A 115,343-nucleotide genomic window follows, 5' to 3' on the forward strand; every position below is an offset into this window, starting at 1 on the left:
ACTCTAATAATTCCTGTGCTTCTTCCAATGCTAACCCTTCAATATGTCCTTCGATGTCAACAGCAAGCACATAGTCAAAAGTAGCTTGTTCCATTAATTTGACTGTTACTTTAATTGTTGATGCGTTGTTTAGTTTTTTTTGGCGTTTAATTAAATCTAATGCACTATTAAAGCAGGCACTATAACCTGCCGCAAATAATTGCTCTGGGTTTGTCACATTAGCTAATTTTGAGCCTGGTGGTGCAATTTTTAAAGAGAGTGATTGATCCTCTGCATATGATGTGCCACTACGCCCACCATCATTAATCATTGTAGTTGAGTATAATTCTTTCATAACCGAAAACCCCATATCTATATTAGTATTTTAAATTGTATACAATTTAATTTTTACAAATCGAATTGTACACAATTTAATTGCGTTTGACAAGTAGGAACTTTATTTTTAATATAAATGTAATGAGAAGAACTTTAAGAGGGGATTTTTATGCCTAATCATTTAGATAATCAACTGTGCTTTCTTTTGTATGCCACATCAAAGGAAATCATTCGACAATACACATTATTATTAAAGCCATATGATCTAACTTATACAGGTTATATCACTTTATTAGCTTTGGAGGAAAACGAACAAATAACAGTGAAAGAATTGGGACAACGTTTATTTTTAGATTCAGGTACATTAACACCGTTGCTCAAAAAGTTAGAGGCGAAGGGCTATATTTGTCGTGAGCGTTCCAAGGATGACGAACGACAAATGCAAATTTATTTATCAAAAGAAGGCAGTAATGTCCGTTGTATGCTACCAGAAGTGTCACGACAAGTAATGCAACAATCAAATATTTCAGAGCAGCAATTTATACAACTGAAAAATGTTCTTCAAGATATTATGCACAACGACTGGACAATAAAAGATAAAAAATAAAGTAATGAATATTGTAACCCTAAAACTTTTGATTCATGCTATAGCGGCGGTATCACGTAACAATAATTTTATATAATCAACATAAAGAACCGTATTTGGAATTTGCTTATCTTCCAAATACGGCTCTTCAAACCTAGGCATTTTATCAGATGCCATTAACAATTTATAAAATCACCGCTTAACTACCATTTCCCGCAATCCCCCTTTTTTAAGAATTTATCTCTGTGCCAATTACACAAACCATTCTCTATTATTAAAAACATATTGTCTAATTATCGGAAGTATAAAAGATGTCTCAGAGCTACTTAGATCAACACGAAATACAAAAACGACCTAAAGCTTTAAGCTATTAGGTCGTTTTCGTCTATGCTTCTACAGAGATGTGCTGGAAGGTTGTCACATCAAATAATCCTGTATCTGTTAGTTTTAGTGCAGGAATGACTGGTAATGCCACAAAAGAAAACGTCAGTAGAAAATGGAAATCTAATGTTGGGTTGAGCGTCTTTAATGCACTATGCAAGCCTGCTAGCTGTTCCTTTGCTTGCTGAGCAGGGGCATCTGTCATCAAGCCGCCAATGGTTAATGGCATCTCCGCTAGAATTTTGCCATCTGCTACAATCACAAAGCCCCCTTGGATTTCTTGAATACGTGCAAGCGCAAGTATCATATCCTCATCGTTTGTCCCTACGACAAGGGCATTATGTGAATCATGTGCTACGGTTGTGGCTACTGCCCCTTTTTGTAAACCAAAGCCTTTGACAATGCCTAGGCCTGTCGTGTGTAAATGATGGTGTCGTTCAATTACGGCCAATTTCAGTAAATCTTGTTCTACAGATGGTTCAAAAACGCCTTCTTTCACAGGTACATCCATTACTACATGATTGGTAATGAGCTGATTTGGAACAATCTCCATAACATTAGCCTTCGTACCCTTTGTGAAAGCTAGTTGTAGCCTATCCTTTGTAATGGCTGGTAAATGCACTGATTGGTGGATATGAGCAGGAACAATTAGCTCTTGACGACTTGTCAGCATTTCTCCATTTTCAGCAACCTTTCGACCATTTTTCCATACAGCCTTTGCCTGCATCGTCGACAAATCCTCGACTAACACAAAATCTGCCTTATAGCCTGGGGCAAGTACCCCTCGATCAAATAAACGATAGCATTCTGCTGTGTTCACAGTTGCTAACTGGATTGCCTGTAATGGTGTCATCCCTTCGGCTATTGCCATAGCTATATCATAATTGATGCTGCCTTCATCGATTAACTCATCCACATATTTATCGTCTGTACAAAAACCAAAGCGACGAGCATTATGTGGCTGAACAGCCGGTAATAAATCACGTAAATTTTTAGCTGCTGAGCCTTCTCGAATCAGTACATACATCCCTTGCTCTACACGATCAATGGCTTCTTCGGCTGTCACACATTCATGATCTGTCAGTATGCCTGCAGCGCGATAGCCTGTAATTTGTTCGCTCTGTAAGCCAGCACAATGCCCATCGATTACTAGGTTTGCTTGCTGTGATAATAAAATTTTCTGAAGCATGCCCTCTTCCCCATTTAATACGGCTGGAAAATCCATGACTTCTGCCAAGCCACGAACTTGTTCATGTTTTAGAAATGACGCCAAATCCTGAGCTGTTAGTGTTGCACCTGCATTTTCAAACTGTGTACCAGGTACGCTTGATGGCAGCATCACAAAAATATCCATATCCGCTTTTTGTGCATCATCGAGCATAAATTGGATGCCTTCCGCTCCTGCGACATTGGCGATTTCATGTGGATCTGTGATGACTGTGGTAATACCATGAGGTAGTAAAACTCGACTAAATTCCCCCGGCGTTAGCATGGAAGATTCTATATGTATATGACCATCAATTAATCCAGGAATGACGTAGCTTCCTGCTGCATCCTGTTCCTCTTTTGCCTGAAATTTGTGGTTGTGATCCAGTGCCACAATCGTACCATTGTTCACAACAATGTCTGCCTTTTTCCACGTTAACGTATAAACATCGGCCACTTGAGCATTTCTCAGTATGAAATCTGCCTCTAATTTCCCTTGAGATGATAAGATATTTTGCGTTAACTTCTGTAATTTTGTTGTCATAGCCTATACTCCTTTTTCTTTTAAGAACTATCATGCCTGAAAAATACCGATCATTGCAAGTATTTATAGTAGTACAGTAAAAAACGACCATCCATCAATGGTCGTTCGAAAATTCTAGCTCTTTTGGTGGTTGCCCCTTTTTATTCATCAAGCGCATGCGAATAGGTTCAATTTTCAAGGTCACCATTTCGTCTTGATTACCAACGAAGATACTCGTAAAAAATTCAGCTAGTTTATTTTTTAACCCCTCTTCATGGACTTCCGTAAGCCGGCCCTCTATTTCAACATACGTATCCCCAAAGCCTTCATTTTCATAGCCATATAAAATATGGGTATAGGGATTTTTACGAAGTTCTTCCATTTTCTCTGAATGTTTATTCGTTACCGTATATAATACAAAGTCCTCATGTTGAAACGTCATGTAACGAGAGTACGGTTTTCCATTTTCTACAGTCGCCATCGTTCCAATCTTTTCTCGATTTAAAACTTCTAAAATTTCATCACGTACAGAAGTCATTTCATCCCATCCTTTCATCTACATATTTATTTTGCCCTCTCCTCAAAAAGCTAAACCGCCTTTTTTTGAAAAATGTGAAATGACAATTTTCGGCCATATTGAAAATTTATTTGTTATACTAATTGGATGGATAATAGGAATTTTCGGATAAATGAGGGTTAAAAAATGAAACAAGCTTTCTTTACGCGCTGTTTGTTTTTCATAACAGGCATTATCGTGCTATCTTTTGGCATCACATTAACAATTAAAGGGCAGCTTTTTGGCGTTGGCTCTTGGGATGTACTACATATTGGCTTAACAAAAACAGTGGGTTTAACAATCGGCACTTGGTCCATTATATTGGGACTTGCCATTTTAGCATTTGATATGCTGATCACAAAAAAATTTCCATTACCAGGGACCTTTATTGATATGTTTTTAGCAGGCATTTTTATTGATATATTTAATTATTGGTTGCCAGATATCGATGGATTTTGGATGCAACTTGTCTCCTATCTTACAGGGTTAGTTTTATTAGGCTGGGGTTGCGGTATGTACATGGTAGCCAATTTGGGAATCGGTCCACGTGATACGTTAATGTTAATGATGGTCCATAAGCTTGGCTGGAGTGTTACACGTTCTCGTACAACAATGGAAGTGACTGTCGCTGTTATTGGCTTTTTACTAGGTGGCCCTATTGGAATTGGTACAGTCATTATGGCATTTGGGCTTGGACCCATTGTACAATTTGCCTTAACCTATAATGAAAAATTATTTATGAGATGGACTGGCGTGAAAAGCGCTGTCGTATAAGCTTACAAGACAATGCAAAAATGCATTGTCTTTTTTTATACAGTTGCAATATACAGTCTAACTATATATAATCAAACTATATAGTTAAACTGTATAGTTGAGGTGACCTAATGAAAAAACATAAATTACTGCCTTTATCAGAAACCATGCATTATATTTTACTTGCTCTACGTGAACCGTTACATGGCTATGCAATGATGCAAAAAATCGAGGAAATGAGCGCTGGCAGTGTGAGAATTGCTGCTGGCACCATGTATGGGGCAATAGAAAATTTGTTGAAATATCATTGGATTACTCCTGTTGCAACCGAGGATTCTAGACGCAAGGTGTATCAAACAACCGCTGAAGGGCTAAATATATTAGCTATCGAGCAACAGCGATTGCAACGAATTTTATCTTTATATGAGGGAGCTGATGAACATGATAAAGTTTAAAATCTTTTTTGATATTGAAAAGGAAGAACAATGGTTAAATCAAATGTTATCCCAAGGCTTAGTTTGCACAAACATAAATTCAGCAGGTTTTTATACATTTAAACATACTACAGATCTTGAACAAGTTATCCGAATTGATTATCAGCAAGATCTTCGAAAAAAAGAGCAACCCAACTATAAGCAATTACATGAGGATTTTGGGTGGCGCCCTTTAAAAGAAAAGTCGTATGATGGAACCTACTATTGGTTAAAAAGAAAAGATGGCAACGATGAATTATTTTCGGATAATGATTCGTATATTGCTAAATATAAACGTTTAATGCAGCATGCAAGCCATTGGGCGTTACTCTCTTTTCTTTTGTTAATGATTTTGTATGCCAATGATGACTTCGATTCCTTTTTCAGTATAAAAGCTGCCTATTATACACCTGGCTTATGGGATAAAGAAGGTTTAGCATTCCTTTTGGCTTTTTTATTTGAAACACCCTTTGCCCTTATGCGCTTTATTCCACCTTGGCTATTTTTAGCAACATGTGGGATGTATGTAGTCGTTTATTATCGTTATCGGAAATCTATACAGCAGCTGTTATAGAAAATACCAAGGAGCCACTTACATAGCGTAAAATGGCTCCTCTTTCCTCTATGCTTCTGGTTCAGCACCGTTTTGTCCTGTTGCTTCTATCACTTCTGGTGTACCATCCACAGTATCATCTTCTTGTACATTTTCAGCAGGTGGTGGTGTAATCGTTGCTAATGTAAAGTCATCCTCTTGTAAAATTTCAAATGAAAACTGCCGACGTATATCTCCTACATAAAGAGACGTGCCGATCGCTACATTCGTAACATCAATTTCTATAGTTTCTGGAATTTCAGTTGGCTTCACTTTGATGCGTACCTCACGATTTGGCTGTAGCAGGAAACCGCCATCCGCAACACCGACAGCATGACCAGTCACTGTTACTGGAATGTCCACTTCTAGCTCCTCTGACATATTGATGGACTTAAAATCAACGTGTTTAACATTGCCCTTTAATGCACAACGTTGTACTTCTGTTAATACAGCATTAATTCGTTTTCCTTCTACATCTAGTTGAAAAACACTTTTCGTACCATGTGCTGCTAACATTTTTGCAAAGGTTCTAGCATCTAACGTAATAGCTGTTGATTCCATTTGAAAGCCGTAGACAACACCAGGAATGTCCCCATTTTGTCGAAGCTGTGTTAATGAAGATTGTCGTCCTTTTTGACGTTTACTGGCAGTTAAAACCATATTCATCGAATATTTCCCCTTTCATGGAAACTAGTCTCATAAAAGGTTTTGCCTTTTCTGTTGTATTTTATACCTACATTGTTTGATGAAAAAACGGATGATAAACTAAAAAACACCTCCTTTGTCCAGATAGCAAAGGAAGTGCCGTATTTCTTAATACAGAACTATTTTTTTATTTAATAACCCATGTAATTCATGCAATTTTTTAATTTCATAATGTGGTTCAATGTCGCTCGTGTTTTCAACATTACGGATGTTAAACCAGCATGTATCGATCCCTGATAGTAAACCACCTTTTATGTCTGACGTCAAAGAATCACCGATAATAAGCGTTTTAGCTTTATCAAAATGATCAATCCGTTCAAAAACATAATCAAAAAAGGCTGGCATCGGCTTTTGATAGCCCGTTTGCTCCGAAATAAAGATACCCTTAAAATATTGTGCTAAATTGGCATCCACTAATCGTTTATTTTGTGTCATCGTGATGCCATTTGACACAACATATAAATGATGACTTTCGGCTAATTGAGCAATGACTTCATAAGCCCCATCCACATAATGATGTGCCTCCTGTAAATATTTTTGGAACAGCGATTCAAAGTAGACGCCATCAACCTCTATCCCAAATTCTTTTAAAGCAATTGCAAATCGTGTATTATGTAGTGTATTTTTTGTTACTTCCCCACGCTCAAAAGCTCGCCACATCGTCTCATTTATCTCCTTGTAACGGGCAATCATCTCTGGCGTAGTAGCTATGTTTTCCTCTTTAAACATGCGGTCCAGCGCCGCATTTTCAGCTAAATCAAAATCTAGTAACGTATCATCCACGTCAAACAATAGTGTCTCATATTTCGTCATATCTGTTCCCACTTTCTTCGATGCATTGTGACTATTTACTCTCTACCATGATAACGTTTTTTATAAGAAATAACAGTAAAATGTCCTATAACAGAATATTAGGACATCAATGCGCTTTAACTCTTCAATTGCTAGCCAAATGGAACGGTGAACATTTTCCTATATTGGGTAAAAAAATGTTCGTCTAGTCCTAAAATAGTCCATTCGGTAATTTCATATTTGAAATTTTCGATGAATATGAGACAATAGAATGCTAGAAAGGAAGATGTACGAAAGATGACGACCTTACAAAAAATAACACCTGTCTTTGATCCATGGGAAGCGTATTTAGATGTGGAACAGCATGGACAAATGACACTATCAAATATTGAATTTACAACTACTAATCTTTGCAACATGCGCTGCGCTCACTGTGCAGTAGGCTATACATTACAAAATAAAGACCCTGAGGCACTACCTATAAACTTAATTTTACAGCGCTTAGACGAGATACCTCATTTAAAAACACTCAGCATTACAGGTGGAGAACCGATGATGAGTAAAAAGTCTGTTCAAAACTATGTATTGCCGCTTTTAAAATACGCACACGAACGAGGCGTACGCACACAAATCAACTCCAACTTAACATTAGAGCCAGCTCGTTATGTATTGATTGCCCCTTATCTAGATGTCCTTCATATTTCTCATAACTGGGGAACGATTGATGAATTTGTAGAAACCGGCTTTGCCATGATGGAGCGCAAACCAACTTATGACCAACGTGCAGCTTTATTCCAACGCATGATTGATAATGCTAAAATGCTAGCTGAGCATGGTGTTATGGTATCTGCTGAAACGATGTTAAATAAAAAAACATTGCCTTATTTAGAGCATATCCATCATCAAATCATTGAGGAAATGAAGTGTGCGAGACATGAGGTACACCCAATGTACCCATCAGACTTCGCAAGTGCACTTAGTTCTTTATCATTAGAAGAAACGCGTGAAGCCATTCACCACCTACTTGATATTCGTGATGAAAATACATGGATGCTGTTTGGCACACTCCCATTCTACCCTTGCAGTAGGAATGAAGAGGATCAAAAATTGCTGCACCGTCTGCGCACAGCGAAGAATGTCACAATGAGAAATGACCCAGACGGTCGTTCTCGATTAAACATCAATATTTTTACAGGCGATGTGATTGTCACAGATTTTGGTGATACACCAGCACTTGGCAATATTGTGCATGACGAGCTACCAGCTATTTTTGACAAATGGATGGCAACAGACTTAGCAAAATCACTCAACTGCCACTGTCCAGCAGTCAAATGCTTAGGGCCAAATGTTCTTGTGAAAAATATGTATTATCAAGATGCCGCATTTGTGAGTGGCTCTGCTCGCGTATAAATGTTTTCCAGTAAGTACAAATAACTTTAAATAGATAACCTCCATATTGACCAAAGTTTGATCCAAGAAGAGTTTCACTAAATTGCTTATTTACTTAATTTATATTTTTTATAATTTGTTCAACAAGGTATAAAAAATAATGAATGGTCTATACTATTAAAGATTTCACTTCAAATCCAATGACTGGGAGGGTTAACCCGATGAGTGCGATTGATCGATAACTCAGAAGGACCATCAAAGCTGAGTAAAGTACAGTTTTCTTAGGAATATCTTAAGATCCTATACGGAAGCGAGGCAGTGTGTCATGGAGAAAAAAATGTAGTGGTAATCAGACCCGGAAATTTATTTCCGGGTTTTTCTATGTTGTGTGCAAGCCCATGGCCAATAAAAAATCACCTCGACGACTACATACACGAGGTGATTTTATCAAGCTTTATTCGTTCTATATTAATTCCTTTGCCAGGAATTTGTAGGTATTCAAACGACTTTCTAGTTCATATTGATTACAATTCAGCATGACTTCATCGAAACCATACTTCTCTTGCTCAGCGATTAAAAATGCAGCAATGTCTTTTGGTGTCCCAACAAGATTCGCCTTACGGTTATTGTCAATTGTCATTTTATCCATTTCCGACAACGGATAATCCTTTGCTTCTTCTGGTGACATCGTTTGAATGATTTGCCCCTTCATCAGTTGAAGACGAGAGATATCAATTGGTTTTGCCAAATATTCCGCTTCTTCTAAAGTTGGTGCAACCGTTGCTGCATATGTCACAATAATTTGTGGCTTTTCCATATAATAAGAAGGCGTAAAATAGGATTTATAGGCATCAAAAATATCCTTCGACATATTGCCAGTGAAGAATTGTGCATATGAATAGCCTACTCCAAGCTGTCCAGCCTGCATAGCACTTTGTCCACTCGATCCTAGTAACCAAGCCTCTGGTAATGAAATATGAGCAGGGGCTGCGATGACTTGATCATAGACATGCTCACCTGTTTTTTGATTATTCATCAGCTTTAAAACGATTTCGAGCTTATCATACTGTTCCGTGAAGCGTTGACGTCTTCCCTCTGCTAATGCATAAATAGCGGCATGGTCGCCACCTGGCGCTCTACCTACACCAAAATCAATCCGATTCGGTGCTAAACCAGATAATGTCTTAAATACCTCTGCTAGCTTATAAGGCGAATAATGCATCATCATAACGCCACCTGTGCCAATGCGAAGACGTTTTGTTTTCGCAGCTAAAAAAGCGGCAGTCACTTCAGGAGCTGAACTTGCTAGTGACTGACTATTGTGATGTTCAGCTAGCCACATACGATGATAGCCAAGTTCTTCACCTAGTAGTGCCAGTTGTTCTGTACGTTGGAAGGCTTCCTCTGCAGAATGACCTTTTGGAATGGGCATTTGATCTAACATACTTAATCTCATTTAAAACATCCTCTCTGTCTCTAAGCTCCCCCTTTTACTGTAATACAGTTTGGATGATTTACAAAATAAAAAACCTTACTCATAAGCTAGTTGTTTCTTTTCCCATGTTTGATAGACCATGCCGACTAGCTTTTGTTGTTGCTGCTGGTTCAATACTACATCTTTAAATTTCATCGCCTGAAGTGAGAATTGCTGCGTTTGTTCGTTGACAACAAATTGTAAGATAGCATGTCCTTTTTCACCTTGAAACGTAATATCACCCGATAATTCAACAACCTGCTCCCCTGTTTTTGCTTGATAATAACGCCAGTACGGTTCAAAAAAAGCATAATTAAACGCATTTCGAACTGTGACATCTGAAAAATTCTCCAAATAGCCTTCTTTTACGGTATCAATATAATCATGGTCTGTTATATCTTTTTTTGCATTAAAGACATATCCTACAAGCACTCCCATAAAAACCACACAGAGAAATACGCGTAGATGATTTCCTAAACTCATGTCATCACGTCCCCTTTACGTAAAAACACCATCATTTACATAATACATCAAAATAATGACTTCAAGTAGAAATTATTTGAATAATGTAGCAATTACATTCATTTTCTATAAAACCTCTCCATGTACTTAAGCCCAAAAATAATCGATAGTATATTTACAGCTTATCTTCAGTTCGCTACTATCAGATTATTATGATAGAAAAGAGATGACCTGTTGTGCCTTTTGAATTAGATGTAAATATTTTAATGATCTTACTTCTTTTTGGTTTTTTAGCAGCATTTATTGATTCAGTGGTGGGAGGCGGTGGCCTTATTTCTTTACCCGCCCTTATGTTTGTTGGTCTTCCACCCTCTGCTGCAGTAGCAACAAATAAATTAGCAGGTACGATGGGATCGCTGACTAGCACAGTGACATTTTATCGCTCTGGTAAGCTAGATATTAAAGCCGTCTATAAGTTATTCCCCTTTGTCTTTTTCGGCTCTATGTTAGGTGCTTGGATTGTCCACTTAATGGACCCCAGTGTTCTCAAGCCACTAATGCTGATAATGCTTGCAGCAGTGGCTATCTACACCATTTTCAAAAAAGACTGGGGAAGTATATCGAGCTATAAAACATTAACACCAAAACGTTATCTCATTTTTGTTATGGTGATTACACTAGTTGGATTTTATGATGGCTTTTTAGGTCCTGGAGCAGGCTCATTTTTACTTTTTGCTTTTCTTATGGTTGGTTTTGACTTTTTACAATCAGCAGGAAATGCAAAATTTTTAAATTTCGGCAGTAATATAGCTGCCCTTCTTATGTTTATATACTTAGGACAAATAAATTATGCTTATGGTCTACCGATGGGACTTGCACAAATTGCAGGTGCTATTGTTGGCTCTAAATTTGCGATTAAACGCGGCAGTGGCTATGTACGTAAATTATTTATCGTTGTGACCATTCTATTACTCTTGAAAAATACATATGACTATTTTTCATAATCAGCATTATGCTTATGTATGCCGATACTATTGAAGGATAAAACTTATCTCAATCGAGGTAAGTTTTTTTCATGGATTAAACTTTTTCCCTCTACTCGCACGTCTAGATAGTGTATACAATTTGACAATGTTAAAAAAGGAGCTTCTTTGGACATGAAAACAAGAAATGCATTTCAACATGAAGAGGTGTTTGTCCAATTCATTCGTGAACAAAAAGAGCGTTTTTATATGCTCGCGTATAGCTATACAAAAAATGAACAGGACGCACTAGATGTTGTACAGGACAGTATCCAAAAAGCCATGCTCTCATTAGATCGACTTGAAAATGTGACCTATATGAAAAGCTGGTTTTACAAAATAGTTGTCCGTACGGCCATTGATTTTTTGCGTAAGCATAAACGCTTACAAGTAACAGATGATGATACATTACAATATTTAACGCCAGCTCAAGAGGATGTTTATGAGAACGTAGACTTGGAGCATGCGTTGGATGAGCTCCCACAAATGTATCGTGAGGTTGTCATTCTCCATTATTTTGAGGATTTAAAGCTCGCTGACGTAGCGAACATCCTTGATATTAAGTTGAGTACAGCCAAATCGCGTCTTTATAAAGCGTTAAAACTATTGAAAATACAATTGGAAGATGTGAAGGGAGAAACTGCACATGGATAAAAAATTACAAAAATTAGAAAAACAATATATGGAGGTTCCTATTCCAAAGGAGCTAGACTTTGTGGTTGAAAGCGCACTAAAACAAGGTCGAAAAAAGAAAAAAAATCGCACACCACAATGGTTACTTGGATCAGCGGCTGCGGCTATGCTGTTTACAGCTAGTTTAAATGTTAGCCCTGCAATGGCACGAACACTTTCTGAAATCCCTGTTGTTGGTAGTGTGGTGAAAGTATTAACTTGGACTGAATATGAGGTGGCAGAAGATAATTATGATGCCAACATTCAAGTTCCTTCCATTGAAAATTTAGAGAATCAAGAGCTTGCCAATGCTTTAAATGGAAAATATCGTGCAGAGGGGAAAGCCCTTTATGATAATTTTATTGCTGAGGTTGGAGATTTAAAAGCTAGTGGTGGTGGACATTTAGGTGTTGATAGCGGCTTTGAAATCAAAACAGATAATGACCAAATTTTATCGATTGGCCGTTATGTGGTGAATACGGTTGCTTCCTCTTCAACGGTCATGCAATACGATACAATCGACAAGCAAAATGAAATTTTAATTACACTACCAATGCTCTTTAAAGATCAACAATATGTTGAGACAATTAGTGAAAATATTAAGGAACAAATGCGTACACAAATTGCAGAATCTAATCAAGAAAAAATTTACTGGGTGAAAGGCGCAGGCCTTCCCGATGAAGAATTAATGGAAGCATTTACAACCATTAAACCGGATCAACCATTCTATATTTCAGATCAAGGGAAACTAGTGATTTCCTTCGATAAATACGAAGTAGCACCAGGCTATATGGGAGTTGTAGAATTTGAAATCCCAACAGATGTGCTAAAAGGAGATCTAGTTAGCACGAAATATATTCACTAATTGAGCTTACTATTCATAGGACGAGGTATTTGACGATTGAATCATCAAATACCTCGTTTTTTCATGAGGTCATGCCATTTTTTGCTTATAAAAATGACTTTTTTTGTCTAAGCTAGTATGTATCAATCAATGTTAGAGGGTTTTCATCATGAAAGGTGTAGGATCAATCAGTATTTTACATGTCATCTTCCTATCTATGACTGTTATTGGCTTAAAAAATCATGTAACGATTATTCCCCCGCTGTTAGATGTAGCCAAAAGAGATGGTTGGCTATCGGTTTTACTTGCTGGAGGAGTCATTTTCTTTTGGCTATTTCTATTAGTATATATTCAATCGAAGTCTAAACAGGAACCCATTCGAGACTGGTTAAACGAAAAAATCGGAAACATTGGCTCTTCTATTGTCATTTATACAATTGTCATTTTTATAATGATTATTACAGCTTTTACGATGGTTGAAACCTTGCAATGGGTTAACACAACATTTTTACCGCAAACGCCCGTTATCATCCTATTATTTATCTATACCATTTTGTGTATTCTTCTGGTGACGACGAGCTTGCAGACAATTGTGATTTTAAATGTCTTTGTGTTATTCGGAGTTGTGGTGTTTGGCTTTTTTGTTGCCTTTACCAACCTACAAGTAAAAGACTATGATTTATTACGACCGTTTTTTGAACATGGTTTCCAGCCCGTTTTTCGAGGCATGATTTTCCCAGCATCAGGGTTCATAGAGCTTTTAATGCTACTATTTTTACAACATCAATTTAAAGAACGAATTCGGTGGTATCACTTTGTCATTATGCTATCGATCTTAGTGGGACTCACATTAGGGCCATTAATTGGAGCCATTACCGAATTTGGACCAAGTGAAGCGGCTAAACAACGCTATCCTGCCTATGAAGAATGGGGTTTAGTGACAATCGGGCGCTATATTGAACATCTAGACTTTTTCTCTATTTACCAATGGCTAACAGGGACCTTTATTCGCGTTAGCTTCCTTTTGTATATCGTGGCAGATTTATTAAAAATGACCGGCAATCCGAAGCGAATATGGCAAATGCTTGCTCCTCCCTTCTTTATACTTTGCTTGCCACTCATTATGTTAAATGAAAATTTATTTTTAAAGGTAAAAGGAAATTATATCCTAACTTCTACGTTTATCTTTTTCTTTGCCCTGTCAATTTTTTTCGTAATCGTAGCTTTCTTGTCGGATAAATCTTCTAAAAAGGGGAAAACTGAAAAACAAGACATGAAAAGTGGTGAATCGTAATGCCTCAGCACGAGCAGGCGCTAGATCTTAGTACGCTCAGAAAATTATTTCAAAAATCGGCAGATATTCAATTTCAAGAATACACCTTTAATCAGCAAAAAGTACATTTCATTACATGTGATGCGATGATTGATCAACAAATGCTCAATGAAGTGATTATTGAACGTATTCAATATTTATTTGACCATTTGGATGAGGTCCCCCTTGAAGAGAATATTGCTAGGCATCTTCATATTCCGAGTATTCAAAAAATAGAAGACAAGGAACAGCTAATTACATTTGTTTATAGTGGTTTCCTGTTGCTGTATTTTGATGAAGATAATCTTTTATATGCTAGTAATATTGCGCATAAACCTAATCGTCAACCTGAAGAAACGCGCATGGAGGTTCTTGTTAAAGGACCGAGGGATAATTTCATTGAAGATATTCGCGTCAATATCGCACTGTTACGAAAACGATTGCCAACCAATTCCTTTTGTGTAGAAAAAATGGAGCTTGGGAAACGTTCAAAAACAACGGTTGCTATACTTTATTTTGATGATATTGTGGATATGGATATTTTACATGGGATTAAAAAGCAGCTAGCAGCCGTAGATACAGATATTGTATTTAGTGGTGATTTATTGATGGAACGGGTCAATAAAAATTCTAAGCTTTTTCCAAAGTTTGATTACACAGGGCGACCTGATTATGCCGTTCAAGCCTTAGCAAGAGGTCGATTTATAATTTTTGTTGATGGTGTTGCCTATGCTGTCGTTACACCAGTCAATCTGTTTTTATTACTTAAATCGGCTGAGGATAATGAATATCCTATTATCTTCAGTTCCCTCGAACGATTATTAAGGATATCAGGTATTTTAATCGGCTTACTACTGCCTGCATTTTGGCTAGCTTTAACGACCTATCATCAAAATCAATTACCGTTACAGCTACTCGCAACCGTTGTGCAGGCTAAATCGGGCTTACCGCTCCCCTCTTCGCTTGAAATGCTCTTGATGTTGCTAATGTTTGAATTGTTTCGTGAGGCAGGCTTACGTCTACCCTCTGTTATTGGTGGGACCATCAGTGTGGTAGGCGGATTAATTATCGGAGATGCTGCCATTCGAGCAGGGGTAACAAGTCCTGAAATGATTGTTGTGATTGCTATTTCTACTATTGCCTCTTTTACATTGGTCAATCAATCGCTTGTTACATCCGTTAGTATTTTAAGGATTGCCTTTATTTTTGCCAGTGCCTTTTTTGGACTGTTTGGCTTCTTTGTTTCATTATATTTAACACTCCTTTACCTATGTAATATTCGCATTTATGGCTACTCCTACATGAATCTGGCAACAGATTTAAATTGGGCTACCATTAAAAAATCCATCTTTCGTTTATCACCTAAGGGTTATACAGAGCGTAACAAAGCACTTGCTCCTCAGGATTATACACGAACATCAAAAGGTCACGAAAACAAAGAGTCCTAAAAACAAAGCAAATAGCATCCCTTCAAAAATGGTAGGGATGCTATTCTTTGTACACTCAAATAGTTTGTGCCCTTTCTTTGATACTGTCTAGCACGCTTTCCCAATGACGTTTCATTTCTTCTCGTACAGTCTGATCAGAAAGATGCTCTTGATGAAAGCTAATCGTCGTTTTATGTCGTTCTTTAGGTAGAATACGGATTTGTACAGTGGATGGTCTTGACCACGCTTCTTTTTGCCACGTGAGTCGAAGCTGCTCTAATGGTTTAACAATCCTGATTTCCCCTGTCCCTGTCCTTGAATGGTATTTATGCCCAGCTTCAAAAATAATCGTAGTACCTTCTCCTAACCAGGAATGTACTCCTTCTGCCGTCGTAATAAGCGCCCATGCTTGCTCCTGTGAAATTGGAAATGTCCTTCTAACCCCTACTTGAAAGCCTACACTTTTTGTTTGACCAATGATTTGTTGGTTATCCATTACTTCACCTCATCTATTTCATCATTTTTACTAGTGATTGTTCTATTCGACTTTTTTGCGTATTATTCCTTTCACCATTCAAAAATTTTGCTAACCTATCTAATCCCGCTTCAACATTACTAATTATTTCTATACTAAGTGTGCTTTTAATCAACGAGCTGAGGCCTTTTCATGATCAATAAAAAAAACCCAAGCTCAAAATCATTTGAGTACTTGAGCTATGCTTATTAAAACAAGAATTAGTCGTAATCATTCTCTTCTTCTATTTTTCGAATGACACCTGTCTTTGCATTTACTTCAACTTCATAAATCTTATTTTGAGCAGTCAAAATAAATATTTCATAGACCAAAGTCCCGTTTTCCATATCCATGCCATAATGTATGATTTGACCTGGTACTCTTTGTACAGCAATTTGCATGGCTTGTTGAAGAGATATCCTTTGATTATTTGATGGCATAACCATTCAATCATCCTCCCCTTGCTACATAAACCTATACTATGCATGTATGTGTTTTTATGACAATGCTTGAGAATATGTGTCAAATAGAAAAGGGAGATTGTTTTAAAACAATCTCCCCATTTCTCTACGTTAGTTCAACAAAATCTTGTTGTCTGCTTTGTTCCGATTGTCCCTTACGAAATTGAATATGATGAAGCTTCGCAAAAAGTCCATTTTGAGCCACTAGCTCATCATATGTACCATCTTCTTCAATACCGTTCGATGTCACAACTAGCACGCGGTCTGCATTACGAATAGTTGCCAATCGGTGAGCAATAACTAATGTTGTGCGATTTTCAGCTAGCTCTGTTAACGATTGCTGGATAATCATTTCTGTTTCTGTATCTAATGCAGAAGTTGCCTCGTCTAAAATTAAGATCGGTGGGTTTTTCAGGAACATACGAGCAATTGCTAATCGTTGCTTTTGACCCCCTGATAATTTCAAGCCACGTTCACCAATTTGCGTGTCGTAGCCATCTGGCAGCTCTGCGATAAATGATTGTAAATGGGCCTTTTTCGCTGCCTCTCGAATTTCTGCTTCACTTGCGTCTAATTTTCCGTAGGCAATGTTTTCACGAATCGTCCCTGTAAATAAAAAGACGTCCTGCTGTACGATACCAATTTGAGCACGTAATGAAGCCTGCGTCATATTGCGAATATCAATACCATCTATCGTAATAGCACCTTCTGTCACCTCGTAAAATCGAGGAATTAACGAACAAATCGTTGTTTTACCCGCACCTGATTGTCCAACAAAGGCAATGGTTTGTCCGGCTTTTACATCAAATGATAGATCACGTAAAACCTGTTTCGATGCATCATAATTAAAATGAACATTGTTGAATGCGATATCACCTGCTAAGTGCTTGATGACCTTGGCATCCTCACGATCTTGAATTTCTGGCTCCTGCTCAATTAATTCACGGAAGCGCTTAAAGCCAGCCATCCCCTTAGGATAAAGCTCTAATAATGCACTAATTTTATCAATTGGTTTAATCAAAACATTCGTATATAAGACAAAGCTTACTAGTTCACCGTAAGAAAGCTTTCCATTAAAGCTTAACCAAGCACCGACAACAAGTACCACTAATGTTAAAAGGCGTGTCATCATGTAGATACTGGAGTGTGTTCCTGCCATTATTTTATAGGCATATAATTTTGCCGCACGGAAAAATCCATTCTGTTCTTTAAATCGGCTAATTTCAAAAGCTTCATTAGTAAAGGATTTTACGACGCGCACACCGGATACACTGTCCTCCACACGTCCATTGACATCAGCAATTTTGCCGTACATTGTTTTCCATGCATTATTCATTTTGACATTACTAAAGGTCACTAGCCATGTTAAAAACGGCACCATAATCACTGCAATCAAAGCGAGCGTTGGGTTCACATTAAACATAATAGCAAAGGCCCCAATAAAGGTCATAATCGCTATAAATAAATCCTCTGGCCCGTGATGAGCAAACTCCCCTATATCAAATAAATCGTTAGTAATACGACTCATAATATGACCTGTTTTTGTATTATCAAAGAAACGGAATGATTGTCTTTGTACATGTGTAAATAATTCCTGTCGCATATCTGTTTCAATATTAATGCCAAGTTTATGACCTAAATAGTTGACGATAAAGTTCAAAAAAGTACTAATGGCATATACAAGCAGCAATAACACACTCACTTTTACAATCATGCCCCAATCGCCTGATGGCAACAGTTCATCGATAAACCACTGTACAGCTAACGGAAAGGCAAGCTCTAAAATGGCTACAATAATAGCACTCGAAAAATCGATGACAAACAATCGTTTATGTGGCTTGTAATAGGAAAAAAATTTTCTATACATGTTTGTCTCCTTTCTAAGTTGTAAAAATTTCGCCTATCTTTTAATAGTAACATTTGTGCAATGGTAACGGAAAAGTATTTTTTCCCCATAGCAGTATATTTTTATTTACTTTCATTTTGTCACATGCTATTATAAAAGTAAGAATTGAATAGCTTTTGACTTTATTGTCAAAGGGGAGTAGCTAGCAGATGCGATCGATGCATCTGATTTCACATTCGTCATTACATGGTATCTTACCATCGGGTGTGTTGGCATTTTTTGTCACACAGAATTTATTCTGTGGAATGAACAGTTAATTGCTTAGCAAGACCTTTGCCTGTTTTTTAGGCAGAGGTCTTTTTCTTTTGCTTAAAATAGGGAAAGAATAAGTTAGCAAGCCATTCATTTCTGTTCAACAATTAAAGGAGGAAATACATTTGGAGGCAATTATTTTAGAATACGCATGGGTACTTGTCGTATTAATCGTACTAGAAGGTTTGTTAGCTGCTGACAATGCTGTCGTAATGGCTGTTATGGTTAAGCATTTACCAAAAGCTCAACAACAAAAAGCTTTATTATATGGATTAGTTGGGGCATTTATTTTCCGCTTTGCCGCACTATTCCTTATTACAACACTCGTTAATTTCTGGCAAATTCAGGCAATTGGTGCTGCTTATTTATTGTTTATGTCAATAAAGCATATTTATGATTCCCGGAAAGCCTCGCAAAACTCCGAGGAAGTACAAGAGCCTAAAAAGAAATCTGGCTTCTGGATGACAGTTGTGAAAGTAGAGCTTGCTGATATTGCATTCGCAGTAGACTCTATTTTAGCAGCGGTAGCGATTGCTGTCACACTACCACATATCGGTGATTTTGATATCGGTGGCATTAATGCAGGTCAGTTTGCTGTTATGTTCTTAGGTGGTATTATTGGTGTGATCATGATGCGTTTCGCAGCTCGTTGGTTTGTGAAAGTTCTTGATAAATTCCCATCACTTGAAACAGCTGCCTTTCTAATTGTTGGTTGGGTTGGTGTGAAACTAGCTGTGTTAACACTGGCACATGAGAAATTAGGCGTGATTCCACATGAATTCCCGCACTCGACTATTTGGAAAGCAATTTTCTGGATTGTTTTAGTTGCTATCGCACTTGGTGGCTACTTAATCGGTGTCAAAAACCAAAAGAAACAAGAACAATAAGACAAAAAACATCGCTTCGATTCATGTCGAGGCGATGTTTTCGTATTTCCTTCAAAGGAAAACGTACAAATTTTCTAATTGAGAACTAATATCAATTAACTTTTGCACAATTTGCCTCGAAAATTAAATTTTTTGTATGTAACCCCCTTTACACTGTATACTAGTAAAGAAGTCATTTACTGCAAAAGGAGGAAAACTTTTATGTTATCTGAAAAATTACACACAGCTCTTAACGAACAAATGAATTTTGAATTTTACTCTGCCCATGCTTATATGGCAATGGCAGCCTATTGCACAGACCAAGATTATGATGGCTTCGCTAACTTCTTTTTAGTCCAAGCCGAAGAAGAACGCTTCCATGCCATGAAATTTTATAATTTCTTAAGTGATATGGGCTATCGTGCAACAATACAAGGCTTTGAAAGCCCAGGTAATCATTTTGATTCGATTTTAGACGCCTTTAAAACAGCTCTATCGCACGAAAAAGAAGTAACACGACGCATTTACAATTTATCAGACATTGCTTTAGATGAACGTGAGCATGCGACTATGGCATTCTTAAAATGGTTTATCGATGAGCAGGTAGAGGAAGAATCAACATTCGATACATTAATCCGCAAAATTGAGCGTATTGAAAATGACTCCAATGCTATCTTTATGCTAGATGCAGAATTAGCTTCGCGTACATTTACACCTGATGCTGAAGCATAAAACATAGTTTTTTTTAAAATCATGAATCATTAGCTAAGAAATGACAAAAGCTACGAAGTTTCATCATAGAAGCTTCGTAGCTTAATTTTTGTACTACAGCTAATTCTGTAGGTGATCGTAATAAAAATTATAATCTGCATAAAAAAGAAACGTCAAAAATCAACGTTTCTCTTTTCTTAATTATGATTGTTTAGGCTCTCGAACTTCTCCATCAAATGCAGCTCGATAAATAGCATAGATATCTTCTCGTTCTAGTGGCATCGGGCTTCGTGCTAAAATTCTTGTTTGTTTCGTTGCATCATCCGTTAATTGTTCTAAGGCTTGTTCTGGTATATTAAATCCTTTTAATGTGGAAGGAATATTAACATCTTGAACGAGTTTTTGTAATGCGTCGACGCATTTATAGGAAGCCTCTTCTTGCGATAAATAGGCAGATGCTATACCCATTGCATCTAAAATATCTTTCAGACGTTTTTCACAGCTTTGACGAATATAGCCCATAACATATGGCAATAGCACTGCATTGGAATCACCATGTGCAATATGGAATTGGCCGCCAAGTGGATAGGCTAACGCATGGACACCAGCTACACCAGCATTGAAGAATGCCAAGCCTGCTAAATAGCTGCCATAGCTCATATCTGTTCGAGCCTGCTTATCTTGCCCCTCATGGACAGCCGTTCGAATCGAATGACTAATTAATCGAATAGCTTGCAGGGCAAGGGCATCTGTTACCTCGTTCGCATTCACTGATACATAAGCTTCAATGGCATGTGTGAGGGCATCCACACCTGTAGCAGCCGTTACCTTTGGTGGTAAAGAAATCGTTAAAGCTGGATCTACAATTGCTACATCTGCTAATAAATAATCATGTGTTACGACATCCTTCGTTGTGTCGAGTGATAGCACAGAGATATTCGTTACCTCTGAGCCTGTCCCAGAAGTAGTTGGAATTAAGATTTTGGGCAGCCCTTTATTGTCCAATGTTTTTGTCCCTGTTAGGTTTAAATAATCTGCGACTTGTCCCTCATGTGTTGCTAATACAGCAGCGAGCTTTGCTAAGTCTAATGCACTTCCCCCACCTACACCAATGACTAAATCGAACTGATGATTTCGAGTAAAATCTACAAGCTTTTCGCCAATGGCAAGCGGTGGCTCTGGTGCAATTTCCGTATAAATAGTGGTTGTATACCCCTTTTCAATTAAAGGTTTTTCAACATGATCTGTTAACCCTATTTCTTTTAATAATGGATCTGTCACAATCAAAATATTGCGCGCGTTCAATTTCTCTACCTCTATCAGGAGCTGACTTAAGCTTCCCCAGCCGGTATAGCTTGTAGGTGTAAAGGTTAATTTATGCATGGCTTCTCTACTCCTATCTATTCATAATAACCTTCTGTTGATTTTCTAAATGATTTAAATTGGACAGGATCATGGCCAAACCATACTTGTGAATTCGTTTCATTTGCTAATCTTCGAATCCGTTCAACCGTCGCATTATAGCCTACAGAGTCATAGATAATGCCTGGTGGCTTAACGGGAGGACCAAAGCTTTCAGCCGTATAAATAGCATCCGAGGCTAAAATGATGCCTCCTGTATCGGGCATCTGTATATGCAAACCGAGCATACCCCAAGCATGGCCACTACCAAAATTCAATACTTGGATTCCTTCTGCTAGCTTCACTTGATCCTCGCCACGCTTAATTAGGCGCCATTGTAGATTGTTTTTAATCCACATATCAATGTCACCCCAAACATACGCACCGTCTTTGACGTTTCGTGCATAGGTTTGTAATGTACCGTTAAATTCGTCTTCTTGCACAATAATTGTTGCATTTGTGAACAATTCTAAGCAGCCTGCATGGTCGAGATGCAAATGGGATGCGACAACATATTTGATGTCCTCTGGACGAACGTTTAATTCTTCTAAGCGATGATGCAAATAGCATTCTTCTGGCATATTAATAGGAAATGCCTTTTGCGTAAATTCACCCCAACGGCCATCTGGTCCCATAGAATTTGGATTACACGCTGTATCAAAGAGAATTTTACCCTCTGGATGGTCAATCAGCACTGTATAAACAGGGAATTCCACAAATTCATTTGGTTGGTTTGGATGATCGATCGTTGCTGGATTATGCATGGCAATCATATAGTTTTTATCCATTCGCATCGTACCATTGTCCATTACATACAATTTTGGGTGTTGTTTGATCATTTTCATGTTTCCCATCTCCATTCGTGATTATTGGTTATTCCAAATTACTAGCTTCATTTCCGTCATTTCCTCTATTGCATATTTAATGCCCTCACGACCTGTGCCACTTTCCTTCACACCACCGTATGGCATATGATCTACACGATACGTCGGAACATCATTAATAATGACACCGCCAACCTGTAATGATTTCGTGGCTTGGAAAGCAATCTCAATAGAAGGTGTAAAAATCCCTGCCTGTAAGCCATAATGGGAATCATTGATAGCTACTATCGCATCCTCTATCGATGAGACTGTATTCACCGTAACGACAGGTGCAAAGATTTCCTCACAGGACACACGGCTTTGTGGTTGAGCATTATATAAAACAGTAGGTAATAAAATGTGATTCTCAATGCGACCACCAGTTATAATCTGTGCCCCTTCCGCAACTGCCTCTTCAATCCATTGATAGGCTCGCTGTTGTTCAGCTCGTGAAATCATCGTCGCTAAATCCGTCTTGCTGTCCAGTGGATCACCCATTATTAGCTGTTCTATTTTTACTTTCAGCAGCGATAAAAATTCGTGAATCATACTCTCCATAACATAAATACGCTGCAATGAAATACACACTTGACCTTGATTTGAAAAAGCTCCCATCACAATGCGATCCATTATACGGTCGAGTTGGACTCCTTCATCAATAATAACGCCTGCATTCGAGCCTAATTCTAATGTTACTTTTTTCAAACCAGCTCGATTACGTAAGGAAATGCCTACTGCAGGGCTTCCCGTAAACGTTATCATTTTAACGTATGGATGTGCTAAAAACATATCCCCTACTAATTTGCCTTGTCCAGTTACAAGATTAAATGCTCCTGCTGGTAAATTGGTTTGGGCTAATAACTTGGCTAAAAAATGAGCAGATAATGCTGTTTGTGTGGCAGGCTTCAACACAATGGTATTGCCTGCCGCTAACGCTGGCCCTACTTTATGGGCTACTAGATTTTGCGGAAAGTTAAATGGCGTAATCGCTGCCACTACACCTATTGGTTCCCGTAATGTATAGGCAAAACGCCCCTCTCCATTTTTCGAGGCATCCATCGGAATCATCTCACCCGTAAGTCGCTTCGCTTCTTCAGCCGCAAATTTATAGGTTTCAATGGTGCGATCAATTTCTGCATAGGCATACTTTAACGGCTTCGCTGATTCCAATGAAATAATGCTTGCTGCTTCTTCCCGATGTTCCGCAAACAGCGTGGCTAAATGTTCCAATATCTCTGCGCGTTGAAAAGCGGTTAAAGCAGCCATTTGAGGAGCTGCAGCCTGCGCACTTTCAATGGCCTCCTGTACATCCTGTTCAGTAGCCATCGCAAATTGTGCAATCACTTCCTGTGAGTAAGGAGCTTGCACCTCCATCCAGTCAGCGGTCATCTTCCATTCCCCGTTGATCCATAAGCCCTTTTTCAAAACTTGTGTCACTCCTTTCTTTATGGTTACGTATTCATTTCAGAAAATAAAGAAATGAATACGTAACCATTTTAGTGTAAAAAACAAACTGACATTACATCAGTTCATTTTTACACGTTGTATTTCTTGGGAAAAGTTTAACAGACTCTGTTTGCTGGATGCAAGTACTTTTTTTTTCCATGATCTCAAATAATTTTTCGATGGCCATAAAACCAAGGTTTTCCTCTGTGGTTAAACCAACTGTTGTTAAAGCAATAGAATGATGTTTACTCAGCTCGACATTATCAATACCTATGACATTAAAATCCTTCGGAACCTGAAAGCCTCTTTCCAAACAAAGATTTAATATTTCAATAGCGATAGCATCTGTAGCTGCGCAAATAGCTGTTGGTCTACTAGCGAGTTGTAAAAGTTCCTCAAAGGCACGTTCAATATCCTTTTTATTAGTATTCGTTAAAAAAGTAGGCACGGCTTTGGCCTCTATCCCATGTTCCTTTAAGGCCTGTTCAAATCCCTGATAGCGCCCATAAAAAGTACTCATTTGATGGGGCCCACCTATCCAGCATAAGGATTGATGCCCTAACGATAAAACATGATTGGCTGCAAGATAACCAGCATGCACATTATCAATCTCTACAAAATGTCTATTTTCTTGATGCTTACGATTAAACATAATAAACGGGATGCCTAGTTTTTCTAGTTTAAAAAACAAATCATCTTGGTACAGCATAGAAGATAAAATGATCGCGTCTGCTTTTGTTTCCAAAACCGCATTATAAATTGAATGTAAATTATCCTCTGTTCCAAAATAGACATTGACTTTATAGCCACGTGCATTAACATAATTCACGATTGCTGTTGTTGTATCAACAAAAAAAGGGTTGTGTAACGGCCCCGAAATCAATGTTATAATGCCTGTTTTTTTCTGAACAAGCGATCTTGCTATATCATTTGGCACATAGTTTAGTTCCTCAATCGCCTTCATTACTTTTTCAATTGTTTTTGGCTTTACCAGCTCTGGCGTATTCAACACCCTAGACACGGTTGTTTGTGAGACACCAGCATGCTTTGCCACATCTTTTGAAGATACCAAAAAAACCACCCATTTCATCATTGTAAAGCTATATTATACCATTTATAGCATAATGGTAATAGGAAAGACCAATTATTGGTTTAGCCCTTTCGTTCATAGGGCTTAGCTGCTTCACTCGCTTTAAAATTGTAGACGGGTTGAATAACTTTTACAATATCCACTGTTTCCCCAATAGCAGCTGTAATTTCTGCCATTGGCTTATAGGCCATTGGTGCCTCATCCAATGTTTCTTCGTTAACGGATGTTGTCCAAACCCCTTTCATCGTGTCTTTAAAATCTTCCATATTCAACGCTTTTTTAGCCGCTCGACGTGAGAACATGCGCCCTGCTCCATGCGGTGCTGAATAATTCCATTCTGCATTGCCCTTCCCAATACAAATAAGAGAACCGTCTCGCATATTCATAGGGATGACAAGCTTTTCTCCTTTATTAGCACGAACAGCCCCCTTACGAAGGGTCATTGTTTCTGTCTCAATATAGTTATGGATCGTATCAAAGGTATCTACAAAATGCCAATCCATCTGTTTAGCAATCGTTTCTGCAATCGTCCAACGATTCATACGTGCAAACTGCTGTGCAATCTTCATATCGTGAATATAGTCATGGAAAGCTTCACCTTCTAAATAGGCTAAATCTTTCGGAACTGGCGGGTGTTGTTCCTTATAGGCTTGAATCATCGTTTGAATCTCCTGTTCCCGTCCTTGCTGCTTAAGCTCTACTATCTTTTCAGTCAAATCTTGTCTACGTAAATTTTCATAAGCTCTCTTTTGATGCCAATTGGCAACCTTTGCCCCTACATAGCGTGAACCTGTATGGATTAATAAATAGTAGTGATTGTCTTCATCCTTTGCCAATTCAATGAAATGATTGCCTCCACCAAGTGTCCCTAATGATAGATTGGTATAGTCATCTTTCAAGCCGCTTGCTCGAAATTGTTTACCTTCAAACTCTAAAAAATGTCGATTGGGTGATACTTCTTGATGAATGTCCTGCCCACTTGGTATATGTGTTCGAATAATGGTATCGAGCTTTTCATAATCCACTGTCGATACATTTAATTGAGCGACTAATACACCACAGCCTACATCTACACCGACAAGATTTGGTACAACACGACCCTGTAATTGAATGGTTGTGCCAATAACACAACCTTTCCCCGCATGATAATCTGGCATAATCCGTACCTTAGTACCTGCCATGAAAGCCTGATCTGTCAGCTCTTGAATTTGCTCGATGGCAGTTTGCAATGCTGTTTGTGCATAAATTTTGGCCTCTGTGTAACGACCTTTAATGTCAATCATGTCTATCCCTCCTTCCTATTTATACGTAAAAATGGAATGAAATGTTTCATAGTGTTGAAAAACAAAACCATCCATAGCATTTTTGTGAAGGGTGAAAATGGGTTTCCGTTGCAGGCTACTTGCTTTCCACTCCATAAAAATGTTTCTTTTTAGCAAAGGTTTTCAAATAAAGTGAAGGGTATTCACTACTCTTTATGGAGGGGTGTTGTCATTCATCATTTTTCCATATTGAAAATAAGAGACTATCCTTTCACTAATCATACAAATAATGGGCTATTTTGTTTACTAGGGCTTGGATAAAAGATAAGAAACAGATACTTTTACACATGGTGAGTGAAGCGGCTCATCGAACGCTTCCTGAAAAGGACGCAAACAGAACGGACATCAATCCCTCGCCTTTCAAAATGGCTGCTGCTGCCATTGACATCACCTGTTCTCAACAACATGAAACGTTCTAAAAGATTATACTTTTAGAACGTTTTGCGAAGGCTTATTCTTCATACTGAATAGCTAATTTCTTTGGTATTTCTGGTATATCGTTTGATTTTACATCTTCTTCTTTTAACGTAAGCCTTTGTAGTGCGTACTTTTCTTGTACATCAAAAGGTATTGCAATACTTTCCATTTTATTATGCATTTGACTTCGTGCAAGTAAGCCTTTGTTGGATAAATCAATAGCTAGAATAGCCTGAACAGTTTCCTCTAGCATTTCAAGATCCTTCGTTTTCAGCGGCATTTGCTCGTTCATTAAAAATGGTTGAAGCTGCTCTTTAATATAACCCTGCGCTTCAATTAAGCAAGAAAATTCGTTTAACTTTTCAGCATAACGCTTTAATTGGCGCTTCTCTTTTGCACGTTGTTGATTTAATTCTTGTACTTTTTGTTCAATACGATGCATGCGCTCTTTCACTAAATCCACTAAATAGGCTTGTATACCTTGCATCATTTGTAATACAGTGGCTTCCGCTTGCTGTACTTTGTCATATTGAGCGACACAATCCAATTGCTGCTCATTTAATTTTTGAACTCGCTCTTTGAAAAATTCATTTTGTGTATGCTGACCAAAAATAGCTTTCATAAGCCCTTTGCCATGAATTTTTTTATGCTGCGCATCCAAACGCTCATATTCACGGGAATATTCACTATGCATGTTGCGGTATTCTCGTAACATTTGTTGGTAATACACAGCCATTTCAGTAAACTCTTCCACCTTATCATCCTGTAAATAATCATGTTGCGAGATCGTTTGTAACAGCTGATATAATGTTTGAACTTGTTTAAATGTATTCGCTACCTGCTCATATTCTTGCTCATATTCTTTAACAATTGCTAAATCCCGTTGATAGCGAGAAAATTCATATTGGGTATCGCCTGCATATTTCTCAATATTCTCTACAGCAGATTGAAAAGGATCACGTTGTGGAATTACAGTTAATTCGAAGCGGAATCGTTCAAGCCATTGCAAGAAGCGGATTAAGATGGCGTAGGTTTTTTTATCACTATTTTCAGCCACACGATGGATGTGGGCAATTAAATGATCGTACTGGCTTTTTTGCCAAAGCTCCTGGTTGTCCGTTTGTTTGGCTTCTAGTGCATCGGTTGCTGAAACCGCTACAAAATCACTCATTAAATGACCAATACGTTGTTGTTCTGAGCTCATAAATGCTGTAGCATGCTCATCGATATCAATGCCATTGATGACACATAAAGGTTCTACCCCTTTATTTTTTAATGCATCGATCAATAATAGTTCGGCATCAATCGCCATAGAACCCGCACGCAGCACCCAGAAAATTTCATCGACACGGTTCATAAGCGCTTCTGAGAAATAAGCCATTTCGCCTCCACCTGCTTCTAATGAGACAGAATCGATAATAGTTACCGATTTTAATAAATCATTTTTCAAATAGACTTCAAGATAATCTAAATGTTCCCGTAAAATCTGAGAGGCAAACGTATCACCAGTTGTCAGTAGCTCTAGTTTACTCATATCAAATATAGCTACAACGCCATCTAAAAAATAGGCTTTAATCTCTTCTTGTTCACCATAGCGTATAAATGTATTTACACCTGTTGGATGCTGATCATCAACTGATAATATTTCACGTCCAAGAAGCCCATTGACAAGTGTCGTTTTGCCCACTCGCTCTTTTCCGACTACTAAGATCATCGTTTGGTTATTGGCATCTTGAATAATCCGATTTAAATGTTTCGCTGTATCTTTCACATATGTATTTTGCACAATGATGCCATACAAATGTCGCAGGTGATCAACAAATTGTGGCAAAATATTATTCGCTGAGGTTGTATATTCGATTGGCGTGTTGTCAATGTTCGTCATCCTCAAAACCTCTTTTCGTATGTATCTATAAAACTATTATAAAGGAAACCATGGCTTTTCTAATACATGGATTGATGAAAAGAGGACAATGTACTTATGTGATTATATAGTAAATAGGAATTCATCCTTATACTTATTCGATGTCTGCTCCATATATGAGCGGTTACTCGGACTAAAGGGAACAGCGTACCCCTCTGAATTCTACTAATTTTAATAGAAGTATGAGGTATTATCATTTTTATTTACCTCTGTTTTTCTATTGCAATGACATTTCTCCTAAATGAAGTCTATTCCTCTACTCCAGCCATCCGAGCGTAAACAGCGCCAAGTGTTGGCATGCCGCCTTGTGCACCAAATTTTTCTACAGACAAGGAAGCAGCAATATTGGCGAAGTATACGGCCTCATCCAACGATTGTCCCTCTACTAAAGCATAGGCTAATGCCCCATTAAACGTATCTCCTGCTCCAGTTGTATCCACAGCTGTCGTCATATAGCCTGGTACATGGATTGGATAGGAGCCATCGAAATAACATGCACCATCACTACCTCGTGTCAAAATTATTTTATTAGGATACTTTTTTAAAAGCTGCTCGAACGGCTCATTAAAAATTTCAGCACATTCTGTTTCATTTGGCGTTAAATAGCTAATATCCTCCATCCATTGCATATCAAAATTGGCTGCTGGTGCAGGATTTAATAGGACAGAAACACCTGCTTCTTTACATAATTGAATGGCGTAGGCTGTCGTCTCCTTTGGGATTTCAAGCTGTATGATTACCATTTGACTTTTTTGTATCAATTCCTTAGAAGCTTCAAGGTGAGATGGGGATAACGCATAGTTTGCTCCAGGTACAACAACGATTCGATTATCGTCATTGTAAAGAAGAATATTGGCAATACCTGTAGGAGAAGAAGTACTAGTTACAATCGCATCTGTCTGAATCTGCTCCTGCTGTAAAGTGGCTTGTAATGCCTTACCAAAATAATCCTCACCTACACAGCCAATCATTGCCACTTCACTGCCAAGACGAGCTGCCGCAACTGCTTGATTAGCCCCTTTTCCTCCAGGGACCGTTTGAAATGCATTGCCCAGAATGGTTTCCCCTTGTTTTGGAAAAGTATCCATGTGTACAACTAAATCCATATTTAAACTTCCGATCACTGTAATCATCAATTTCACTACCTTTCTTCTTTTTGATTAGCAGAAAAAGCTGAAATGAACACAATATTGTATTCATTTCAGTAGCTAATTTTATAGTAATATATTTGCAAAAACCGAAAAATCATCTAGATACTTTTCTAATATATCCAATGAAATCACTTGATAAGCAGAAACAGCAGTCATTTGAAATCCTGCATGTTCATTAAGTTTTCTATTGGAGCACCCTGGAAAAATTGAAAAGCCTCTCTACTTGTTACTCAACACTTAAATTTGGTATCAATGACTTGTTTTCAATAGGTGATGATAAGGAAATCAATGTAGTGGAATCGCCATACTTCATACTATCATTTTCAAATAATTCAAGTTCCTTTGTTGATTCAACTACTACTTTAATCAAATAATTGTATTCTCCGCTAATTCGGTGACACTCTACTACTTGTGAGGCCTGCTTACAATAATCAACGAAATTATTGCACTTTGTAGTCCGGAAAAGGACAAACGCAACAGTGGATTTCCCAACTTTTTCATTCGAAACTATAGCTCTGTAGCTCTTAATCACTTCTTGTTCTTCTAGTCTTTTTACCCTCTCTGTTATTGCTGGTTGAGATAATCCTATTAGTTTTCCAAGGGAAGTCATTGACAACCGAGCATCTGATTGTAAACGCATTAGTATATCTGCATCAATACTATCCATTTAAGCACCCCTTCATTTATACGATACTGACATTTCACAATTAATAGCTAATTTAACTAATCCTATTGTAAGGTGTCTATGCCTCCTACATTATTATATTATACTTCAAATGCAATATCATCAAAATACATTAATTTTATAGCTAAATACACAATAATATCTTTATTATCAAATGTAAAATCAAAAATGACATTAGTATAATTAATCCTATCAACTAATCAGGAGGTCTTTTATAAATGAATAATAATGATTTAACTAAACAAAATGAAAAATCTGTTGCAATACCTTCAGAACGTCTCCCTTGGGCCGGTTTAATTGCACTAGCTATGGCAGGGTTCATATGTATCCTTACCGAAACTATACCAGCTGGTTTATTAATACAGATAAGTGAAGGACTCGCTGTGTCCGAATCTCTTGCAGGTCAACTTATTACAGCTTATGCTCTTGGCTCACTAATTGCAGCTATTCCTATAACCACTGCAACACAAGGGTGGCATAGGAAACCCTTGCTGCTTTTATGTATTATTGGGTTCCTTGTATTTAATACTATTACAGCCCTTTCTTCTAGTTTTACCTTAACTATAATAGCTCGATTCTTTGCGGGTGTAACGGCAGGCGTCCTGTGGGGAATGAGCGCGGGATATGCACGACTTATGGCGCCAGAGTTACTTAAGGGAAGGGCAATGGCAGTGGCCATGATTGGTACTCCTCTTGCATTAGCTTTTGGTGTTCCTGCTGGGGCATTTCTCGGTTCCCTTGTTGGCTGGAGATCTGTTTTCGGAATAATGTCACTCTTAGCAGTATTATTGATTTTATGGATTATCTGGAAAATCCCTGACTTTCCTGGGCAAACATCTGAAAAGCGAATGACCCTGCTCAAGGTTTTCATTACCCCTGGAGCTCGTCCGATTTTATTTGTTGTATTAGTTTGGATACTTTCTCATAACATACTTTATACTTATATCGGACCATACCTCTCCGAAGCAGGTCTTGCGCAACGAGTTGATTTGGTTTTACTCGTTTTCGGTATTGCATCTTTAGTTGGAATTTGGGCTATTGGTATATTCATTGAGCGTATACTACGTACTTTAGTGTTAATGAGTCTAGCCGGATTTGGATTGGCATCATTATTATTAGGTATCGGAATTAGTCACCCTACTATCATTTACATTGCTGTAGCTTTATGGGGTTTAACTTTTGGAGGAGCAGCAACACTTACGCAAACAGCAATAGCAGATAATGCTAAAAAAGGTGCAGATATTGCCCAATCAATGCTAGTTACTGTTTGGAACCTCGCTATCGGTGGAGGGAGTGCAATTGGAGCAATCCTGATGGAATCATTTGATGTAGTATCTTTTCCATGGGTAATGTTTATCCTCATTCTTCTTGGATTTCTAGTAGCGTTTCGCGCAAATGTTTCTGGGTTTCCTCAAACAAAACAATGATTAAATCAGGATATTCCTTGAAACACATAGCCATTTCGTTGCGGCTTTATTTCAAACATCTTATCTTTTTTTGTAAACACTGCAACTTTATTTCAAAGGTATATTGTATTGCTATTTAATCAGAGCGGCTGGGACAAAAGAAAAAATGTTAGACCATTTACAAGTTTGGTCTAACATTTTTTTGCGTTATTAGAACACATAAACTTTAATAAATCACAAAAATAACATTCATTTTTTGCTTTTTCTCAATAAAATGAGTTATGTCCCACCCTCTTGCTCTGCGCGTGAAACGCTGGGGTACTGGCCCATGTCTAAAGACATTCTGAATGGTCTGCCAACCGCACTCCGTTTTCAAGCTACCACTAAAGTGGTCTTATTATTTTCGTTTGTTTGCTTTTATTTCTTCTCCTGTAAAAGGATCGATGAATTCTTTCATGGTCATTTGATCCTCAAGAATATCCTCTTGTAATTGATTTTTTATATATTCCTGAATGATTTTATTTCCATATTTGTATTTCAGGTTCGCATGTCGATCGAATATCATTAAACTACTTTTCCCTTTCAAATATCCCACAAACGATGAAACACTTAGTTTGGGTGAAATACTCACCAACATATGAATATGATCAGGGCAGGCTGTTGCTTCTATAATTTCTACTCCTTTTTTTCACATAACTGGCGTAAAATTTTACCTATGTCTGCTTTGATTTGTCCATAAATAATCTGCCTTCTATATTTTGGCGCAAAGACAATGTGATACTTACAATTCCATGTTGCGTGTGCTAAACTTTTATTATCCATTTGGATCTCCTTTCGTACGAAGTCGGTTGACCAGACCTGAATTCATTGTACGATTGGGGTTTTTTTCTTGTCCCTAGCTAGAAGCTCTTTAGAACCCCTCGCATAGCAAGGGGTTTTCAAAAGATACAATAAAACAGCTTCGATTTCTCGGAGACTGTTCAGACTGTCGACAAAAGGAAGCGAGAAGTTCATACTCGCTTCCTTTTGTCATTTTTCATTATGTTTAAAAATGGTCATTCACTACATAATAAACATACTCTTTAAGCATAAAAATTCTTTTAAGCTGCCTGCCATGTTTAACATAAACCATCTCACCTGTAGTAGCGTTCCTTCATTTGTCCATATGTCAAATTTTCAAGAGATAGTTGATATAAGAGGGTTTGCGGTAAGCCTTTTTCAAATACGAAAATGAACTGCTAACAAAACCTAGAAAATAAGGAAGTTCACCAACTAAGGTAATATTTTTAAAACAATGAAAATGAAAAAGCTATAGTAATACCCTTGTTCTAAATCATATTGATTAACTACAACTAAAGTACTATAATTAATTTTAAAATAGAGATAATAAAAAGAAGGTGGTAAGTGTCTATGGGTCAACAGCAGAAAAATGGTAGAGTCAGAAAAGGAAGCTTAAAAAATCGTATTATTGGAATATCACTTTTACTGTTTATTTCGATTATCAGCATCAGTTCCTATTTAAATATTAAGACAGTTAAAGAAAATGTTTCAGATGCTTTATTAGAAAAGAGTATACAGCAGGTCGATGAAATTGCACGTCAAGTGGAGAATATTCTAGTTTCTAACTCTAATCCTACAGTGGAACTGCAAAATTTCGTTGAAAACAAAGTACAACAAAATGGAATTGCTTATGCAGTTGTCATTGATAAAAATGTTACGGCAATTGCCCATAGTGATAAGGAGAAAATAGGTAAAAACTATGAAGATGATTCCTACTCTGTAGATGGAGCGAAAAATGGGAAAACGATGACTAGTAGATTTTATGCGGATGTTCAGAAAAGTTGGACGTTCGATATAATGGTACCGATTTATATAAATAATACGCTTTACGGATCTATGGATGTAGGTATTTTCGAGGGTGACATCACAAAAGTTACGAATGCCATTTTACTAAAGGAGATTATTACAGTTGCTGTTGGCTGTATTTTATTCATTATTTTAATGATTTTTATTTTAAATAAAATGTTCAAACCTTTACTGTTAGCAGTTGATAAATGCAATGACATGGGAAAAGGAGAATTCACTGAGTTAATCCCCCCAAAATATACAACTAGAAACGATGAAGTAGGTAAGCTTACATATGCTTTAAATGAGATGCAAAATCACTTTGTTGATTTACTTAATGAAATCAGTCTAACTTCGAATAAGGTTACTGCATCATCTGAAGAACTGCGAGATGCAACCAGTACTTCTTTAGAGTCTTCAAAGGATTTATCATCTGCTGTTGAAGACATTGCTAAGGGAGCTGTGGAACAAGCAAAAGATACCGAATACGGGACTGCAAGTATTGGAGAGCTAGGAGAATTAATTGAAAGTAATCAGGATCATTTAGAAAATCTGAATCTATTTGTCGATGAAGTAAGCCATATTAAAGATGAAAGCTTACTCATATTAAAAGAGCTTGTTGCTAAAACAGAAGAAAATAATAAGGCAGCAAAAGAAATTTATGACATCATTCTCACGACAAACGAAAGCTCTGGGAAAATTCAAAATGCAAGCCAGATGATAAGAACCATTTCGGAACAAACGAATTTATTAGCTTTAAATGCGGCTATTGAAGCATCTAGAGCTGGCGAAGCTGGAAAAGGGTTTGCAGTTGTTGCGGACGAAATACGAAAATTGGCGGAGCAATCAAATCAATTCACTAAGGAAATTGCCACTGTTATAGGAGACTTAACAGCAAAAACTGGACAAGCTGTTCAGACTATCCAAGAAGTGAATCATATTGTCAATTCTCAAGCTACAAGTGTTAAAACTACGAATGGCAAGTTTGAAGATGTTGCAAACTCTATTGAAAAAATAAAAACGGTCATTGAGGAATTATATAACTTAGGCAATAATATGGGTGAAAAGAAGGACGAAGTAATAGATATTCTACAAAACTTATCTGCCATATCGGAAGAAAATGCAGCTGGTACGGAAGAAGCAGCCGCATATTTACAAAATCAAACAAACTCCATTTATGAAATTGCCAATTCCAGTGAAGAATTAGCAAAGTTAGCTAATAAAATGCAGGAAAATGTCTCAAAATTTACGATTCAAACAAACTCAACTCGATTGTAAGAACAAAGCCCAATTTCTCTATTTAATTACAGAGAAATTGGGCTTTTTAAACTAGGAATGTCTTACGTACACTATTTAGTTTTCAATGCTACTCGTCACACTAAAAACAAGAATTTTCGTTTATCTTAAAAAATAGTATTAGTGTACATTAACAGTATATGTTCCATTTTCATTATCAAATTTATAAATATATAAATAATACTTTCCTGGTTTTGCATTTAATTTTCCTTTTATAATACTTCCATCTTCCTGTCCATAGGAAGTGTAATTTTGCATATCAGACTCATGATAAAGTACCCATGTCATGCCAATTTGATTTTCATTTACGACAGAAATATCTATTTCTTTTGGAGACGTAACATCGAATTGATATATATCCGTATTATCATCATCAAGCAAGCTACCTTTTATTGGCATATTAAATGGCATTATAGTCGCTTCTTCGGGATGATTATTTGGTTCTATCTCTGTTTGCGCTCCATTCCGTACATTTACTGTATATGTCCCGTTTTCATTATCAAATTTATAAATATATAAATAATATTTTCCTGGTTTTGCATTCAATTTTCCTTTTATAATATTCCCATCTTCCTGCCCATAGGAAGTGTAATTTTGCATATCAGACTCATGATAAAGCACCCATGTCATGCCAATTTGATTTTCATTTACAACAGAAATATCTATTTCTTCTGGAGACGTAATATCGAATTGATATACATTCGTATCCTTATCAATCAAACTACCTTTTAGAGGCATATTAAATGGAATGATAGTCGCTTCTTCTGGATGATTATTCTCTGTTTGCTCCCCTTTCTGTACAGTTACAATTGTTTTAGCTTTACTTGCTATTCCCTTATCATTTTGCACTGTTAATATCACATTATATGTTCCTTCAGCTTCATATACATGAATAGGGTTTGGCTCTTCACTTGTTTTTCCATCACCAAAATCCCAAAGATAAGAAACGATATCTCCATTGTGATCTTTTGAACCATCGCTTTTGAACTGGATTTTTTCATTTTTGATTCCAGTATATGGACCATTTATAGATACAAAAGGCGCTTGATTTTCTCCCTCATCCGTCGCAATGCCATGGAAAACAACATCATATTCAAACTGGTTTGCCGCATTCACACGGTAGTTTACAAAATACGCTGTCGCTGTTTTATAGCCGCTCCATTCTTTTTGCGACAGTTGCTCCAATACTTGGTTCACTTGCTTACTCATCGTTTTCCAATCTTGAGATTCACCTTGTGTTTCACTACCTATATACGTGCCTTCGAGTGTAAATGTATTAAAAAATTGAGATTTATGTTTTGTCATATTTCCATTTTTCATGTTAGCAATATCGACAATTTCTTGCTCCACTTCGTCTAACGCTTTTGGTTGATGTTGCACTAAATAATCTTCTGATACTTGTGGTACCTCGTATTTTTCTTGATTATCAATCAATTGCTGCATATAGGCTTGGTATTCCGCATTTAGTTGTGGATCTTTACTTAAAGTGTCACGATACGCATCATAATTTTTCACATCGTTCGCTCGAATTAAATCTTGAATCCTATCAAATGTATCAAATTGGTGATTATACATATAAGACTGCAATGCAAATGAATAGTTATAAAAATCCCATGATCCATATTTTGCAAACATTGTTTGTTCAGCTGTATAGCGTTGTGATGGATCCTCCGATAATCCACTAATAATACTCTTACGTGGAACAATGTCATTTGTACGCGTTGATCCAGCGAAAAATTCTGCATTTCCTTCCTGGAACCATGTTAGTCGCTCGTTTTGGTACATATCACCTGTTCCGAATAAACCTGGAACCTCATACCTACCCTGTAAATAATGTGTATATTCATGACGGAACAACTCTTCTAAACTATAAATACTTTGCTCTGGCGTCCGTTCATATGTAAAGAACGTTCCATTCTCTTCAATATAAATACCACCATTATTTGTTTCATATCCATACAATTGACGGTTTAATCGATATTGATCTGGAGAGTTATAAATGACTACTGTTAAGACATCGTCAGCATTACCTGGTTCTAATGCTTTATCATTCCCAATTACACGATGATATTGTGCTTTTACTTCTTTTGCAGCCCAGTATAATCTTTGAATTTTGTCTTCTGTTACTTGATCTCCCGTTTTAAATACAATGGATCCATCATCAAATGTATATGTTTTCGGTAGATACTGCTCCTTTCCTTCTTCACGTACTTGCTGTAAATCTACTGTCTTTCCACTATAGTCTTTTCCACCATAATTTGTAGTAATTTGCTCTACTGCTACAAAATAAGCTTCACTTAAATATGGATACATTTGCATCGCTTGTGTAACAACTTCTAAACCTTTATTCGGATTACTATGGAAGCCTCCTAAACGCCCTGCATAATAAATGCCATTATTGATTAACCAACTATTGTTATCTGTCACATTATGTATAAGAGCAATTTTATTAACTTCATTTATGAAGCTATCAATTTTGCCATACCACATCGTCGTATTAGCTTCTTTACGAGTATCATATAAATACGACTGTAAGTCATAATCAATGCCATGTATTACATCGTATATAGCTTGTCCTTTTGACGACTCGTCTTCAAATGTAGAGAGATTTTCGTTATACTGCTTTAAAATCTTCGTAGCAAGTTGAACTGTTTCCGCATCACTAGAAGCATTACCTATTAATTTCCCATAGGCAGATACTACTTTATCTTGTTCAGCTGTACCTAGTTTAAAGTTCGGATTCTTAGCTATTTCTTTTAATGCTGGTAAACACTTATCTTGGAAACTTCTCTCGTTTAAATAACCTAGTTCGTTATTATAAAATGCTACATAAAAAGCCGAACGCAATAGCTCAACAAATGTTTCAATCCCCTTTGAATCATCTTTCGTAAAAGAACTTCCTCTTTTCCCCAATTCATTAATAATCACTTGCATGCGTTCTTCATTTTGATAGAAAGCTTTTGTTTCCTCACTGAATTGGAACAAGTCTGTTATTTGATACCACCGAATATTTCCTAGCGTATCAATTAGCTCACGATCGTTCATTTTATTAAGCTCTGCCATCGAGTACTTTTCCTGCAATTGCTTCGTATCAGCCTGTTCTATAATTGGAGCTGGATGTTGCGAAAAATCTCCAATTTCCAAACGTTCATCAAATGATAATGTTTCATCAGCCTTTGTAGAGTGTACAATTTCATCTTTCGACGTTTCTATGCCAATTGGTTTCATTTGTAATACATTATAGGGCGTTTTTTCTGCTGCTGATGCTTCTGCTTGTAACCCTCCTAACGACAGTGCCATTGTGCTAATCCCAATTAACACTTGATTGAATTTAAATTTTTTCTTCATAATAAGTCCTCCTATAGTACTACATTACTTATTTGGTAATATATTTATTATTTGGTACTATATTACCCATTTTAAAATAACATATTATGTAAAAATATCAATAGATAATGTTATATTTAGGAATTTTTTCTTTTATAATTTGAACACTAAGACACAATTAGACCATAGAACTTAGTACCTTCCATTTATATATGAGTATGGGGAAGCTAAACATTTCTTTAATAGACAAATCACCAGAAACTCATTCAACATCATATTTGGGAATCGTCTGTGGAGGAAGCCGAACATTTACGACATGAGAATGAAGGGATTAATACTTGGATGTTAGGCTGAAGAGAGGTTTTCTACTAGATAAATAAACGAAATCAATAGCAGTCTCTAGTTTTCATACTAAATGATCTTTGGGTGCTAATTGATCCATCAGTAGTGGAAATCAACAGCTTTACTTTATTTCACTGTAAAAGAAAAAACTGAAGACAACATAAAGTTGTCTTCAGTCTATCAAGTTAATAGGCTATCCGCTTTGCTTCATAGGCAGCAATATGGTCTTCGTATTTAAAGGTTAAGGCGATTTCATCCCAGCCATTGAGTAACGTTTCCTTATAATACGGATCAATCGAGAATTGATACACTGTACCATCTTCACCCGTTACAGTTTGCTCTGCCAGATTTACTTCCATTGTGTACGGCTTTGCCAAACCTTTAGCCAGAATATTATCGCATTCGGCTTCTGTTAGCTTAATAGGTAAAATTCCATTTTTAAAGCAATTATTATGGAAGATATCTGCAAAGGAAGGTGCTATTACTACATTAAAACCATAATCTAAAATGGCCCATGGTGCATGCTCACGAGATGAGCCACAGCCGAAATTATCTTGTGCTACTAGAATTTTTGATGCATTAAATTCAGGTTTATTTAATACGAAGTCTGTTACTTCATTGCCTTGCGCATCATAGCGCCAGTGATAAAATAAATACTGCCCAAAACCTGTGCGCTCAATGCGTTTTAGAAATTCCTTTGAAATAATTTGATCTGTATCGACATTTTTACGATCAAGTGGTGTGATGACACTATTGACGATATTAATTGGTTCCATTTTTACTCATCCCTTCCGTGTAAAGCAAGATTTACACAGTTTCCTTGACAAATTCACGCACATCAACAAAATGACCTGCAATCGCAGCGGCTGCTGCCATTGGTGGTGATACTAAATGTGTACGAGAACCCGCGCCCTGACGTCCTTCAAAGTTGCGGTTAGATGTAGAAGCACAGCGTTCACCAGCTGGTACGACATCATCATTCATGGCTAAACACATGGAGCAACCTGACTCCCGCCATTCAAAGCCAGCTTCCATAAAGATTTTATCCAAACCTTCTGCCTCCGCTTGCTTTTTCGTAGTATGTGACCCTGGCACAACGATCGCTGTGACCTTATCGTGCACCTTGCGTCCTTTGATGATATTAGCTGCCGCACGTAAATCACTAATTCGTGAATTTGTACAGGAGCCAATAAAGACATGCTGGATGTCAATGGATGTTAAGGATTGCCCTTCCTCTAAGCCCATATAAGCAAGCGCTTTTTGAAGTGCCGCCTTATCAGAGTCATCCTCGTAATCTGCCTGTGTAGGCACATATCCTGAAACACCCGTACCCATCGAGGGATTGGTACCCCATGTAATGATAGGTTCAATTTCTTCTGCTTGTATGATACGAACTGTATCGTACGTAGCATCCTCGTCTGAGGCAAGGCTTAGCCAATAAGCAGCTGCTTCCTCTAATTTTTCACCTTGGGGTGCATATTTGCGACCACGAATATAATCGACGGTTGTTTGGTCAGGTGAGATGAGCCCTGCTTTTGCTCCTGCCTCAATCGACATATTACAAATCGTCATACGTTCTTCCATTGATAATTTGTGGATTGCCTCTCCAGTGAACTCCACAATATGTCCTGTACCAACGCCAATGCCGAACTTCGCAATAATGGCTAAAATAATATCTTTAGCTGCTACGCCAACTTGTAGCTCCCCTTCAACACGAATTTCCATCGTCTTCGGCTTATTTTGCCATAATGTTTGCGTCGATAATACATGCTCTACCTCTGATGTACCAATCCCAAAAGCAATTGCCCCAAAGGCACCGTGAGTGGATGTATGTGAGTCACCGCAGACAATTGTTTTACCTGGCTGTGTTAGCCCTAGCTCAGGCCCGATAACATGTACAATGCCTTGGTCAGGGTGACCCATCCCTGCTAGCTCAACGCCAAATTCTTCAGCATTTTTAGCCAATGTTTCGATTTGATTGCGTGCAATGGGATCATGGATAGTCTGTAAATTTTTCGTTGGTACATTATGATCCATTGTCGCAAAGCTTAAATCAGGACGACGCACTTTACGTCCATTCAAACGTAGCCCTTCAAAAGCTTGCGGAGATGTTACTTCATGAATTAAATGAAGATCAATATATAACAGGTCCGGTTTGCCCTCTTCCTGATAAACTACATGTTTATCCCAAATCTTTTCAATTATATTTTTACCCATTGTCTTCACCTATTTCTTTAAATATATGTTGTCATAATGCTTTGTGAAACAAAGCTAGTATCAATTTCATTAATTACTTTATCTGTCCATTCATTTGTCGAAAGAATACGATTGCCATCACGGGCTAGATCTGCTGTAAAGTAACCATCATCAAATACCGCACTAACAGCACGCTCAATTTCTGCTGCCTCTTCTGTTAAACCAAATGAATATTGCAGCATCATAGCGACAGAAAGAATGGTTGCTGCAGGGTTTGCGACTCCTTGCCCTGCAATTTCTGGTGCTGACCCATGTACTGGTTCATATAAGCCAAAATTATCGCCACGGATAGATGCTGATGGTAATACACCTAAAGAGCCAGTAATGACAGAAGCTTCATCGCTTAAAATATCACCGAACATATTTTCAGTGACTACAACATCATAGTGTCCTGGGTTTGTAATAAGTTTCATCGCCACAGAGTCTACTAGATTATGTTCTACGATCACATCTGGATAATCTTTTTTCTTAGCTTCTACGACTTCTCGCCATAAGCGACTTGTTTCAAGCACATTCGCCTTATCAACAGAGCATAATTTGCCGCCACGTAAACGTGCTAGCTCAAAGGCATTTTCAACAATACGTTCCACTTCTGCTTTTGAGTAGACCGTTGTATCAATTGCGCCATTTTCAGTACGCATACGTGGTTCCCCGAAGTATACGCCGCCTGTTAGTTCACGGACAATCATTAAATCAACGTTTTCAGCTACTTCACGTTTCAGTGGTGAAGCATCTAGTAAACTCGGGAACGCCTTTACTGGACGTAGATTTGCAAAAAGATCGAAGTGTTTGCGAATTCGCAATAACCCTTTTTCCGGGCGTAATTCAGGTGGATTCTGATCCCACTTTGGACCACCTACAGCACCTAATAAAATCGCATCACTATTTTCACACATCTCGATTGTTTCTTCTGGTAGTGGATTATTATGCTGGTCGATAGCAGCACCTCCAATTGTTGCATACCCTAAATGAAAAGTATGATTAAATCGTTTACCAATCACTTGTAATACACGTACAGCAGAAGCAACAACCTCAGGGCCAATCCCATCACCAGGAAGTACTGTAATTTTTCTCTCCATCATCAAAACACCTTTCTTTGTATAGCGCATTCGCTAATTTAGTAAAGACGCCCACCTACCATTAATTTAGGTGGGCGCATTCATTACGTCTACGCGTAATTTTTTGTGAATGGATACAATACGCCATATCATCATTGCATCCGACTTGTGAATGGTATGTCATACGATTCACTACCTTTAAAACCTATACAGGATGTGCTCCCGAAGGCATGCTATTAAATGACGGTTAATGGCATTTAATAGCAGCTTCTAAACATCTTGAGAGGAGTTACGGCCGGTAGTCGATATATCCTCATAGTAAATTTTCAGCTGCGGTTAAGTAGATCTCAGCCAATTGTTCACCATTGTGAAGCGCAGTATCGAAAATATTAATTTTTCGCACTTGCCGCTACTTCTCGCACAACTTTTTCTTTCCCTTCGTTGATGAATGGCATCATAGCACGTAATTTCGCGCCAACTTCTTCGATTTGGTGGTTCGCACCAGCTTCCTTGAATTTTGTATATTCTGGACGACCATTTTCATTTTCTTGAATCCAACGACGTGCAAATGTGCCATCTTGGATATCTGTTAACACGTCTTTCATACGAGCCTTTACAGTTTCATCAATAATGCGTGGTCCTGCCACATAATCTCCCCACTCTGCTGTATCAGATACCGAGTAGCGCATTGTAGCCATACCACCTTCAAACATTAGGTCTACAATTAATTTAAGTTCATGTAGCGTTTCAAAGTAAGCTAGTTCTGGTTGGTAGCCAGCTTCTACTAACGTTTCGAAACCTGCTCTTACTAGCTGTGTTGCACCACCACAAAGTACTGCTTGTTCACCGAATAAATCTGTCTCTGTTTCTTCTTTGAATGTTGTTTCAAGTAAACCACCTCGCGCAGCACCAATTCCTTTCCCATAAGCAAGTGCTAAATCTTTTGCTTGCCCAGTAGCATCTTGATGGATAGCGAATAGACCTGGTACACCAGCACCTTCTTGGAATTGACGACGAACTAAATGTCCTGGTCCTTTTGGTGCTACTAAAAATACGTCAACATCTGCTGGTGGTGTAATTTGACCAAAATGGATATTGAAGCCGTGCGCAAACATCAGTGCTTTACCAGCTTGTAAATATGGTGCAATTTCTGCTTCATAAACGGCTTTTTGACGCTCATCTGGTAATAAAATTTGAATCACATCTGCTTCTTGTGCAGCCTCAGCCACAGTTTTCACGTCAATACCATCGGCTTTCGCAGCATCGAATGATCCACCTGGGCGAACCCCAACTACTACGTCAAAGCCTGATTCTTTAAGGTTTAGTGCATGTGCATGACCTTGTGAGCCGTAACCGATAATAGCGATTTTTTTTCCTTTTAATACGTCCTCGTTGATGTTTTGTTCATAGTACATTGTAGCCATAGTTTATTTCCTCCTAGAATTTGGTTTGGTTTTCATAGCTTTAGCAACTTGCTGTTTCAATAAAGCTATCAATTTTATATGCAAACTATTTTAAAATAGAGAGCTGTGGGTTTGAGATTTTTTGCGTTTCACGCACAGAGGCAGTGGCTCCTGTACGTGTCAGTTCTTTAATGCCATATGGTCGAATGAGTTCGATAAAGGCATCAATCTTTTCTGGGTGCCCTACTACTTGATACGTCACAACATTTTTGGCTGTATCAATAATTTGTGCACGAAATGGTTCAACAATCGAATTCATTTCCAAGCGTAGATTTGGTGGTGAAATAACCTTTACTAGCGCCAGCTCTCGCAGAACAATTGATTTGTCGGTAATATCATTGACTTTTAACACATCAATTTGCTTGGATAATTGTTTTACTAGCTGCTCGATTTTGCGTTCATCCTCAACATTGACAACAAAGGTCATCTTAGAAAAATTTGGTTGTTCAGTATGCCCTACTGTAATCGATTCAATATTGAACTGTCGCTTCATCAACAAACCTGTCAATCGGTTTAATACACCACTTTGGTTAATCACAGTTACAGTAATTACTCGTTTCAATTCTTTTTCACCCCAATCATTTCATGTAAGCCTTTGCCTGGTGCTACCATTGGGTAAACACATTCAAGCTGTTTCACTCGACAATCAATTAATACTGGCTCATCAGAAAGTAGTGCCTCACGGAAAATATTCTCCGCCTCATCGATTGTGTTAATACGATAGCCTTTAATATTATAGGCATCCGCTAATTTAACAAAATCTGGTTGGATTGGCATCAGCGACGATGAATAACGTTCTTCATAGAATGTTTGTTGCCATTGGCGCACCATTCCAAGACAACTATTATTCAAAATCACTATTTTTACTGGTAAGTTAAATTCCTGTAGAATAGATAGCTCCTGTGCCGTCATTTGGAATCCAGCATCTCCTACAATCGAAATAACTTTTTTGTCTGGCTTCGCAAACTGAGCCCCAATTGCGGCCGGGAAGCCGAAGCCCATCGTACCAAGTCCACCAGACGTTACCCATGCATGATCATTATTTAAATGGTAGTATTGTGCTGCCCACATTTGATGCTGCCCTACATCTGTCGTTACAATGGCATCACCCTCTGTAATCTTGTGCACTAATTGCAATGCCTCTTGTGGTAAGATTTCTTGCGTATTGGCATCTTTGCAATACCACAATGGGTATTCATTCGCATGATTATTTAAAAAGGCTAGCCAGTCTGCTGTATCAGGACCTTCGAAATCCTTTTTCAACAATGCCTTTAACGCCTCTTTTGCATCCGCAACAATCGGAATATCTGTCGGTACGTTTTTACCAATTTCAGCAGGGTCAATATCGATATGGATAATCGTTGCATTTGGTGCAAATGTGGCTAAATTTCCTGTTAAGCGATCATCAAAACGTGCACCGATATTGAGTAGTAAATCTGTTTTTGTGATGGCTGTATTCGCTGTAACCGTACCATGCATCCCTGCCATTCCAAGGAATAAATCATGTTCCCCATGAATGGAGCCTAGCCCTAGCAATGTATTCGTTACGGGGATACGGTATTTTTCAGCAAAGGCCGTTAATTCCTCACGTGCGTCAGCAAAAAGAACACCTGCACCAGCTAAAATAACTGGATTTTTTGCCAAAGAAATTGCTTGGATCGCCTTTTGAATTTGTAAATAGTTTGGTTGATAGGTTGGTTGATAGCCTGGTAAATAAATTTCATCTGGTGCTTGTGGTGGATTCTCTACATCAAACAACATTTGTGAAACGTTTTTTGGAAAGTCCACAACCACTGGTCCCTTACGTCCAGTGCTTGCAATATGGAATGCTTCCTTCACAATACGTGGAATGTCATTGACATCCTGCACTTGGTAATTGTGCTTTGTGATTGGTGTCGTAATCCCCATGATATCAGCTTCTTGGAAAGCATCTGTTCCAATGACAGATGTAGCAACCTGACCTGTGAAGACAACTAATGGGATGGAATCAATCATGGCATCCGCAATACCTGTTACGAGGTTTGTTGCACCAGGTCCACTTGTGGCAATGACAACGCCTGTTTTACCTGAGACACGTGCATAGCCTTCAGCCGCATGAATAGCCCCCTGTTCATGTCTTGTTAAAATATGGCGAATCGGATTTTTATACATCGCATCATAGATTTGTAATACGGCTCCACCTGGATAGCCAAAGATGATTTCAACACCTTGATCATGCAAAGCCTGCACTAAAACATCTGCACCGTCCTTCGCTTGATAGGTTTGTTCAGCCGTTGCTGTTGTTGCTAATTGTTCTTGTTCATTGATTGAAACATTCGCACTCATCAATTTATGCCTCCTTCATTTCTTTCAAAGTCATACATCAGTGTTCTAGATTAGTAAAGTGCCACTAGCTGGTAAGTCTACCTCTCTTCCTTTTCATTGAGAGTTTGCTCATTACGTCGTGAAAATAATAAAAAAGCCCTTTTCTCCACACGCAAAGAACTACCTTACGTAGGGATGAAAAAGACTTTCCATGGTACCACCCTTTTTTATAGCAAATAATTGCTACCTCGCGAATAAATGACTGCATTTATACACCTATGCAAAAAATTTCACATCCAATAGGGTGTCATAAAACATTTATTCATTAATAACGAGCACTTTCGACTATGCCCGGAGCTATCTAATGGTGTAAACACGTTTAATAGCCCACTCCGAGGGGATGTCGGATCTAGTTGTATCGCCGGCTTCCAGCACGACCGGCTCTCTGGTAGATACAAGGCTCTAGAACCTTTAACCTCATCAACGTTTTCATTTATCTAGTTGTTAAATTTTCATTACGCCACCAGTGGAAGCGTTCGTCACTAATTTTGAATATCTTGCTAACCAACCACGTTTGATTTTTGGCTCAAAGACTGGTAATTTTGCACGACGTTCAGCTAAAACTTCATCTGAAACTTGTACATTAATCGTACGATTTGGTAGATCAATTTCAATAATATCTCCGTTTTCTACTAAGGCGATTGGACCGCCTTCAGCAGCTTCTGGTGAAATATGACCAATTGAAATACCTCGAGATGCACCTGAGAAACGACCATCTGTAATTAATGCAACCTTTGTACCAAGACCACGACCTTGAATCGCAGATGTTGGTGCAAGCATTTCAGGCATCCCTGGGCCACCCTTAGGTCCTTCATAGCGAATGACGACTACATGGCCCTCTTTCACTATTCCATTATCAATATTTTCCTGCGCTGCTTCCTGGGAATCAAAGACGATTGCCTCTCCCTTGAATACTTTGATGGAAGGATCAACTGCACCTACTTTAATAACGGAGCCATCAGGTGCAATGTTACCAAATAACACCGATAACCCACCTACAGCACTATAGGGATTGTCTTTTGTTCGAATGACTTGATCATTCGTGATGTGATAATCTTTGACAAGCTCACCCATCGTTACACCTGCAACGGTTGGGCGATCTGGATGAATAGCTCCCGGAATGGATGTTAATTCATTAATAATGGCACTAACACCACCCGCTTTATTGATATCATCCATTGAAATATCGGATGCAGGCATAATTTTCGCTAAATAGGGTACTCGCTCTGCTACTTTATTAATATCTTCAATGTTGTAATCTATTTCTGCTTCATTGGCAATGGCTAATGTATGAAGAACAGTGTTTGTGGAGCCTCCCATTGCCATATCAAGAGCAAAAGCATCATCAATTGACTCTTTTGTAATAATGTCGCGTGGCTTAATGTCTTCCTTGACCATACGAATTAATTGTTTGGCTGCTTCTTTAATCAGCTTGTGACGCTCTTCAGAAGTGGCAACGATTGTACCATTCCCTGGTAGAGCAACACCGAGCATTTCCATTAAACAGTTCATCGAGTTGGCTGTAAACATCCCTGAGCATGAGCCACATGTTGGACATGCATTATTTTCAATATCTAACAACTCTTCAGATGACATCTTTCCTGATTTATGGGCTCCTACGCCTTCAAAAACAGAGGTTAAAGAAAGCTGCTTGCCTGAAGCAGAAGTACCAGCCTCCATTGGACCACCAGAAACAAAGATAGATGGTACGTTTGTGCGAACTGCTGCCATCAGCATCCCTGGTGTAATTTTGTCACAGTTTGGAATATAAAATACACCATCAAACCAATGTGCATTAATAACTGTCTCTGCTGAGTCTGCTATAATTTCACGACTTGGTAATGAATAACGCATACCAATATGCCCCATTGCAATACCATCATCGACACCAATTGTATTAAATTCGAATGGAATACCACCCGCTTCAATAATGGCTTCTTTCACTACATCAGCGAACGTACGTAAATGAACGTGACCTGGTATTATGTCGATATATGAGTTACAAACCCCAATAAATGGTTTGCCTAAATCTTTTGCTTTTACTTTGCCTGTTGCATATAAAAGACTTCGATGTGGCGCTCGATCTACGCCTACTTTAATCATGTCACTTCTCATTTTAAACGCCCCTCATTGCTATCCATACTATGTTCGTTGCTATAGACAAAATGTTCTGTCTTTTTAATTTTTGTTTATAGAGTAGCAGCCTACTAGATGGCTACTGCTGTAACGAACGTGTTAAATTGTTGTTATCATAGTACGAAAAAAAGGTCTCGTCAACAGTATTTTTTGAATTGTTCAAACAATTAAAAAAATCTGTCAAAATTGAAATCGTTTACATGCTGATTAAGCATCAGTTTTATCTCGCTTTGATAAAAATTTTGACATTTCGTTCAAATTTTAATTTTTCAATAATAACCAACAATGTAAGAGACCATTGATTCCCATATTTTCGGACAAGTTGAATCATCTTATCTATAGAGATAACGCTTACAATAGAAACAATTTTTTTAAGTAGCCTGTAAAAAATACTTGATCGGGATCATATTGGTGTCGTATTTTTAAAAACTTTTCGATCTCTGGATACAGTTCGTAGACGGTTTGTGCTGTTAAATGATGTTGTTTGCCCCAGTGAGGTCGGCCATCATATTTTTGCATCAAAGTATGAACCCATTTAAAATAAGGCTCTTCTGACATCCCTTTATACATATGAAAGGCTATAAAAGCAGACTCGCGCCCCTGTGTTGGACTTAAAAAGCCTGCTTCCCCTGCAGTTGTTCGACACTCTAATGGGAAATGAACATTAAAAATCCCTTTTTTAAAGGTTGTATGAATTTCCTCCAAGCATGCTTCAAATTGAGCGAGTGGAATGGCATATTCACTTTCTTGGAACTTCACACTACGAGGAGAAGGATAAATTTCATAGCTTATGCCCACTTTTTCACTTTTCACCACATTTGCGGCTGCTATTTTACTCATAGCACCACTTAACGCTGGTTTCCACTTACAAAGTTCTGACATGGCAAAGAAAGCACCATTTTCTACAATTTGAAGCTTTAACGTTTCTATTTTTTTATTCCATTCACTTTGATAGATGGGTGCTACAGCATTCATCCGTTTTACTTGAATCGTCTCACTACCAGGGAAATAAAACCATTCCACATGGCGATGTTGGCGAATATCCTCTGCGAATAGTGTGAGACCATTGCTCAAAGTTTCTCTTGCCCCAACATAATGCAAGCTATAAAGTGGCATGACTTTGATCGTTACTTTGACAAGGACACCAAGCATACCGAGCGATACGTGTAGTGCTTCAGATAAATCGTCCATTCCCCTCCTGTGCTCCTGATATGTGCCAGTGCCATCTACAAACCCCCATGTCATGACAGCAGACGACAGAGAACCAAGTGTAATCCCTGTACCATGTGTACCCGTTGATACTGCTCCTGCAATCGTTTGCTCCTGAATATCCCCCATATTGATTAAAGCAAAGCCGTGCTTCTCCAGCATTGGTCCAATTTCATATAGGTAGGTACCAGCCCATAATGTTGCCTCCTGCTTTTCCTCATTCACAGCGATTAATCCACGCATATTATGTAAGGAAATAGCGATATGCTCAGGCATAGCCACAGCGCTAAAAGAGTGAGCTGCCCCTGTGACCCGAATCGTTTTTCCCGCTTCACGTGCATGCTTGACAATGGTTGAAACTTCTTCAACCGATTGTGGTAAGTACATTTCACTCGGATAAGAAATAACATTCCCCGCCCAATTTGTCCACTTTTCACCATTACGCCATTTTTCTATAGAAAACATTGTCCATCCCCCCTATATGTTGTGTAAGGCCCCATATACTTGTCCTCTCGAATCCCATGGAGTACTTGAAAACGCTCACAAAGCTCCCCTGCTTTTGCATGTCTAAAATAGATCGTATCACCAATATTAATATGTTTTCCTTTGACCTTTATAGGCGTTTGTACTTCTCCTGCTCCTTCTAAGCTAAGGTATGCAAAATTGCTAGGTTCATAGAATACAGGTAAGCGATCCAATCCAATTGCTCCAGAAGCCGTATAACCCCCACCATGACAAACAACAATATTTTTTTCAGGCTTTCTCGTTACACTCAAAGCAAATCCAGCTGCCTTTTCTAGCTGTAAATGTGTAAATTGATCGAACAATGCAGGTGCATAAAAAGCGGAGCCTACTGTAATTTCAGTCACTTCTTTCTGCTGATTGGTATATAACATGCTCCCTGAGCCTCCACCATTGACGAAGCGTAAGTTTGGAAAATACGCCTTGATATGGGCTATCGCTAAGCGACGAAATTGGGTTACTTGTTTTTTAGCTTGTACTTGCATTGCCTCAATCACTTTGCCTTTTAATGCATTCGCAGGACGATTGCCAACGCCTGCTATTTGAGCCTCATAGCCCATTGCACCTACAACCTCAATCGCTGACGTTTTTTGAATCTCTTGCAAAAAAGGTGTCAGCGTCTCAAGAGAATACAACGATGAACGTTTAGTCCCGAAATACAGTACTTTAAAATCATTCGAAACATTAATATCAATGCAAACCTGTACACGTACACCTATTTCTAGTCCCAGCTTCGCTAATAGTTGGATATGTTCTGGCCGATCCACCATAAAAGTAACGCTTTTCCCGTCTTTGACGAAATGTAGCAAGCGACGAATAGCTGCTTCCTCCATTACTGGATAGCCCAGTAATAAATCATCAAATTGCTGCTGTAGTAAAAAAATGGTCTCTGCCGCTGTGAATGTCATAAAGCCTACAACATTAGCAAGGTTTTTCTGAACATAACGAAGCACTTCAACAGAACGAATCGATTTTGTCGCAATACGAATTTGCTTGCCACCACAAGCCTCTTGCACAGTTCGTATATTTTTATCCAGCGCATCTAAGTCCAACCAAGCAAATGGTCTTTCCAAATCACTAAACGCTCGATCCAATCTTGTCGTCATTTAATCCCTCCTGTATATACTATGTATTTGACAATTTACAGAATAATTTTGTTATTCATGAGTCAAAATAAAAACAACCGTGCGCTTTTTATTCAATAAGTCGACACAGTTGTTTTAGAATGGGACAAACATTTCATTCACCTTTCTATTCAATTGGTTACGATGCGTATAAGAAATCGGCTGCAAGATTTAGCAGCACTAACAAATGCAGACCAGCAATCAGAAAACCTTGACGATTTAAACGTTTCATAACAGCCATATTCATATGCAACACGCTCCTTTTTTCTACATTATAATCCTTTTAAACAGAATTTTCAAACTATTAAAAGGTGAAAATTTAACCATTTTCCATTCATATAAATAAAAAATGAACAACCGTATAATTGATTGAAATTCTGCTTCAACAAAAAATGCATTTTTTCATGGATAAAAAGGTGGTTTTTGCAAATATTTAGTCAAACGGCTGATTTTGGAGCGTTCCATCTATTTTTGGTACGGATTGAATGCGTGAACATACTATAGAAGTAAGCGAAAATCGGTGTATGTACAATATAGAAGTAATTGTAGTTAATGTGGACATTTTCACAATCATTTATGCAGTTGGAGTTACGTTAGTGTGGGCATGATGAAAGAGCTGCATTCATTTGTCTACAGCCATTATGACAGCATGTAATAATTACTAAACAAAATCGCAGTGTTTAATCTACTCCATTCAGGGTATAACTAAGTAATCGCCATTATATCTTAATTTTAAGGAGATGAAAATAATGATTAGTTTCATTTGGTATTTAATCATCGGAGGAATTCTTGGATGGTTAGCTGGCGTAATTTTAGGTAAAGATGTACCTGGTGGCATCATCGGGAATATTATTGCAGGGATTGTTGGTTCTTGGATCGGTAGTATGGTTTTAGGGAACTGGGGTTGGAGAGTAAGTGATTTCTACGTGTTCCCAGCACTGATCGGTGCCGTTGTGTTGATCTTTATCGTCAGCCTTATTTTAAAAGGTATGCGTAAAGCAACTTAAATATGTAATAAAGAGCCATCCATGGTGATGGCTCTTTATTTTGCTTCATTCAGTAAAACGGTTGCTCGGAGTTCATCGTGATAATCATTATACAATTGGTAGTAATACAATACATTTTCCACATATTCTTCACTATGATTGTATTGATACACAGCTTTCTTAATATTACCTTTGGCAGCGCCGTATTTAGCTAAATAATTAGCTGCACTAAATACCGCATCCTCAATATCATAGGGATCGGCTATACCATCCCCATTCGCGTCTACGCCATATCCTCCATATTTAGCAATTGTCTCTGGATTCATTAATTCAGCCTTCGTGATGTTTCCTTTTCCTAGTCCTGAACAAGTAGGATGCTGCCAGCCAACGAACGTGCACGGCATAAATTGCATATGCCCTTCTGCCCCGGCAGATGAAACCATTGATTTCACTGTAGAAAATCTCGTTTCAATTCGATGATGTGCAGCAAGCAATGTCCATGGCACACCATATTTCTCCTCCGCTGCTACATATACCGGAATGTATTTCTCTGGAATGTCCATATCGAAATGTTGTTGAATCTCCTCAATTGCCTTTTGCTGTGCAAGCTTTTCAAAAATCGGTAATGTTTGAAGTTCCTTCCACGCAAAAAATGTCAGGACATACACTGTTATCGCAACGGGAATCAATAATGCTATCATACCCAATTTTGTAGCGGGTGATAACATGGCTTTGTTGTTCTTTTTCTTTGTCATACGTCACACCTAATCTAGTATTCTTTTTCTATATTACCAAATTTTTCGTTATATGTAGTAAATCTTTTAATTTTTGTAAGATAGAAACTTCCAGTTGTAGGATGCTATTCATTTTCACTATAAAAGCAGTTGAAAGGTTTGCTAAAAATATAGTAAAATACAGGTTGATTCATTATATTGGATAATAATAGGGAGGCATTTATTTTGTGGAAAGACTTTAAAGAATTTGCAATGAAAGGCAATATTGTCGATCTAGCAGTAGCAGTAGTCATCGGTGGTGCTTTCGGTAAAATTGTTACCTCCTTAGTTGAAAATATCATTATGCCATTAGTTGGTATTTTAACAGGTGGTGTTGATTTAACAAAGAGCTTTGTTTTTGGCTCTGGTGAAGCCCAAGTCAATTTAGGTGTATTTCTACAATCAATTATTGATTTTTTAATTATTGCATTTGCCATTTTTATGGCGCTCCGAATTATGACGAAGCTTACACGTAAAAAAGAAGAAGCAGTCGTTGAAGAGCCAGCTCCTGAATTAGATGCAAAAGAAGAGCTCCTCAAAGAAATTCGTGATTTACTCAAAAAAGAACAAGCCTAACATATGACACCAAAGGATCTGCCTTATTCGAAAGAGGCAGATCCTTTGGTTTTGTATCCTTCTCTTTGGATGTTCTATCCGCTGCTTTCCTTATTCTATCCACCAACTTTATGCGTATCCTTCTCTTTCTCTGTTCTATCCATCTCTTTCCGCATTTTATCCACTACTTTCCTTACTCTATCCACCAGTTTTATGCGTATCCTTCACTTCCTTTGCTCTATCCATCTCTTTCCACGTTTTAACCGCTACTTTCCTTATTCTATCCACCAACTTTATGCGTATCCTTCTCTTTCTCTGCTCTATCCATCTCTTTCCACGTTCTATCCGCTGCTTTTCTTATTCTATCCACCAACTTTATGCGTATCCTCCACTTTCTCTGCTCTATCCTTCTCTTTCCGCATTTTATCCACTACTTTCCTTACTCTATCCACCAGTTTTATGCGTATCCTTCTCTTTCTCTGTTCTATCCATCTCTTTCCGCGTTCTATCCGCTACTTTCCTTACTCTATCCACCAACTTTATGCGTATCCTTCTCTTTCTCTGTTCTATCCATCTCTTTCCGCGTTCTATCCGCTGCTTTTCTTATTCTATCCACCAACTTTATGCGTATCCTCCACTTTCTCTGCTCTATCCTGTTAACTTAACTAGAAGCTCCCACACATTGTTGCTCATAATTTAATAATCAATCTCCTACTATTCCTACGTGATTAACTATAAATAATCTAGCTAATTTTCAGAAAACACCCTTGTTCTTCTTTAGTATCCATGTTAAATTGGTAACAATTATTGAGAATACTAATAAATTGAAAGCGAAAATTGTCGCTTTTAATAATATTGGAGAAAAGAGTGACGTCATGACATTAAACAGAAGTATTGAAACAAAACTTGTACAACTAGGAAATTTAAGTGACCCCATAACAGGTGCTGTGAGCCCGCCGATCCATTTATCGACTGCTTATAAACATGCTGGAATTGGGGAATCTACTGGCTTTGACTATACACGTACAAAAAATCCTACACGTGCTCTTTTAGAAGAAGGGATTGCTGATTTAGAGGGGGGCGATATGGGCTTTGCCTGTAGTTCAGGGATGGCTGCTATTCAATTGGTGTTATCCTTATTTAAACCAGGCGATGAGTTAGTCGTGCCTGATGATTTATATGGCGGTACCTATAGACTATTTAACTTCTTCCAAGAAACCTATAATATCAAGCCTGTTTATTCAAAGTTTGAATCGGTTGAACAGGTGGAAGCATTAATAACTGAAAATACTCGTGCGTTATTCATTGAAACCCCAACAAATCCACTTATGCAGGAATTCGATTTACAAGTGTATGCAGAGTTAGCCCATAAGCATGGAGCCTGGTTAATTGTAGATAATACCTTCTATACACCATACTTCCAACGCCCTATCGAATTAGGGGCAGACATTGTCCTTCACTCTGCTACAAAATATATCGGTGGTCATAATGATGTTTTAGCTGGTTTAGTTGTGGCTAAAGGTAAGGAATTAGCTGAACGCATTGGCTTTATTCATAATGGCAGTGGTATGGTGCTAGGCGCTATGGATTCGTGGTTACTTATTCGCGGTTTAAAAACTTTACATCTCCGATTAAAACAGCATGATGCAAATGCAAAAGCCATTGCTGCTTATTTAGAGGAAGAAGCATTAGTGACTGATGTACTTTATACAGGAAAAGGTGGCATGCTGTCATTCCGCTTGCAAAAACCTGAGTGGATTGACCCATTCCTTCGTCACTTAAAGTTAATTACTTTTGCTGAAAGTCTTGGCGGTGTGGAAAGCTTTATTACATATCCTGCCACACAAACACATGCAGATATGCCATATGAAGAGCGTGTTGAACGTGGCGTTTGTGATCGTTTACTTCGATTCTCTGTCGGTATTGAGGAAGCAGAAGATTTAATTGCAGACTTACAACAAGTATTCGATATCCTAAGAAAGGAGGCATAATTTATGAAGCAACGTATTGAAACGAGCCTCATTCATGCAGGTGTTCGTGATGGCTATGGTAATAAAAAAGGGGCTGTCAATGTTCCCATGTATCTGTCCTCTACCTTCCATCAAGAAAGTATGGATGAGTTTGGAGAATATGATTATGCTCGCTCAGGCAACCCTACGAGAGACGCATTAGAAAAAGCTGTGACAGAACTTGAAGGTGGTGTTCGCGCTCATGCCTTTTCTTCGGGCATTGCAGCGGTATCAGCAGCGTTAATGCTGTTATCCCAAGGGGACCATATCGTCATGACCGAGGATGTTTATGGTGGAACCTATCGTTTTGTGACAAAGGTGTTACCACGCTTTGGGATTTCCCATACATTTGTAGATTTCACGGATCTAGCAGCAGTAGAAGCAGCAATAACGCCAGCTACGAAGCTGCTTTATATGGAAACACCATCAAATCCGACATTAGGCATCACAGATATTCGTGGCGTGGTGGCACTAGCGAAACAACACCAATGTCTGACATTTTTAGATAATACCTTTATGACACCGTTACACCAACGTCCACTAGAACTTGGAGTTGATGTCGTCATTCATAGTGCAACTAAGTTCTTATCTGGTCATTCTGATATTATTGCTGGCTTAACAGTTACAGCAGATGACAAGCTAGGACAAGAGCTATACTTTATCCAAAATTCTTTTGGCAATATTTTAGGTGTACAAGATTCTTTCACACTGCTACAAAATATCAAAACAACAGATGTGCGCTTTAGTCGCTCTGCTGAATCTGCACAAAAAATTGCAACATTTTTAACTACAAATCCACTGGTTGAGCAAGTCTACTATCCTGGACTTGCCTCACATCCAGGGTATGACATTCATCAGCGCCAAAGTACAAGTGGTGGGGCTGTTTTGTCTTTCCGTTTACCAAGTTATGCAGCCGCCAAAGCATTAGTCGAAGCAATGACAATTCCTGTTTTCGCGGTCTCTCTTGGGGGTGTGGAATCAATTCTTTCCTACCCAGCAAAGATGAGTCATGCTGCTATGGAGCCTGAGGAGCGTGCAAAACGCGGCATCACAGATGGACTTTTACGATTTTCAGTGGGACTTGAGCATGTAGATGATTTAATCGCTGATTTTGCACAAGCCTTAGAGATTGTGGCCAAGGCTTGATTGAACCAACCTGAAAGAGACCGTTGAAAAACCCTAACTATTTTACGAAACACTCATTGCGTGTTTTATCATAGTTAGGGTTTTCTATTTGTTAATAGCTAAAGTAGTCATGCCACCGCATCTTTATAATCCTACGTTCAATTTTTCACCTTTCCTAACACACGGTATAAATAATCACCATGCCCCTTTGCTAGTAGCGCTTCTTGCTCAGCAGAAATCCAATAAAATGAAAAAATTAAATCCGCTTCATTTAAGCCCGTTGGATGATGTTGCCATGAATCTTGTGTTTCATCGGATGTTAAATGATAAAAATAACGTTTCTGTAAAATACCTGACGGATGATTAAAATAGTCCTGTGCAATTAACCTCTGAACGACAAGTGTTGTTAGACCAGTCTCCTCCAACATTTCACGCTTCACAGCTTCTAAAGGTGTTTCGCCCTCTTCTACTGTACCTTTGGGCACTTGAATACCTGCACCAACTGAATTCTGTTCAAATACGAGCACTTGTAATTGTTCTTCATGCTCTCTCGTAATATAGCCAAATGCTTTTTCCACTACTTGCATGAAAGTGACCCCCCATTTCGACTGATTGAATGTTACAATAAAGATAAAAATTGGAATTGCAGGTGAAAAGTGTTGACATTTATTATACGACAGATGCTAGAAAATGACATTACATTTGTACAAGAAATTGCTAGAACAAGCTGGCACCATACATATGAAGGAATCATCCCTCGTGATATTCAAGATCGCTTTTTACAAATGGCGTATAGCAGTAACCGTTTAACACAGCGCTTCACTACTAGCCTATTTTTAGTCGCAATCGTCGATGAATCGCTAGTAGGCTTTGCTAATTTCTCAAATGTTACACATGGTGAGGCAGAGCTGCTTGCCATTTACTTGCATCCTGATAGCCAGGGGAGTGGTATCGGTTCAGCTCTTTTACAAAGAGGGCTAAACATGCTTCCCAGCCTATCGTCATTATTTGTTTGTGTAGAAAAAGAAAATACAATTGGTATGCATTTTTATCAGGCAAAGGGGTTCGAAAAGCTAGTAGAATTCGATGAGTGTTTCGATGGTTATCCGCTTAAAACAGTGAAAATGGTGAAACAACATGAAAAAGGATAACGGTTGCTTTGACAACCGTTATCCCCCTTCGTTTTTAAAAGCATTGTAAGACAACCCATGTCTGATCAAAGCGGGTCTTTTGGCAATCATCCTCACGAATCCAAAAATACAATCTACCGCTATCTCCCCACATATATCCAAGCTCTTCTTCTGAATCAAGTTGAAGCAATAATCGCCAGTCTGTTGCCCCAGCCTCTAATTCCCTTCGAAGGGGATCATTATAACCAGTTGAATCGCCACAATATAAGCCATTGGAGACAAGCTGACATTGTAAGTACATATCCCCTTGAATAGCATCTGGAAAACCGTCTATGCGATGAACGGCTCCATTTGCATCAGCTTCTTCCATCGATTCATATGCAAGGTCTCTCAAATTATCTGCTTCCTCTTCCGTTAGAGTTTCTTCTAAATCATCCCAAAATGGAGATTCCCAGGGCGGGAGTGTCCATTCATTTTTAAACTGCAGACTTGCACTGGCAATGTCGCCATGTTTGAGTAAGATAGCAGGTATTTTTATTCTTGTAAGGCTACTAACTGGTTCTGTGAAATAGAAAACATTGAAGCCATCATAGTCTTTCGGATCGTATCCCCATGGTTGCTCGGCTGCATCATAGAAAAAGGACAATAATCCATCTGTAGGTAATAAATTGTTGGTATCGTAAGGTTTGATATCCTTTACATGTAGTTGGCAAAGGAAATACAACGGTCTCTTATCGTTCGTATATGGCCACACAAAATCTGTGGGAACATCCGGACAGCCACCTATTTTTGAATGGCCAATCGGAATTTCTTCATCAGCATTTTGCTTAGCTACCATACGTATAGAGCTTCTAGTATAAGCTGCTATTTGCTCAGCCTTATGTGCTAACCCATAGTCTTTCAACCATTTGTTCCATTTTTCTGTGTTGCTCAATGCCTTCCCCTCCTACCGTTACACACGTTTTTTATGTAAGATGTATATGCTCAGCTTGGATCACAAGTGCTGTCAAGCCTGTCGTACTACCAGATTCATGCGCCTGCCCTTGATGCCAAAGTACACCCTGTCCAGATTTTATGGTGATTTTTTCATCATCTTCACCACGAACCCAGCCTTCGCCATGCATCACGATAAAAAGCTGAGGAACAGGGGCTTCATGCATACCAACTACCCCATCTGGCTCAATATAGATAAAACCGATATTCACTGGCTCTTCTGTTTTCATAATGTTCCGATAAAATGCATTGTTTGATTGATATTGATGAATTTGCTTCGCTAAATCTTGTGTATATGAGATGAATTGCATTTTTCTATGTTCCTTTCATGCTAGGCTAATTCTTCCTGTGCAAATGCTAGCAGTGTACCATCTTCTGATTTGCCATAAAAAGCAAAGGCATCATAGCCAATACTTTTTATCGTCTCCCAATCTGCTGTTTCTCCGTTGAGTAGCTGTACATTGCCATGTTCATCTACCTCATAGTCTTCTGCTTCTTCGTCATAGTCAATATTATAGAAAAATGATAGGGCAACTTCTGTTGTGGGCAAAAGATATTTCCGTAGTGGACGATGGATACGCTGCTCCTCCGTAAATTCATCACAAAATAGCGCATTATAGCCATGTAGGGTTGCATCAAATAGCAAAATTTCCTCCGCCGTTAAAGGGTCTTTTGCAACAATTCTAGCGGTTGCTCCAGAAATGAAAGGCAATGCCTCACCTTCGATTGTTAGTAAATCTCCATAGTACCAAATTTCAAACTGTTTATTCCCTGTGCTGGAACAAAGCTGTAACTGTGATTCAACTGCCTCTAGCTGTTCAACATTTTCTGCATATGACTGTAAATAAGTTGGAATAGTAATATTCATAGCCTTCCTCCCCTTTTCTTCCTTATAACGTATTATAATACATTCCGCCTTCTATTTTTATCCATAAAAAAACCCAGAATTTTTTCTGGGCTTGATGACACTTACTTTTCTAGCATGATTAAAACTGACGGGCCTTTGCTTCACTTCGCAAGAGGCGATTATGGAGAGTTATCTCCGTTTCACCATTTACTTGCGATTTGGATCGCTTAATCCTTGACCAGTTGCGGTGGATTTTTTGAGATTTTGGATCTAATTGTTCGAACCTACTCATTTTTCATCCTCCTCATCATTATAGATTTCATAAGTGAAATCTTCTTTATTATGACCAGCTAGGATGAATTTATACAAACGGCCATTCATCAGAAAATAGCTCTACTTTATTGCAAAATGAATACAGGTTTTACTTGCTTTTTATTTTTTTCTCCAATAAAACTTTGACAATTTTCTCAAGTTGTAGGTCTAAAGAGTAAGGATCTTCCATGACAAACTCATCATCGAACTCACCATACATATAAACATTGCCATTTTTAACAGCAGGTGCTCCCTGCCAAATCGGACTATTCAAAATTTCTTCTGCATCTTCTTGCGAATTGACATAGACAAATACATGATCGCCTAAATACTGTGGCAATACCTCTAATGAGATATTTTCAAAGCCCTCTTTCATGTTTAAAGCTTGCTCTGTTGGAGGTAATTTCAACATCTGATAAATGGTGTTACTACCATAATTCCCTCCCTCAGCAGCTAACACAAATAAACCTGTAGGGCTTAATTGCACGACTGATACCGTTTCACCTTCTTTAATGATGCCATCGATTTGTTTTCGAGCATCTTCTACCCTCTGTTCATAGTCTTCTATCCATAACTCAGCTTCCTGCTCTTTTCCAAATACTTCAGCAATTCTTCTAAATTTTTCTAATGGCCCGGCCGTCGAAAGCTCTTCCCAGTAAGGAATAAAAACAGTGGAGCCGATTTTTTCGTATTGTTCAATATTTTTCTCAATCGACCCAATGATTAAATCGGGCTCTAGCATAATGAGTTTTTCAGGATTCATTGGGAAGCCACCTAAATTCTCGATTTTAGCGAGCGTTTCTTGCGGAATCCCCGCTTTCTCAATCCAACCTTCCGTTAACATGCCTTCACGTACACCAACTGGAATAATTCCTAACTTTAAAAGCTGCCCCATATATTGATCAGCCGCTACACGCTGTGGCTGAGCTGGAATTTCTACATCACCTCTAGGCGTCGAAACAATTCTTGTCTTTCCTTCCTGTACAGCCTCTTGTCCACTATTTGCTTGTGATTCCACTTGATTTGTCGCAGATGATGAGGCTCCATTTGTATTTGAGCATGCTGCTAGCAGCAATGATAGGCACATAAACAACGTCATAGCCTTTACTTTCATATTTTTGTACTTCGACATTTCATTTACTCCCTTTCGTTGATAATGATTTTCAATTTCATCATCAATATAACACTCGAATTGTTTTGGGAGAATAGCATATCTTCTTTTCCAAAGTGGCAATTCTTCATCTTCCAGTTGCCGCTTTTGCCTCCATGCCACTTTAAATTGTGCTGGAGATACACCCTTGTATCGTTTAAAGCTTCGGCTCAAGGAATGACCGTCAGGATAACCGACATGCTCCGCAATTTCCTGCAACGTAGCATCTGTTTGCACGAGTAATGCCGCTGCTTTATTGACACGCATTTCACCTAAATAATGAATCGGGCTTGTATGCATTTTTTCTTTAAACAGTTTTGATAAATAACCAATGCTACAGCCTAACTCTTGCGCTATGATGTCTAGTGTTAGAGGCATATGCGCATGTTCCTCTATATAGCGAACTGCCTGCGCCACCATATCTGGCTTTACGGGATGAATTCCCTGTCCATGCATTTGCCGCAATAATTCATAGATAAATTGATAGAATAATGATTTTATATGTAAATTTTTCAGATCTTTGTCATGGGCCTGTTGCCAAACTATCTTCATCTGCTCTGCTTTGTCCAGTAATGCAAGAGGATGAGCTGGCACAAAAGCATATTGATAGTGGAAAGGATTATGATTTTCCATCAAGGCTACCATTTCTTGGCGATGAGGTAACGGAAGTATTGCCTTATAGAAAATCATAAAGTATTCAAACTCTTTCTCCGCTACAATCTCTACATCCACCCCTTTTCCTGCATGCAGGACGTGGAACGGATGTACCAGATGTCTGTTTTTATCCAGCCAGATTTGAGCATTCCCTCTTTTTGTATAGAGAAAGGCACTGGTCGGCAATCGATAGGGACCAAAATCCTCTCCCTGCTCCATCATTGTCAATCGTACATCCATAATTTTGATGTATGCGTGATTCCATAAAAGTATATGATCACTTAATTTCATCGAGCTCAAGCACTCCTTCTAGTTTAACCAATAGCATGTCTCTAGTTTAACAGAAATCCCACTAATTGATAATAATTCTCATAGATAAAATGCATTTCCTTCAAATGTAGTCAAACAAAATGGACTTGTCATTGCATTGACCAAGTCCATTTTATATCCTTCTTATTTTTTGAAACGATTGCCTGTGTTCACATAGATCATTAAAAAGATCGTCAATGCTACGAAAAGAACAAGTCCGATACTAAAAAATAACCACTGTGTATGAAAAAGTTCATTAAGAATCCATAAAAGCACACAAAAGCAGTAGCCATACATCATTTTCCCCATAAATTTCGCCAATGCTTGCTCATCATACTGCTTTTTTTCTTCTTCTGGCATCGTATTAAATCCTGCGATTAAAAACGCTCCTTTCCCTTGGGACAGCACAATGGCAAAGGTCAGAAATAGCAGCATGATAATTCCATATACAAAGATACTCATCGTTCATCATCCTACTCTTCATTAATAAATTGCTGAATCGCTGGTAGTAATTTTTCATGTAATGGCAATGAAGGGTCTGAATAGGTTGCTAAGTTTCCTGCACGATCTGCTGGAGCCTTTTTCAATACATGGTTCATACCCTCCATATAAAGTAGCTTCGCCTCTGGTTTGCCTTTCTTTAATGCCTCGGCATCGACTTCCTTTACTTGTAAATCCGTTGTTCCTTGTACGATTAATACACGGCTTTTTACTTTCTCCAACTCGTCAGCAGGATGGTACTTTAGCAAGGAAATCAGGAAAGGCTGAACAGATGGACGGAAGAGGGCTTGTAGTTCTGGCGAAGCAGTTGTCACTTGCTTGCCTTGCTTTAAAGCTGTCAAAATATCCGTTGATTCATTGTAAAGCTTCGGTGCTAACTGACCTTTTAATTGCTCTAAGAGTACTACGTCCAATGGTCTTCCAGCACCTGCGATAGAGACGAAGGACGCTACCCCTGTTTTTTGAGCTGCTAGCAAACCAATGAGTGAGCCTTCACTATGACCAATCACGTGTACACTTGTATAAGCTTTATCCGCCATCAATGTTTGTAGGATTTGTACTGCATCATCCACGTATTGATCAAACGTCCCATCTTCTTCCTTTGTTAAGAGCGCTTGATTATCACCAAGTCCTCGCTTATCATAGCGAACCGTCGTAATGCCCTCTTGTGCTAAACCTTCCGCCAGCATTTTTAAGCTATTATTTTTACCAGCTAGAGCGGAATTACCATCTTTATCAGTTGGCCCAGAGCCTGCTATAATGAGAGCCACAGGCGATGGCGACGTGCTCGCTTTTTGTAAAGCAACTGTTAAGTCTCCCTGTTGAACAGGAATTTTTAGTTTTTCATAGGTAACGGGCTGCTCTTTATAAGCCGTTAAAATTAGGGGGAAATTCCCACCATTTTGTTGAAATGTAGCCTCTATTTGTTCATTTTTTAATATGCCGTTTATCGCAATAACAGAGCCGTTCAAATGAATAGATACTTTCACATTGTCATCTGTATACTTGACACTTTGAAATGGAAAATTAAATAAACCTTGTGCTGGAACAGATAATGTACCACTATCCTTCTGTAAATCGACGATAATTGGCAGTGCTCCATTAGGCGTTTCAATATTTCCCTCCCATTTTCCGATAAACTGTTCATTCATTGCACTTTGCCCCTTTGTCTCTTGATTGTCCGCAGTGACCTCTTTTTGCCCACAGGCACTTAAAAGTAACAATGTGCAACATAACAATAACCATTTTTTCATCCAATCTTCCTCTCTATATGAAGATCACCAATAAAATTGGCAATAAGGTAATACCGATTATGATGTAGCTCCATTTATTCGCAAAATTGACAGTCCATCCGATTCCAAATTTTTTCGGCACTAATAAGGATGGATCGTTTTTGTTACAATAAAAAATCCCCCATTTCCAGTATTGATCATCTGCCGCAGCTGTTTCATTTGTATGTACCTCATCAAAACGTTCATTGCTTTTACTGAGCTTCCAAATTAATACTAGTAAGCCACCTAATGTAACGATATTAAAGACAAGAAAAAGGGGAAAAAAGTATGGGGCTGTTTGGTCATGTAAAATAACGGTTGTATAATGTAAAGCAATAAATAGAATCGTCATACTAAAATTAATCGCTGCTAAATACCAGCTACCATATTTGCGTTGAGTCAGTTCCCGATGAACTGAGGCTTCTCTAGCCTGTGCACTCAATTGAATTTTGGCACTTTTCATCCCTTGGCCCATGATGAAAAAGCTAATTTGTATCGCTAATAATATCAGTGGCATACTGATGACGGAGAGCCTAGTTTTTTCAGTCCAACCATCCGCCTCCCCTGCACCATTCCAATGCGTGGCAAAAATTGCTGGAATGGTGTCATAATTCATGTACGTAAAAACAATCAATGCCAGTGTCATGATGATAGGTAAACTAAAAAATAAGGGCGATAGTGTTTCATCTTTTTGGCGGATTGTTAAGTCTGTTACATGCACCGTTTTGATGTTTGTTTCCCATTGTTCCTGTCCCTTTAAATTTTTCGTTTTAACATGGTAACTCATGTAAAGACCAGATGATAGCAGGAGCATGACATACAAAAGGATAAAGGAGATTAAAGACGTTTTCTCCTCTTGCATAGGCGACAAAGAGAATCCGATTTGACCTAGTAAAAATAAGCCTGCAATTCCTCCGATGATTTGACTATAACGCTTCTTCCAAAGCTGTAATTGAGGATGCTTGACATAAGGTTCTGGTATCGAAACACCAAAAACATTCGTTTTTCTTGTTAAATGTGGTGTCATGGTTTCCAAAATACCGACAATGATAAAGATGCCTACTATTATAAGCATACTACCCCTACTTCCATTGTTTTAAAATTCGCTGGAACAAACTTGTTATTTGTTCTTTTTCAAACCCACGTGCAAAAGCTTCCGCCATAATTGGCTTTAAAGCATTTTCCACTTTTTCAACCTCTGTTTCTTCCAGCTCTCGCTTTTGCCCACCAATAATGACTGCCTTCGCTTTCGGTTTTAATTCGATTAACCCTTTTTCCTCGAGTTCATGGTAGCTCTTACTCACTGTGCTTACATTGATACCTAAATCCGTAGCCATCGCACGCACCGCTGGTAATGTATCACCATTTTTCAGTTCACCTTTTGCGATGAATTCAATTAATTGATTGGCTAATTGCTTATAAAGCTGCAATTCACTATTTGGATCTAACCGTATTTGCATATCGCTCCTCCAATCTGTATTGTTAATACCCAAACAGAATCTGTTATGTATAGAGTAATACAGATTTCTCAAAATGTCAAATGAAGGTAACTAACTCACCTATGTGAATGTCTTATATGATGTTTTACCTTTGAAAGGGGTGGAGTCTTGGCTTGGGTGAGTGCATTTTGCCTTCCTTATGAATTTTATTACCCTAGTAGGAGCGCCTTTCTCTCTGCTTCTCACCCTCAATTAGATTGTTAACAGTGAACCACAAAAAGGACCCAGAATAATTCTGGATCCATGGACACTTATTGCTTCTATTTGATTTTTTACTAGTAGGTTTACGCTTCAACTTAATCTACAGCGAAGCAGATCCATTCTGTTTCACCTTTAGGCTTAAGTTTTAAGAAGCTTCAACCTTAACCAGTTGTGGCGGACTTTCCTGAGATTCTTGGTCTTTGGGTGTTTGACTATTACTCATTCTGCATCCTCCCCATCATATTAGATTAATAAGTGTTTCCGAACTTATTATGAACCTTTGCCTGATTTTTTATTCATGCTTCAAATTTTTTCTGCAAAGACTTGCTGTGCAATGGTTAAGGCATTTTGCACTTTTGGAAAACCGATGTAGGGCACTAATTGTAACAGAGCCTCGACAATTTCTGTCTGTGTTAAGCCTGCATGGTATCCTCGTTGGATATGGGTTTTTGTTTGCGGCGCAGCACCTTGTGTGACAACTGCTGTTATCACGACAAGTGCTCGATTTTTGGCCTCCAATCCTGGTCGTGCATAGACATCACCATAAGCAAATTCAATAATCATTTTGCGTAAATCAGGTGCCACATCGGCTAATGGATCGGATGTAATCATCTGTGTTACTTCTTCCTCAGTCATATATTGTTTGATTGTGTCAAGCCCCTTTGTAAAACGCTCATTCATTTACCGGATCCCTCCCACCATTTTCTTATACAAAAACCCCAATTCCGCGTCTCCAGAATTGGGGATTGTCCTTCACGTATGTAAGGGTCTCTTTTTCACGTCACCCTCTGGCTTAGTTGAAAAAGGATATAGGTTTTCATAGTGCCTCACTGGACAGCTTTAATGAATATCTATGCAAAAGTCACAAGGACATGCACGCAACAATTAATGTTTTACAAGACAGGCTTTTGCTTTGTCAATTTGGATCTTCACTTGTTCGAAGCCGGTTCCACCTAAGGAATGACGGCGTCGAACAGCCGCTTCTGGCGCTAACACATCATAAATATCTGCTTCAATTAGTGCACTTTCCTGCTGCATTTCTTCCAGCGGTAAATTTAATAAGTAAATCCCCTTTTGAATACATGTGAAGACAAGCTTCCCTGTCACCTCATGTGCCTCACGGAATGGCATACCTTTTGTCGCAAGATAATCTGCTAGCTCTGTTGCATTTGAAAAATCAGCATGGACAGCTTGATGCAAACGTTCTGTATTGACGGTCATTGTACGAATCATGCCTTCAAAGATTTTCAGTGAACCAAGAATGGTATGCACAGTATCGAACATGCCTTCTTTATCCTCCTGCATATCTTTGTTATACGTTAAAGGTGTGCCCTTTAACACGGTTAATAAGCCCATTAGATTCCCGTAAACGCGCCCTGTTTTCCCACGAATGAGCTCTGCCATATCAGGGTTTTTCTTTTGTGGCATAATGGAAGAACCTGTAGAGAAGGCATCATCCAATTCAATAAATTTAAATTCATCTGTAGACCAAATAATAATTTCCTCAGCAAAGCGTGATAAATGCGCCATTAACAAGGATGCATTACTTAAAAATTCCACAATAAAATCACGATCACTCACAGCGTCCATAGAGTTGGCATATACCTCACTAAAGCCAAGTAATTCTGCGGATTTTAAGCGGTCGATTGGGAAAGTCGTTCCCGCCATAGCCCCTGCCCCTAATGGCAAAATATCAATGCGCTTGATGGATTCTGTAAAGCGTTGTTTATCACGCTCTAGCATCCAAAAGTACGCCATTAAATGATGCGCAAAGGATATTGGCTGGGCACGTTGTAAATGTGTATAACCAGGCGCAATCGTTTCAATATGTTCTTGAGCCTTCTCTACTAATGTTTGTTGAAACGTCACGATTAAATCAATTGCTTCCTGCACACGCTTTTTCAAGAAAAGATGCATATCCGTCGCGACCTGGTCATTACGGCTACGACCTGTATGTAGCTTGCCACCAACAGGACCAATTAAATCAATCAGCATCTTTTCTAAATTTAAGTGTATATCTTCATTGGCAACGCTAAATTCAAGCCCACCTGCGATTGCCTTTTCTTTTAATTGGGCAAGACCACCTAGTATGGCCTCTACGTCAGCTACAGGTAAAATTCCTGTTGCACCAAGCATTGTGACATGTGCAACACTACCTTCAAGGTCCTCTAGCACAAGTTGCTGATCAAAGCCAATGGATGCCCCAAATTCGTCTACCCATGCTTCTGCTGATTTTTGGAAACGTCCACCCCAAAGTTTTGTCATGTCAGCTCACCTTTTCCTTTATTTCTTATTGAAAGGTGTAGTGAAAGCATAATGCCTTCCCACACCTCGCTTGTTAAATATTATTTTTTATTAACAGATGAGTTCACTACGGTTGGTAGACCCCATAACTCGATAAAGCCTACAGCGGAAGCGTGATTGAATTGATCTTCCTTCGAGTATGTTGCTAGCTTTTCATTGTATAGTGAATTTGGTGATTTACGTCCTTCTACAATCGCATGCCCCTTGAACAGTTTCACACGTACTGTACCATTTACATATTGTTGTGATTGCGCAAGGAATGCTTCAAGTGCATCACGTAATGGCGAGAACCATAACCCATCGTAAATTAATTCAGATAATTTTTTCTCAATCACTGGCTTGAAGTGTGCTAATTCTTTTACAAGTGTTAAATCTTCAAGCTCTTTATGCGCTGTTAACAGCACTTTTGCTCCTGGGATTTCATAAACCTCACGTGATTTAATACCAACGAGACGATTTTCTACATGGTCGATACGTCCTACACCATGCGCACCTGCTACTGCGTTTAATTCTTGAATTAAATCTGCTAGCTTCATTTCTTTTCCGTTTAATGCTACTGGTTTACCAGCTATAAACTCGATCTCCACATATTCTGCTTCATTTGGTGCATTTTCAACAGAAACAGTTAAGCCGTAAGCTTCCTCTGGTGGAGATACCCATGGATCTTCCATAATTCCTGCTTCATTGGCACGTCCCCATAAATTTTGGTCAATTGAAAATGGTGAATCCAATGTTGCTGGAATTGGTACATTATGTTTCATCGCATATTCAATTTCCTCGTCACGACTCCAGCCCCATTCACGTACTGGTGCTAATACTTCTAGATCAGGATTTAATGCTTTAATAGACACTTCAAAACGAACTTGGTCATTACCTTTTCCTGTGCAACCATGTGCAACGGCATCCGCACCGACCTGGTTCGCAATCTCTACTAATTTTTTTGAGATTAGTGGGCGAGAAAGTGCTGATACTAATGGATATTTTTGTTCATACCAAGTATGGGCTTGTAATGAAATTAATGCATAATTTTCAGCAAATTCATCCTTTGCATCTACCATATAAGATTCAATAGCTCCTACTTGAAGAGCTTTATTTTTTACGAATTCAAGGTCTTTCCCTTCACCAACGTCAAGGCATACCGCGATTACATCCCAACCCTGTTCTTTTAACCATGGAATTGCTACCGAAGTATCAAGTCCGCCTGAGTAAGCTAATACAACTTTTTTATTTGCCATTAAAAATGCGCCTCCATTGCTCTATCTATATGTATTTTTATACATTCATTTAAAAGTTTATACACGAATAGTATCATGTTATAAAAATAAATACAAGTGTATTTTTATAAATTCATAGACATTTATTTTACTAGTTAAGCGAACGTCAACCAATCCATCAAATCATTGGAGAAAGTATGAATATTTACTCGAATAAGCGTTTTTTCACTAAAGGCATAAATGTATACTATATAAATGTATCAATAAAAAAGAACCCCGTAGAAAACGGGATTTTTTTTTCACGATTTAATTGATTTTGTCTTGTACAATGCATTCTTTGGATTAATGATGATCAATAACAGGGCGGCTACTGAATATAAAATGGCATTATACATCATTAAATCAACGAGATGCCCGTTCACTAAACCAATAAAAAAATTAAAGAATTGGTGAATGATGATGGGGATGATTAAATTCTGATTGATGTTATAAAATCCTGCCATAATAATACTCGTCGCTATGATGGCTATCATAAAGAAGCCACTATATTGGAGTAAATCCATGCCCATAAAGCCAGTCGTAAGCCATATCGGTAAATGCCATAGCCCCCACCAAAACCCGATGATGATAGAGGCGACTAATGCGGAATACTTCTTTTGAAGCTCCAGCAGGGCAAAACCCCTCCATCCCAATTCTTCACCTAATGGTCCTGATAAAAGATTTCTAAAAAAGTAATAGCTCAGTATAACCCAAGAAGAGATTGTAAAAATAGAATCTGTTTGATGATTATTCATAACTAGACTCAAAATAATAATAAAAATGACGACTTGAATCGTCAGCACTGAAAAAATCACCGATCCGTTCAACCTATTCTTAAATTTTTGTTTCACAAAGTGTAGAAAGCTCTGTCCAGGATATATTTTCGGAAATAATATAGCGAAGGCAAAGGTTGATGACCATGCTGATAGACAGCGTATTACATCGAAAACCCACGTTGGAAACCCTAACAGCTTGACAGCTCCTACAAGACAAAAAAGCGGCCAAAAAATGACATTGGTTAAGACAATAAAACTCGCTACAGGTCTTTTTAGCTTCTTATTTCTATTCATGTTGATCCCCCATTTCATTGCACTGAACTTCAGCATAAACCTGGGGGTTGCTCACAGGTCAATCATCTATCTCTATTTTTACTTTATTGGCACATACATTTCTAAAAAAATACGTTCCAGCCCTTCTTCATACGTAACTAGCAGTAGATTGATATACACAAGCCCTAACAGCTCATAGCCCATTTCCTCGGCTACTTTTCTCATACTGGCTTCCACTTGATCGTCCGTATTTTTACCACCTGTAGACCATCTACCATCTTCAATGATTGTATAAAGACATTTTGGATAGGCTCGAATTTCCCCAGCTATTGCCTTGTCATCATCTTCAACTTTTCTGGTAATTATAAATTGTTCTTCTAGTATCCCTTCATCATTAAACCGTATTACTCTTCTTAATGATGTAAGGACCACTGCTTTTTTAAAATTATCGGTGTTTTCTTTTAGAATGTCATATTCATCATAAGCGGTATAATGATCTATTTCTCCCATTATCTCTAGTGGTTTCATTTCTTTTATACTGTATGTTCCTAAACATTGCTTAATTTTTTCGCAATCTTCCTTGACCCTTTGTAACTTTTTTAATTGTCGTTTTTTATAGGCAATCTCCTCCAACATTCCCTGCTCTTTTTCTTCTAATAATGAGCGAATGCCCTCGATACTCTTGCCTCTTCTTAATTCCTGTATTATTTTGATTTCCAAATCAATTTCTCGATAAAAATTGACCGTTGTTAGGTCATAGATATCAAAATGGGTATAGCTTCTGTAGCCATTTCCTTTATTTTGCTGAGGCTTTACCAATCCCTTTTCTTCGTAAAATTTTATCGTATCTCTAGAAATGCCTAAAAATTTAGCAACTTGTCCAATAGTGTACATTGTATTCTCCTTTTTTAGCTTCATCTTCCCTACTATATCAACAATTTCAGGTAAGTATGAAAAAAACTGTCGCCATACATAGGGAGCATGGCGACAGTCTGATTATTGCTATTTTTTATTGAAAAATGATTTGCCTAGAAATTCAATGGTTGCAGGTGCGAGTGCATATAATTTACTCGATAATCCCATGATCCTTGGTAAATTTACCTCACGAACTGGACGGTCAATTGTTTGAACTGTAGCTTGTGCCACTTCTTCTGCGGATAATAAAAATCTTCCTAAGGACTCTCTGTAGCCACCTGCATCATTTGCCTTATCTAAAAATGGTGTATCAATGGGACCTGGGTGGATGGCGGTTACTTTCACATTGTATGGAGCTAACTCCATACGAAGTCCATTCGTGAAACCGACAATGGCATGCTTGGTAGCAGCATAAACACTCGCTTTCGGTGTTGCTACCTTTCCTGCCTGTGACCCAATAAAAATTAGATGACCATGCTGTTGTGCCATCATTGCAGAAGCTAATCGTTTGGCAAGGTAAATCGGTACACTTACATTCAATTCAATCATTTGAGCAATATCCACATCCTTTAAAGCGGGGGCTACAGCAAATTTCCCTACACCTGCTGAAAGAATCGCCACATCAATGGGTGGGAGCTGTGAACAAACATCATCGAGTGTATGTAAATTGGTTAAATCAGCTTGGATAACGTGAGCTCCTAAACGTTCTAGCACCTTTAGTGCAACAGCATTACGACCCGTGGCATAAACTGTATGCCCTTGAGCTACAAGTAATTCTGTCGTTTTTAAACCTACACCACTTGTTGCACCTGTCACGAAGATCGTCTTTTTATATTTATTCATGTGTAAACCTACTTCCTTTGAAATAAATAGATACCTGCTTCGGTCTTCGTTGATTTAATATAATCATTGGCTTCTAAATAATCTAAATGCCCTAGTGTTTTGGACAAGGTTAATCCTAGCTGATGCTGGAATATGGCTGGATACAAGCGTTTTGTTACTTGTACAACCGTTAATTGATCGTCACCTAGCAACTCATTAACTTTCAATGATTGCTGATGCTGGCGCTCTAATCGTTTATCAATTAAAGAAGGAATATCCTCTAAATCGGCCCCATGCCCTGTATGCATCATTTTGATGGGTAATTGGCGTAGAATTTCGAGTGATTCATTGTATTGCAGTAAGGATTTTGGACGTCCTAATGTACGATCTAATGGTGGCTCGATTAATGGATTGGGCGTTATTTTTTCGAGTAATAAATCGCCCCCAATAACATGATGCGTTTTTTCATCCCAGAAAATAAAATGGCTTTGTGCATGACCTAATGTTTCTATTGCCTTTAATCCTGGATGACCGGGCACTTCGTCTCCATCCACCAAAATTTGTGTCAATGGGCGCTCACCCACAAGCTCTAATTCACGACGAACATGTACACTTTTTGTAATATATTCTTGTGGTACCCCATGCTCTAATAAACGCTCACTGTAAAATTGCTCGTGATAGCTTAAAAACGCTTCATCATGACGAAGCCATTTATCATTATAGGCATGCCCCAAAATTTCTGCATGTGGAAAGGCATCGACCCATCCTGCATGGTCAGGATGATGGTGGGTTAACACAACCTGTTCAATATCTCGCATGTCAAAGCCAGCTGCTCGAATTCCCCATTTCAAAGCATCATAGGCTTCCATCGTTTTTGGTCCAACATCAAAAATGCTGAGTGCATCGCCCTTTACAATAAATGCATTGACATCTCCTACTTCATAGGGTGTTGGAATTTCTATTTTGACTATAGACAAAGTTGTCTCCCCCTTTTTACGAGCTAGTGAATACTGATTCATTCTATTTTACAAGTTTTTTCTGTTTTCGTCATCCTCCTGTTGACAGTTTGCTAATTCCTCACTATAATTTTGAATAATCTAATTATTTTTGTGCGTTGAAGAAGCCGAGTACGTAACTGGTGAAGGTGTTAGAGAGTGTTACATTTGCTGAGAGTAACATCACCCGCTCCCATTACCGAACCTACTTCTGAGCAGTTATGCAAACATAACCGTTTCCCTTGCGATAAGAGGGCTAAGAGTTGTGCCAACAATTGGCAAACAAAGGTGGTACCGCGGAAACGAGAGCGTTTTCGTCCTTCAAGATAAGGACGAGAGCGCTTTTTTATTTTGAACTGGAGGTTTTGTTTATGAAAAAAATAGTATTTATCGGTGCAGGCTCAATGGCAGAAGCATTGATGCAGGGCTGGATAAAACAAAAGGTGTTTACACCACAGGAAATCTATGTCACCAATCGCTCTGACAAAGAACGTTTACAGTTCTTACACGAAACATATGGAGTCCAGTGCCTGTTTGATCAAGCCATTTATCAACAGGCAGATCTTATCATTTTAGCAATGAAGCCAAAGGATGCTGTTGCAGCCATGCGCGATCTAAAACCTAAAATTACAACGCACTCTGCCGTTCTGTCGATTCTAGCCGGTATTGCTATTGAGACGATTACTAAATTTTTAGGAAGTCGTCCAATTGCACGGGTGATGCCTAACACATCTGCCACAATCGGTATGTCAGCAAGTGGGATAGCATTCAATAATGAGGTGTCGGCGGCACAGCGTATTCTTTTCCTCCAGTTATTAGAGGCTGTCGGCTCCGTTATTGAAGTCGATGAGGATCAATTACATGCAGTTACAGCCCTTTCTGGTAGTGGTCCTGCGTATATTTATTATTTAATGGAAGCCTTTGAAAGAGTAGGAACAAAAGTTGGTCTTTCTAAAGATACTGTACGATTACTAATGACTCAAACACTGGCAGGTACTGCTGAAATGCTCAAGCAATCGGTAGATGAGCCGGATGTTTTGCGGAAAAAAGTAACGAGCCCTGGCGGTACGACGGAGGCTGGTATTCAGGCACTAGAGCAATATCAATTTAATGAAGCCATCGAAGCATGTATTAAAGAAGCGGAAGCTCGATCTCGTTCACTTGCAAATGGTTAATATTATGTGCAAAATAGAGTGTATCACTAGGAATTAGGGGGCTTTATTTTGAGTAAATTATTCGAACCATATGCATTACAATCCATTTCCTTAAAAAATCGCATTGTTATGGCACCTATGTGCATGTATTCAGCGCAAGACGATGGCATGGTGACACCTTTTCATTTAGTCCATTATGCGACACGAGCAGCTGGTCAAGTTGGGTTAATCATCTTGGAAGCTACTGGTGTTGTGCCAGAAGGCCGCATCTCCAATAAAGATTTAGGCATTTGGGATGATGCACATATTGAAGGATTAAGTCAACTAGTTGAAGGGATGAAGGCTTACGGCGCTAAAACAGGCATCCAGCTTGCACATGCTGGTCGCAAAGCAACGGTGGATGGCGAAATTTTTGCTCCATCAGCTATTGCCTTTAGCTCAGACTATAAAACACCAATAGAAATGACAGAAGAGGACATTCTTTATGTAATAGAAGCGTTTAAACAAGCAGCTGTTCGTGCCACAAAGGCTGGCTTTGATGTGCTCGAGATTCATGGGGCACACGGCTATTTAATTAGCGAGTTTTTATCACCTGCGACAAATAAACGTCAAGATCAATACGGTGGTTCACAGGAAAACCGTTATCGTATCCTTCGTCAAGTTATCGATGCGATTCGCAGTGTGTGGGATGGGCCATTATTGGTACGTGTATCTGCAGAAGATTACGCTGAGGATGGCACAACAATGGAAGATTTTATTGTTTTTAGTCGCTGGATGAAATCTCAAGGTGTTGATTTGGTTGATGTATCAACAGGCGGTGTTGTACCAGCAGCTATTCATGTCTTTCCAGGCTATCAAGTATCGCATGCAGAGGCCATTAAGCATGGGGCAAACATCCCTACTGGCGCAGTTGGACTTATTACAACAGCTGTTCAAGCAGAAGAAATTCTCCAAAATAATCGCGCAGATTTAATTTTCTTAGCACGCGTTTTATTACGAGACCCTTATTGGCCACTTCATGCGGCTAAAGAATTAGGCGAAGAAGTGCAACCTCCCGTACAATACGTGCGCGGTTGGTAAATTGATTTGCAGTGAAAAAACAGCTTGTTATCCCGCAAGCTGTTTTTTCATTAGAAAAGTGGGTTTTGTTTTAATTCTTCATCAATAGCCTGCACCAATGTCTCTGCGTCCTCTGCTGTCACGACTTCTCCATTAACTAGCGCAAAAATACTTTGTTCACAGATTTCACAGTGAGAAGTACAACCAGATTCCTCTATCTCAATATCATCCCGTTCTACTAATTCATCATACGCATCTGCCGCACCAAGTGATAAATTAGTGATACAAAACTCCACTCTATTTTTTAGCTGCTGTTGTTCTTTCTTTTTTTTAAATAGAGAAAATACCATGTTTATTGACCTCCTACTCTTTAAAAACGATCATACCACAATTCGACAAAGTCTATGAAAACCCTTACACTGAACAGCATCATTTCAAAATCATTTTTGACCATCTTGTGAATTATAAATAATTTCTTGTTTGCAATAAATCTAATAATCCATCTGGTACTTGTGTAGATTCCTTATAAAAGAGGTATACGGGTACACTCGGTAATGGGAAATCTTCAAAAGGAACTATATTAAACCGTCCCTCCATCCGTTCTTTTCTCACAATCATACGAGGTAAAAACGACATCCCCAACCCATCCTTTATTAGCCTTTTTACCACATAAGATTGAGAAATGGATACTTGCTTCGTTAAAATATATGTTTCTCTTAATTTACGTAATAGCTCTCCCCAAATTGTTGGATGATGATGCGTAAATAAAGTATACGTTTGAAATAACTCCTCATAATCAATATAAGTGCCTGTTTCATCATCATAGGCATCTAGGGGGATTACTAACTCTAATGGACTATCAATCAGCAGCTCTTGATGCCAATGTCGATAACGTGTTGGTAATAATGAAATACCAATATGAGCTTGATCTTGATTGACTAAATCCTCTATTTTAGCTGAATCCTCTACTAAAATTGATATCTCAAGTGAAGGATTGTCATTGATAAATTGATAGATCACATGCGGCAGAATCGTTTCAACCATTAACGGGGTCATAGCCATAATGATTTTTTCTTGAATACCTTTACTTGCTAATCGAATACGTTCAATGCTTTGTTCCCACTGATTGACCATATGCTGTGCCTCTACTTGAAAAAGCTTTCCAGCGTCTGTTAATTGCACACGATTTTTTTCGCGCTTAAATAATTGTACATGCAAAAATTCTTCTAACTGCTGAATATGAACCGTAATACTTGGTTGAGATAAATGAAGTTGTTCCGCTGCTGTACGAAAATTACAAGTCTGGGCTGCGACGATAAAAGATTGTAACCATTTATATTCCAAAATCTCACCTCAGTGATTAAAAATATTAATTAAATTTATTAAATATATTTAATTTACTAAATTATACAATAATATTAGACTGATGATGAACTTGATTATGTATGTAAAAAGGAGAGAATCATATGCCGCACACTATATTAAGTCGTCAATTTCAGATGTTTGCTCAACAGGAATGTCAAGGCTCAAGCCCCCTTTATGAACACTTAGCTACTAAAATTGCCAATGATGAAGATTTGTTAGACATTGCCTCCTTAATCCCACAGGATCAGCCTGCGCCCAATTTATTGTTGGCAGCAGTTCATTATTTATTAGCTACATCCAATGATCCTTTGACCAATTATTATGCATCTTTAACACCCTCCCCTCATCCAATACAGGAGGTGTTCCCTATTTTTAAAGCATTCGTACTATCACATACAAATGAATTAACGACATTGTTTCAAGAAAAGCTTGTACAAACAAATGAAATTCGACGTTGTGCCTATCTCTACCCAATGATGACTGAAATCTATGCCAAACATCAACAACCATTGGCTTTCATTGAAATAGGCGCAAGTGCAGGACTTCAGCTTGGTATGGATCACTACAATTATTGCTACAATCAACAATTATCCATTATCAATACGGAAAATGATTATATGTTATTCTCGGAAAATCGTGGTGAAACACTGCCTACCTCCCTTTCCCAATCTCCTATTGTTTGTCAAAGAATAGGGATCGATTTAAACCCAATTAATCTTGGAAATAAAGTGGAAAGTCAATGGCTTCAAGCGTTAATTTGGCCTGAACATCATGAACGTAGAATATTATTCCAACAGGCCCTCCCCATCATCAATCAATTAGATATTCAGTTAATAAAAGGGGATGCGATTCAACTGATTAAAAAGCTTAGTCGAATAATTGAGCAAGAGGCGATGTTAGTGATTTATCATACACATGTCGCAAATCAAATCCCCATTGAATTGCGTCATAAATTAATAGAGCAATTAAAAGAAATTAGCATGGGGAGGCCTCTTTATCATTGCTATAACAATTTATTTGATACAAAACTTCATCAAGATTTTATAGATCAAGGTACTATCATATCCATACGTACAATGCCGCGTCCAGATGGGCATGCACGATGGTTTGAATGGTCAAATAGTTAGCTTAGACGCAAAAAGAAACGCTGTGTCAGACTACTTACACAGCGTTTCATCTATTAATCTTTAAAAATCATATTCTGCATCTTTTTTTGCCCGAATTTCTGCAAAGGCATCTGCTACCATGACTGTATCCTCTGCTAACCGTGCTAGTCGAAAAAGGACATCATCGTTAACAATTTCTTTGCGTAAAAAATCCTTTTCTTCTATAAATACATAGGTCGGAACGATGTGCGCTTTCATATAAGCTAGTATCGGCTTTAGTTGCTGTTCCACCATTAAATAATGCTTGGATGTACCCGCTGTCATAATGACACTGATGACTTTATCGCGGAAGGCATTGACAGGTAAAAGGTCAAAGATATTTTTTAATGTCGCTGGAATCGATGCTTGGAATGTTGGCGTCCCAATAACAATTGCATCTGCAGCCATAATGGTTTCTGTCACATATTTTGTATCGCCTTCGTAGTCGAAGTAATTACGTCCATCACTAAAAACTAGTTGATAGTCAGCAAGATCCAGTAATGTTACTTCATGCTGTGGATATTTTTCTTGTAACATCTCAACTATTTTCTGTGTTGCTGTTCTTGTTTTAGAGCCGACAATAGAACCTGCAAGCGCGACAATTTTCATGATGAGCCACTCCTTATTTTGCTGTATATTTTTTCATCGCTGGAATAATATCCTGACCGATGATTTCAATATTTTTCATGATTTTATCGAATGGTACGCCACCAAAATCGATTTGTGCCATAAAGCGTTGCATGCCATATAGCTCGTACTGATAAAGTAGTTTTTCAATAATTTGCTCTTTACTGCCAACCATTAAAGCATCACGTGTATCGGGTGCTTGAGCAAATTGTTGCTTTGGATAACCTCCGCCACGAATGGCTTGGAAACCACCATTTAAATGTGGATACATGCCTTGCAATGCCTCTTTTGTTGTATCTGCTACATAAAACAAGCTTGTTGTGGCAATAGGTAATTCATTTGGGTCAAAACCTTTGCGTTCTGCCGCTTCTCGATAGGCATCAACAGATGGTTTAAAATTGATAGCAGGTCCACCTAATGTTGTAAGCATCATCGGAATTCCCATATATCCTGCTTTAATAGCGCTGGCAGGTGGACCACCAACTGCTCGCCAAATCGGTAAGGAGCCGTTTTGGGGCTGTGGTAAAATTTGTGCATGGTGAAGTGGTGCTCGAAATTGCCCTTCCCATGTCACCAGCTCCTCGTCATTGATTTTCATAAGTAGCTCTAATTTTTCCTCAAAAATTTCTTCATAGTCCTGTAAATCAATACCCAGCAATTGGTAAGCTCCTACACGTGAACCACGTCCCGCTACAATTTCCGCTCGACCATCTGATATTAAATCAATTGTGGCAAAATCCTCATAGATTCGTACTGGATCTGAAACACTTAATACAGTTGCTGAACTAGATAATTTAATATTGGACGTTGCCTGTGCAATAGCCCCTAACACGACTGTATGTGCCTGTGTTGTAAAGTACGATTGATGACTCTCACCAATACCGAATACTTCAATGCCTGCTTGTTCAGCCAATTGACTAGCCTCTACTAGCTCTTTTAGTCGTTGCTGAGCAGAAATACGTTCGCCTGTTAATGGGTTTGGAATATGATCCCCTAAAGAGTACAGCCCAAATTCCAATCCTTTTGATTGATCGATACGATATTTTTCCATCATGTTTCATCTCTCCTTATTCTAGTGGTTCTAAAATGGCTTCAATTTCTGCACGTTTCTTTTCTAAAAAGGGTGGAAGGTCTAGCTCTTTTCCAAGATCTTCGACTGCTGAATCCACAGTAAACCCTGGACCCTCTGTCGCCATTTCAAATAAAATACCGTTGCGATCTCTGAAATAAAGACTTTGGAAATAATAACGATCGACGACACCTGTACTATCCAAACCCTGTGCCTTAATTTTCGTATCCCATTCCTGTAATTCCTCGACCGTTGCTACACGTAATGCAAGATGGTGAATACTGCCTTTACCAGGTTTCTCGCTTGGCCCTTCTAATTCTTTGACGACAATTTCTCCAAGCACTTCTCCTTCTATCGATTGCAGAATCGTTTCTTTGTCCGTTTCTGCAACAACTGTATAGTGAAATAAATCTTGTAGTAAATTCACGGTTCTTTGTAAATAGCGTACAGTGATTTCAACAGTCCCCATACCTAAAATACGATGTTCCTCCGGTATATCATTGCCATCCCATGCTTGCCATTGTGCAGGCGTATCATGCCCCTGATGATTTAACAGCACCATTCGTAATCCCTCATGATCTTCAAAAAACAAAGCCTCTTTGCCTGCATAAGTAGTGATATCGCTATGTTCTACCTCTAGCTGTTGAAAGCGTTCTTTCCAATATAGTAAGCTTTCGGAGCTAGGTACAAGTAAGCCAATACGAGTAATAGCATTCGTGCCCCGCACTGTACGTCCTGCAACGGGCATTTCAAAAAATGTTAATTCTGTACCAGCTGCTCCAGTTAAGTCACCATAAAATAAGTGATACATAGATGGTGAGTCTTGATTCACTGTTTTTTTCACACGTCGTAACCCTAAAATAGTTGTATAAAAATGATTATTCTGTTTGCCATTTTTCGTTAGCATGGATATATGATGGTGTCCATTTAATTTATTCATCCTACTGTTCCTCCTTTTTCACCTGACTAAGCAAGTGATGTTGTAAAAAAAATTACACGGGCGGCAATTTTTTTTCTCGGCTATGCTTTTCAAGCTTTGTCATCACTTTATATAAAGATTTTATTTCTTCATCTGATAATACTTCTTCAAAAAATGAGGATTGGAAGTGAAGTTGACTTGGTGTTGCTGCATCAATCATTTGCTCCCCTTTTGCCGTCAATGAGATAGCTTTGGTCTTCCAATTTTGTTTACGCTCGATTAGTCCCTCTTTTTCAAGTCGGGCAAGCATGCGAGACATGCCACCTTGTGTAACTGTTACTTTCTCTGCTAATTGAGATTGAGTGATCGGTGCATACGTTTGGATTTGGATTAACACATCGAATTGTGCCGTTGTTAAATCGAAACGCTTTAAAAATTCATTCGATAACTGGTTACTTTGCGTTGTAAAGCGCATCATACGAATCCATGTTAATGTGCCTAATGTATGATTTCTCATGACTTCATCCTCCCCTCAGTTATCACTTTACCACGCAAGTGATAACATTGCAAGAACAATATCTCGAATTTGAGATATTGTTTTACAGAGGAGAGTCCCTATATGATGCCAGGTGATGTAATCGGGTATAAATTTCCCTGAAAAGCAAAAGAAATCCTACCTGTTTCTTCTGAGACGACCATCACAAGTGCATCACTTACTTCACTTAATCCTAACGCTGCACGATGTCTTGTTCCTAATTTTTTTTCACCAGTCTGACGGTCTGATAATGGCAGTACATTCGCTGCCGATTCAATTTGATTTTGATTGACGAGCACCGCTCCATCATGTAATGGATTACCTGGAAAGAAAATGGATTCTAATAAGGAATGCGTTAAATCTGCACCAATATGAATACCGGGCTGCATCAAATTCACTAACGAATCCTGTCGTTGGATGACGATTAAACCACCATGTCTTCTCAACGACATATTTTGCACACTATGTGATAATTCCGGATACTTTTCTGTAAATGGGGAAAGATAACAATTTAAATAAAACGTCGCGGCTTTCATTTCAATTGTCATAAATCTCTCTTTAATTTTCTCAAAATTGCCAAGGAGACAATTTGCATCTGTATCCATTTCTTGCACACTTTGCTGTAAGGACATAATCACTTGGAGAAGCTCATCTTTTAATGTTTCTTTCATTGGTGAAAAATCACAATTTATTGGATTCATAAAAAGCACCTCTCTTTTCTAAAATTGTGAAGCTTCTTCTTCCATTAGTTTCTCTCGATAAACTATTTTTATGCGTCAAGGAGATGATGGCTATTTGGCACTTGGCTCCTTCTTGCTATACAGAGACAGCAGAAATTCAATAGCCCTTTGAACTTGTCAAAAAAAAATGTGTTGTTACTAGAATACATTCTAATAACAACACGGATGAGCTACATATGACCTGCCCGAATTTTCTTCACAATACTAAAAGTCGTGTAGGCAGCAGCAGGTGCTAATACGACAATAAAAATAATCCAAACGGTTAAATTATTTGTTGCTTTTAGCGTTTCATAATTCGAGATGACAAAAATAATTAATCCGAATAGTAATAAATAGCTCAGCACGTTTGGAAAAATAACAATTAATCGCAATAGTGCTGGCGGCATCTTTTGTTGATTCAATTAAACCACACCCCTTTTTTCAATTATACGGGAAGTGAAGGATCGATTGTACTATATTTTTCCTTTTAAACGCTATATTTACCTGCAAATCGTTGGCGTTTTTCTACTGTTGTATTTAATTGGTTGATCAATGTAGTTATACTTTTATATTTCCGCTTGATGTTTAGCCTTCTGAACAAATATCTTTCTCCTTGGCTAGTAACAAACATTCCATGAGTCGAACTGAAAATAGTGATAGTAAGAACTATATATAAAAAACATCTATTAGTTGCATGTCAATCAATAGATGTTTTTTAAATTAGTTTAGATTAATTTATTATTTTGCCAAGTAAAAATGGCTTGATCGGATGTTAGTAATGTTTGGGGGAAAATTGCTTGTGCTTCTGCCAAAAATTGTGGTAAATCCTGTGGAAGAAAACGGGCACTTAAATGATTTAAAAGCAAGTAGTCTGCGCCAGCTTGCTGTGCGACTTTTGCGGCTTCCACATTGGTGGCATGACCATAGCTGGCTGCTAAAGCAGTCAGTGTCCCATCAAAGGTCGCTTCATGTACAATGATGTCAGCATCCCTTGATAATTGAATGGCCTCTTCGCAATATTTCGTATCGCCCAAAATCGTCAGTGTGAAGCCCTTTTTTGAGGGGGCAACAACGTCTTTTGCTTGAATCACATGCCCATTTTCAAGCACGACATCGTAACCATTTTTTAATTGACCAAGCAAAGGGCCTTTAGGAACACCAAGTGCCTGTGCCTTGTCGATTAATAATTCACCAGGTAAATCCTTTTGTTCAATACGATAACCATAGCATGGTACAACATGGCGCAATTCCTGTGCATAAATTGTAAAATGAGCATCCTCAAAAATAATCCCTTCTTGCACTTCTACAAAATACAGTGGATACGTTAAATGGGTTTTAGATAAGGCTAATGTTTGTTCAATCCATTGCTGTAAACCTGGGGGACCAAAGATCGTTAAAGGCTCATCCCCTCCTTGAAAGGAACGAGAGCTTAAAAACCCTGGCAATCCAAAAATATGGTCGCCATGTAAATGTGTAATAAAAATTTTTGTTACTTTACGCGGCTTTAACGATGTGTGTAGGATTTGATGTTGTGTAGCCTCCCCACAGTCAAATAGCCACATTTCGCTCACTTCATCTAATAACTTGATCATCAATGCACTCGTATTTCGCTCTTTTGAAGGCATGCCTGCGCCTGTCCCTAAAAAATGTAGTTGCACATATGCCACCTCACTTCTTGTTTCTATCGTTTTATTGTACCTTAACATACCCAATAAGAAAAACCCTTGGTGAACAGATTTGATATGCTCCCCGTTAGGTAGACAGATTAAAAAATAAAATCTGTTTACCAATGGGGAGTTTTTATGTCTAATAAGAGATTTGCAACAGAGACAAAATTATTAGCGATTCAATATGTAGAGGAAAGTCTTTATACAAAAGAAGAAGTTTGTCGAATGTTTTCCGTTAGTCTCAGTACTTTAAGAGTTTGGCATACTAAATTTATTGATGGTGGAGCTGAAGCACTTAATCGACCAACTAAAAACAAGTTCTACGCTAAAGAGGCCAAAGAGAAGGCTGTGGTGGATTATCTATCAGGTAACTATACGATGTTAGAGCTTCTTTCAAAGTACGGGATTAGCGACTTATCGGTATTCAAAAAGTGGTTGAAAATCTATACTAGTCATAGTGAATTAAAAGATTCGGGTAAAGGAATGAGCCAAACTATGACTAAAGGAAGAAAAACAACGGTAGAAGAGCGCATTGAAATCGTGAAGGCTTGCCTCACGAACGGAAAAAATTATCAAGAAACGGCAGCTCAATATGAGGTGTCCTACCAGCAGGTGTATCAATGGATACGTAAGTTTGAGTTGAACGGAGAAGAGGCACTTCAAGATCGACGTGGTTGTACGAAGCCAGTAGAAGCACGTACATCAGAAGATGAATTACGCTTGAAAATTCAACAGATGGAACGTGAAAATGAACGATTACGTGCAGAAAATTTATTCTTAAAAAAGTTAGAGGAAATCGAAAGGAGGCGTCGTTAAGCAAAATTCGTATTCAGAGTCGTTATCTGGCGATTCAAGAATTAGCAGAGAACGAGAACTTATCGATCATTTTACTATGTGAAATCGCTCAAGTTTCACGTGCAGCCTATTATAAATGGATAAATCGCCAACCAGCAGAGCGAGAAATGGAGAATCAACAGTTAGTAGAGTCCATTCAGCACCTTTATACGCAAATAAATGGTATTTACGGCTACCGCCGAATGACAATGACAATCAACCGTCAACGAGAAAAAGAAGGGTTAGCCAAAATCAATAAAAAACGGATTTATCGCCTGATGCAGATTTGTGAACTCAAAGCAGTTATTCGTCGTAAGCCAAAAAGATATAGAAAATCAAAGCCGAATTATGTGGCAAAAAATGTATTAGCACGCAAATTTACTGCGGAAAAACCAAATCAAAAATGGTGTACAGATGTAACGGAATTTAAATATGGACAAGGTAAAAAAGCATATTTAAGTGCTGTTATTGATTTGTATGATAAATCAATTGTGAGCTATGTTTTAGGGCATTCGAATAACAATGGACTCGTATTTAATACCATCAAACCGGCAATTCAAGGGTTAGCTGAAGATGAATGTCCGATTTTACACAGTGATCGTGGCTTTCAATATACCTCGAAACAGTTTAAGCAAATCATACAAGAAGCCGAAATAGTACATAGCATGTCGAGAGTAGGTCGCTGCATCGATAATGGACCAATTGAAGCATTTTGGGGCACATTAAAAGTAGAGAAGTATTATTTACAGAAGTTTGAGACATATGAGGCACTAAAACACGCTATCGATACATATATCAAATTCTATAACAATGATCGTTATCAAGAAACACTAAACGGCTTGAGTCCTTTAGAATACGAGGCCACTGAAAAACTTCATCTGGTTCCACTTAGCGAGGTATTCGACGATTGAATCGTCGAATACCTCGCCTTTTTAATTTATAATTGAGTGACTAAATGCAGGTGGTGTTCCCAATGATTTCAAACCAAGAGACTTTCAACTTAAGTCCATATATGGCCATTTACGATATTGTCGTGCCAAAAGATAATATGCTTCGTCAAATTAACGAACTAGTGGATTTCTCATTCATTTTAGAAGAATTGAAAACAAAATATTGTTTAGACAATGGAAGAAATGCGATTCCTCCGATTCGAATGTTTAAGTACTTATTGTTAAAAGCCATTTTTAATGTATCTGATGTAGACCTTGTCGAACGTTCAAAATATGACATGTCTTTCAAGTATTTTTTAGGTATGGCGCCAGAAGATGACGTGATTGATTCAAGTTCACTCACAAAATTCCGAAGACTGCGTCTTCAAAATGTAAGTTTATTAGATATGCTCATTGGAAAAACAGTTGAAATCGCACTCGAAAAGAACATTATCAAAAGTAAAACAATCATTGTGGACGCAACACATACCAAAGCACGTTATAACCAAAAATCACCGAAAGAATTTTTACAAGAAAAATCAAAATATACCCGCAAAGCAGTGTATCAATTTGATAAATCCATGAAAGAAAAATTTCCAAAGAAGAATACTTCTAACGAAGTAAAAGATGAATTAACTTACTGTGAAAGATTGATTGCCATTATTGAAAATAAACCACAAATCGCTCATCTACCAGCTGTAAAGGAAAAATTGAACGTGTTAAAAGAAGCTGTAGAAGATACGCAAGAACATCTAAATTATTCAACAGACACCGATGCACGAGTAGGACATAAAACAGCAGACAGTTCTTTCTTTGGTTATAAAACACATTTAGCAATTAGTGATGAACGTATAATTACAGCAGCAGTCGTTACAACAGGTGAAAAATCAGATGGACATTATCTACAAGAACTGATTGAAAAAAGTAAAGTAACAGGAATGGAAGTTGAAACAGTCATCGCTGACACAGCTTATTCAGGGAAAAACAATTTACTTTATACAAAAGAACAAAGCATTCAACTGATTTCTAAGTTAAATCCAATGATTACTCAAAATGGGCGAGGAAACGGAAAAGGATTTGACTTTAATAAAGATGCAGGTTTATTTGTATGTCCAGCAGGACATTTAGCAAATAGAAAAAGTAAAAAACCAGATTCACACCCAGGAGCAAGTGCAAGAATGGTTTATTTTTTTGACATTGAAAAATGTAAGGTCTGTCCACTCCGAGAAGGGTGTTTTAAAGAAGGTGCAAAAACTAAGACCTATTCTGTTGCCATTAAATCAGAAGAACATTTAGACCAACAAGCTTTTCAAGAAACAGAAGAATTTAAACGCTTAGCTCGAGAACGTTATAAAATCGAAGCAAAAAATAGTGAGTTAAAAAATAAACACGGGTACGATCAAGCATCGGCTGCGGGTTCATTTGGCATGCAAATTCAGGGAGCAACGACGATATTCGCTGTCAATCTAAAAAGAATCTTAAAGCTTCTGAATGGAAAAGGGTAATAAATAGGTGAAAAAGATAGGGCGTTTCCTGTTCAAAATTGAACAAGAAGCGCCCTATCTTTTTCTAAAACGAATTTATTTATAAAAAACGCAAGTTTTTCAGTGGCCTCTTAGAATACAGGATTCAAGCCGCTTAAAGCATTTTTATTATTTCCACTGTCTACTTGACAGGGAGCAGTTCAGATTTCTCCAAAGGTTTCTCTTTTATTTTGGTTGCCATGAGACAAGGGCTGCATGAAAGTCATGACGATAATAATAGCGTCCCTCTTTTTCTTCAATAAAAGGTGAGAGAGCTTCTTCCACATGTGCTTGCTGGACATTTGCCGTTAAAATTTTTTTACTTTGCGTTGTAACAAGCTGTTCATAGCTTTCATATTCATAGACACGTTCCAAAGGGATAATTTGACAATCCGCATAAATATTCATCTCATACAGTAGATTTAAAAATTCTATATAATCTCTACGAGGAAACTTAATATCATAGCCATACTTTTCATATAACCGCTCATAGTGAGGCTGAATAGGACCTGTCGTCATGCCAATGATAGCACGCTTTTTCGCAAGCCGATTCATATGGGATAAGGCGGCTTTAATTTCATACATCCGATAAAAACAATTCACGCCCAAAACGATATCATGTGGCTCAATTTCATCACTTTCTAGACTTTCCCATTTCGCATGAACATATGAAACATGCTCCTGATGAGGCATACACTGTTGTAAGTAATGCAGCATGCTTTCAGAGCTATCCACACAGGTTAGCTTGTCCACTCGCTCAGCCAATGGAAACGTATAATTACCCCATCCTGGCCCAATTTCTAATACAGAATGCTGTGGCTCAATACTTTTTTGAAGCTCCTGAAAAATGCGTTGGGCATAAGGATCAGTTTGTCCTATTTTTTTACGTGCAACGGATTGAGCCCAAAATTGCTCCTCTAACTGATCATTGACCATGCGCTCCGGCATCATTCCATGCCAGTCTTTCATGCCCTCCTGCCATAATGCCTCATAATTAATGGCTAATGGTCCTTTTCTTGTCATATAGATACCTCTAAAGATAAAATTTCATATATTTTTTTCATATCCAGATTTGCTCGAACATGGTCGGCTAACATATTATAGGCGTCCTCTCTTCGTTCTGCATCACTTTTTACATCATTCGGTAAAGCCATTAACCCTTTTTTCACTCGTATTTCATTGACAAGCTGACGAGTAAAGGTGCGATTATGGAACACGCCATGAAAATACGTACCAATCACTTGCTCATCATGACTCACTGCGCCATCTTCTCGACCATCCTCTAGCAGTAGAAAAGGTGATACTTCATCACGTAAAATTTTCGTACGTCCTAGATGTATTTCATAGCCCGTCAATGTATCCTGCCCTCTTGTTCCTGTCATTTGTACCGTTTTTTTAGTGCCTACAAAAATCGTTTCCATTGGCAATAGCCCAAGACCATTTGCAGCTTCACCATTTCCCTCCACTGCTTCAGGGTCTAGTAATGTTTCACCAAGCATTTGGAAACCACCGCAAATGCCAATAATTTTTGTGCCGCGCTCACGTAAATGGGTAATAGCTTGATCGAAGCCCTGTGCTTTTAACCAAGCTAAGTCATCCATTGTACTTTTTGTTCCTGGCAGTATAAGCAAATCCGGTGTGCCTAGCTCATGGACATTGCCAATTAAACGTACACCTACTTCTGGCTCATCGAAAAAGGGATCAATATCAGTGAAGTTTGAAATACGGGGTAAACGAATCATCGCTACATCGACAGTAAATTCGCCTGGTTTTGGCTTTTTAAAGCGTAATGACGATAATGCGAGGGAATCCTCTGCTTCAATATTGATATTGACATAAGGAATCACACCAAGCACCGGGATACCTGTTTCTCTTTCCACCCATTCAAGACCATCATCTAATAATTCACGCATGCCTCTAAATTTATTGATGATTAATCCCTTAACACGGGCGCGCTCTTCATCATCTAGCAACGCCAGTGTACCAACAATCGAGGCAAAGACCCCACCACGATCTATATCAGCAACAAGCACTACCGCTGCATCTGCTAAATGTGCCATTCGCATATTAGCAATATCGCGATCCTTTAAGTTAATTTCAGCTGGGCTACCTGCCCCCTCTAGGACAATGACATCATATGTATTTTGTAGCGTACGGACAGATTTTTCAACGATTGGCATTGCCTCTTGCACAAAATTATTGCGATAGCTTTTGGCATCCATATTTAAAAAATGCTTACCATGGACGATGACCTCAGACATCATATCTTGCTTCGGTTTCAGCAGAATAGGATTCATATCAGTCGTCGCAATAACACGGGCTGCCTCTGCCTGCACCCCTTGTGCACGGCCGATTTCGCCACCATCCTTCGTAACAAACGAATTAAGAGCCATATTTTGCGATTTAAACGGGACAACACTTAGTCCATCATCCGAAAATATACGACAAAGTGCCGTACAAATCATACTTTTTCCAACATCGGAAGCCGTTCCTTGAATCATAATCGATTTAGCTGGCATAGTCACTTTCCTCCGTCATTATTGGTGTAACGCAGTATATTGTATTAGAGCTGTGCGGGTTTGCCTTCATTTCGGGAGTATTCTCGGAGCAAGCACGAGTATTTCCCTTCGCTCCGCGAGTATTCTTTGGGCAAGCGCGAGTATTTCTCTCCGCTCCGCGAGTATTCTTTGGGCAAGCGCGAGTATTTCCCTTCGCTCCGCGAGTATTCTTTGGGCAAGCGCGAGTATTTCTCTCCGCTCCGCGAGTATTCTTTGGGCAAGCGCGAGTATTTCTCTCCGCTCCGAGTATTCTCCGATTGATCGAGACTTTCGCGCCGCGCGTATATTTTTCACCCAGCAATCGTGAAGGGCTTTAAAATTCTAGCCCTTTCACCGCTGGGATGCCTTCATCATAGTAATGCTTTGTTGCGTCGATGGTTGACACTAAATCAGCCATTGCCGTTAAGGCAGGGTTCGCGCTTCGACCTGTGACCACCAAATGCATCGTCGATGGACGTTGCTGGATCGCCTCTATGACTTCTGTTAGTGGAAGGACATCATCGATAGGAAACTTGGTGATAGCCAATGCATTGTTTAGTTCATCTAGCACCAATAAATCAATACTGTCGTCTTGCAGGGCGGCCTTCGTTTTTTTCCATGCTTTAGCTAAGGCAGCACGATGCTCTTCAGGTGTCTTTGTCCATGTAAAGCCGATACCCATTTGCTCCATTTCCACACCTAACTTGCGAAGGGCAATTTGCTCACCGTACGTACGCTCAGGTGATTTAATAAACTGCATATAGCGCACATTTAAGCCACGGCCAACTGCACGTAATGTGACACCTAGAGACGCCGTTGTTTTGCCCTTTCCTTCACCTGTATATACTAAAAACAAGCCTTTTCTTGCCATGTGAGTAGCCCCCTTACAGCCATGTTGTCTTTTCTGCAAATGGTGTACGCTTTTTGTCGCTTTGCTCCTGCTCTTGTGGATAGCCAATAAATATGGTACCGACTACTTTTTGAGAGGCACTTGCACCAATAAATGCATGCATACGTGAATCATGCACGAGCCCAACACCACGTGTACGCCAAACAAAACCAAGACCTAGCTCATCTGCAGTGAGCCACATGGACATAATGGCACTACATACGGCAAAAACATTATCCTCTGTCGCATCCGTATCACCTTCGACAATGTCTGCAGTAACAACAATGGCTACAGGCGTTGTTTGCACAACCTTTAAAGAGCTTTCCACTAAGTTCGGCTTTGTGGGGAAACGCTCTTGTAAATAGGCACTCGCCATTTCTTCATAACGCTTCATTGCCTCATCTTGAATAACATAAAAATGCCAAGGCTCACGCATACGGTCATTCGGAGCATAGGTGGCTGCTTGTAAAATTTGCTCAATTTTTTCTTTCTCTACTGGTTGTGTTGTGTAATTTCGAATGGCTCTACGCTTTTTTAATGCTTCGATAACGGTCATGTTGCTTCCTCCTTGTGCTCTTCTAAGAAATGATTATGAAAAGGTTAATCCCTGCTCTTCAAACCATTGAATTTTCTCACGTACATTGACTACCTCTCCCACGACAATCATCGAAGGATTATGATACCCTTCACGTTCAATAATGGCCGCTATCTCATCTAGCTGTCCTGTAATCGTGCGTTGTTGAGCAGTTGTTCCCCACTCAATGACCGCTACTGGCGTTGTGGCCTGACGTCCGTTTTCAATTAATTTGCGAGCAATGTAGGCAATATTTCCAACACTCATGTAAAATGCGACGGTATCAATACCTGTAGCCAATGCTGGCCAATTCAAAAAATCCTGTCCTTTTTCTTCACGACCATGCCCCGTCACTAGGGCAAAGCTTGTCGCGAAGTCTCTATGTGTCACTGGAATCCCTGCATAAGCAGCTGCAGCAATGCCGGCTGTAATACCAGGAACGATTTCATAGGTTATGCCATGATTTTTTAATATTTCTGCTTCCTCAGCACCACGTCCAAATACAAATGGATCGCCACCCTTCAGACGTGTCACAAATTTACCCTCTTGTGCTTTTTCAACAAGTAAGGCATTAATTTCATCTTGAATAAGGTGGTGCTTGCCTGGAAGTTTACCGCAATAAACAAGCTCTGCATCCTTTTTTGCAAAGTCGAGCAATGTGGGATTCACAAGACGGTCATAGGCAATCACATCAGCTTTTTGAATACATTCCAGACCATACACAGTGATGAGCTTCGGATCCCCAGGACCTGCACCAACGATATATACTATTCCTTCCTTCATTGCTTCGCTCCCATCAAAAGTTGTTGTAAATAGGCTTCACGTTTATCAATCTCTCCATGACGTGTCCATTCCAGAATGCTTGGCTCTAGCAATGCTTGTAATGCCGCCCGTCTTTGCGGACCTTTGTCATACTTAGCAGCAATCATTAATCGAGCTTGCTGTAAAAAGCATACATAGTCATCATAAGCATCATCGAATTGATCTTCTAAATCTGCTTTGATCTTGCGTGCTAGACTGGGGCTTGCTCCCGATGTCGAAACAGTTAACACCAATGGGCCACGACGAACAGTAGCAGGTGTAATAAAATCACTTTCACTTTGTCTATCCGTTCGATTGATTAATTGCCAATGCTGTGCCGCCTCTTGAACAGCTTCGTTTACAGCCGTCACATTCGTTGCAGCAATAATGAGAATGGCATCATCCAAATCACGTGGTTCAAATTCCTTCTGCTTCCAAGTAATTTGCCCCGAATCGGCAAGTGGCTGTAATGTATCATGTAGGGTTGGACTGACTATGACAATATGGGCCTTTGCGGGTAATAGAGAGGCTACCTTCTGCGTTGCCACGTGTCCGCCACCTACAATCACTACGGTTTTATATTCTAGATTGATATGAATAGGAAAATAATTAGTCATCATTTTTCACCTTCTTACAAGCTGTTAACCAATTGTCAACTAGCTTTGGGTTTGATACAAAATGGAAATGTGTATAACCAGCCACCAAATTCCCTTGTTTATAGCCTTCTTGCTTTTTGCCAAAACGACCAATCGTCTCGTAGGCTGGTGTGTTGTGGGTACCACTATATTTAGAATAATGGAATTCATGGCCCTTCGCTTCTTGCTCCACACCAATTAAGAAATTATCTGCTGTGCCAAAAATTTCACGATAGCCTAGTGCTGCAAGCTTTGTCTGCATGGCCACTTCCCCTGGAATCACACCTACCATTTCATAGCGTTCACCCTGACTATTTGTAATAGCCTCTGTTAAATACATAAAGCCACCACATTCCGCTAATGTTGGCAGTCCTTTGGCAATAGCGTCTTGAATAGAGTCTTTCACGACTGTATGTGAAGCCAATGTCTCTGCGAATTCTTCAGGAAAGCCACCACCAATATAGAGGCCATCTGCTTCTGATGGTACAGGCTCATTGGCAAGTGGAGAGAAAAATTGTAATGTCGCGCCTTTCGCACGTAGCAAAGCTAAGTTTTCTTCATAATAAAAATTAAATGCTGCATCCCTTGCAACCGCTATACAAATATTTTGTGAAGGCTCCTCAGCAAATAAGTGACCTGATTCATGTAGGATAGGGGCTTTTGTTAAGTCAAGTAATTGATCCAAGTCAATCGTTTCTGCCATAAGGTCACCTAGTTTATCAAAAAATGAATCTAGTTCTCCCCTTTCAATGGCGGGTACTAACCCTAAATGACGACTCGGAATATCGATGCCTTGTTCACGTTTTAAATAGCCGATGACAGGAATGCCACATTCTTGTTCAATAGCCGCCTTGGCAATTTCATAATGACCAACACTGCCCACTTGGTTCGCAATAACGCCAACGATCCTCGGTTTATCTGACAAAACTTGGAAGCCTCTTACAACAGCTGCTACACTACGAGCCATACTTGCACAATTAACAATTAAAATAACAGGACTCTCTGTCACTACACTAATATCTGCGGCAGAGCCAGCATCTGATAAAGGACTTTTGCCATCATAGAAGCCCATCACCCCTTCAATAATGGACACATCCGCATCCATACTTGCGCGTGCCACAATATCACGTACTGCTTCATGGGAGAACATCCAGCTATCAATATTGCTTGATACTCTACCTGTTACAGCCGTATGATACGTTGGATCGATATAATCAGGGCCACATTTAAAGCCCTGCACTACTTTTCCTTTATTTTGTAGTGCTTTCATCAGTCCAATGGTGAAAGTAGTTTTGCCTACCCCACTACCCGTACCAGCTAGTACAAAACGATTTGTTTGCATGGACTTCCTCCTTAAAATAGGTATCTCGCAACTGAAATCGTAGCATTACCCGATTTCTTCTTTTCTAATAGGAGTGACTTGACCTGTGCATAACGCATAGCCGCTGGTTCACTCACACCATAGGCACCTGTATATTTAAAGACTGTTTCAGAAGGGGAAGGAAATTCGATTTGATTTAATTCCGCCGGGGTATAAGTGACGAACTCCCAATCATATTTCTTGGTAATGTCTAAAAAACATTGCTCATCTTTTTTTAAATCAATCGTGCATAATGCCTTCACACTTTTTTTCGAAAGCTTTAGCTCTGCCAAGGTTTCATCAATCACTTGTTCAATTTCTTCCACAGATGTCCCACGATTACAGCCCATACCGAGCACAATAGATTTTGGTCGATAAATAACACCGTTTTCTAGAAGAATCTCTTCCTCTTGTTCTATGATTCGATCCGTTATTAATAGCGTGGCATGAGGTTTAGCCTCGATGGCTGCCTGTGTGGATGGATAGATTTTAATTTGCTCTGGCATGGCAGTATCACGCATCCACCAATCGCGCTCACCCGTTTCCTGCACAATTGCCACATGCTCCTCATTTACAACGGAAGCACTCACTGGTGTCAATTTGTCGGCACTATCCCATACCCAACCAAAACGGGCTCCAAATAAGTCAACAGGAATCGTCTTTTGCACATCAGAAGCTGTTGTAATAATTGGATTTGCACCAAGTGCCGCTGCCACCTCATGCGTTAGCTCATTGGCACCGCCAAGATGCCCTGATAATACGCTGATGACATTGTCGCCTCGATCATCAATTACGACAACGCCAGGGTCTGTCTTTTTATCCTTTAAAATGGGCGCAATCATGCGTACGACCGCACCGAGCGAAATGATTAAAATCAACCCTTTATATTGTTTAAATAGCGTTGGCAATAACAAGCGCACGGTACCTGTAAATAATTGAATATGCTTTTCTGCTTCATCGCCTTGCTCAAATTTACTCATATAATATAAATCACTCGCTGCAAAGGTTTGCTGCAGGCGACGTCCAATTTGAACACCATGCTTCGTAATGGCGACAACCGCATAAGGATTGCGTTGATCAACCTCTGGTAATACACCTTCCTGTAACTCAATCACTTGTCTTCACACCTTTTCTAAAGCCATGTGTAAAGGTTGCATCATATAACTTCGAACGATATTGATCCTTATCATGAATATTCGGGTCTAATGCCCAACCAGCTAGAATCATTGCATGCTTACGAATACCATTTACACGCATTGCTTCATCTAATTCGATTAAAGTCGTACGTACGATCTTTTGATCTGGCCATGAAGCACGTTGAATAACTGCTACTGGCGTATCATCAGCCCAACCAGCACTTTGTAATTCTTTAACAATTTTTTTTGTAAGTGTTGCACTAAGGAATAAAGCAATTGTACAATGATGACTCGCCAAGTCACGTAGCTTTTCAAATTCTGGGACAGGTGTACGTCCTTCTGCACGTGTTAAAATGAGGGTTTGTGTTAAATCAGGAATTGTGAGCTCTGCACCGATTGCCGCTGCTGATGCAAAAACAGAGCTAACCCCTGGAATCACTTCATACCCAATGCCTTCCTTTTTCAATAGAGCCACTTGCTCCATGATGGCACCATACATCGCTGGGTCACCTGTATGCATACGAGCTACTGTTTTCCCAGCATTAACACGATCCACCATAACGGCCACCATTTCCTCTAAATGCATGCCAGCAGTTCGAATGACCTCTGCATCAGGTTTTGCTTTCGCAATAAGCTCTTCACTCACTAATGAATCTGTGTACATGACAACGTCCGCTGTTTGCAGCATATGTAAACCTTTAACTGTAATTAAGTCTGGATCACCTGGACCAGCGCCAACTATATAGATTTTCTTCATTATTTACGCACCACCATTAATGTTAGATATTCTAATTCCACACCATCCAATTCACGAACATCCCAAATAACTTCTTCATCAGAAGTGACCTTCGTCACGACAGATGCTTTATCTAATAAATCTAGATCACGTAGCACCTCTAGCATTAAATCGATCACCTTTGCCACTTTAATAAAGACAACGGCATCATGATTTTCAATGGCTTCACGCATTGCTTCATAATCATCATGGGCAGGAATAATGGCCACTCGGTCATCGCCATCAGCTAAAGCAATCCCTAATCGAGACGCGGAGCCATTGAACGAAGAAATCCCTGGCACCGTACGGATTTCTACATCTGGATGCATGTCCTGCATCAACTTCATCATATGAATAAACGTACTATATAGTAACGGATCTCCCTCTGTTACAAAGGCTACATCCTTACCAGCTTGTAGTTTTTCGTAGACAAGTTCTACTGATTTTGTCCATTCACGTTCAAGGACAGCCTCATCTTTGGTCATAGGGAATACAAGGCCAAGCATATCTTTTTCGTCTGGATTAATATAAACATCGACAATGCGATGGGCATAGCTTTTACTACCTCTTAGCTTTTTTGGATAGGCAATAACAGGTGATTCCTGAATCACACGAAACGCCTTGACTGTAATTAATTCTGGATCGCCAGGACCAACGCCCAAGCCGTATAATACACCTAGATTACTCATTATTTTCTTCCTTTCGATAAGCCGAAATAATATAAATTGGATTTAATGGTACAAAGCGTGTCATATCTAAAATAGGTTTGCTGCGCGCAAGCTGTGCCTGTAAAATATCAACCGCAAAGCCACAAGCCTTAAACGCTTCCACCGCTTTATATAAATTTTCAATGGTCGCTGCATTTAAGACAATGCGACCGTTTGGCTTCAAACGACTACAACATAACTGTAGTAACTCCACCATTTCGCCACCCGTACCACCAATGAAAATGGCATTAGGATCTGGGAAGCTGTCTAATCCCTCTGGTGCTTTACTATGAATGGCTGTGATATCAACACGGAACTTTTGCTGATTTTGAAGACAGTTATCTAAATCAGGTGCATTTTTCTCTACAGCAAATACTTGACCCTCTGACGCAAGTTTTCCTGCCTCAATCGCCATAGAACCCGTACAAGTACCAATATCCCAAATAATGCTATTCTGTTGAAGCTGCATGGCCTGTAAGCTTAAAACACGTATTTCCTTTTTCGTGATCAGTCCTTTATCTGGCTTGCGTTGTGAAAACTCTTCATCATCAATCCCAAGCGTGTAACGTTTCGGTTCCATTATTTGTTGTAAAATCACGACATTTAATGGCGAATAATGAGCGCTTTCCATTTCATCTAACGAATACCAGCCACATTTTTCGTTTTCACCCTGTAAATTTTCTGCAACAAACGCTCGGTATTCTGTCATACCAAAATGCTTTAAATAACGAGCGAGCGCATTGGGGCTATTATCAGCATCCGTTAAAAGCGCTACTTTCTTTTTCCCATCGATACGCTGTGCCAAGCCTTTCATTGGTCGGCCATGAATACTTGTGACATAGGCATCCTGCCAGCTTTCTCCCATCTTCGCAAAGGCCAGCTGAACAGAACTCATATATGGATAAACCTCAATATCTAGCTTTTTAGCGAGATAGCCCCCAATGCCATAAAATAATGGGTCGCCAGTGGCAAGGATTACCGTATTTCTTGTTTCCTTAGATAATCTTTCAACAAGTGCTGAAAGTCCCCCTTTAATGCTGATTTTTTCACCTGTAAAGTTCGGGAAAAAATCCAGTACTCGCTCACCACCAACAAGTACCTCACAGTCTTCAATCCACTCGAGGTATTGGGGAAATAAGCTTGCTAATCCGTTATCCCCGATCCCAATCAATTTCATCGATCGATGCAATGTCATCAGCCCTTCCTAATAATTGTCCCTGCATCGAATAAATCGATGTGGAAAGTGTTAAACCACCTTTTATATGATGGATAGAGGAATAACAGCACGCCTCACATAAATGATGAAAGAATGCATCATAGCCCTTCTCCATCATGATTTCGCCAACTTGTGACGCTGTGTTTGCCTCACGTACTTGCGCTATTGTTTCTCCATCTGCTCCTGTATCCTCTGCAAGTTGTGCTAAAAAGTTAAAATCGATTGGTGCACTTTTGGAATGAACCATCATGACACCTTGTGCCACCTTAGAAAATTTCCCCATCATACCGACAAGAGAAACTTGTTTGATACCGAGTCGCTTACAATGTTTTAAAGTAAAGCCGACAAAGTCACCCATTTCAATAAAAGATTCTTCTGGTAAATCGGGGTATTGTTTCATCGCAAATTTTTCGCTGCGACCGCCTGTCGTTACCACTAAATGCTCACAACCAGCTTCTTTAGCTACACTAATGGCTTGTACAATACTTGCCATATACGCAGAACTCGAAAAAGGCACGACGGTTCCCCTTGTGCCTAAAATTGAGATGCCTCCAAGTATACCAAGTCGTCCATTTAACGTTTTTTTAGCGATTTCTTCTCCTTTAGGTACGGAAATCACTACGTTCACGCCTCGTGTAATGTGAAATTCGTCTAATACCCCTTGAACCGTGCTATGAATCATTTTACGTGGTACAGGATTAATGGCTGCCTCGCCAACAGGCACTGGTAAGCCAGGCTTTGTAACACGCCCGACCCCAATCCCTCCATCTAAATGAATTCCAGGTGTATCAGCCCAGCTCACTGTGCCAACAATAAGCGCCTGATGGGTCGCATCAGGATCATCACCAGCATCCTTAATCGTTTCACAGCTGACAGCATTTTCTTCAAATATGCATTTTTCAATTGTAAAGGTTGCATCCCGACCAATCGGTAAATGAATGGTACTCGTCTCCTGCTCTTCCTTTGTAATCAGAGCGAGCAATGCAGCCTTTGTTACCGCAGTTGCACAGGCTCCCGTTGTATAACCGTGACGCATGTCCTTGGGATCCTTTTTTGGCTTCCGCTCCATTATTTTTTCGCCTGTTCATCCGCTAATAGTGAAATGGCATTTAACGCGGCAACCGTCACTGTACTACCGCCTTTACGACCAACATTGGTAATGTACGGAATCCCTTCGAGTTTCAGCAATTCTTCTTTTGACTCGGCTGCTGACACGAAACCGACAGGCATACCGATAATTAAATCTGGTTTTGCTAAGCCTTCTTTAATTAAACGAATCAATTCTAGTAAGGCAGTTGGCGCATTACCAATTGCATAAATCCCACCTTCATGTAATTTTGTAGCCTTTTGCATGGAAATGATGGCACGAGTTGTATTTTGTTTTTTCGCTTCTACTGCGACATCTTCATCCGCTATATAACAATGTAAATCGCCACCATGCTTTTGGAAGCGTTTTTTACCAGAGCCACTTTCAATCATTTGAACATCTGCAATGACATGTCGTCCGGCAAGGATGGACTCAATCCCCGCTTCAATTGCACCAGGTGTAATGATGACACTGCGACCTAGCTCAAAATCCGCCGAAGCATGGATAATACGGCGCACAATCTTCCACTCGTCCTCCGAAAAATCATGATCGCCCATTTCCTCTGCAATAATCGAGAAACTATAATCGTAAATTTTATCTGGGTCTACCGTTAATGGTTTGAAATCTGTTTTAAAATCCATGGATAATGCCTCCTAAAGTGTATGTTGTACAGCCTGTAATATTTCTTCAAATGTTGAATATTGTTGGCCATATTGAATGGTTGGTCTTGCAATAAGAATCGTTTCAATATGACAGGCAAGAGCTGCCTCAAGCTTCTCATCAACTGAGCCAACTTTACCGCTTTCTTTGGTGATCATCAAAGTTACTCCATATTGACGAAACAATGCTTCATTTAATTCCTTTGAAAACGGACCTTGAATAGCTACAATATCTCGTTGTGCCACACCAAGTGCCTCACATTTTTCCATATTGTCCAGTCGTGGAAGCATGCGAGCAATTACTCTCGTATTTTCTAAGCCTTGTAAAACCTTTGTAAAAGTAGCAAGTGTTTTGCTGCCTGTTGTCAGCATGATGACACCTCGCTTTTTTGCCGCTAATTGGGCAGCCTCCTCATAATCCTTCACTATCGTAATGAGAGGATGCGCATAGTGTTCATGGGCACGCTCATAGCGAATATAAGGAACTTGTGCCTGTTCGGCCGCTGCCATTGCATTTTTAGAAGCTTCCTCAGCAAATGGATGAGAGGCATCAACCACCATTTGATAGCCTTGCTCTGTTATGATGGCTGCCATTTCCTCAGCTGTCAGTCGACCTATTAAATGTGGTAGGCCAACGTCAGCAAGACTAGAGGCTGCCGAATCAGTCACGACGGTAGCTGTTACCGCATGTCCTGCGCTTTGCAGGGCAAGGGCTAGATCCCTTGCATCACTCGTCCCTGCTAACATGAAAATCATTTTACTGGCTCCTCTTCATGGTGGTGGTCGTGTCCATGATCGTGATCATGATGATGGTGATGATGGGCATGTCCATGAACTGCCGCATAGGCACGATAATTTTCTAAATCTTGCATGCCTGTAGATGTACCATTTATCGCTTGTTCAATACGCTCTAATAAAACATTTTGTAAACGTTCATGGTAGCCAAAATAATTGGCAATTTGAACAGTACAATCTGGATATTGTTCATTAAACTTCACACACATATCATTCATACGTTCCATTAAAATACCTGTGAATAAAAAGTATGGGAGCATGATGATTTTTTTCGCACCTAATTTAACACAGCGTTCAATACCTTCTTCAACACGTGGATCTGTTACGCCCATAAATGCACTTTCCACATATTTAACAGGTAATTTTTCCCATAAAAGTCGTGTAATTTTGTAAAAATCACCATTTGCAGATGGATCACTGCCACCTCGTGCAATCAATAAAATGGCTGTATCTTGTTGCTCTTGTTCTGAATGAAAACCAATTTCCGCTAGACGATCTTGTAAAATCGCAAATATTTCATCATGAATGCCAATGGTTTGACCATAGGTAAATGTAATGTTCGGATAATGCTCACGCGCATGCTCGATCTCTGCTGGAATATGCAGCTTTGAATGGCCTGCATGAAGTAAAATAATCGGAATTACATGAACCTCTGTAGCCCCTTTCTTCACACAATTCGTAATGCCTTCTTCGATGTTCGGTGAAGCAAATTCTAGGAAACATGTTTCCACTAAAAATTGTGCATCAATACGCGGTGTCATTTGTTCAATAAATGTACGTACCTCATCATTTCCTGCTGCTAAACGGCTCCCATGGCCGACAAATAAAATAGCTTTCATCTCTTTTCTCCTCACTAGTCGCCGCACGGAGCTGGCTCTACTTTTATTTTGGAAGACATATCTTGATACGTAAAATGCAATATCTTTTTCACACGTTTAAAATATTTAAATAAACGTTCATTTGGGTGAGCATTTGCTTTATATTCTTCAATAATATCTGTAATTAGTGGAATCAGTTGTTCAGGCTCCAACCCTTCTACAACAGGCTGTGCTGCATGGGCCGTACGACCAACTGGCTTCGCCCCAATAAAGACATCAAATTTACTTTTGCGATAGACAATACCAATATCATCAAATACAGCCCTGTAACAGGCCATACCACAGCCGTTAAAACCGATATTTAATGTTTTCGGCAAAGACATTCCACCTAATTTTTGTTGTATTTCTTCTGCATAGGGAATCGAATCGGCCTTTTCACCATAGCAAAAATCACAAGCCTTCAAGGATAGCACATCACCAATCGGCGCTAATAAAAAGCCTACTTCCTGTAATTTCTCCGTGATACGTTCAGGGGCAGTCGTTGGGATTTTCAAATGGATTTGATGGTCTGGTGTATATTCCATCGTCCCCTCTTCCCCAACGACCTCTGCTAACGTCATCATTTGCTGAGGTGTGAAAAACTTATTCACCACTCCTGGGCTTACAGCTAATTCAAAAATGGATTCTATTTTTTGCTGTACAAGTTTCGGCGTTACTTTGACTGCACTTGTTCCTTTCACCATTGCGAGTGCCGCTGTAGCCATTTCAAGTGCTGTTTTTTTTGGCTTTGGCGTAGCGGCTACACTGGGTTTATTAAAACGCCCTGCATTAGGATCTGCTGTAAAGTCTTGTCGTGCAGTCCCTGTCTCTTGGTTCATTGCCCAAGGTTCATTTTCTTCACGTAAACGTTGATGTGGACGTAAGGGTTGTTTTTCTTCACCCAATGTATATTTACGTTGATAGCCACGTGGTGTAATCATTTTATTGTCATAGAAAAATGTCGACGAATTACCAATAATGACTGTCGTCAGCATTCCAATGTCATGCTCCAGCATTTCGGCTAATGTTGTCATCGTCACTTCTTGACGATCGCGGTAAGCACTTTTCACAAGTCCTACTGGTGTGTCAGGCGAACGATATTCTAAGAGAATGCGCTGTGCTTCGACAATTTGTCTTGTTCGGCGACCGCTTTTTGGGTTGTATAAAGCGATTACAAAATCCGCCATAGCGGCTGCCTCGACGCGCTTGGCAATTAAATTCCATGGTGTTAGATGGTCACTTAAACTAATCGTACAGGCATCATGCATAATCGGGGCACCAAGTAAGCTAGCACATGAATTGATGGCAGAAATACCAGGGACAATTTCTACCTCAATCCCCGTTGCTTCTGTCCAGCCTAGCTCAATCAATACCTCATACACTAATCCCGCCATACCATAGACACCCGCATCACCACTTGAAATGACTGAGACAATGCTTCCAGCCTCTGCTTGGCGAACCGCTTCCTGCGCACGGGACACCTCTTCGGTCATTCCAGTACTGACAATCGACTTCGCACTGACTAAATCCTGAATCAACTCTACGTAGGTTTTGTAGCCTATGATCATATCACTTTGTTGTAATGCCTCTACCGCCCGTGTCGTAATATGCTTAAAGTCTCCAGGTCCAAAGCCCACTACGAAAATTTTTCCTTTTTGCGCCATGTTGTTACCCCTCTTTCACCTTTTCGATCCCTTTAATGGCTGTCGTTTGTGCTGTACGCTGTAATGTACCTTCACGAAGTGTAAAGACATGTTCTTTGTATAAGGATTCATGATGTAAATCTTGTACAAGTGTTCTAGCATGCTCTGTTGATGGTACACGATACCAATTCCCTTGCGGATAGGCGATGACCACACAAGCATCCTTGCATCGTCCATTACAGCGCGTTCTTGTTGTATGTATCTCTTGATCAAGTGCTTGCTGTTGTATTTCTTCTCGAATAGCTAGGGTAATTTCCTCCCCACCTTTGTTCATGCAGCTACTACCATTACAAATAAAGAGATGTGTTTTCATCCCCTCTAAATTCCATGTTGTCATCTTCTGTCTCCCCTCATTTGCTTTCTGGAAAAAGAAAAACCTTTACTCTAATTACGAAGAGTAAAGGTTTTGTAGAAGCCAAATAAAAACGAATAAAATAAAATACAGGTACTCGCTCTTGCTTCAACTTCTCCCTCCGAAAAGTTTGCATGCACAATCAAATAAGCAGGTTTCCTGACTTAAGCTTCATTTTACTATCGCACCTTCCCAAGTTTGCACCAGTGGCTTTGCGATTTCATCAGCTATTACAGTAGCGGGGGCTGTATTGGATTTTCACCAATTTCCCTATTATCTCGAGTTATTCGAGCACTTATCGACGTTTTATATGAAATTTATTATCTTCTTTATAGAATAGAAAACTGTCTCTATCATATCTCATTATTTTAAAATTTCAATATTTCTATAAAAATTTATGACAATTTTATCAATTTTGTGTGTAGACCGGGTATAAAAATTATAATATCTCCTTATTTATGACAATTCAGTAGTTATCAGAATCTTCTCTATTGACCTTCAATTGAAAATATTTTTTAAAAAAGTATAGCATATTTATGGAAAATCATGTTACACTTTGTCGTGAAATCTCACAACTTAATGTTTTTTCGGTGTAAAATACTTATCATTTTGCTTAAAAGGGAAGCCGGTTTGAGTCCGGCGCGGTCCCGCCACTGTATTAGGGAGCTTTATAGAACATGTCACTGTCCAACGGATGGGAAGACCTATAAAGTGTTGAACTAGAGCCAGGAGACCTGCCGAAAAATATGTGATCGTTTCAGCCTACGAGGATAGGTGTGCGGCTTAGCAGATGAGAATGTTATTTGCTTTTTTAGCTATGCACTTTTCCAACAACGGAGAAGTGCTTTTTTATTTACGCACGCTACATTCTAAAAATCTATTAGTAAGGAGGAAAGCTTTTGAAATTTTCATGGTGGAAACTTAGTTATTTTTTATTGGCCTTTTTACTCGTGCCAAAACGTGCCTTTGCCATGCATATCATGGAAGGTTTTTTACCAATCGAATGGGCTATTTTTTGGTGGGTCATCTCTATCCCATTTATTATTCTAGGATTGCGCTCCATTCGCAAAACAATTGAAGAAAACCCTGAAACCAAAATGCTTTTAGGTCTTTCAGGAGCCTTTGCTTTTGTGCTGTCGGCGTTAAAAATCCCTTCGGTTACAGGTAGTTGCTCCCACCCAACTGGTGTTGGACTTGGAACGGTTTTATTCGGACCTCTCGCTATGAGTGTCATCGGAACGATTGTTTTATTATTCCAATCTTTATTATTAGCACATGGTGGGATTACCACTTTAGGAGCGAACGCCTTCTCTATGGCGATTGTAGGCCCATTTATTGCTTACTTTGTCTTTAAAGGGGCTCAAAAAATAGGGTTGTCATTTTCACTAGCTGTTTTTTTTGCTGCGATGCTTGGTGACTTAGGTACATATGTTGTGACTTCTGTACAGTTAGCATTAGCCTTCCCTTCAGAGGTTGGCGGCTTTATGGCATCGTTTACAAAGTTCGCAGGTATTTTTGCCTTAACTCAAATTCCGTTAGCGGTGAGTGAAGGAATTTTAACGGTCATTGTGATGAATTTCTTGAAAAAGTACAATGTCAGCGAATTAAAAATGTTGCGTGTTTTCTCAACAAAGGAGGCACATTAGTAGATGAAACGAAATTTATTACTATTAGCGATTGTTGTGCTGTTAGCTATCATCCCATTGTTTATACAAAAAGGTGCAGAATTTGGTGGTGCTGATGGAGAGGCAGAAGCAGCCATTGGCGAAATCAATGCAGAATATGAACCGTGGTTTGAAAGCTTATGGGAGCCACCAAGTGGTGAAATTGAAAGCTTATTATTCGTGCTACAGGCAGCTATTGGAGCTGGTTTTATTGGCTACTTCATCGGCTATATGCGCGGCAAGCATAAAGAAGGTTAACCCGTTATGTTACTCATTGATAAGTATGCGTATCTGAATAAGCTAGCGTCCGTTCATCCGCTAGAAAAAATGATATTTTCAATTGGTCTACTTCTCGTAACGCTCATCATGAGAGATGAACGACTTTCACTCATTACATTTTTTGTAATGAGTGCTTTTATCATTTTAGGTGCAAAAATTCCGCTTACCTACTATGTTAAGTTATTATTGCTACCTGGATTTTTCTTACTAACAAGTCTTGTATCCATCTTGCTGTCAATCACACCAGCAACTCATGTATTACCTGCCCATCTGTGGTCTTTTACGTGGATGAATTGGACAATTTTCATCGGAAAAGCAAGTGCCCTGTCCGCCCAACAATTGTTCTTTATTGTCCTTGGCAGTAGTAGTTGTTTATACTTTTTAATTTTGACCACATCCGTACAAGGGATTTGCTATGTGCTCCGACAATGGCGACTGCCCTCTTTATTGGTTGAGCTTATTGAACTAACCTATCGTTTTATTTTTATATTTTTAGAAAGCATGTACAGAATACATCTTGCCCAGCAAGCGCGTCTTGGCTACCATTCTCCAATGCAATGGCTACGCTCCGTATCCATGCTTATTGTGGCGCTATTTGCTGAAATGTTTCAGCGTAGTCGTGAGCTTAATAATGCCATGCAGTCACGGGGTGGCGAAGCCGTCTACTGGCAAGAGATGGGCTCCTATAGCAAGAAAAATTGGCTAGGCATAGCGACACTATTCCTATTCCTCATTGTATATGGAGGGTACTTCTCATGACAGCATTCTATTTTGAACTAAACCGCTTGTCCTATGCCTATGCAGATGGTACGAAGGCATTGTCAGACATTACTTTACACATTCCAAAAGGAAAAAAAATTGCCATCCTTGGTCATAATGGCGCTGGAAAATCAACATTGTTTCAGCATCTTAATGGTATTTTACAACCGTCAGCTGGGACGATTGTTTTTGATGGCAACGAGCTTCAATATAGTCGAAAAGCTTTAAAGGCACTTCGCCAGCAAGTTGGCATTGTTTTTCAAGATGCGGATCATCAACTTTTTTCAGGTACTGTCAAGCAAGATATCGCATTTGGACCACTAAATCTTGGCTGGTCTACCGAAAAAATCGAAGAAAAAATAGCATGGGCTGTTGCGCAAACGGAAATAGGCGATTTACTCGAAAAACCTATTCACTTTCTAAGCGTAGGTCAGAAAAAGCGTGTGGCGATGGCAGGTGTTTTAGCGATGGAGCCCTCTGTCCTCTTATTAGATGAGCCAACAGCAGGCCTTGACAATTATTATGCTACCCAAGTTCTACAGTACCTAGGTAAATTAGAAGACGGCGAAAGAACCATTTTACTTGCTACCCATGACATTCCCCTTGCTTATGAATGGGCGGATCAAATCATTGTCATGGAGGCAGGGAATATCATTTATAACGGAGACCCGATCGAGTTGTTTTATGAAGAAGAATTGCTGCAACGTGCACATCTCGAACGTCCATGGGTTTTTGATATGTTCATGACATTACAAAAAAAGAAGCTATTGCAGGAAAACATTACACCCCCCCGCTCCAAGTATGAATTACAACAATTAATAGAACAATTGTAGACAAAAGTCATCGAGAAATTCTCTCTCGATGGCTTTATCATTTTTTATTTTCTTTCATATTCAAAAATTAGTAAACTACTACGAAATCAAAAGATTCGATTTATGTTAGCGATACGTCAAATTCGTTGCGATGTCTTTGATGGTTTGGCATGCCAAAAACATATTGGATAAACGTAAAAGAACGAAGCGTGCAATACTTGGAAGTCCATCAGCTGAATAGAGGCTTTCTACTAATTAGTTGTAAAACAAAAAACTTTAGACAATTCGAAGGAAAAAATAGTGAAAAATTTTCCTCCTTTACGAAACTTTTCTAATCTTTATCCGTATTAATAGAGTCGAGACTTAATTTATAACACCAAGGAGAGATAACAATTGAAAAGTTTGTTTAAAAAATCAGTCGCTATTGTAGCATCCGCTACACTAATGGTTCCAGCTGCTTCTGCCTTTGCTGAAGTACCTCAGCATAAAGCCAAGAATGTACTGGCAAGTAGTATGAAACAAACAGAGCAGAATGAAGAAAAATGGATGAGTAAGGATAAAATTGTTATCAAGCATTCAGGACTTGATAAAAATGTACATAAAAACATTGGCTCCAAAGTCATCCGCTCCATTCCTTCATTAGGCTATGATGTGGTACAACTGAATAAAGGCGTATCAATAGAAAAAGCAGTTGCTTACTATCTAAAGCAAGATGGCATTACAAGTGTATCTCCTAGCTATGTGTATCGCTCTTTTCAAACAGAAGTCGATCCAAAGAAACAAGAGATGTATCATTTAAACCTACTGCAAATGGATAAGGCACTAGAATTAGCGGGTGAGCATGATGTGACAGTCGCTGTCATTGATTCTGGTGTAGATTTTAAACACCCCGATCTAAAATCTCAAGTACTCCCACCCTATAATGCAGCAGCACCAGCGAATACTACTTATCCAGGTGATCACGGAACACATGTAGCTGGTATTATCGCCGCAGCTAAAGATAATGGCATAGGCGGACACGGTGTGAATCCGAAAGCGAAGCTACTACCCATTGACGTATTTAATGGCAAAGAAGGTGCAAATGATTTCATTATTGCACAAGGCATTTTGTATGCTATTGAACAGGGTGTTGACGTCATTAATATGAGTCTAGGAGGCTACGGGGAATCTCCACTGATGAAAGAAGCCGTTCAGAAAGCCGTTGACAGTGGTATTACAATTGTGGCAGCCGCGGGCAATGAATCAACAGATGAATACTCCTTCCCTGCTTCTTATGAGGGTGTTATTAGTGTAGGTTCAACGAATGAGCGCAACAAACTATCAAGCTATTCAAATTACGGACCGTCCGTTGATGTTGTTGCACCAGGTGAGGAAATTTATAGTACCGTTCATGATGACAAAAAAGGATCATCCTTCGTCAAATTCAGTGGTACATCCATGGCATCACCTGTAGTGGCAGGCGTCGCCTCTCTTCTTAAATCAAAATATCCACATTTAAAGCCGCATGAAATAGAGGCAATTTTGGAAATGACGGCACAAGATTTAGGAGCGAAAGGCTATGATCTTACCTACGGTCATGGACTAATCGATCCAGTCAAAGCATTGCAATTCGATTTAAATAAACTACCTAAACACTATTCAGAGTCGAAAGAAGAACGCATACAAAACGCTAAAGTTCTTGCTAAAAATACGTTAAATATCGAACATGGCGCTTTCGAGCAGCAAGATGAAAAGAAATGGTATAAAGTCGATTTAGACGCAAATGAATATGCTCAGCTAACATTAAAAGGTGCAAACAAATATGATTATGCCTTTGATTTATATTTCTACCCAAATAATCATAAGGGTGAAGTAGAGCCAATTCATGTCAATGATGTTCGCGTAGGAAAAAAAGAAGGTTATTTATTTAAAGCAGATCAAAAAGGGACGCTTTTAATTGCTGTCAAAGATCATAATGGTAGCTATAGCTTAAAAGGCAAATCTACTTACACGTTTACAGCACAAACGACGAAGAGCTTGCCAATTGATACATTAGATAAATCTACTATGGCGCCGATAAATAAGTTCCCTTATAGTACGGCAGGCAAAAACTATACCCTTCTGTCAAAAGATCAACAACGAGATCAAGATTATTTCACATTCTCTGTAAAAGAACCAACGACATTACAATTCGACCTGTCGGGTATTCCAGGTGTCACAGCCTCTATGGAGCTTTATCTTAAGGAAGACTTTCAGCCGATACCACCAGAAGAAGCTGAGCAAGCTAAAATTGATGACAGCGAGGAAGAACAAGCCTATCCTATGCAAACAGCAAATGGTACAGCGAAAGGTGAAGCAGTTAGCATGATTATCGATGCTGTACCGGATCAGGAATATGTTTTAAGTGTCTCTAATGACAGTAATAGTGAGTTTTCTATGGAAATGTTCTTTAGTGGTGGTATTGAAAAAGAAGAAACGGTTAGTGAATCGATGATTCCTTACACATTAAAAGGTGAAGTGGTTACCCTTCCACCAGACGAAGATGGGCTACCGCTAAATGAAGCCATGTTAGAAGAAGGAATGCCAGAGGGACAATTACCGATTACACCAAGTAAAACTAAAAAACGCAATGAAATTGACAGCCTAATGGGTATGCTAATGAATCCAACGGCGTCAGGGAATATAGAAAATGTTGAGCCGATTATAAAACAGGCTATACGTTTTGAAATTGGTGAAAATAAGAAAGCTTATTTCCAAACAGACTATGATGAGGATTATTTCTTATTTAAAACGAAGGAAGATGCCCTTTATAGTTTCAGCTTTATCAAAGGGATGAACCAAAAGCCTGCTGGTACCGTATTTGAATATGATGAGGAAGCAAAGGAATTAATCCCTGTTTCTTCCTTAACAAATGACCTTGGATTACTAGCACTACTGCTTGGTTCGACTGGAAATGAAAATGATGCAAAGGTCATCCCATTGAAAAAGGATAAAACCTATGTGGTCGCTGTTGTCAATGCTGGAGAACGATCTGCTGAACCTTATACGTTGAAAACAAAAAAAATCGGTGATATTCCAGCAGATTACAATCCAGACAATCATGAGGAAGCAAAAGCGCTGAAAGTTCAGCCAGGTACGACTTATAAAGACCATCTTATTTATCAAGATGATGTAGATTATTACTACTATAAGCAAGAAGGCAATGATGAAGTGATGAGTCTGCTTCTTTCTTCTACCCCATTTACAAATGAACAATTAGCTCAACTACCAAAAGAGCTTCAAAAAGAGTTAAAATTTGCTGGCTCTATTATAGAAGATACGAACGGCAATAAGAAAATTGATCCGAAAGAAATGGAAACAGAAATTCCATTTGGACTAAGCGATAATATTCTTGAATTATTACTTGGAATGGGTGGAACAACAGATGTAAATACATCCTTCAAAGCCAAAAAAGACCGCGGTTATTTTATCCTTGTCAACAGCATGGGTCTTGGTCAAGTGTCTGTACAACCGTATACTTTAACGATGTTCAACCATCAGCAAGCAGATGAAGATGCAGATTCTGAATTAGTGAATGGTGTACCAACAAAACCATCTGCCCTGACAAAAAAAGATGATAAATGGGTTGCAACTCAATATTTAAATGCAGGTATTCCTTTCGGTGATAAGGACTATTTTGAGTTTAATAATGTCCAAAAACGCGATGTCGTTTTTTCACTTCAAACAGAAAAAGCATTAGATGGTGTGATCCGAGTGATTGATGCGAACGGAAAAACCGTTAAAACCTTCGATCTTTACGGAGCTGGCGATACTGAAGTTGGTACAGTTGAACTACAAGCTGGTAAATACTATATTGAAGTCAGTGAGTATTATGGCAAAGCAAGCACACAACCATATACACTTGAAATTAAATAAGTAACATCAAGCAACATCCCCTAGATACTATTTGCTATCTAGGGGATGTTTTGATAAAAAAAAAGCATCTTCATCCGAAGACGAGATGCTGGCAAGTTCCACCTACATAAAATATTTCACATAATTACAATATTCATCTTGCTTCATATGAAGCTTTTCATAGAGTTTACGTGCATTTACATTATCAGCCGCCGTTTGCAGTGTGACATAGCGAGCACCTTGCTGCTCACAATATCGAAAAACCTTTTCCATCAATGCCTTGCCCACCCCTAGGCCTCTAGCATCTTCTGTTACATAAATATCATTTAAAATATAGGCACATTGTAAAGCGATGGATGAAAATGTTGGATACAATTGTGTAAATCCAATCATCTTGCCATCTACCAATGCTACAAAAATGACAGACTCTTTTAAAGCCAATCGTAATTGTAAAAATGCCTTGGCGCTGCTTACATCTGGCTCGATCCCATAAAATTGACGATATTCATCAAACAGTTTTGATAAATCTTCTAGTTCATGCATTGTCGCTTGTCGTATTTCCATTCCTGTCTCCCCTTGTGTCTTCCCATGATTGTCTAACATGATGAATCTAGTTTTTATTATATAGGAAATAATGGTATAAAGAAAAGAATAGTCTTCAAAATCGAGAGAGGATTGTTTATTCATTTAAATATTCAGCAACCCTTTTCACAATATGGCACCAATTTAATTCCTTTCGAGCAAATGCTTGAAGCTGTACACAAGTATCGGCCAGCAATGATCCCTGTGTGGCAACTTGCTGCAATGTCCGACCAATCCCCTCCCAATCATGTGTCGGATGAATTGTACCGAAGCGTTGTTGCATTGTAATATCGGCAGCCCCATCAACATCAGTAGTCACGATATAGCAGCCATTTTTAGCAGCCTCTGCAAAAACATGGGCATAGCATTCTACTACAGATGTTAAACAAAAAATTTTAGCCTTACGGTACTCTTCTTCTAATTGCACCTTATCATAAATAGGCCCTACCATCGTTACTTGAGCGGCAGTTGGATGGCCATCTAGCAACTGCCTTAGCTCCTCTTGATAGGAGGCAGACATCGGTCCTACTAAACGAAGCTCCCAGTCTGGAAGCTGGGCAGCTAGAAAGGCTTTGACTGTCAAAATCGTTTGCTTCTCTGGTGCATCTAAGCGCCCCACTGCTAAAATTCTATTTTCCTTGTCATGAAAGGACACAGGTGCTGTGGGAAAATGCTCATAAAAGCCATTGGGGATATGTTTAATCGCTAATTGCGAATACACTTGAATAGCGGTTTGAATGGACACACATTCGGAGGATAGCAGATCACATAATTGCAGTAGCTCTAAAAAGTATGGATAGGATTTTAATCGATGTAACCAAAATCGATTTACATCTAACTTCATATAAATTTTTCCTTGCGGATTATAATGCTTATAGGTTTTCAAAATGGCTAAATAAGATGGATACGGCCCTATGGCAAAGGCAATGTCAATGTCCTTGGCATGCTTGGCTAAATAAGCATTCATATTCGCCACATAATCCTCCTCAAATGGTATGGACTCAAATTTTACAGTTGGAAAGGTTTGTTGAAGAAGGGCTTCATTCATCTCTGTTGTCACAATACTTACTTCATAGCCTAATTCCTCCCCTAGCAAAATAGGCACGAGACACAAATCTTTGAAAATATGTGCATCAGACAGTTTATAAGATTCCACGCTACAAATAAATGCGATCCTTTTTGACATTGTATCCCTCTTTCTAAAAAAGCGCTCTAGCTAGTTTATGACCCTTCCTGCTAAACGTGCATACCTTAGTAAATTTTTGCCCCTATCCTGCTTGTTCTCTAGTAAACAGAAATCGTATACAGAAAAGCGTCTCTCTTAAAAACTTCCTAAAACAAGCAATTGCCTACAATAGCTCTATGTCCACGCATATTGTATTAAAGAATCTGCTCAGTCACATAGAAGAACTCTACTACTAGATAAAGAATGGAGGGATAAAATGAAGATAAGTTTTTTATCACCTGCGTTTAATAGCGAAGAATGGATCTTAACAATGCTTGACAGTATTCCTAAAGAATATGCCTATGAAATTATCATTGTGGATGATGGTTCTACTGACAATACATTAGCCATTTTACAGGACTACCAAAAAAACTGTGCAGCTTTAAAAATCATCGTGCATCCAACGAACCTTGGGGCTAGTGTTGCTTATAATCGCTGCATTGCAGAGGCGACAGGAGACTATATAGCCATCATCGATAGCGATGACCACTACTTGCCAGCTATTCGCAATGTATTAGCACAAGTGGATGGCACATTTGATGTTTACTATTACAACATGATCATTAAAAATGGCTTCGCCTTTATTAAAGATGAATCGAATCGCTATTCCTTACCCGGACAATTTAAAATCATTCGAAGAAGTTTAATTGGGGATGCAAAATTTACAATACGCAAAGATATAGCAGGAGATTGGGATTTTAATTGTGCCCTCATGGATAAAAATCCGACAAGTAAATATACAAACGAATTTGCTTACTGGTACAACTATCCTAGAGAAAACTCAGAATGTGATCTACACCAAAGAGGATTGAAATAAAAGCATGCAGGAGGTGTAATGAACCATACAATGTTTACAAATAAAATATTACTGATTACGGGAGGCACTGGCTCTTTTGGTAACGCTGTACTAAAGCGATTCCTCAATACGGATATTAAGGAAATTCGTATTTTTTCAAGGGATGAAAAAAAGCAAGATGATATGCGCAAGCTCTATCAGCATAGTAAAATCAAATTTTATATCGGAGATGTCCGTGATATTCAAAGCATCCATACCGCTATGTATAATGTGGACTATGTGTTCCATGCCGCTGCTCTTAAGCAAGTTCCCTCCTGCGAATTTTTCCCTTTAGAAGCTGTGAAAACTAATATTTTAGGAACCGATCATGTCCTAACAGCTGCCATTCAGGCTGGTGTCAAGAAAATGATCTGCCTCTCTACAGATAAAGCAGCCTACCCTGTCAATGCCATGGGAATATCCAAAGCGATGATGGAAAAAACGTTTATCGCTAAATCCCGAATGGTTGATCCTCATCATACGCTCATTTGTGGCACTAGATATGGCAATGTTATGGCTTCACGGGGCTCTGTCATTCCCTTATTTATTGAACAAATAAAAGCTGGAAAGCCGTTAACGATTACAGATCCAAACATGACACGTTTTATGATGACTCTTGATGAGGCCGTTGAATTAGTATTGTACGCTTTCTCACATGCACAAAATGGAGATATTATGGTACAAAAATCTCCCGCAGCAACAATAGCCAATTTAGCTCAAGCATTACTTGAGATTTTTCAGGCAAACAATGCCATCCAAATTATTGGGACACGGCATGGGGAAAAAATGTATGAGGTATTATGTACAAAAGAAGAATCGGCAAAAGCCGTTGATATGGGCAATTTTTATCGAATCCCTGCAGATAATCGGGATTTAAATTATGGAAAATACCTCGATGAGGGCTCTCCTAAAATTACATTAACCGATGAATATAACTCCAACAATACACAACAATTAAGTGTGGCTGACATCAAAGAAAAATTATTGACATTACCGCTTATTCAAGAAGAGCTTCTTTATTGGACTGGAGGAACGCCATGAAATTCTTAGTGCTCGGCGCTACTGGCATGGCTGGCCATACCATTGCCATCTATTTATGTGAACAAGGGCATGATGTGACAACTTACGCTAGAACCCCTTTCCCATCTGGGAACCATATAATGGGCGATGTGATGGACGCTATATTTTTACGGTCGTTGTTAGTAGATCATGATTTTGATGTCGTCATTAATTGTATTGGTGTCTTAAACGAAGCTTGTACGGTATATCCTGCACAAAGCATTTGGCTGAATAGTTATTTACCGCATGCCATTGTCTCTCTCCTAGAAAACCGACAAACTAAGCTGATTCATCTAAGTACTGATTGCGTATTTTCAGGGAAAAATGCCCCCTACTATGAAACTAGCATAGGAGACGGTGAAACTTTTTATGATCGTACAAAAGGCTTGGGGGAGATTGAGCACAACAAGCATTTAACATTTCGTAACTCGATTATTGGCCCTGATTTAAAAAACGATGGCATCGGACTATTCAATTGGTTTATGCAACAAAAAGGTCCCATTCACGGTTATACGGGGGCTATTTGGACTGGAGTAACTACACTTACATTAGCAAAAGCCATTGAACGGGCTGTCCAAGAAGATTTAACAGGACTCTATCATCTCGTCAATACTACGAATATTTCAAAATACGACTTACTTCAACTATTGAATAAACACTTTATGGACAGCAACATAAAAATTCTTCCTCATCGGCTCGTTAATGTCAATAAAACATTAATGAATACTAGAAATGACTTCTCCTTTGTTGTCCCTGGCTATGAGGAAATGATTGTAGAGATGAAGGACTGGATGTTACAGCATAAAGATTTATATCCTCATTATTTTCAAGCTTAAATACACTTTTCCTGTCAACTCCATTATGAGTTTGAATATTCATAATGGAGCCTCCCTATTGAATCACTGTCCCCTCAGGTAGTTGACCATTCTTAATCCAATTTTCTACAAAATGGTTGAAAAATGTAGGTTGGGCTAATGATACTCCATGACCAATGTTGTGCAATATGACACCATGACTATTTGGATGACTTTGAACAAGGGCTTTAGCTGATTTTTTCATAATGCTTTTCTCTTTAGCTCCTACCGTTATTAAAATTTTCCCTTGGGCTTTATGAAAATCATGCGGGATGGAAAACAACATATTTTCTCTCAAAATTTGAATCAATGTCTCTACTTTCATCGTAGCACTCTCTTGATAATAGCGTTCAAAATCAAGATCATTGATGTATAGGGCTTTAGCTTGAAGTTTCGCAAATGTTTTATTTTTTATAAGTGGAAATGTCAGCCGAATGAACGGTTGAAGCATCCATTCCATAGCTGGAGAAGGTATTACAAGTGCACTATTGATAATGGTAAAATCGATTAAACTAGGCTTTATACTTAGCATTTGAATAGCGATTTGCGCTCCTAAAGAGAATCCAATCAGTATGACGGGCTTTCCAGTCGCCTTTTCTTCTAGAAGCTGGAGAAGCTCTCTGGCACTCTGCTCAATGGAGAATACATCTTGTGACAACAGCTCTGGAACAACACAGTGATAATTAGAAAAATGCTGAACTTGTTGTTCCCACATCCAGCCACCGACTCCACCTCCATGAATAAACAGCATTAGAGGATTATGGACATCTCCATATGTTTTGTATCGCATGTATACACCTGCCTTCATTTTCAATCATGGTCATCTAAAAAATCCTTACTAAAGCTTGTTTGTGATTGATAGGATGAACGTTTCCCTAAATCTACACCACGTTTTATAACCCCCTTCCCAAAACGTCCCTCAATTTCATCCACGATTTTGAGAATAGGTTCATCTTTTACATGTTCTTGAAAATCAAATATCGATAATTGTTGCGAGTAATCCTTACGATCCACTACATTAGAAACCGTCACGCCTAAAAGCCTTACTGGAGACTCATCCCAATGCTTATCAAACAAGGCACAAGCAATGTCATAGATATCTTCAAAACGATAAAGAACATTAGACATTGTTTTTGATCGTGTGTGATTATGCCAACTTGCATCCCGTATTTGAATACTTACAGTGGAGCCCGCTAACCGTTTTGCCTCAAGTCGTTCAACCACCTTTTTACACAGACCTTCTATTGTTTTATGTAGTGCACGGACATCTGTTACATCT

The 115,343-nt window shown here is 38.9% G+C and carries 108 protein-coding genes, 1 pseudogene and 2 riboswitches (2 of these 111 cut by a window edge); of the genes and pseudogenes, 32 read left to right on the forward strand and 77 right to left on the reverse strand.

The window, feature by feature from the left end; translation table 11 throughout:
- Positions 1–334: the 5' portion of an Ohr family peroxiredoxin gene (locus MKY46_RS13475; protein WP_036126965.1), read on the reverse strand. 71 nt of this gene lie to the left of the window's left edge; only the first 334 of its 405 coding nucleotides appear in the window; its start codon is at positions 332–334; the stop codon falls past the left edge of the window.
- Between the two features lie 150 nt (positions 335–484).
- Here MKY46_RS13475 and MKY46_RS13480 point away from each other — a divergent pair, with 150 nt between their 5' ends.
- Positions 485–922 carry a MarR family winged helix-turn-helix transcriptional regulator gene (locus MKY46_RS13480; protein WP_036126967.1) on the forward strand — a complete coding sequence of 146 codons (438 nt, stop codon included), beginning with the start codon at positions 485–487 and terminating at the stop codon, positions 920–922.
- 364 nt (positions 923–1,286) lie between these two features.
- Here the strand turns inward: MKY46_RS13480 and ade are convergent, their stop codons facing one another.
- Both ade and MKY46_RS13490 read right to left on the reverse strand, forming a co-directional pair.
- Complete coding sequence (gene ade / locus MKY46_RS13485; protein WP_058844558.1) at positions 1,287–3,032, reverse strand: adenine deaminase; 1,746 nt, start codon at positions 3,030–3,032, stop codon at positions 1,287–1,289.
- Between the two features lie 94 nt (positions 3,033–3,126).
- Complete coding sequence (locus MKY46_RS13490) at positions 3,127–3,549, reverse strand: pyridoxamine 5'-phosphate oxidase family protein (RefSeq protein WP_036123581.1); 423 nt, start codon at positions 3,547–3,549, stop codon at positions 3,127–3,129.
- Between the two features lie 165 nt (positions 3,550–3,714).
- Here MKY46_RS13490 and MKY46_RS13495 point away from each other — a divergent pair, with 165 nt between their 5' ends.
- The 3 genes from MKY46_RS13495 (at position 3,715) to MKY46_RS13505 (ending at position 5,367) form a co-directional block, all read left to right on the forward strand.
- Positions 3,715–4,341: a YczE/YyaS/YitT family protein gene (locus MKY46_RS13495; protein WP_036123571.1), complete on the forward strand. Its 627-nt coding sequence runs from the start codon at positions 3,715–3,717 to the stop codon at positions 4,339–4,341.
- A 110-nt stretch (positions 4,342–4,451) separates the two neighbouring features.
- Positions 4,452–4,775 carry a PadR family transcriptional regulator gene (locus MKY46_RS13500; protein ID WP_036123567.1) on the forward strand — a complete coding sequence of 108 codons (324 nt, stop codon included), beginning with the start codon at positions 4,452–4,454 and terminating at the stop codon, positions 4,773–4,775.
- Positions 4,762–5,367, forward strand: a complete 606-nt coding sequence (locus MKY46_RS13505; protein WP_036123565.1) for a DUF2812 domain-containing protein — start codon at positions 4,762–4,764, stop codon at positions 5,365–5,367. The genes MKY46_RS13500 and MKY46_RS13505 overlap by 14 nt, the downstream gene beginning before the upstream one ends.
- A gap of 48 nt (positions 5,368–5,415) precedes the next feature.
- Here the strand turns inward: MKY46_RS13505 and MKY46_RS13510 are convergent, their stop codons facing one another.
- A complete protein-coding gene (locus MKY46_RS13510; RefSeq protein WP_036123560.1) occupies positions 5,416–6,051 on the reverse strand; it encodes a 50S ribosomal protein L25/general stress protein Ctc in 636 nt (211 codons plus the stop codon).
- Positions 6,052–6,198: 147 nt separating this feature from the next.
- The gene (locus tag MKY46_RS13515) at positions 6,199–6,903 is read right to left on the reverse strand and encodes a YjjG family noncanonical pyrimidine nucleotidase (RefSeq protein WP_036123557.1); all 705 of its coding nucleotides are present in this window, start codon (positions 6,901–6,903) and stop codon (positions 6,199–6,201) included.
- 276 nt (positions 6,904–7,179) lie between these two features.
- Between MKY46_RS13515 and yfkAB the strand changes: the two genes are divergently transcribed.
- On the forward strand, positions 7,180–8,292 hold the full coding sequence (yfkAB, locus tag MKY46_RS13520) for a radical SAM/CxCxxxxC motif protein YfkAB (RefSeq protein WP_058844552.1): 1,113 nt from the start codon (positions 7,180–7,182) through the stop codon (positions 8,290–8,292).
- A 442-nt stretch (positions 8,293–8,734) separates the two neighbouring features.
- On the opposite strand, the gene MKY46_RS13525 is transcribed toward yfkAB, so the two are convergent.
- Together MKY46_RS13525 and MKY46_RS13530 are read right to left on the reverse strand one after the other, a co-directional pair.
- Positions 8,735–9,727, reverse strand: coding sequence for an LLM class flavin-dependent oxidoreductase (locus MKY46_RS13525; protein ID WP_036123551.1), 993 nt, complete (start codon positions 9,725–9,727; stop codon positions 8,735–8,737).
- Between the two features lie 75 nt (positions 9,728–9,802).
- Positions 9,803–10,228 carry a hypothetical protein gene (locus MKY46_RS13530; protein ID WP_101966759.1) on the reverse strand — a complete coding sequence of 142 codons (426 nt, stop codon included), beginning with the start codon at positions 10,226–10,228 and terminating at the stop codon, positions 9,803–9,805.
- A gap of 215 nt (positions 10,229–10,443) precedes the next feature.
- Here MKY46_RS13530 and MKY46_RS13535 point away from each other — a divergent pair, with 215 nt between their 5' ends.
- The 5 genes from MKY46_RS13535 (at position 10,444) to MKY46_RS13555 (ending at position 15,505) form a co-directional block, all read left to right on the forward strand.
- Complete coding sequence (locus MKY46_RS13535; RefSeq protein WP_340834500.1) at positions 10,444–11,211, forward strand: TSUP family transporter; 768 nt, start codon at positions 10,444–10,446, stop codon at positions 11,209–11,211.
- 153 nt (positions 11,212–11,364) lie between these two features.
- A complete protein-coding gene (locus tag MKY46_RS13540) occupies positions 11,365–11,883 on the forward strand; it encodes a sigma-70 family RNA polymerase sigma factor (protein WP_036123541.1) in 519 nt (172 codons plus the stop codon).
- Positions 11,876–12,766 (forward strand): RsiV family protein, encoded by an 891-nt coding sequence (locus MKY46_RS13545; protein ID WP_340834502.1) that lies wholly within the window; start codon positions 11,876–11,878, stop codon positions 12,764–12,766. Before MKY46_RS13540 ends, MKY46_RS13545 begins: the two co-directional genes overlap by 8 nt.
- A 148-nt stretch (positions 12,767–12,914) precedes the next feature.
- On the forward strand, positions 12,915–14,039 hold the full coding sequence (locus MKY46_RS13550; RefSeq protein WP_036123536.1) for an endospore germination permease: 1,125 nt from the start codon (positions 12,915–12,917) through the stop codon (positions 14,037–14,039).
- Positions 14,039–15,505, forward strand: a complete 1,467-nt coding sequence (locus MKY46_RS13555; protein ID WP_036123533.1) for a spore germination protein — start codon at positions 14,039–14,041, stop codon at positions 15,503–15,505. Before MKY46_RS13550 ends, MKY46_RS13555 begins: the two co-directional genes overlap by 1 nt.
- 55 nt (positions 15,506–15,560) lie before the next feature.
- Here MKY46_RS13555 and MKY46_RS13560 read toward each other — a convergent pair whose 3' ends face one another.
- The 3 genes from MKY46_RS13560 to MKY46_RS13570 all read right to left on the reverse strand — a co-directional run bounded on the left by MKY46_RS13560 (position 15,561) and on the right by MKY46_RS13570 (position 18,326).
- The gene (locus tag MKY46_RS13560; RefSeq protein WP_036123529.1) at positions 15,561–15,980 is read right to left on the reverse strand and encodes an SRPBCC family protein; all 420 of its coding nucleotides are present in this window, start codon (positions 15,978–15,980) and stop codon (positions 15,561–15,563) included.
- Positions 15,981–16,219: 239 nt separating this feature from the next.
- A complete protein-coding gene (locus tag MKY46_RS13565) occupies positions 16,220–16,444 on the reverse strand; it encodes a PepSY domain-containing protein (protein WP_036123527.1) in 225 nt (74 codons plus the stop codon).
- A 121-nt stretch (positions 16,445–16,565) separates the two neighbouring features.
- A complete protein-coding gene (locus MKY46_RS13570; RefSeq protein WP_058844551.1) occupies positions 16,566–18,326 on the reverse strand; it encodes an ABC transporter ATP-binding protein in 1,761 nt (586 codons plus the stop codon).
- Between the two features lie 416 nt (positions 18,327–18,742).
- Here MKY46_RS13570 and MKY46_RS13575 point away from each other — a divergent pair, with 416 nt between their 5' ends.
- Positions 18,743–19,504, forward strand: coding sequence for a TerC family protein (locus MKY46_RS13575; RefSeq protein WP_036123522.1), 762 nt, complete (start codon positions 18,743–18,745; stop codon positions 19,502–19,504).
- Positions 19,505–19,705: 201 nt separating this feature from the next.
- A complete protein-coding gene (locus tag MKY46_RS13580; protein WP_036123519.1) occupies positions 19,706–20,215 on the forward strand; it encodes a ferritin in 510 nt (169 codons plus the stop codon).
- Positions 20,216–20,395: 180 nt separating this feature from the next.
- Here MKY46_RS13580 and MKY46_RS13585 read toward each other — a convergent pair whose 3' ends face one another.
- The 8 genes from MKY46_RS13585 to MKY46_RS13620 form a co-directional block, all read right to left on the reverse strand.
- Entirely contained in the window at positions 20,396–21,577 is a 1,182-nt protein-coding gene (locus tag MKY46_RS13585) for an iron-containing alcohol dehydrogenase (protein WP_036123516.1), read from the reverse strand.
- 17 nt (positions 21,578–21,594) lie between these two features.
- Positions 21,595–22,440 (reverse strand): AhlS family quorum-quenching N-acyl homoserine lactonase, encoded by an 846-nt coding sequence (gene ahlS / locus MKY46_RS13590; protein WP_371327981.1) that lies wholly within the window; start codon positions 22,438–22,440, stop codon positions 21,595–21,597.
- Positions 22,441–22,461: 21 nt separating this feature from the next.
- A complete protein-coding gene (locus MKY46_RS13595) occupies positions 22,462–23,883 on the reverse strand; it encodes an aldehyde dehydrogenase family protein (protein ID WP_340834504.1) in 1,422 nt (473 codons plus the stop codon).
- A 94-nt stretch (positions 23,884–23,977) separates the two neighbouring features.
- Positions 23,978–24,985: a LacI family DNA-binding transcriptional regulator gene (locus tag MKY46_RS13600; RefSeq protein ID WP_230593971.1), complete on the reverse strand. Its 1,008-nt coding sequence runs from the start codon at positions 24,983–24,985 to the stop codon at positions 23,978–23,980.
- Between the two features lie 71 nt (positions 24,986–25,056).
- A complete protein-coding gene (locus MKY46_RS13605) occupies positions 25,057–26,277 on the reverse strand; it encodes an RNA-splicing ligase RtcB (RefSeq protein ID WP_036128319.1) in 1,221 nt (406 codons plus the stop codon).
- A 490-nt stretch (positions 26,278–26,767) separates the two neighbouring features.
- Positions 26,768–28,618, reverse strand: coding sequence for a dynamin family protein (locus MKY46_RS13610; RefSeq protein WP_036128322.1), 1,851 nt, complete (start codon positions 28,616–28,618; stop codon positions 26,768–26,770).
- 287 nt (positions 28,619–28,905) lie between these two features.
- Positions 28,906–29,790: a ribokinase gene (gene rbsK / locus MKY46_RS13615; RefSeq protein WP_058844547.1), complete on the reverse strand. Its 885-nt coding sequence runs from the start codon at positions 29,788–29,790 to the stop codon at positions 28,906–28,908.
- Positions 29,791–30,034: 244 nt separating this feature from the next.
- Positions 30,035–30,475 carry an Lrp/AsnC family transcriptional regulator gene (locus MKY46_RS13620; RefSeq protein WP_036128330.1) on the reverse strand — a complete coding sequence of 147 codons (441 nt, stop codon included), beginning with the start codon at positions 30,473–30,475 and terminating at the stop codon, positions 30,035–30,037.
- Between the two features lie 236 nt (positions 30,476–30,711).
- Here MKY46_RS13620 and MKY46_RS13625 point away from each other — a divergent pair, with 236 nt between their 5' ends.
- On the forward strand, positions 30,712–31,920 hold the full coding sequence (locus tag MKY46_RS13625; protein ID WP_036128331.1) for an MFS transporter: 1,209 nt from the start codon (positions 30,712–30,714) through the stop codon (positions 31,918–31,920).
- A 376-nt stretch (positions 31,921–32,296) separates the two neighbouring features.
- Here the strand turns inward: MKY46_RS13625 and tnpA are convergent.
- Positions 32,297–32,721, reverse strand: a pseudogene (gene tnpA, locus MKY46_RS13630) (IS200/IS605 family transposase).
- A gap of 588 nt (positions 32,722–33,309) precedes the next feature.
- Here tnpA and MKY46_RS13635 point away from each other — a divergent pair.
- Entirely contained in the window at positions 33,310–35,022 is a 1,713-nt protein-coding gene (locus tag MKY46_RS13635; protein ID WP_058844545.1) for a methyl-accepting chemotaxis protein, read from the forward strand.
- Positions 35,023–35,160: 138 nt separating this feature from the next.
- Here the strand turns inward: MKY46_RS13635 and MKY46_RS13640 are convergent, their stop codons facing one another.
- The 10 genes from MKY46_RS13640 to MKY46_RS13685 all read right to left on the reverse strand — a co-directional run bounded on the left by MKY46_RS13640 (position 35,161) and on the right by MKY46_RS13685 (position 50,823).
- On the reverse strand, positions 35,161–38,388 hold the full coding sequence (locus MKY46_RS13640) for a collagenase (RefSeq protein ID WP_340834507.1): 3,228 nt from the start codon (positions 38,386–38,388) through the stop codon (positions 35,161–35,163).
- A gap of 506 nt (positions 38,389–38,894) precedes the next feature.
- Positions 38,895–39,485: a 3-isopropylmalate dehydratase small subunit gene (leuD, locus tag MKY46_RS13645; RefSeq protein WP_036128340.1), complete on the reverse strand. Its 591-nt coding sequence runs from the start codon at positions 39,483–39,485 to the stop codon at positions 38,895–38,897.
- Between the two features lie 31 nt (positions 39,486–39,516).
- On the reverse strand, positions 39,517–40,926 hold the full coding sequence (gene leuC / locus MKY46_RS13650) for a 3-isopropylmalate dehydratase large subunit (protein WP_058844542.1): 1,410 nt from the start codon (positions 40,924–40,926) through the stop codon (positions 39,517–39,519).
- A gap of 17 nt (positions 40,927–40,943) precedes the next feature.
- The gene (gene leuB / locus MKY46_RS13655) at positions 40,944–42,044 is read right to left on the reverse strand and encodes a 3-isopropylmalate dehydrogenase (RefSeq protein WP_036123302.1); all 1,101 of its coding nucleotides are present in this window, start codon (positions 42,042–42,044) and stop codon (positions 40,944–40,946) included.
- A 368-nt stretch (positions 42,045–42,412) separates the two neighbouring features.
- The gene (ilvC, locus tag MKY46_RS13660; protein WP_036123296.1) at positions 42,413–43,447 is read right to left on the reverse strand and encodes a ketol-acid reductoisomerase; all 1,035 of its coding nucleotides are present in this window, start codon (positions 43,445–43,447) and stop codon (positions 42,413–42,415) included.
- Positions 43,448–43,532: 85 nt separating this feature from the next.
- Positions 43,533–44,048 carry an acetolactate synthase small subunit gene (gene ilvN, locus MKY46_RS13665; RefSeq protein ID WP_036123293.1) on the reverse strand — a complete coding sequence of 172 codons (516 nt, stop codon included), beginning with the start codon at positions 44,046–44,048 and terminating at the stop codon, positions 43,533–43,535.
- The gene (gene ilvB, locus MKY46_RS13670; protein ID WP_340834509.1) at positions 44,045–45,811 is read right to left on the reverse strand and encodes a biosynthetic-type acetolactate synthase large subunit; all 1,767 of its coding nucleotides are present in this window, start codon (positions 45,809–45,811) and stop codon (positions 44,045–44,047) included. The genes ilvN and ilvB overlap by 4 nt, the downstream gene beginning before the upstream one ends.
- Before the next feature lie 483 nt (positions 45,812–46,294).
- Entirely contained in the window at positions 46,295–47,965 is a 1,671-nt protein-coding gene (ilvD, locus tag MKY46_RS13675; RefSeq protein ID WP_036123280.1) for a dihydroxy-acid dehydratase, read from the reverse strand.
- A gap of 372 nt (positions 47,966–48,337) precedes the next feature.
- Positions 48,338–49,660, reverse strand: coding sequence for a D-arabinono-1,4-lactone oxidase (locus MKY46_RS13680; protein WP_036123277.1), 1,323 nt, complete (start codon positions 49,658–49,660; stop codon positions 48,338–48,340).
- Complete coding sequence (locus MKY46_RS13685; protein WP_036123274.1) at positions 49,648–50,823, reverse strand: amino acid deaminase/aldolase; 1,176 nt, start codon at positions 50,821–50,823, stop codon at positions 49,648–49,650. Before MKY46_RS13685 ends, MKY46_RS13680 begins: the two co-directional genes overlap by 13 nt.
- Before the next feature lie 767 nt (positions 50,824–51,590).
- Between MKY46_RS13685 and MKY46_RS13690 the strand changes: the two genes are divergently transcribed.
- Entirely contained in the window at positions 51,591–51,848 is a 258-nt protein-coding gene (locus MKY46_RS13690) for a GlsB/YeaQ/YmgE family stress response membrane protein (protein WP_036123271.1), read from the forward strand.
- Positions 51,849–51,883: 35 nt separating this feature from the next.
- Here the strand turns inward: MKY46_RS13690 and MKY46_RS13695 are convergent, their stop codons facing one another.
- Complete coding sequence (locus tag MKY46_RS13695) at positions 51,884–52,582, reverse strand: lytic transglycosylase domain-containing protein (protein WP_036123269.1); 699 nt, start codon at positions 52,580–52,582, stop codon at positions 51,884–51,886.
- A 204-nt stretch (positions 52,583–52,786) separates the two neighbouring features.
- On the opposite strand from MKY46_RS13695, the gene mscL reads away from it, so the two are divergent.
- The 3 genes from mscL to MKY46_RS13710 all read left to right on the forward strand — a co-directional run bounded on the left by mscL (position 52,787) and on the right by MKY46_RS13710 (position 56,310).
- Positions 52,787–53,176 (forward strand): large conductance mechanosensitive channel protein MscL, encoded by a 390-nt coding sequence (gene mscL, locus MKY46_RS13700; protein WP_036123266.1) that lies wholly within the window; start codon positions 52,787–52,789, stop codon positions 53,174–53,176.
- Positions 53,177–54,030: 854 nt separating this feature from the next.
- Positions 54,031–55,146, forward strand: coding sequence for a methionine biosynthesis PLP-dependent protein (locus tag MKY46_RS13705; protein WP_036123256.1), 1,116 nt, complete (start codon positions 54,031–54,033; stop codon positions 55,144–55,146).
- A 3-nt stretch (positions 55,147–55,149) separates the two neighbouring features.
- A complete protein-coding gene (locus tag MKY46_RS13710) occupies positions 55,150–56,310 on the forward strand; it encodes an aminotransferase class I/II-fold pyridoxal phosphate-dependent enzyme (protein ID WP_036123254.1) in 1,161 nt (386 codons plus the stop codon).
- Between the two features lie 137 nt (positions 56,311–56,447).
- Here the strand turns inward: MKY46_RS13710 and MKY46_RS13715 are convergent, their stop codons facing one another.
- Positions 56,448–56,876, reverse strand: a complete 429-nt coding sequence (locus MKY46_RS13715; protein ID WP_036123251.1) for an NUDIX hydrolase — start codon at positions 56,874–56,876, stop codon at positions 56,448–56,450.
- Positions 56,877–56,945: 69 nt separating this feature from the next.
- Here MKY46_RS13715 and MKY46_RS13720 point away from each other — a divergent pair, with 69 nt between their 5' ends.
- A complete protein-coding gene (locus MKY46_RS13720; RefSeq protein WP_080717084.1) occupies positions 56,946–57,440 on the forward strand; it encodes a GNAT family N-acetyltransferase in 495 nt (164 codons plus the stop codon).
- Between the two features lie 34 nt (positions 57,441–57,474).
- On the opposite strand, the gene MKY46_RS13725 is transcribed toward MKY46_RS13720, so the two are convergent.
- The 16 genes from MKY46_RS13725 to MKY46_RS13800 all read right to left on the reverse strand — a co-directional run bounded on the left by MKY46_RS13725 (position 57,475) and on the right by MKY46_RS13800 (position 72,518).
- On the reverse strand, positions 57,475–58,353 hold the full coding sequence (locus MKY46_RS13725) for a YwqG family protein (RefSeq protein WP_036123248.1): 879 nt from the start codon (positions 58,351–58,353) through the stop codon (positions 57,475–57,477).
- A 31-nt stretch (positions 58,354–58,384) separates the two neighbouring features.
- Positions 58,385–58,723 carry a cupin domain-containing protein gene (locus tag MKY46_RS13730; RefSeq protein WP_340834511.1) on the reverse strand — a complete coding sequence of 113 codons (339 nt, stop codon included), beginning with the start codon at positions 58,721–58,723 and terminating at the stop codon, positions 58,385–58,387.
- A gap of 20 nt (positions 58,724–58,743) precedes the next feature.
- Positions 58,744–59,280, reverse strand: coding sequence for a hypothetical protein (locus MKY46_RS13735; protein WP_340834513.1), 537 nt, complete (start codon positions 59,278–59,280; stop codon positions 58,744–58,746).
- Positions 59,281–59,398: 118 nt separating this feature from the next.
- Complete coding sequence (locus tag MKY46_RS13740; protein ID WP_004231380.1) at positions 59,399–59,551, reverse strand: YpzG family protein; 153 nt, start codon at positions 59,549–59,551, stop codon at positions 59,399–59,401.
- Between the two features lie 129 nt (positions 59,552–59,680).
- On the reverse strand, positions 59,681–61,666 hold the full coding sequence (locus tag MKY46_RS13745; RefSeq protein WP_340834516.1) for an AraC family transcriptional regulator: 1,986 nt from the start codon (positions 61,664–61,666) through the stop codon (positions 59,681–59,683).
- 162 nt (positions 61,667–61,828) lie between these two features.
- The gene (locus MKY46_RS13750) at positions 61,829–62,146 is read right to left on the reverse strand and encodes a DUF3784 domain-containing protein (RefSeq protein ID WP_340809170.1); all 318 of its coding nucleotides are present in this window, start codon (positions 62,144–62,146) and stop codon (positions 61,829–61,831) included.
- Between the two features lie 11 nt (positions 62,147–62,157).
- A complete protein-coding gene (locus MKY46_RS13755; protein WP_036120137.1) occupies positions 62,158–63,438 on the reverse strand; it encodes an alpha/beta hydrolase in 1,281 nt (426 codons plus the stop codon).
- Between the two features lie 13 nt (positions 63,439–63,451).
- The gene (locus tag MKY46_RS13760; protein WP_036120134.1) at positions 63,452–64,531 is read right to left on the reverse strand and encodes a DUF1648 domain-containing protein; all 1,080 of its coding nucleotides are present in this window, start codon (positions 64,529–64,531) and stop codon (positions 63,452–63,454) included.
- A gap of 7 nt (positions 64,532–64,538) precedes the next feature.
- Entirely contained in the window at positions 64,539–64,916 is a 378-nt protein-coding gene (locus tag MKY46_RS13765; protein ID WP_036120131.1) for a GntR family transcriptional regulator, read from the reverse strand.
- Positions 64,917–65,459: 543 nt separating this feature from the next.
- Positions 65,460–65,837, reverse strand: a complete 378-nt coding sequence (locus MKY46_RS13770) for a carboxymuconolactone decarboxylase family protein (protein ID WP_036120128.1) — start codon at positions 65,835–65,837, stop codon at positions 65,460–65,462.
- Positions 65,838–66,041: 204 nt separating this feature from the next.
- Positions 66,042–67,421 carry an argininosuccinate lyase gene (gene argH / locus MKY46_RS13775; RefSeq protein ID WP_058844533.1) on the reverse strand — a complete coding sequence of 460 codons (1,380 nt, stop codon included), beginning with the start codon at positions 67,419–67,421 and terminating at the stop codon, positions 66,042–66,044.
- 80 nt (positions 67,422–67,501) lie between these two features.
- Positions 67,502–68,695, reverse strand: a complete 1,194-nt coding sequence (locus tag MKY46_RS13780) for an argininosuccinate synthase (RefSeq protein WP_058844532.1) — start codon at positions 68,693–68,695, stop codon at positions 67,502–67,504.
- Positions 68,696–68,973: 278 nt separating this feature from the next.
- A complete protein-coding gene (locus MKY46_RS13785; protein ID WP_036120119.1) occupies positions 68,974–69,783 on the reverse strand; it encodes a CPBP family intramembrane glutamic endopeptidase in 810 nt (269 codons plus the stop codon).
- A gap of 78 nt (positions 69,784–69,861) precedes the next feature.
- Positions 69,862–70,656: a MerR family transcriptional regulator gene (locus tag MKY46_RS13790; RefSeq protein WP_058844531.1), complete on the reverse strand. Its 795-nt coding sequence runs from the start codon at positions 70,654–70,656 to the stop codon at positions 69,862–69,864.
- A gap of 108 nt (positions 70,657–70,764) precedes the next feature.
- Positions 70,765–71,520, reverse strand: a complete 756-nt coding sequence (locus tag MKY46_RS13795; protein ID WP_058844530.1) for an SDR family NAD(P)-dependent oxidoreductase — start codon at positions 71,518–71,520, stop codon at positions 70,765–70,767.
- An 8-nt stretch (positions 71,521–71,528) separates the two neighbouring features.
- Entirely contained in the window at positions 71,529–72,518 is a 990-nt protein-coding gene (locus tag MKY46_RS13800; protein WP_170829910.1) for an MBL fold metallo-hydrolase, read from the reverse strand.
- 347 nt (positions 72,519–72,865) lie between these two features.
- On the opposite strand from MKY46_RS13800, the gene proC reads away from it, so the two are divergent.
- Both proC and namA read left to right on the forward strand, forming a co-directional pair.
- Positions 72,866–73,669, forward strand: a complete 804-nt coding sequence (gene proC / locus MKY46_RS13805; protein WP_058844529.1) for a pyrroline-5-carboxylate reductase — start codon at positions 72,866–72,868, stop codon at positions 73,667–73,669.
- Positions 73,670–73,717: 48 nt separating this feature from the next.
- Complete coding sequence (gene namA, locus MKY46_RS13810; RefSeq protein WP_340809179.1) at positions 73,718–74,728, forward strand: NADPH dehydrogenase NamA; 1,011 nt, start codon at positions 73,718–73,720, stop codon at positions 74,726–74,728.
- A 50-nt stretch (positions 74,729–74,778) separates the two neighbouring features.
- On the opposite strand, the gene MKY46_RS13815 is transcribed toward namA, so the two are convergent.
- Both MKY46_RS13815 and MKY46_RS13820 read right to left on the reverse strand, forming a co-directional pair.
- Positions 74,779–75,057 carry a DUF1450 domain-containing protein gene (locus MKY46_RS13815; protein ID WP_080717045.1) on the reverse strand — a complete coding sequence of 93 codons (279 nt, stop codon included), beginning with the start codon at positions 75,055–75,057 and terminating at the stop codon, positions 74,779–74,781.
- A gap of 112 nt (positions 75,058–75,169) precedes the next feature.
- Positions 75,170–76,051: a LysR family transcriptional regulator gene (locus MKY46_RS13820; RefSeq protein ID WP_036120103.1), complete on the reverse strand. Its 882-nt coding sequence runs from the start codon at positions 76,049–76,051 to the stop codon at positions 75,170–75,172.
- A gap of 122 nt (positions 76,052–76,173) precedes the next feature.
- Between MKY46_RS13820 and MKY46_RS13825 the strand changes: the two genes are divergently transcribed.
- Entirely contained in the window at positions 76,174–77,199 is a 1,026-nt protein-coding gene (locus MKY46_RS13825) for a DUF2332 domain-containing protein (protein ID WP_036120098.1), read from the forward strand.
- 60 nt (positions 77,200–77,259) lie between these two features.
- On the opposite strand, the gene MKY46_RS13830 is transcribed toward MKY46_RS13825, so the two are convergent.
- The 7 genes from MKY46_RS13830 to rnz form a co-directional block, all read right to left on the reverse strand.
- Entirely contained in the window at positions 77,260–77,826 is a 567-nt protein-coding gene (locus tag MKY46_RS13830; RefSeq protein WP_036120095.1) for an NADPH-dependent FMN reductase, read from the reverse strand.
- A 13-nt stretch (positions 77,827–77,839) separates the two neighbouring features.
- Entirely contained in the window at positions 77,840–78,895 is a 1,056-nt protein-coding gene (locus tag MKY46_RS13835) for an LLM class flavin-dependent oxidoreductase (protein WP_036120147.1), read from the reverse strand.
- A 16-nt stretch (positions 78,896–78,911) separates the two neighbouring features.
- The gene (locus MKY46_RS13840; RefSeq protein ID WP_036120093.1) at positions 78,912–79,853 is read right to left on the reverse strand and encodes a ring-cleaving dioxygenase; all 942 of its coding nucleotides are present in this window, start codon (positions 79,851–79,853) and stop codon (positions 78,912–78,914) included.
- Positions 79,854–79,905: 52 nt separating this feature from the next.
- Positions 79,906–80,349, reverse strand: a complete 444-nt coding sequence (locus MKY46_RS13845) for a MarR family winged helix-turn-helix transcriptional regulator (protein ID WP_036120090.1) — start codon at positions 80,347–80,349, stop codon at positions 79,906–79,908.
- 98 nt (positions 80,350–80,447) lie between these two features.
- A complete protein-coding gene (cdaS, locus tag MKY46_RS13850; RefSeq protein ID WP_036120087.1) occupies positions 80,448–81,068 on the reverse strand; it encodes a sporulation-specific diadenylate cyclase CdaS in 621 nt (206 codons plus the stop codon).
- 209 nt (positions 81,069–81,277) lie between these two features.
- Positions 81,278–81,508 carry an acyl-phosphate glycerol 3-phosphate acyltransferase gene (locus MKY46_RS13855; RefSeq protein ID WP_141903651.1) on the reverse strand — a complete coding sequence of 77 codons (231 nt, stop codon included), beginning with the start codon at positions 81,506–81,508 and terminating at the stop codon, positions 81,278–81,280.
- Between the two features lie 303 nt (positions 81,509–81,811).
- Positions 81,812–82,744 (reverse strand): ribonuclease Z, encoded by a 933-nt coding sequence (rnz, locus tag MKY46_RS13860; RefSeq protein ID WP_340834526.1) that lies wholly within the window; start codon positions 82,742–82,744, stop codon positions 81,812–81,814.
- A gap of 144 nt (positions 82,745–82,888) precedes the next feature.
- On the opposite strand from rnz, the gene MKY46_RS13865 reads away from it, so the two are divergent.
- Together MKY46_RS13865 and MKY46_RS13870 are read left to right on the forward strand one after the other, a co-directional pair.
- Positions 82,889–84,498, forward strand: a protein-coding gene (locus MKY46_RS13865; RefSeq protein ID WP_340834527.1) for an IS3 family transposase whose coding sequence is annotated in 2 segments (ribosomal slippage) — positions 82,889–83,531 and positions 83,531–84,498 — 1,611 coding nt in all. Because the reading frame shifts where the segments join, the coding sequence is not laid out codon by codon here.
- A gap of 62 nt (positions 84,499–84,560) precedes the next feature.
- Entirely contained in the window at positions 84,561–86,021 is a 1,461-nt protein-coding gene (locus MKY46_RS13870) for an IS1182 family transposase (protein ID WP_340833939.1), read from the forward strand.
- 204 nt (positions 86,022–86,225) lie between these two features.
- Here the strand turns inward: MKY46_RS13870 and MKY46_RS13875 are convergent, their stop codons facing one another.
- From MKY46_RS13875 to MKY46_RS13955, 17 genes are all read right to left on the reverse strand, one after another.
- A complete protein-coding gene (locus tag MKY46_RS13875) occupies positions 86,226–87,062 on the reverse strand; it encodes a class I SAM-dependent methyltransferase (protein ID WP_036120072.1) in 837 nt (278 codons plus the stop codon).
- On the reverse strand, positions 87,059–88,558 hold the full coding sequence (locus tag MKY46_RS13880) for a cobyric acid synthase (RefSeq protein ID WP_036120068.1): 1,500 nt from the start codon (positions 88,556–88,558) through the stop codon (positions 87,059–87,061). The genes MKY46_RS13875 and MKY46_RS13880 overlap by 4 nt, the downstream gene beginning before the upstream one ends.
- A gap of 352 nt (positions 88,559–88,910) precedes the next feature.
- On the reverse strand, positions 88,911–89,447 hold the full coding sequence (locus MKY46_RS13885) for a cob(I)yrinic acid a,c-diamide adenosyltransferase (RefSeq protein WP_058844520.1): 537 nt from the start codon (positions 89,445–89,447) through the stop codon (positions 88,911–88,913).
- 13 nt (positions 89,448–89,460) lie between these two features.
- Positions 89,461–90,021, reverse strand: a complete 561-nt coding sequence (locus MKY46_RS13890; protein WP_036120059.1) for a nitroreductase family protein — start codon at positions 90,019–90,021, stop codon at positions 89,461–89,463.
- Positions 90,022–90,054: 33 nt separating this feature from the next.
- Positions 90,055–90,822, reverse strand: coding sequence for a uroporphyrinogen-III C-methyltransferase (gene cobA, locus MKY46_RS13895; protein ID WP_340834530.1), 768 nt, complete (start codon positions 90,820–90,822; stop codon positions 90,055–90,057).
- Complete coding sequence (locus tag MKY46_RS13900; RefSeq protein WP_340834532.1) at positions 90,819–91,457, reverse strand: precorrin-2 dehydrogenase/sirohydrochlorin ferrochelatase family protein; 639 nt, start codon at positions 91,455–91,457, stop codon at positions 90,819–90,821. The genes cobA and MKY46_RS13900 overlap by 4 nt, the downstream gene beginning before the upstream one ends.
- Positions 91,450–92,817 carry a cobyrinate a,c-diamide synthase gene (locus MKY46_RS13905; RefSeq protein ID WP_340834535.1) on the reverse strand — a complete coding sequence of 456 codons (1,368 nt, stop codon included), beginning with the start codon at positions 92,815–92,817 and terminating at the stop codon, positions 91,450–91,452. The genes MKY46_RS13900 and MKY46_RS13905 overlap by 8 nt, the downstream gene beginning before the upstream one ends.
- An 11-nt stretch (positions 92,818–92,828) precedes the next feature.
- Positions 92,829–93,950: a cobalt-precorrin 5A hydrolase gene (locus MKY46_RS13910; RefSeq protein ID WP_340809187.1), complete on the reverse strand. Its 1,122-nt coding sequence runs from the start codon at positions 93,948–93,950 to the stop codon at positions 92,829–92,831.
- Entirely contained in the window at positions 93,943–94,728 is a 786-nt protein-coding gene (gene cobM, locus MKY46_RS13915) for a precorrin-4 C(11)-methyltransferase (RefSeq protein WP_141903645.1), read from the reverse strand. The genes MKY46_RS13910 and cobM overlap by 8 nt, the downstream gene beginning before the upstream one ends.
- Complete coding sequence (gene cobI, locus MKY46_RS13920) at positions 94,728–95,435, reverse strand: precorrin-2 C(20)-methyltransferase (protein WP_036120046.1); 708 nt, start codon at positions 95,433–95,435, stop codon at positions 94,728–94,730. Before cobI ends, cobM begins: the two co-directional genes overlap by 1 nt.
- A complete protein-coding gene (gene cbiE, locus MKY46_RS13925) occupies positions 95,428–96,648 on the reverse strand; it encodes a precorrin-6y C5,15-methyltransferase (decarboxylating) subunit CbiE (protein ID WP_089934739.1) in 1,221 nt (406 codons plus the stop codon). Before cbiE ends, cobI begins: the two co-directional genes overlap by 8 nt.
- Positions 96,605–97,738 carry a cobalt-precorrin-5B (C(1))-methyltransferase gene (locus MKY46_RS13930; protein WP_036120040.1) on the reverse strand — a complete coding sequence of 378 codons (1,134 nt, stop codon included), beginning with the start codon at positions 97,736–97,738 and terminating at the stop codon, positions 96,605–96,607. The genes cbiE and MKY46_RS13930 overlap by 44 nt, the downstream gene beginning before the upstream one ends.
- Complete coding sequence (locus MKY46_RS13935) at positions 97,738–98,397, reverse strand: precorrin-8X methylmutase (protein WP_058844515.1); 660 nt, start codon at positions 98,395–98,397, stop codon at positions 97,738–97,740. The genes MKY46_RS13930 and MKY46_RS13935 overlap by 1 nt, the downstream gene beginning before the upstream one ends.
- A gap of 12 nt (positions 98,398–98,409) precedes the next feature.
- The gene (gene cobK / locus MKY46_RS13940; RefSeq protein WP_089934737.1) at positions 98,410–99,171 is read right to left on the reverse strand and encodes a precorrin-6A reductase; all 762 of its coding nucleotides are present in this window, start codon (positions 99,169–99,171) and stop codon (positions 98,410–98,412) included.
- Positions 99,168–100,049: a sirohydrochlorin chelatase gene (locus MKY46_RS13945; protein ID WP_340834537.1), complete on the reverse strand. Its 882-nt coding sequence runs from the start codon at positions 100,047–100,049 to the stop codon at positions 99,168–99,170. The genes cobK and MKY46_RS13945 overlap by 4 nt, the downstream gene beginning before the upstream one ends.
- A gap of 14 nt (positions 100,050–100,063) precedes the next feature.
- Positions 100,064–101,731, reverse strand: a complete 1,668-nt coding sequence (cobJ, locus tag MKY46_RS13950) for a precorrin-3B C(17)-methyltransferase (RefSeq protein WP_058844512.1) — start codon at positions 101,729–101,731, stop codon at positions 100,064–100,066.
- A gap of 4 nt (positions 101,732–101,735) precedes the next feature.
- On the reverse strand, positions 101,736–102,107 hold the full coding sequence (locus MKY46_RS13955) for a (2Fe-2S) ferredoxin domain-containing protein (RefSeq protein ID WP_340834540.1): 372 nt from the start codon (positions 102,105–102,107) through the stop codon (positions 101,736–101,738).
- A 147-nt stretch (positions 102,108–102,254) separates the two neighbouring features.
- Positions 102,255–102,436, reverse strand: a riboswitch (cobalamin riboswitch).
- Positions 102,437–102,693: 257 nt separating this feature from the next.
- Positions 102,694–102,878: riboswitch (cobalamin riboswitch) on the forward strand.
- 143 nt (positions 102,879–103,021) lie between these two features.
- Between MKY46_RS13955 and MKY46_RS13960 the strand changes: the two genes are divergently transcribed.
- The 5 genes from MKY46_RS13960 to MKY46_RS13980 all read left to right on the forward strand — a co-directional run bounded on the left by MKY46_RS13960 (position 103,022) and on the right by MKY46_RS13980 (position 109,530).
- Complete coding sequence (locus tag MKY46_RS13960) at positions 103,022–103,768, forward strand: energy-coupling factor ABC transporter permease (RefSeq protein ID WP_036120014.1); 747 nt, start codon at positions 103,022–103,024, stop codon at positions 103,766–103,768.
- Positions 103,769–103,771: 3 nt separating this feature from the next.
- A complete protein-coding gene (locus MKY46_RS13965; RefSeq protein WP_058844510.1) occupies positions 103,772–104,044 on the forward strand; it encodes an energy-coupling factor ABC transporter substrate-binding protein in 273 nt (90 codons plus the stop codon).
- Between the two features lie 6 nt (positions 104,045–104,050).
- Entirely contained in the window at positions 104,051–104,824 is a 774-nt protein-coding gene (gene cbiQ / locus MKY46_RS13970) for a cobalt ECF transporter T component CbiQ (protein ID WP_036120002.1), read from the forward strand.
- Positions 104,821–105,657 carry an energy-coupling factor ABC transporter ATP-binding protein gene (locus MKY46_RS13975; protein ID WP_036119998.1) on the forward strand — a complete coding sequence of 279 codons (837 nt, stop codon included), beginning with the start codon at positions 104,821–104,823 and terminating at the stop codon, positions 105,655–105,657. Before cbiQ ends, MKY46_RS13975 begins: the two co-directional genes overlap by 4 nt.
- A gap of 372 nt (positions 105,658–106,029) precedes the next feature.
- A complete protein-coding gene (locus MKY46_RS13980; RefSeq protein WP_089934728.1) occupies positions 106,030–109,530 on the forward strand; it encodes a S8 family peptidase in 3,501 nt (1,166 codons plus the stop codon).
- 102 nt (positions 109,531–109,632) lie between these two features.
- On the opposite strand, the gene MKY46_RS13985 is transcribed toward MKY46_RS13980, so the two are convergent.
- Together MKY46_RS13985 and MKY46_RS13990 are read right to left on the reverse strand one after the other, a co-directional pair.
- A complete protein-coding gene (locus MKY46_RS13985) occupies positions 109,633–110,073 on the reverse strand; it encodes a GNAT family N-acetyltransferase (protein ID WP_089934726.1) in 441 nt (146 codons plus the stop codon).
- Between the two features lie 115 nt (positions 110,074–110,188).
- Positions 110,189–111,277 (reverse strand): glycosyltransferase family 4 protein, encoded by a 1,089-nt coding sequence (locus tag MKY46_RS13990; protein ID WP_340834545.1) that lies wholly within the window; start codon positions 111,275–111,277, stop codon positions 110,189–110,191.
- Positions 111,278–111,533: 256 nt separating this feature from the next.
- On the opposite strand from MKY46_RS13990, the gene MKY46_RS13995 reads away from it, so the two are divergent.
- Genes MKY46_RS13995 through MKY46_RS14005 form a run of 3 tightly spaced genes read left to right on the forward strand, consistent with a single transcriptional unit; the run spans position 111,534 to position 114,046 of the window.
- Entirely contained in the window at positions 111,534–112,133 is a 600-nt protein-coding gene (locus MKY46_RS13995; protein ID WP_036119976.1) for a glycosyltransferase family 2 protein, read from the forward strand.
- 30 nt (positions 112,134–112,163) lie between these two features.
- Entirely contained in the window at positions 112,164–113,192 is a 1,029-nt protein-coding gene (locus MKY46_RS14000) for a polysaccharide biosynthesis protein (protein ID WP_058844588.1), read from the forward strand.
- The gene (locus MKY46_RS14005) at positions 113,189–114,046 is read left to right on the forward strand and encodes an SDR family oxidoreductase (RefSeq protein WP_058844507.1); all 858 of its coding nucleotides are present in this window, start codon (positions 113,189–113,191) and stop codon (positions 114,044–114,046) included. The genes MKY46_RS14000 and MKY46_RS14005 overlap by 4 nt, the downstream gene beginning before the upstream one ends.
- Positions 114,047–114,101: 55 nt before the next feature.
- On the opposite strand, the gene MKY46_RS14010 is transcribed toward MKY46_RS14005, so the two are convergent.
- Positions 114,102–114,854 (reverse strand): alpha/beta fold hydrolase, encoded by a 753-nt coding sequence (locus MKY46_RS14010; RefSeq protein ID WP_340834547.1) that lies wholly within the window; start codon positions 114,852–114,854, stop codon positions 114,102–114,104.
- A gap of 20 nt (positions 114,855–114,874) precedes the next feature.
- A protein-coding gene (locus tag MKY46_RS14015; protein WP_036119957.1) for a DNA polymerase IV crosses the window boundary here: on the reverse strand, positions 114,875–115,343 show its end. It continues 770 nt past the right edge of the window; the window shows 469 of its 1,239 coding nt (coding positions 771–1,239); its start codon lies off the right edge, out of view; the stop codon is at positions 114,875–114,877.

The sequence above is a fragment of the Lysinibacillus sp. FSL M8-0355 genome (assembly GCF_038008985.1).
Lineage (GTDB): Bacteria > Bacillota > Bacilli > Bacillales_A > Planococcaceae > Lysinibacillus > Lysinibacillus fusiformis_D.

What these genes read in the sequence shown, in the direction of transcription:
- MKY46_RS13480 (WP_036126967.1), top strand. Translation starts at nt 485, where the DNA reads ATGCCTAATCATTTAGATAATCAACTGTGCTTTCTTTTGTATGCCACA.
- ade (WP_058844558.1), bottom strand. Translation starts at nt 3,032, where the DNA reads ATGACAACAAAATTACAGAAGTTAACGCAAAATATCTTATCATCTCAA.
- MKY46_RS13490 (WP_036123581.1), bottom strand. Translation starts at nt 3,549, where the DNA reads ATGACTTCTGTACGTGATGAAATTTTAGAAGTTTTAAATCGAGAAAAG.
- MKY46_RS13495 (WP_036123571.1), top strand. Translation starts at nt 3,715, where the DNA reads ATGAAACAAGCTTTCTTTACGCGCTGTTTGTTTTTCATAACAGGCATT.
- MKY46_RS13500 (WP_036123567.1), top strand. Translation starts at nt 4,452, where the DNA reads ATGAAAAAACATAAATTACTGCCTTTATCAGAAACCATGCATTATATT.
- MKY46_RS13505 (WP_036123565.1), top strand. Translation starts at nt 4,762, where the DNA reads ATGATAAAGTTTAAAATCTTTTTTGATATTGAAAAGGAAGAACAATGG.
- MKY46_RS13510 (WP_036123560.1), bottom strand. Translation starts at nt 6,051, where the DNA reads ATGAATATGGTTTTAACTGCCAGTAAACGTCAAAAAGGACGACAATCT.
- MKY46_RS13515 (WP_036123557.1), bottom strand. Translation starts at nt 6,903, where the DNA reads ATGACGAAATATGAGACACTATTGTTTGACGTGGATGATACGTTACTA.
- yfkAB (WP_058844552.1), top strand. Translation starts at nt 7,180, where the DNA reads ATGACGACCTTACAAAAAATAACACCTGTCTTTGATCCATGGGAAGCG.
- MKY46_RS13525 (WP_036123551.1), bottom strand. Translation starts at nt 9,727, where the DNA reads ATGAGATTAAGTATGTTAGATCAAATGCCCATTCCAAAAGGTCATTCT.
- MKY46_RS13530 (WP_101966759.1), bottom strand. Translation starts at nt 10,228, where the DNA reads ATGAGTTTAGGAAATCATCTACGCGTATTTCTCTGTGTGGTTTTTATG.
- MKY46_RS13540 (WP_036123541.1), top strand. Translation starts at nt 11,365, where the DNA reads ATGAAAACAAGAAATGCATTTCAACATGAAGAGGTGTTTGTCCAATTC.
- MKY46_RS13545 (WP_340834502.1), top strand. Translation starts at nt 11,876, where the DNA reads ATGGATAAAAAATTACAAAAATTAGAAAAACAATATATGGAGGTTCCT.
- MKY46_RS13550 (WP_036123536.1), top strand. Translation starts at nt 12,915, where the DNA reads ATGAAAGGTGTAGGATCAATCAGTATTTTACATGTCATCTTCCTATCT.
- MKY46_RS13555 (WP_036123533.1), top strand. Translation starts at nt 14,039, where the DNA reads ATGCCTCAGCACGAGCAGGCGCTAGATCTTAGTACGCTCAGAAAATTA.
- MKY46_RS13560 (WP_036123529.1), bottom strand. Translation starts at nt 15,980, where the DNA reads ATGGATAACCAACAAATCATTGGTCAAACAAAAAGTGTAGGCTTTCAA.
- MKY46_RS13565 (WP_036123527.1), bottom strand. Translation starts at nt 16,444, where the DNA reads ATGGTTATGCCATCAAATAATCAAAGGATATCTCTTCAACAAGCCATG.
- MKY46_RS13570 (WP_058844551.1), bottom strand. Translation starts at nt 18,326, where the DNA reads ATGTATAGAAAATTTTTTTCCTATTACAAGCCACATAAACGATTGTTT.
- MKY46_RS13580 (WP_036123519.1), top strand. Translation starts at nt 19,706, where the DNA reads ATGTTATCTGAAAAATTACACACAGCTCTTAACGAACAAATGAATTTT.
- MKY46_RS13585 (WP_036123516.1), bottom strand. Translation starts at nt 21,577, where the DNA reads ATGCATAAATTAACCTTTACACCTACAAGCTATACCGGCTGGGGAAGC.
- ahlS (WP_371327981.1), bottom strand. Translation starts at nt 22,440, where the DNA reads ATGAAAATGATCAAACAACACCCAAAATTGTATGTAATGGACAATGGT.
- MKY46_RS13605 (WP_036128319.1), bottom strand. Translation starts at nt 26,277, where the DNA reads ATGATTGACATTAAAGGTCGTTACACAGAGGCCAAAATTTATGCACAA.
- MKY46_RS13610 (WP_036128322.1), bottom strand. Translation starts at nt 28,618, where the DNA reads ATGACGAACATTGACAACACGCCAATCGAATATACAACCTCAGCGAAT.
- rbsK (WP_058844547.1), bottom strand. Translation starts at nt 29,790, where the DNA reads ATGATTACAGTGATCGGAAGTTTAAATATGGATTTAGTTGTACACATG.
- MKY46_RS13620 (WP_036128330.1), bottom strand. Translation starts at nt 30,475, where the DNA reads ATGGATAGTATTGATGCAGATATACTAATGCGTTTACAATCAGATGCT.
- MKY46_RS13625 (WP_036128331.1), top strand. Translation starts at nt 30,712, where the DNA reads ATGAATAATAATGATTTAACTAAACAAAATGAAAAATCTGTTGCAATA.
- MKY46_RS13635 (WP_058844545.1), top strand. Translation starts at nt 33,310, where the DNA reads ATGGGTCAACAGCAGAAAAATGGTAGAGTCAGAAAAGGAAGCTTAAAA.
- MKY46_RS13640 (WP_340834507.1), bottom strand. Translation starts at nt 38,388, where the DNA reads ATGAAGAAAAAATTTAAATTCAATCAAGTGTTAATTGGGATTAGCACA.
- leuD (WP_036128340.1), bottom strand. Translation starts at nt 39,485, where the DNA reads ATGGAACCAATTAATATCGTCAATAGTGTCATCACACCACTTGATCGT.
- leuC (WP_058844542.1), bottom strand. Translation starts at nt 40,926, where the DNA reads ATGGGTAAAAATATAATTGAAAAGATTTGGGATAAACATGTAGTTTAT.
- leuB (WP_036123302.1), bottom strand. Translation starts at nt 42,044, where the DNA reads ATGGAGAGAAAAATTACAGTACTTCCTGGTGATGGGATTGGCCCTGAG.
- ilvC (WP_036123296.1), bottom strand. Translation starts at nt 43,447, where the DNA reads ATGGCTACAATGTACTATGAACAAAACATCAACGAGGACGTATTAAAA.
- ilvB (WP_340834509.1), bottom strand. Translation starts at nt 45,811, where the DNA reads ATGAGTGCGAATGTTTCAATCAATGAACAAGAACAATTAGCAACAACA.
- ilvD (WP_036123280.1), bottom strand. Translation starts at nt 47,965, where the DNA reads ATGAGAAGTGACATGATTAAAGTAGGCGTAGATCGAGCGCCACATCGA.
- MKY46_RS13680 (WP_036123277.1), bottom strand. Translation starts at nt 49,660, where the DNA reads ATGTTTTCTATAGAAAAATGGCGTAATGGTGAAAAGTGGACAAATTGG.
- MKY46_RS13685 (WP_036123274.1), bottom strand. Translation starts at nt 50,823, where the DNA reads ATGACGACAAGATTGGATCGAGCGTTTAGTGATTTGGAAAGACCATTT.
- MKY46_RS13690 (WP_036123271.1), top strand. Translation starts at nt 51,591, where the DNA reads ATGATTAGTTTCATTTGGTATTTAATCATCGGAGGAATTCTTGGATGG.
- MKY46_RS13695 (WP_036123269.1), bottom strand. Translation starts at nt 52,582, where the DNA reads ATGACAAAGAAAAAGAACAACAAAGCCATGTTATCACCCGCTACAAAA.
- MKY46_RS13705 (WP_036123256.1), top strand. Translation starts at nt 54,031, where the DNA reads ATGACATTAAACAGAAGTATTGAAACAAAACTTGTACAACTAGGAAAT.
- MKY46_RS13710 (WP_036123254.1), top strand. Translation starts at nt 55,150, where the DNA reads ATGAAGCAACGTATTGAAACGAGCCTCATTCATGCAGGTGTTCGTGAT.
- MKY46_RS13715 (WP_036123251.1), bottom strand. Translation starts at nt 56,876, where the DNA reads ATGCAAGTAGTGGAAAAAGCATTTGGCTATATTACGAGAGAGCATGAA.
- MKY46_RS13730 (WP_340834511.1), bottom strand. Translation starts at nt 58,723, where the DNA reads ATGCAATTCATCTCATATACACAAGATTTAGCGAAGCAAATTCATCAA.
- MKY46_RS13735 (WP_340834513.1), bottom strand. Translation starts at nt 59,280, where the DNA reads ATGAATATTACTATTCCAACTTATTTACAGTCATATGCAGAAAATGTT.
- MKY46_RS13740 (WP_004231380.1), bottom strand. Translation starts at nt 59,551, where the DNA reads ATGAGTAGGTTCGAACAATTAGATCCAAAATCTCAAAAAATCCACCGC.
- MKY46_RS13745 (WP_340834516.1), bottom strand. Translation starts at nt 61,666, where the DNA reads ATGAAATTAAGTGATCATATACTTTTATGGAATCACGCATACATCAAA.
- MKY46_RS13750 (WP_340809170.1), bottom strand. Translation starts at nt 62,146, where the DNA reads ATGAGTATCTTTGTATATGGAATTATCATGCTGCTATTTCTGACCTTT.
- MKY46_RS13755 (WP_036120137.1), bottom strand. Translation starts at nt 63,438, where the DNA reads ATGAAAAAATGGTTATTGTTATGTTGCACATTGTTACTTTTAAGTGCC.
- MKY46_RS13760 (WP_036120134.1), bottom strand. Translation starts at nt 64,531, where the DNA reads ATGCTTATAATAGTAGGCATCTTTATCATTGTCGGTATTTTGGAAACC.
- MKY46_RS13765 (WP_036120131.1), bottom strand. Translation starts at nt 64,916, where the DNA reads ATGCAAATACGGTTAGATCCAAATAGTGAATTGCAGCTTTATAAGCAA.
- MKY46_RS13770 (WP_036120128.1), bottom strand. Translation starts at nt 65,837, where the DNA reads ATGAATGAGCGTTTTACAAAGGGGCTTGACACAATCAAACAATATATG.
- argH (WP_058844533.1), bottom strand. Translation starts at nt 67,421, where the DNA reads ATGACAAAACTTTGGGGTGGACGTTTCCAAAAATCAGCAGAAGCATGG.
- MKY46_RS13780 (WP_058844532.1), bottom strand. Translation starts at nt 68,695, where the DNA reads ATGGCAAATAAAAAAGTTGTATTAGCTTACTCAGGCGGACTTGATACT.
- MKY46_RS13785 (WP_036120119.1), bottom strand. Translation starts at nt 69,783, where the DNA reads ATGAATAGAAATAAGAAGCTAAAAAGACCTGTAGCGAGTTTTATTGTC.
- MKY46_RS13790 (WP_058844531.1), bottom strand. Translation starts at nt 70,656, where the DNA reads ATGTACACTATTGGACAAGTTGCTAAATTTTTAGGCATTTCTAGAGAT.
- MKY46_RS13795 (WP_058844530.1), bottom strand. Translation starts at nt 71,520, where the DNA reads ATGAATAAATATAAAAAGACGATCTTCGTGACAGGTGCAACAAGTGGT.
- MKY46_RS13800 (WP_170829910.1), bottom strand. Translation starts at nt 72,518, where the DNA reads ATGAATCAGTATTCACTAGCTCGTAAAAAGGGGGAGACAACTTTGTCT.
- proC (WP_058844529.1), top strand. Translation starts at nt 72,866, where the DNA reads ATGAAAAAAATAGTATTTATCGGTGCAGGCTCAATGGCAGAAGCATTG.
- MKY46_RS13815 (WP_080717045.1), bottom strand. Translation starts at nt 75,057, where the DNA reads ATGGTATTTTCTCTATTTAAAAAAAAGAAAGAACAACAGCAGCTAAAA.
- MKY46_RS13825 (WP_036120098.1), top strand. Translation starts at nt 76,174, where the DNA reads ATGCCGCACACTATATTAAGTCGTCAATTTCAGATGTTTGCTCAACAG.
- MKY46_RS13830 (WP_036120095.1), bottom strand. Translation starts at nt 77,826, where the DNA reads ATGAAAATTGTCGCGCTTGCAGGTTCTATTGTCGGCTCTAAAACAAGA.
- MKY46_RS13835 (WP_036120147.1), bottom strand. Translation starts at nt 78,895, where the DNA reads ATGGAAAAATATCGTATCGATCAATCAAAAGGATTGGAATTTGGGCTG.
- MKY46_RS13840 (WP_036120093.1), bottom strand. Translation starts at nt 79,853, where the DNA reads ATGAATAAATTAAATGGACACCATCATATATCCATGCTAACGAAAAAT.
- MKY46_RS13845 (WP_036120090.1), bottom strand. Translation starts at nt 80,349, where the DNA reads ATGAGAAATCATACATTAGGCACATTAACATGGATTCGTATGATGCGC.
- cdaS (WP_036120087.1), bottom strand. Translation starts at nt 81,068, where the DNA reads ATGAATCCAATAAATTGTGATTTTTCACCAATGAAAGAAACATTAAAA.
- MKY46_RS13870 (WP_340833939.1), top strand. Translation starts at nt 84,561, where the DNA reads ATGATTTCAAACCAAGAGACTTTCAACTTAAGTCCATATATGGCCATT.
- MKY46_RS13875 (WP_036120072.1), bottom strand. Translation starts at nt 87,062, where the DNA reads ATGACAAGAAAAGGACCATTAGCCATTAATTATGAGGCATTATGGCAG.
- MKY46_RS13880 (WP_036120068.1), bottom strand. Translation starts at nt 88,558, where the DNA reads ATGCCAGCTAAATCGATTATGATTCAAGGAACGGCTTCCGATGTTGGA.
- MKY46_RS13885 (WP_058844520.1), bottom strand. Translation starts at nt 89,447, where the DNA reads ATGGCAAGAAAAGGCTTGTTTTTAGTATATACAGGTGAAGGAAAGGGC.
- MKY46_RS13890 (WP_036120059.1), bottom strand. Translation starts at nt 90,021, where the DNA reads ATGACCGTTATCGAAGCATTAAAAAAGCGTAGAGCCATTCGAAATTAC.
- cobA (WP_340834530.1), bottom strand. Translation starts at nt 90,822, where the DNA reads ATGAAGGAAGGAATAGTATATATCGTTGGTGCAGGTCCTGGGGATCCG.
- MKY46_RS13900 (WP_340834532.1), bottom strand. Translation starts at nt 91,457, where the DNA reads ATGACTAATTATTTTCCTATTCATATCAATCTAGAATATAAAACCGTA.
- MKY46_RS13905 (WP_340834535.1), bottom strand. Translation starts at nt 92,817, where the DNA reads ATGCAAACAAATCGTTTTGTACTAGCTGGTACGGGTAGTGGGGTAGGC.
- cobM (WP_141903645.1), bottom strand. Translation starts at nt 94,728, where the DNA reads ATGAAGAAAATCTATATAGTTGGCGCTGGTCCAGGTGATCCAGACTTA.
- cobI (WP_036120046.1), bottom strand. Translation starts at nt 95,435, where the DNA reads ATGAGTAATCTAGGTGTATTATACGGCTTGGGCGTTGGTCCTGGCGAT.
- cbiE (WP_089934739.1), bottom strand. Translation starts at nt 96,648, where the DNA reads ATGACATTGCATCGATCGATGAAATTGATTGGGATCGGGGATAACGGA.
- MKY46_RS13930 (WP_036120040.1), bottom strand. Translation starts at nt 97,738, where the DNA reads ATGGAGCGGAAGCCAAAAAAGGATCCCAAGGACATGCGTCACGGTTAT.
- MKY46_RS13935 (WP_058844515.1), bottom strand. Translation starts at nt 98,397, where the DNA reads ATGGATTTTAAAACAGATTTCAAACCATTAACGGTAGACCCAGATAAA.
- cobK (WP_089934737.1), bottom strand. Translation starts at nt 99,171, where the DNA reads ATGATTTTCATGTTAGCAGGGACGAGTGATGCAAGGGATCTAGCCCTT.
- MKY46_RS13945 (WP_340834537.1), bottom strand. Translation starts at nt 100,049, where the DNA reads ATGAAAGCTATTTTATTTGTCGGCCATGGGAGCCGTTTAGCAGCAGGA.
- cobJ (WP_058844512.1), bottom strand. Translation starts at nt 101,731, where the DNA reads ATGGCGCAAAAAGGAAAAATTTTCGTAGTGGGCTTTGGACCTGGAGAC.
- MKY46_RS13955 (WP_340834540.1), bottom strand. Translation starts at nt 102,107, where the DNA reads ATGACAACATGGAATTTAGAGGGGATGAAAACACATCTCTTTATTTGT.
- MKY46_RS13965 (WP_058844510.1), top strand. Translation starts at nt 103,772, where the DNA reads ATGAAACGAAATTTATTACTATTAGCGATTGTTGTGCTGTTAGCTATC.
- cbiQ (WP_036120002.1), top strand. Translation starts at nt 104,051, where the DNA reads ATGTTACTCATTGATAAGTATGCGTATCTGAATAAGCTAGCGTCCGTT.
- MKY46_RS13975 (WP_036119998.1), top strand. Translation starts at nt 104,821, where the DNA reads ATGACAGCATTCTATTTTGAACTAAACCGCTTGTCCTATGCCTATGCA.
- MKY46_RS13985 (WP_089934726.1), bottom strand. Translation starts at nt 110,073, where the DNA reads ATGGAAATACGACAAGCGACAATGCATGAACTAGAAGATTTATCAAAA.
- MKY46_RS13990 (WP_340834545.1), bottom strand. Translation starts at nt 111,277, where the DNA reads ATGTCAAAAAGGATCGCATTTATTTGTAGCGTGGAATCTTATAAACTG.
- MKY46_RS13995 (WP_036119976.1), top strand. Translation starts at nt 111,534, where the DNA reads ATGAAGATAAGTTTTTTATCACCTGCGTTTAATAGCGAAGAATGGATC.
- MKY46_RS14000 (WP_058844588.1), top strand. Translation starts at nt 112,164, where the DNA reads ATGTTTACAAATAAAATATTACTGATTACGGGAGGCACTGGCTCTTTT.
- MKY46_RS14005 (WP_058844507.1), top strand. Translation starts at nt 113,189, where the DNA reads ATGAAATTCTTAGTGCTCGGCGCTACTGGCATGGCTGGCCATACCATT.
- MKY46_RS14010 (WP_340834547.1), bottom strand. Translation starts at nt 114,854, where the DNA reads ATGCGATACAAAACATATGGAGATGTCCATAATCCTCTAATGCTGTTT.